This window comes from Stutzerimonas stutzeri, assembly GCF_009789555.1.
GTDB lineage: Bacteria > Pseudomonadota > Gammaproteobacteria > Pseudomonadales > Pseudomonadaceae > Stutzerimonas > Stutzerimonas stutzeri_R.
The window spans coordinates 1,245,211-1,360,119 of the sequence record NZ_CP046902.1; the positions used below are offsets into that span (position 1 = coordinate 1,245,211).

General features: G+C 61.8%; 99 protein-coding genes, 1 tRNA gene and 1 pseudogene (2 of these 101 cut by a window edge). 45 read left to right on the plus strand and 56 right to left on the minus strand.

Going from position 1 to position 114,909, the window contains the following annotated elements:
- A protein-coding gene (locus GQA94_RS05800; protein ID WP_158187187.1) for a TIGR02444 family protein crosses the window boundary here: on the minus strand, window positions 1-50 show its start. Its footprint begins 430 nt before the window's first position; 50 of the gene's 480 nt are visible here — the first part of the coding sequence; its start codon is at window positions 48-50; its stop codon lies beyond the left edge, outside the window.
- 67 nt (window positions 51-117) lie between these two features.
- Here GQA94_RS05800 and GQA94_RS05805 point away from each other — a divergent pair, with 67 nt between their 5' ends.
- Genes GQA94_RS05805 through GQA94_RS05825 form a run of 5 tightly spaced genes read left to right on the plus strand, consistent with a single transcriptional unit; the run spans window position 118 to window position 4,535 of the window.
- Window positions 118-2,028, plus strand: a complete 1,911-nt coding sequence (locus GQA94_RS05805) for an ATP-binding cassette domain-containing protein (protein ID WP_158187188.1) — start codon at window positions 118-120, stop codon at window positions 2,026-2,028.
- Complete coding sequence (locus GQA94_RS05810) at window positions 2,025-2,606, plus strand: mechanosensitive ion channel family protein (RefSeq protein ID WP_158187189.1); 582 nt, start codon at window positions 2,025-2,027, stop codon at window positions 2,604-2,606. The genes GQA94_RS05805 and GQA94_RS05810 overlap by 4 nt, the downstream gene beginning before the upstream one ends.
- 5 nt (window positions 2,607-2,611) lie before the next feature.
- The gene (locus tag GQA94_RS05815; RefSeq protein WP_158187190.1) at window positions 2,612-3,373 is read left to right on the plus strand and encodes a TerC family protein; all 762 of its coding nucleotides are present in this window, start codon (window positions 2,612-2,614) and stop codon (window positions 3,371-3,373) included.
- Between the two features lie 53 nt (window positions 3,374-3,426).
- On the plus strand, window positions 3,427-4,059 hold the full coding sequence (locus GQA94_RS05820; protein ID WP_158187191.1) for a LysE family transporter: 633 nt from the start codon (window positions 3,427-3,429) through the stop codon (window positions 4,057-4,059).
- A 14-nt stretch (window positions 4,060-4,073) separates the two neighbouring features.
- Entirely contained in the window at window positions 4,074-4,535 is a 462-nt protein-coding gene (locus GQA94_RS05825) for a YaiI/YqxD family protein (RefSeq protein WP_158190042.1), read from the plus strand.
- Between the two features lie 45 nt (window positions 4,536-4,580).
- On the opposite strand, the gene GQA94_RS05830 is transcribed toward GQA94_RS05825, so the two are convergent.
- Both GQA94_RS05830 and elbB read right to left on the minus strand, forming a co-directional pair.
- Window positions 4,581-5,051, minus strand: a complete 471-nt coding sequence (locus GQA94_RS05830) for a thioesterase family protein (protein WP_158187192.1) — start codon at window positions 5,049-5,051, stop codon at window positions 4,581-4,583.
- Window positions 5,052-5,199: 148 nt separating this feature from the next.
- Window positions 5,200-5,862, minus strand: coding sequence for an isoprenoid biosynthesis glyoxalase ElbB (gene elbB / locus GQA94_RS05835; protein ID WP_158187193.1), 663 nt, complete (start codon window positions 5,860-5,862; stop codon window positions 5,200-5,202).
- A gap of 313 nt (window positions 5,863-6,175) precedes the next feature.
- Here elbB and hemB point away from each other — a divergent pair, with 313 nt between their 5' ends.
- The gene (gene hemB / locus GQA94_RS05840; RefSeq protein WP_158187194.1) at window positions 6,176-7,189 is read left to right on the plus strand and encodes a porphobilinogen synthase; all 1,014 of its coding nucleotides are present in this window, start codon (window positions 6,176-6,178) and stop codon (window positions 7,187-7,189) included.
- Between the two features lie 19 nt (window positions 7,190-7,208).
- Complete coding sequence (gene ppk1 / locus GQA94_RS05845; RefSeq protein ID WP_158187195.1) at window positions 7,209-9,413, plus strand: polyphosphate kinase 1; 2,205 nt, start codon at window positions 7,209-7,211, stop codon at window positions 9,411-9,413.
- Window positions 9,414-9,471: 58 nt separating this feature from the next.
- Here the strand turns inward: ppk1 and ppx are convergent, their stop codons facing one another.
- Window positions 9,472-10,974, minus strand: a complete 1,503-nt coding sequence (ppx, locus tag GQA94_RS05850; protein ID WP_158187196.1) for an exopolyphosphatase — start codon at window positions 10,972-10,974, stop codon at window positions 9,472-9,474.
- Between the two features lie 210 nt (window positions 10,975-11,184).
- Between ppx and trxA the strand changes: the two genes are divergently transcribed.
- The 4 genes from trxA to GQA94_RS05870 all read left to right on the plus strand — a co-directional run bounded on the left by trxA (window position 11,185) and on the right by GQA94_RS05870 (window position 15,597).
- The gene (gene trxA / locus GQA94_RS05855) at window positions 11,185-11,511 is read left to right on the plus strand and encodes a thioredoxin TrxA (protein ID WP_021207111.1); all 327 of its coding nucleotides are present in this window, start codon (window positions 11,185-11,187) and stop codon (window positions 11,509-11,511) included.
- 231 nt (window positions 11,512-11,742) lie between these two features.
- Window positions 11,743-13,002, plus strand: coding sequence for a transcription termination factor Rho (gene rho, locus GQA94_RS05860; RefSeq protein WP_158187197.1), 1,260 nt, complete (start codon window positions 11,743-11,745; stop codon window positions 13,000-13,002).
- Window positions 13,003-13,126: 124 nt separating this feature from the next.
- Window positions 13,127-14,593: a 4-hydroxy-3-polyprenylbenzoate decarboxylase gene (ubiD, locus tag GQA94_RS05865; RefSeq protein ID WP_158187198.1), complete on the plus strand. Its 1,467-nt coding sequence runs from the start codon at window positions 13,127-13,129 to the stop codon at window positions 14,591-14,593.
- 32 nt (window positions 14,594-14,625) lie between these two features.
- Window positions 14,626-15,597: a CDP-6-deoxy-delta-3,4-glucoseen reductase gene (locus GQA94_RS05870; RefSeq protein ID WP_158187199.1), complete on the plus strand. Its 972-nt coding sequence runs from the start codon at window positions 14,626-14,628 to the stop codon at window positions 15,595-15,597.
- A gap of 27 nt (window positions 15,598-15,624) precedes the next feature.
- Here GQA94_RS05870 and GQA94_RS05875 read toward each other — a convergent pair whose 3' ends face one another.
- The 3 genes from GQA94_RS05875 to GQA94_RS05885 form a co-directional block, all read right to left on the minus strand.
- Window positions 15,625-16,287, minus strand: coding sequence for an SPOR domain-containing protein (locus GQA94_RS05875; RefSeq protein ID WP_158187200.1), 663 nt, complete (start codon window positions 16,285-16,287; stop codon window positions 15,625-15,627).
- The gene (gene argS / locus GQA94_RS05880) at window positions 16,288-18,027 is read right to left on the minus strand and encodes an arginine--tRNA ligase (RefSeq protein WP_158187201.1); all 1,740 of its coding nucleotides are present in this window, start codon (window positions 18,025-18,027) and stop codon (window positions 16,288-16,290) included.
- 116 nt (window positions 18,028-18,143) lie between these two features.
- Window positions 18,144-20,366 (minus strand): primosomal protein N', encoded by a 2,223-nt coding sequence (locus GQA94_RS05885; RefSeq protein ID WP_158187202.1) that lies wholly within the window; start codon window positions 20,364-20,366, stop codon window positions 18,144-18,146.
- A gap of 232 nt (window positions 20,367-20,598) precedes the next feature.
- Between GQA94_RS05885 and rpmE the strand changes: the two genes are divergently transcribed.
- The 3 genes from rpmE to GQA94_RS05900 all read left to right on the plus strand — a co-directional run bounded on the left by rpmE (window position 20,599) and on the right by GQA94_RS05900 (window position 23,068).
- Window positions 20,599-20,811, plus strand: a complete 213-nt coding sequence (gene rpmE, locus GQA94_RS05890) for a 50S ribosomal protein L31 (RefSeq protein WP_003283472.1) — start codon at window positions 20,599-20,601, stop codon at window positions 20,809-20,811.
- A 23-nt stretch (window positions 20,812-20,834) separates the two neighbouring features.
- Window positions 20,835-21,629: a thermonuclease family protein gene (locus GQA94_RS05895; protein WP_158187203.1), complete on the plus strand. Its 795-nt coding sequence runs from the start codon at window positions 20,835-20,837 to the stop codon at window positions 21,627-21,629.
- 170 nt (window positions 21,630-21,799) lie between these two features.
- The gene (locus GQA94_RS05900) at window positions 21,800-23,068 is read left to right on the plus strand and encodes a malic enzyme-like NAD(P)-binding protein (protein WP_158187204.1); all 1,269 of its coding nucleotides are present in this window, start codon (window positions 21,800-21,802) and stop codon (window positions 23,066-23,068) included.
- 135 nt (window positions 23,069-23,203) lie between these two features.
- On the opposite strand, the gene GQA94_RS05905 is transcribed toward GQA94_RS05900, so the two are convergent.
- Window positions 23,204-25,642: a penicillin-binding protein 1A gene (locus tag GQA94_RS05905; RefSeq protein WP_158187205.1), complete on the minus strand. Its 2,439-nt coding sequence runs from the start codon at window positions 25,640-25,642 to the stop codon at window positions 23,204-23,206.
- A 184-nt stretch (window positions 25,643-25,826) separates the two neighbouring features.
- Here GQA94_RS05905 and GQA94_RS05910 point away from each other — a divergent pair, with 184 nt between their 5' ends.
- From GQA94_RS05910 to hemE, 11 genes are all read left to right on the plus strand, one after another.
- Entirely contained in the window at window positions 25,827-26,891 is a 1,065-nt protein-coding gene (locus GQA94_RS05910) for a pilus assembly protein PilM (protein ID WP_158187206.1), read from the plus strand.
- Window positions 26,891-27,463: a type 4a pilus biogenesis protein PilN gene (gene pilN, locus GQA94_RS05915; RefSeq protein ID WP_158187207.1), complete on the plus strand. Its 573-nt coding sequence runs from the start codon at window positions 26,891-26,893 to the stop codon at window positions 27,461-27,463. Before GQA94_RS05910 ends, pilN begins: the two co-directional genes overlap by 1 nt.
- Entirely contained in the window at window positions 27,460-28,083 is a 624-nt protein-coding gene (gene pilO, locus GQA94_RS05920; RefSeq protein WP_158187208.1) for a type 4a pilus biogenesis protein PilO, read from the plus strand. The genes pilN and pilO overlap by 4 nt, the downstream gene beginning before the upstream one ends.
- The gene (gene pilP, locus GQA94_RS05925; protein ID WP_158187209.1) at window positions 28,080-28,607 is read left to right on the plus strand and encodes a type 4a pilus biogenesis lipoprotein PilP; all 528 of its coding nucleotides are present in this window, start codon (window positions 28,080-28,082) and stop codon (window positions 28,605-28,607) included. The genes pilO and pilP overlap by 4 nt, the downstream gene beginning before the upstream one ends.
- Before the next feature lie 51 nt (window positions 28,608-28,658).
- Window positions 28,659-30,770, plus strand: coding sequence for a type IV pilus secretin PilQ family protein (gene pilQ, locus GQA94_RS05930; protein WP_158187210.1), 2,112 nt, complete (start codon window positions 28,659-28,661; stop codon window positions 30,768-30,770).
- 31 nt (window positions 30,771-30,801) lie between these two features.
- Window positions 30,802-31,320, plus strand: coding sequence for a shikimate kinase AroK (gene aroK / locus GQA94_RS05935; RefSeq protein WP_158190043.1), 519 nt, complete (start codon window positions 30,802-30,804; stop codon window positions 31,318-31,320).
- A gap of 23 nt (window positions 31,321-31,343) precedes the next feature.
- Entirely contained in the window at window positions 31,344-32,447 is a 1,104-nt protein-coding gene (gene aroB / locus GQA94_RS05940) for a 3-dehydroquinate synthase (protein ID WP_158187211.1), read from the plus strand.
- A 9-nt stretch (window positions 32,448-32,456) separates the two neighbouring features.
- The gene (locus GQA94_RS05945; RefSeq protein WP_158187212.1) at window positions 32,457-33,980 is read left to right on the plus strand and encodes an AAA family ATPase; all 1,524 of its coding nucleotides are present in this window, start codon (window positions 32,457-32,459) and stop codon (window positions 33,978-33,980) included.
- Window positions 33,981-34,154: 174 nt separating this feature from the next.
- Window positions 34,155-38,603 (plus strand): glutamate synthase large subunit, encoded by a 4,449-nt coding sequence (gene gltB, locus GQA94_RS05950; RefSeq protein WP_158187213.1) that lies wholly within the window; start codon window positions 34,155-34,157, stop codon window positions 38,601-38,603.
- Between the two features lie 110 nt (window positions 38,604-38,713).
- Window positions 38,714-40,132, plus strand: a complete 1,419-nt coding sequence (locus GQA94_RS05955; RefSeq protein WP_158187214.1) for an FAD-dependent oxidoreductase — start codon at window positions 38,714-38,716, stop codon at window positions 40,130-40,132.
- A 192-nt stretch (window positions 40,133-40,324) separates the two neighbouring features.
- Complete coding sequence (hemE, locus tag GQA94_RS05960; RefSeq protein WP_158187215.1) at window positions 40,325-41,389, plus strand: uroporphyrinogen decarboxylase; 1,065 nt, start codon at window positions 40,325-40,327, stop codon at window positions 41,387-41,389.
- Between the two features lie 45 nt (window positions 41,390-41,434).
- On the opposite strand, the gene GQA94_RS05965 is transcribed toward hemE, so the two are convergent.
- The 23 genes from GQA94_RS05965 to GQA94_RS06075 form a co-directional block, all read right to left on the minus strand.
- A complete protein-coding gene (locus GQA94_RS05965; protein WP_158187216.1) occupies window positions 41,435-41,728 on the minus strand; it encodes a hypothetical protein in 294 nt (97 codons plus the stop codon).
- A gap of 124 nt (window positions 41,729-41,852) precedes the next feature.
- Window positions 41,853-42,662 (minus strand): hypothetical protein, encoded by an 810-nt coding sequence (locus tag GQA94_RS23365; RefSeq protein WP_158187217.1) that lies wholly within the window; start codon window positions 42,660-42,662, stop codon window positions 41,853-41,855.
- A 31-nt stretch (window positions 42,663-42,693) separates the two neighbouring features.
- On the minus strand, window positions 42,694-43,920 hold the full coding sequence (locus GQA94_RS05975) for a beta-ketoacyl-ACP synthase (RefSeq protein ID WP_158187218.1): 1,227 nt from the start codon (window positions 43,918-43,920) through the stop codon (window positions 42,694-42,696).
- Window positions 43,920-44,648: a 3-oxoacyl-ACP reductase FabG gene (fabG, locus tag GQA94_RS05980; RefSeq protein ID WP_158187219.1), complete on the minus strand. Its 729-nt coding sequence runs from the start codon at window positions 44,646-44,648 to the stop codon at window positions 43,920-43,922. The genes GQA94_RS05975 and fabG overlap by 1 nt, the downstream gene beginning before the upstream one ends.
- On the minus strand, window positions 44,645-45,097 hold the full coding sequence (locus tag GQA94_RS05985; RefSeq protein ID WP_158187220.1) for a hotdog family protein: 453 nt from the start codon (window positions 45,095-45,097) through the stop codon (window positions 44,645-44,647). Before GQA94_RS05985 ends, fabG begins: the two co-directional genes overlap by 4 nt.
- Complete coding sequence (locus tag GQA94_RS05990; RefSeq protein WP_158187221.1) at window positions 45,094-46,281, minus strand: beta-ketoacyl-[acyl-carrier-protein] synthase family protein; 1,188 nt, start codon at window positions 46,279-46,281, stop codon at window positions 45,094-45,096. Before GQA94_RS05990 ends, GQA94_RS05985 begins: the two co-directional genes overlap by 4 nt.
- Window positions 46,278-46,808 carry a DUF3261 domain-containing protein gene (locus GQA94_RS05995; RefSeq protein WP_158187222.1) on the minus strand — a complete coding sequence of 177 codons (531 nt, stop codon included), beginning with the start codon at window positions 46,806-46,808 and terminating at the stop codon, window positions 46,278-46,280. The genes GQA94_RS05990 and GQA94_RS05995 overlap by 4 nt, the downstream gene beginning before the upstream one ends.
- A 10-nt stretch (window positions 46,809-46,818) precedes the next feature.
- A complete protein-coding gene (locus tag GQA94_RS06000) occupies window positions 46,819-48,060 on the minus strand; it encodes an NAD(P)/FAD-dependent oxidoreductase (protein WP_158187223.1) in 1,242 nt (413 codons plus the stop codon).
- A gap of 160 nt (window positions 48,061-48,220) precedes the next feature.
- Window positions 48,221-50,560: an MMPL family transporter gene (locus GQA94_RS06005; protein ID WP_158187224.1), complete on the minus strand. Its 2,340-nt coding sequence runs from the start codon at window positions 50,558-50,560 to the stop codon at window positions 48,221-48,223.
- Complete coding sequence (locus GQA94_RS06010; protein WP_158187225.1) at window positions 50,544-51,146, minus strand: outer membrane lipoprotein carrier protein LolA; 603 nt, start codon at window positions 51,144-51,146, stop codon at window positions 50,544-50,546. Before GQA94_RS06010 ends, GQA94_RS06005 begins: the two co-directional genes overlap by 17 nt.
- A complete protein-coding gene (locus GQA94_RS06015) occupies window positions 51,146-51,571 on the minus strand; it encodes an acyl-CoA thioesterase (protein ID WP_158187226.1) in 426 nt (141 codons plus the stop codon). The genes GQA94_RS06010 and GQA94_RS06015 overlap by 1 nt, the downstream gene beginning before the upstream one ends.
- Entirely contained in the window at window positions 51,564-53,102 is a 1,539-nt protein-coding gene (locus GQA94_RS06020; protein ID WP_158187227.1) for an HAL/PAL/TAL family ammonia-lyase, read from the minus strand. Before GQA94_RS06020 ends, GQA94_RS06015 begins: the two co-directional genes overlap by 8 nt.
- Window positions 53,089-54,024 (minus strand): glycosyl transferase, encoded by a 936-nt coding sequence (locus GQA94_RS06025; protein ID WP_158187228.1) that lies wholly within the window; start codon window positions 54,022-54,024, stop codon window positions 53,089-53,091. Before GQA94_RS06025 ends, GQA94_RS06020 begins: the two co-directional genes overlap by 14 nt.
- The gene (locus GQA94_RS06030) at window positions 54,021-54,797 is read right to left on the minus strand and encodes a glycosyltransferase family 2 protein (RefSeq protein ID WP_233270249.1); all 777 of its coding nucleotides are present in this window, start codon (window positions 54,795-54,797) and stop codon (window positions 54,021-54,023) included. The genes GQA94_RS06025 and GQA94_RS06030 overlap by 4 nt, the downstream gene beginning before the upstream one ends.
- A 41-nt stretch (window positions 54,798-54,838) precedes the next feature.
- The gene (locus GQA94_RS06035) at window positions 54,839-56,518 is read right to left on the minus strand and encodes an AMP-binding protein (RefSeq protein WP_158187230.1); all 1,680 of its coding nucleotides are present in this window, start codon (window positions 56,516-56,518) and stop codon (window positions 54,839-54,841) included.
- Window positions 56,515-57,093, minus strand: a complete 579-nt coding sequence (locus GQA94_RS06040) for a hypothetical protein (RefSeq protein WP_158187231.1) — start codon at window positions 57,091-57,093, stop codon at window positions 56,515-56,517. Before GQA94_RS06040 ends, GQA94_RS06035 begins: the two co-directional genes overlap by 4 nt.
- 80 nt (window positions 57,094-57,173) lie before the next feature.
- Complete coding sequence (locus tag GQA94_RS06045) at window positions 57,174-57,431, minus strand: acyl carrier protein (protein ID WP_158187232.1); 258 nt, start codon at window positions 57,429-57,431, stop codon at window positions 57,174-57,176.
- Window positions 57,432-57,444: 13 nt separating this feature from the next.
- Window positions 57,445-57,708, minus strand: coding sequence for a phosphopantetheine-binding protein (locus GQA94_RS06050; RefSeq protein WP_158187233.1), 264 nt, complete (start codon window positions 57,706-57,708; stop codon window positions 57,445-57,447).
- Window positions 57,689-58,498, minus strand: coding sequence for a lysophospholipid acyltransferase family protein (locus GQA94_RS06055; protein ID WP_158187234.1), 810 nt, complete (start codon window positions 58,496-58,498; stop codon window positions 57,689-57,691). The genes GQA94_RS06050 and GQA94_RS06055 overlap by 20 nt, the downstream gene beginning before the upstream one ends.
- Window positions 58,474-59,193 carry a beta-ketoacyl synthase chain length factor gene (locus GQA94_RS06060; RefSeq protein WP_158190044.1) on the minus strand — a complete coding sequence of 240 codons (720 nt, stop codon included), beginning with the start codon at window positions 59,191-59,193 and terminating at the stop codon, window positions 58,474-58,476. Before GQA94_RS06060 ends, GQA94_RS06055 begins: the two co-directional genes overlap by 25 nt.
- A 249-nt stretch (window positions 59,194-59,442) precedes the next feature.
- Window positions 59,443-59,877: a thioredoxin TrxC gene (gene trxC, locus GQA94_RS06065; protein ID WP_158187235.1), complete on the minus strand. Its 435-nt coding sequence runs from the start codon at window positions 59,875-59,877 to the stop codon at window positions 59,443-59,445.
- 83 nt (window positions 59,878-59,960) lie between these two features.
- Window positions 59,961-61,238 carry a bifunctional O-acetylhomoserine aminocarboxypropyltransferase/cysteine synthase gene (locus GQA94_RS06070; RefSeq protein ID WP_158187236.1) on the minus strand — a complete coding sequence of 426 codons (1,278 nt, stop codon included), beginning with the start codon at window positions 61,236-61,238 and terminating at the stop codon, window positions 59,961-59,963.
- An 86-nt stretch (window positions 61,239-61,324) separates the two neighbouring features.
- On the minus strand, window positions 61,325-63,115 hold the full coding sequence (locus tag GQA94_RS06075) for an SLC13 family permease (protein ID WP_158187237.1): 1,791 nt from the start codon (window positions 63,113-63,115) through the stop codon (window positions 61,325-61,327).
- Between the two features lie 442 nt (window positions 63,116-63,557).
- Here GQA94_RS06075 and GQA94_RS06080 point away from each other — a divergent pair, with 442 nt between their 5' ends.
- Window positions 63,558-64,247, plus strand: coding sequence for an MEDS domain-containing protein (locus tag GQA94_RS06080; protein WP_233270221.1), 690 nt, complete (start codon window positions 63,558-63,560; stop codon window positions 64,245-64,247).
- Window positions 64,228-65,907 (plus strand): hybrid sensor histidine kinase/response regulator, encoded by a 1,680-nt coding sequence (locus GQA94_RS06085; RefSeq protein WP_158187238.1) that lies wholly within the window; start codon window positions 64,228-64,230, stop codon window positions 65,905-65,907. Before GQA94_RS06080 ends, GQA94_RS06085 begins: the two co-directional genes overlap by 20 nt.
- A 444-nt stretch (window positions 65,908-66,351) precedes the next feature.
- Here GQA94_RS06085 and GQA94_RS06090 read toward each other — a convergent pair whose 3' ends face one another.
- Window positions 66,352-67,236, minus strand: a complete 885-nt coding sequence (locus GQA94_RS06090; protein WP_158187239.1) for an AraC family transcriptional regulator — start codon at window positions 67,234-67,236, stop codon at window positions 66,352-66,354.
- Between the two features lie 130 nt (window positions 67,237-67,366).
- Here GQA94_RS06090 and GQA94_RS06095 point away from each other — a divergent pair, with 130 nt between their 5' ends.
- Window positions 67,367-67,783, plus strand: coding sequence for a putative quinol monooxygenase (locus tag GQA94_RS06095; RefSeq protein ID WP_199270105.1), 417 nt, complete (start codon window positions 67,367-67,369; stop codon window positions 67,781-67,783).
- Window positions 67,784-67,977: 194 nt separating this feature from the next.
- Here GQA94_RS06095 and GQA94_RS06100 read toward each other — a convergent pair whose 3' ends face one another.
- The 3 genes from GQA94_RS06100 to GQA94_RS06110 all read right to left on the minus strand — a co-directional run bounded on the left by GQA94_RS06100 (window position 67,978) and on the right by GQA94_RS06110 (window position 71,392).
- Window positions 67,978-69,012, minus strand: coding sequence for an AraC family transcriptional regulator (locus GQA94_RS06100; RefSeq protein WP_158187240.1), 1,035 nt, complete (start codon window positions 69,010-69,012; stop codon window positions 67,978-67,980).
- Entirely contained in the window at window positions 69,009-69,923 is a 915-nt protein-coding gene (locus GQA94_RS06105; RefSeq protein WP_158187241.1) for a GGDEF domain-containing protein, read from the minus strand. Before GQA94_RS06105 ends, GQA94_RS06100 begins: the two co-directional genes overlap by 4 nt.
- A gap of 68 nt (window positions 69,924-69,991) precedes the next feature.
- A complete protein-coding gene (locus GQA94_RS06110) occupies window positions 69,992-71,392 on the minus strand; it encodes a purple acid phosphatase family protein (RefSeq protein WP_158187242.1) in 1,401 nt (466 codons plus the stop codon).
- 423 nt (window positions 71,393-71,815) lie between these two features.
- Between GQA94_RS06110 and GQA94_RS06115 the strand changes: the two genes are divergently transcribed.
- The 5 genes from GQA94_RS06115 (at window position 71,816) to GQA94_RS06135 (ending at window position 78,343) form a co-directional block, all read left to right on the plus strand.
- Complete coding sequence (locus tag GQA94_RS06115; RefSeq protein WP_158187243.1) at window positions 71,816-74,290, plus strand: TonB-dependent receptor; 2,475 nt, start codon at window positions 71,816-71,818, stop codon at window positions 74,288-74,290.
- Window positions 74,291-74,338: 48 nt separating this feature from the next.
- Window positions 74,339-76,252: a phytase gene (locus GQA94_RS06120; protein WP_158187244.1), complete on the plus strand. Its 1,914-nt coding sequence runs from the start codon at window positions 74,339-74,341 to the stop codon at window positions 76,250-76,252.
- Between the two features lie 88 nt (window positions 76,253-76,340).
- Window positions 76,341-77,057, plus strand: a complete 717-nt coding sequence (gene tolQ, locus GQA94_RS06125) for a protein TolQ (RefSeq protein WP_158187245.1) — start codon at window positions 76,341-76,343, stop codon at window positions 77,055-77,057.
- Between the two features lie 13 nt (window positions 77,058-77,070).
- A complete protein-coding gene (gene tolR / locus GQA94_RS06130) occupies window positions 77,071-77,514 on the plus strand; it encodes a protein TolR (protein ID WP_158187246.1) in 444 nt (147 codons plus the stop codon).
- Window positions 77,515-77,593: 79 nt separating this feature from the next.
- Window positions 77,594-78,343 carry a TonB family protein gene (locus tag GQA94_RS06135; RefSeq protein ID WP_158187247.1) on the plus strand — a complete coding sequence of 250 codons (750 nt, stop codon included), beginning with the start codon at window positions 77,594-77,596 and terminating at the stop codon, window positions 78,341-78,343.
- 438 nt (window positions 78,344-78,781) lie between these two features.
- Here GQA94_RS06135 and GQA94_RS06140 read toward each other — a convergent pair whose 3' ends face one another.
- The 8 genes and pseudogenes from GQA94_RS06140 to rpsU form a co-directional block, all read right to left on the minus strand.
- Entirely contained in the window at window positions 78,782-81,460 is a 2,679-nt protein-coding gene (locus tag GQA94_RS06140; protein ID WP_158187248.1) for an NACHT domain-containing protein, read from the minus strand.
- A gap of 92 nt (window positions 81,461-81,552) precedes the next feature.
- Window positions 81,553-82,323, minus strand: coding sequence for a nuclease-related domain-containing protein (locus tag GQA94_RS06145; protein ID WP_158187249.1), 771 nt, complete (start codon window positions 82,321-82,323; stop codon window positions 81,553-81,555).
- A gap of 104 nt (window positions 82,324-82,427) precedes the next feature.
- Window positions 82,428-83,567, minus strand: coding sequence for a Fic family protein (locus GQA94_RS06150; protein ID WP_158187250.1), 1,140 nt, complete (start codon window positions 83,565-83,567; stop codon window positions 82,428-82,430).
- Between the two features lie 320 nt (window positions 83,568-83,887).
- A pseudogene (locus GQA94_RS23225) lies at window positions 83,888-84,209 on the minus strand (site-specific integrase); the annotation flags it as partial.
- A 127-nt stretch (window positions 84,210-84,336) separates the two neighbouring features.
- A tRNA-Ile gene (locus GQA94_RS06155) sits at window positions 84,337-84,413 on the minus strand.
- A gap of 116 nt (window positions 84,414-84,529) precedes the next feature.
- Entirely contained in the window at window positions 84,530-86,383 is a 1,854-nt protein-coding gene (rpoD, locus tag GQA94_RS06160; protein ID WP_158187251.1) for an RNA polymerase sigma factor RpoD, read from the minus strand.
- A gap of 67 nt (window positions 86,384-86,450) precedes the next feature.
- Window positions 86,451-88,382, minus strand: a complete 1,932-nt coding sequence (gene dnaG / locus GQA94_RS06165) for a DNA primase (RefSeq protein ID WP_158187252.1) — start codon at window positions 88,380-88,382, stop codon at window positions 86,451-86,453.
- Between the two features lie 138 nt (window positions 88,383-88,520).
- Window positions 88,521-88,736 (minus strand): 30S ribosomal protein S21, encoded by a 216-nt coding sequence (rpsU, locus tag GQA94_RS06170; protein ID WP_003283508.1) that lies wholly within the window; start codon window positions 88,734-88,736, stop codon window positions 88,521-88,523.
- A gap of 196 nt (window positions 88,737-88,932) precedes the next feature.
- Between rpsU and tsaD the strand changes: the two genes are divergently transcribed.
- Window positions 88,933-89,958, plus strand: a complete 1,026-nt coding sequence (tsaD, locus tag GQA94_RS06175; protein ID WP_158187253.1) for a tRNA (adenosine(37)-N6)-threonylcarbamoyltransferase complex transferase subunit TsaD — start codon at window positions 88,933-88,935, stop codon at window positions 89,956-89,958.
- Between the two features lie 13 nt (window positions 89,959-89,971).
- Here tsaD and plsY read toward each other — a convergent pair whose 3' ends face one another.
- The gene (plsY, locus tag GQA94_RS06180) at window positions 89,972-90,541 is read right to left on the minus strand and encodes a glycerol-3-phosphate 1-O-acyltransferase PlsY (protein WP_158187254.1); all 570 of its coding nucleotides are present in this window, start codon (window positions 90,539-90,541) and stop codon (window positions 89,972-89,974) included.
- A 75-nt stretch (window positions 90,542-90,616) separates the two neighbouring features.
- On the opposite strand from plsY, the gene folB reads away from it, so the two are divergent.
- The gene (gene folB, locus GQA94_RS06185) at window positions 90,617-90,970 is read left to right on the plus strand and encodes a dihydroneopterin aldolase (protein WP_158187255.1); all 354 of its coding nucleotides are present in this window, start codon (window positions 90,617-90,619) and stop codon (window positions 90,968-90,970) included.
- Window positions 90,961-91,497 carry a 2-amino-4-hydroxy-6-hydroxymethyldihydropteridine diphosphokinase gene (gene folK, locus GQA94_RS06190; protein WP_158187256.1) on the plus strand — a complete coding sequence of 179 codons (537 nt, stop codon included), beginning with the start codon at window positions 90,961-90,963 and terminating at the stop codon, window positions 91,495-91,497. Before folB ends, folK begins: the two co-directional genes overlap by 10 nt.
- Before the next feature lie 56 nt (window positions 91,498-91,553).
- Here folK and GQA94_RS06195 read toward each other — a convergent pair whose 3' ends face one another.
- From GQA94_RS06195 to GQA94_RS06245, 11 genes are all read right to left on the minus strand, one after another.
- Complete coding sequence (locus GQA94_RS06195; protein WP_158187257.1) at window positions 91,554-92,762, minus strand: multifunctional CCA addition/repair protein; 1,209 nt, start codon at window positions 92,760-92,762, stop codon at window positions 91,554-91,556.
- Window positions 92,763-92,845: 83 nt separating this feature from the next.
- A complete protein-coding gene (locus tag GQA94_RS06200; RefSeq protein ID WP_158187258.1) occupies window positions 92,846-94,399 on the minus strand; it encodes a SpoVR family protein in 1,554 nt (517 codons plus the stop codon).
- Between the two features lie 10 nt (window positions 94,400-94,409).
- Window positions 94,410-95,681: a YeaH/YhbH family protein gene (locus GQA94_RS06205; protein ID WP_158187259.1), complete on the minus strand. Its 1,272-nt coding sequence runs from the start codon at window positions 95,679-95,681 to the stop codon at window positions 94,410-94,412.
- Window positions 95,682-95,780: 99 nt separating this feature from the next.
- On the minus strand, window positions 95,781-97,703 hold the full coding sequence (locus tag GQA94_RS06210) for a PrkA family serine protein kinase (protein WP_158187260.1): 1,923 nt from the start codon (window positions 97,701-97,703) through the stop codon (window positions 95,781-95,783).
- A gap of 272 nt (window positions 97,704-97,975) precedes the next feature.
- Window positions 97,976-98,305, minus strand: a complete 330-nt coding sequence (gene glpE, locus GQA94_RS06215; RefSeq protein ID WP_158187261.1) for a thiosulfate sulfurtransferase GlpE — start codon at window positions 98,303-98,305, stop codon at window positions 97,976-97,978.
- A complete protein-coding gene (locus GQA94_RS06220) occupies window positions 98,298-99,122 on the minus strand; it encodes a symmetrical bis(5'-nucleosyl)-tetraphosphatase (protein ID WP_158187262.1) in 825 nt (274 codons plus the stop codon). The genes glpE and GQA94_RS06220 overlap by 8 nt, the downstream gene beginning before the upstream one ends.
- Window positions 99,119-99,502 (minus strand): Co2+/Mg2+ efflux protein ApaG, encoded by a 384-nt coding sequence (apaG, locus tag GQA94_RS06225; RefSeq protein WP_158187263.1) that lies wholly within the window; start codon window positions 99,500-99,502, stop codon window positions 99,119-99,121. The genes GQA94_RS06220 and apaG overlap by 4 nt, the downstream gene beginning before the upstream one ends.
- A 26-nt stretch (window positions 99,503-99,528) precedes the next feature.
- Complete coding sequence (gene rsmA / locus GQA94_RS06230; RefSeq protein WP_158187264.1) at window positions 99,529-100,338, minus strand: 16S rRNA (adenine(1518)-N(6)/adenine(1519)-N(6))-dimethyltransferase RsmA; 810 nt, start codon at window positions 100,336-100,338, stop codon at window positions 99,529-99,531.
- Window positions 100,339-100,564: 226 nt separating this feature from the next.
- Window positions 100,565-101,545, minus strand: coding sequence for a 4-hydroxythreonine-4-phosphate dehydrogenase PdxA (pdxA, locus tag GQA94_RS06235; RefSeq protein ID WP_158187265.1), 981 nt, complete (start codon window positions 101,543-101,545; stop codon window positions 100,565-100,567).
- Between the two features lie 84 nt (window positions 101,546-101,629).
- On the minus strand, window positions 101,630-102,937 hold the full coding sequence (locus GQA94_RS06240) for a peptidylprolyl isomerase (RefSeq protein ID WP_158187266.1): 1,308 nt from the start codon (window positions 102,935-102,937) through the stop codon (window positions 101,630-101,632).
- Window positions 102,918-105,701 carry an LPS-assembly protein LptD gene (locus GQA94_RS06245; RefSeq protein WP_158187267.1) on the minus strand — a complete coding sequence of 928 codons (2,784 nt, stop codon included), beginning with the start codon at window positions 105,699-105,701 and terminating at the stop codon, window positions 102,918-102,920. Before GQA94_RS06245 ends, GQA94_RS06240 begins: the two co-directional genes overlap by 20 nt.
- A 130-nt stretch (window positions 105,702-105,831) precedes the next feature.
- Between GQA94_RS06245 and GQA94_RS06250 the strand changes: the two genes are divergently transcribed.
- The 3 genes from GQA94_RS06250 to GQA94_RS06260 are packed head-to-tail and all read left to right on the plus strand — an operon-like array spanning window position 105,832 to window position 108,290.
- Complete coding sequence (locus GQA94_RS06250; protein ID WP_158187268.1) at window positions 105,832-106,854, plus strand: aminoglycoside phosphotransferase family protein; 1,023 nt, start codon at window positions 105,832-105,834, stop codon at window positions 106,852-106,854.
- Entirely contained in the window at window positions 106,851-107,522 is a 672-nt protein-coding gene (gene murU / locus GQA94_RS06255; RefSeq protein ID WP_158187269.1) for an N-acetylmuramate alpha-1-phosphate uridylyltransferase MurU, read from the plus strand. The genes GQA94_RS06250 and murU overlap by 4 nt, the downstream gene beginning before the upstream one ends.
- Window positions 107,523-108,290 carry a DnaJ domain-containing protein gene (locus tag GQA94_RS06260; RefSeq protein WP_158187270.1) on the plus strand — a complete coding sequence of 256 codons (768 nt, stop codon included), beginning with the start codon at window positions 107,523-107,525 and terminating at the stop codon, window positions 108,288-108,290.
- A 37-nt stretch (window positions 108,291-108,327) separates the two neighbouring features.
- Here the strand turns inward: GQA94_RS06260 and GQA94_RS06265 are convergent, their stop codons facing one another.
- Entirely contained in the window at window positions 108,328-109,350 is a 1,023-nt protein-coding gene (locus GQA94_RS06265; RefSeq protein ID WP_158187271.1) for an alpha/beta hydrolase family protein, read from the minus strand.
- Window positions 109,351-109,653: 303 nt separating this feature from the next.
- Between GQA94_RS06265 and gabT the strand changes: the two genes are divergently transcribed.
- From gabT to trpD, 6 genes are all read left to right on the plus strand, one after another.
- Window positions 109,654-110,934 (plus strand): 4-aminobutyrate--2-oxoglutarate transaminase, encoded by a 1,281-nt coding sequence (gene gabT / locus GQA94_RS06270; protein WP_158187272.1) that lies wholly within the window; start codon window positions 109,654-109,656, stop codon window positions 110,932-110,934.
- Window positions 110,935-111,035: 101 nt separating this feature from the next.
- Window positions 111,036-111,710 (plus strand): ribulose-phosphate 3-epimerase, encoded by a 675-nt coding sequence (rpe, locus tag GQA94_RS06275; protein WP_158187273.1) that lies wholly within the window; start codon window positions 111,036-111,038, stop codon window positions 111,708-111,710.
- Window positions 111,707-112,408, plus strand: a complete 702-nt coding sequence (locus tag GQA94_RS06280; protein WP_158187274.1) for a phosphoglycolate phosphatase — start codon at window positions 111,707-111,709, stop codon at window positions 112,406-112,408. The genes rpe and GQA94_RS06280 overlap by 4 nt, the downstream gene beginning before the upstream one ends.
- Before the next feature lie 182 nt (window positions 112,409-112,590).
- Window positions 112,591-114,075 carry an anthranilate synthase component I gene (gene trpE, locus GQA94_RS06285; RefSeq protein ID WP_158187275.1) on the plus strand — a complete coding sequence of 495 codons (1,485 nt, stop codon included), beginning with the start codon at window positions 112,591-112,593 and terminating at the stop codon, window positions 114,073-114,075.
- Between the two features lie 2 nt (window positions 114,076-114,077).
- A complete protein-coding gene (locus GQA94_RS06290; protein WP_158187276.1) occupies window positions 114,078-114,671 on the plus strand; it encodes an aminodeoxychorismate/anthranilate synthase component II in 594 nt (197 codons plus the stop codon).
- On the plus strand, window positions 114,671-114,909 hold the beginning of the coding sequence (gene trpD, locus GQA94_RS06295) for an anthranilate phosphoribosyltransferase (protein ID WP_158187277.1). 808 nt of this gene lie beyond the right edge of the window; the window shows 239 of its 1,047 coding nt (coding positions 1-239); the start codon lies at window positions 114,671-114,673; its stop codon lies off the right edge, out of view. The genes GQA94_RS06290 and trpD overlap by 1 nt, the downstream gene beginning before the upstream one ends.

Below are 114,909 nucleotides of genomic sequence, written 5' to 3' on the forward strand. Positions count from 1 at the left end.
GGCTGTGCATAGCAGTCGAGGGCAAAGCGCCAAAGATCGTCATGGGTCATGAGTGTTGGTTTTTTTCGCGGGCAGTCGGATGGATTTCCGAGCGACCTGATAAACTCCGCCGCCATTATGATCCGACTTCAGAACCTGACTCTACAGCGTGGCCCCCAACGTCTGCTGGACGGCGCCGAGCTGACCCTTCACCCTGGCCAGAAGGTTGGGCTGGTCGGCGCCAATGGCGCCGGAAAATCCAGCCTGTTTGCGCTATTGCGCGGCGAATTCGCGCCGGACGGGGGCGACTGCCAATTGCCGCCAGACTGGCGGATCGCACACATGCGCCAGGAGGTCGATACGCTCGATCGTCTGGCCGTCGATTATGTGCTCGATGGCGATACGCAGCTGCGCCATGTCCAGGCCGCACTGGTCGCCGCCGAGGCCGCCCATGACGGTGCTGCGCTGGCGCGCCTGCATACCGAGCTGGACAACGCGGATGGCTATACCGCCGATGCCCGGGCGCGCAAGCTGCTCGCCGGCCTGGGGTTCGCCAACGACCAGATGAACCTGCCGGTCAGCAGCTTTTCCGGCGGCTGGCGGATGCGCCTGAATCTGGCGCAGGCGCTGATGTGTCCTTCGGATCTGCTGTTGCTCGACGAACCGACCAACCACCTCGATCTGGATGCGATTCTGTGGCTGGAAGGCTGGCTCAAGAGCTATCCCGGGACCCTGATGCTGATTTCCCACGACCGCGACTTCCTTGATGAGGTGGTTGGCAACGTGGTGCACGTCGAACAACGCAAGCTGACGCTCTATCGTGGAGGTTATTCGGCGTTCGAGCGGGCCCGCGCCGAACGGCTGGCACAGCAGCAGCAGGCATTCGAGAAGCAACAGGCGCAGCGCGAACATATGGAGGACTTCATCCGGCGGTTCAAGGCCAAGGCGAGCAAGGCGCGCCAGGCGCAAAGCCGGATCAAGGCGTTGGAAAAGCTCGAGGAACTGGCCCCGGCGCATATCGATTCGCCGTTCGACTTCGTTTTCCGCGAAGCGGACAGGGTCTCCAGCCCGTTGCTGGACCTTGCCGAGGGGCGGCTTGGCTACGGCGACAAGGTCGTGCTGGACAAGGTCAAGCTACAACTGGTGCCTGGCGCGCGGATAGGGCTGCTCGGTCCCAACGGGGCGGGCAAATCGACGCTGATCAAGACGCTGGCCAACGAACTGAACCCGCTGGCCGGTCGCCTGCAGCGCGGCGAAAACCTGGTGATCGGCTATTTCGCCCAGCATCAGCTCGACGCCCTGGATGCCAGCGCCAGCCCACTGCTGCACTTGCAGCGGATAGCCCCCGATGAGCGCGAGCAGGTGCTGCGTGACTTCCTCGGTGGTTTCGATTTTCGCGGTAATCGCTGTGACGAGCCTGTGCTGAATTTCTCGGGAGGGGAGAAAGCGCGTCTGGCCCTGGCCTTGATTGCCTGGGGAAAGCCCAACCTGCTGCTGCTCGACGAACCGACCAACCACCTCGATCTCGAAATGCGCCTGGCCTTGACGTTGGCGCTGCAGGATTTCGAGGGCGCCGTGCTGGTGGTGTCGCACGACCGCCACTTGCTCAAGAGCACGACGGATGAGTTCCTGTTGGTGGCCGAAGCACGGGTCGTCCCGTTCGACGGCGATCTCGACGACTACGCGCGATGGCTGGTGGATTATCGTGCTCGCCAACAGCCGGCCAGCGCAGCCGAGCCGGCTGCCGACAAGACCGACAAGCGAGCTGCGCGTCAGGCGGCGGCTGTGCTGCGCCAGCAGTTGGCGCCGCTCAAGCGAAAGGCGGACGCGCTGGAAAAGGACCTGGCCGGCGTCCAGGACACCCTGGCCGCACTGGAGCAACAGCTCGGTGATGCCGCGCTCTACGAAGCGGCGCGCAAGGATGAACTGCGCCAATTGCTGACCAGGCAGGCCAGCCTGAAGGTACGCGAAGGCGAACTCGAGGAAGCCTGGCTGGTCGCGCTGGAAGCGCTCGAGACCTTGCAGGGTCAGCTCGAGGGCAGCCTATGAGCGAGCGTTTGTTGTTGCTGACCCAGCAATGGCGGGACCCATTGCTGCTTGGGCTGCAGGTCCTTCTGATCCTGGTGATCGCCTACGTTCTACAGCAACTGGTGGCGCGCGGGCTGGCCCGACTCGGCCGACGCTATCCGCTGCCACCTGAACTACTGCTGCCGCTGCGGGGCGGAATACGCTGGGTCATCATCGGCGGCGCGCTGATCATGGTGCTGGAACGCTTCGGTGTGTCGGCAACGGTACTCTGGACCGCTCTTTCAGGGTTCGTCGCGGTCGCCGCGGTAGCGTTTTTCGCTATCTGGAGCGTGTTGTCCAACCTGCTCTGCGCCGTGCTCATCATGACCGTAGGCCCCTTTCGGTTGGGCGATCTGGTCGAGCTGGTCGAGAGCCTCGACAAGCCCATCGTCAAAGGCCGCGTCATTGACATCAACCTGCTCTACACGACGCTCGAGGAGGTTTCCGAGAGCGGAACTGGTGCGATCGTTCAGGTGCCAAACAGCTTGTTCTTCCAGAAAGTCCTGCGCCGCTGGCGTGGGACCGATATTCAGACCTCCAATCACAGCACACACGAGTAGCACTCATGGAATGGCTTAGCAGCCCGGAGATATGGGTCGCGTTTCTGACCCTGACCGCCTTGGAAATCGTCCTCGGCATCGACAACATCATTTTCATTTCCATCCTGGTGGGTCGATTGCCGAAGGAGCAGCAGCCCAAGGCACGCTTCTTCGGGCTGGCTCTGGCGATGGGGACGCGGATTCTGTTGCTGTTGTCGATCGCCTGGGTGATGCGCCTGACCAACGATCTGTTCACGGTCTTCGAACAGGGCGTATCGGGCCGCGACCTGATCCTGTTCTTCGGCGGTCTGTTCCTGCTGTTCAAGAGCACCATGGAGATCTGGCACAGCGTCGAAGGCGAAGAGGAACAGGGCGGCACGGCAGCCGGCGCCGCCAAGGCCGGCTTCGTTGGCATCATCCTGCAGATCGCAGTGATCGACATCGTGTTCTCGCTGGATTCGGTGATCACCGCCGTGGGCCTGGTGGACAACGTGCAGGTGATGGTCGCGGCCATCGTCATCGCCGTCGGGGTGATGATGCTCGCAGCCGGCACCATCAGCGACTTCATCGAAAAGCACCCGACGTTGAAAATCCTGGCGCTGTCGTTCCTCATCGTGGTCGGTACGCTGTTGGTCGCCGAAGCCTTCGGTGCGCACGTGCCCAAGGGTTATGTGTACTTCGCCATGGCCTTCTCGCTGGCGGTCGAGGCGCTCAATATCCGGATGCGCAAAGCCATGAAGCGCAAGCTGAAAGAGCCGGTCAAGCTGGGTAAGGACCTGCCGGATTGAGCATTGAAAGCCGGCCGTGCCGTTCAGGTGCGGCCGCTGCCTGAGGAATAACCATGACGTTCGAAACCTGGCTCGGCTTTTTCGTCGCCTGTTGGGTCATCAGCCTGTCGCCGGGCGCCGGGGCGATCGCCTCGATGTCCTGCGGTCTGCGGTACGGTTTTTGGCGCGGCTACTGGAATGCCGTTGGCCTGCAGCTTGCGCTGGCGCTGCAGATCGCGGTCGTCGCGGCGGGTGTCGGCGCGGTGTTGGCAACGTCGGCATGGGCGTTCACGCTGATCAAGTGGTTCGGTGTCGCCTATCTGCTGTGGCTCGCGCTCAAGCAATGGCAGGCGGTGCCGTCGATGCTTGACGATAGCCAGGCACCGCGGCCGATCGGTCGCCCACTGGCGCTGGTGTTGCGGGGCTTTCTGGTCAATGCCAGCAACCCCAAGGCCATCGTGTTCATCCTTGCCGTGCTGCCGCAATTTCTCGATCCACAGCGGGCGCTAGTGGTGCAGTACCTGCATATGGGCGCGACCATGGTGCTGGTCGATCTGATCGTGATGGCCGGTTATACCGGGTTGGCCGCCAGGGTGTTGCGGCTGCTGCGTACGCCACGCCAGCAGCGGGTGGTCAACCGCAGCTTCGCTGCCATGTTCGCTGGCGCGGCGGCATTGCTGGCGACGGTGCGACGGGCGGTGGCATGACGGCGCCCGAACCACTGCGGGTCTGGATCGATGCGGACGCCTGTCCCAAGGCGGCCAAGGATCAGGTGATCAAGTTTGCCCTCAAGCGCAAGCTCCAGGTGGTGCTGGTGGCGGGACAGAGTCAGGTCAAGCCCGCCTTCGCCTGCGTCCGTCTGATCGTCGTGCCGAGCGGTCCGGACGCGGCGGATGACTATCTGGTCGAGCACGCGCGGCCCGGTGACCTGGTGATATGCAGCGATGTTCCGCTGGCCGATCGCCTGGTCAAGAACGGCGTGGTCGCGCTCGATCCGCGCGGACGTGCGTTCGACGAGCGCAACATGGGCGAGCGCCTGGCGGTGCGCAATCTGTTCACCGACCTGCGCGAGCAGGGGCAGGTGGGCGGTGGTCAGGCCGCCTATGGCGAGCGGGATCGCCAGGCGTTCGCCAATGCCCTGGACCGCATGCTGACAGAGCTGATGCGGGGCAGAGCGCGCTAGGCTGGCGCGTCTGGTCGCCCGCGTCGAGCCGAGGTGTCGCCGGGCTCAGCCGCAGAGATAGGTGCCGGTGCCCACCGCGACCAGCACGCCTTCCTCGTTATGCAGCTCGGAGCGAACCACCGCCACTTTGTTGCCGGAACGCAACAGTGTCGCGCTCGCGCTGAAGCGCTGGCCGCGCCCCGGTCGCAGGTAATCGACGCGCAGATCGATGGTGCCCAGGCGCGAGAGCCGCAGGGCGCGTTCTTCGGTGGTCAGGTGCTGATGCTTTTCGAAGGTCCCGATCATCGCCATGGCTCCGCCAACGACGTCGAGCAGCGAGGCGATGACGCCGCCATGCAGGATGCCGTGGAAGAAATTGCCGATCAGCTCGTGTTTCATGGGCAGGTGCATCACCACGCGCTGGCGAGACACTTCATCGAGCTCGATGCCCAGGTACTCGTTGAACGGGATGCGTTCGAAAAGCTGGCGCACGGCCTGTTGCTGCGCTTCGATGGAGTCGATCGGATGCTGGTTCATGAGCACGTTCCTGGCAGGTCGGACAAAGCTGCCGGAGCGCGATCGGTTTGACCAGTGGCGCGGCGGGAGCGCCGGTACGATTGGCCGTATAGCCACAGCTCGGAAAGAAATCCCGAGCCAGGGCTCGGGATGCGGTGCAGGGGCGGCGTTACTTGTTGGTAAGTTCCAGCACGCGATCGACCAGCTTGTAGATGCCCGATGCGGCTTCGCTGATCGATTGCGCGAGCATGTAGGCGGGGGTCGTCACCAGTTTGTGCTTGGGATCTTCGACGATCTCGGTGACCTCGCAGGCTTGATGTTCGGCGCCCATTTCGCGGGAGGCGCCTGCGGCAGGATCATCATCGTGGCCCAGGGTGCAGATCACGCCAGGGCCGAAAATCTGCGCCGCCATGGTGGGCGCGATGCACATCATCCCGACTGGCTTGTGGGCCTTGGCGAAGGCTTGCGCGGTTGACAATACGTCAGGAAGGATCGTGCAGCCTGCGCCTTGCGTGGCAAAGCTGGAGAGATTCTTCGCCGCACCGAAGCCGCCCGGCATGATCAACGCATCGAAGTCTTCAGCCTTCAGCTCGTTTAGATCCTTGATGTTGCCGCGGGCCAGACGCGCGGACTCGGTCAGCACGTTGCGGCTCTCCGGCATTTCGTCGCCGGTCAGGTGGTTGATTACATGCATCTGTTCGATGTTCGGTGCGAAACACTGGACCGTGGCGCCACGCTGATCCAGGCGCAGCAGGGTAATCACGCTCTCGTAGATCTCCGAGCCGTCGTAAACGCCACAGCCGGAGAGAATCACGGCGACTTTTCTGTTCATTGGGGGTACTCCTGGTCAGATTCCGCGACCCAGCAAAGCGCCGGGTTAAGGCCTTCGATGCTAATCCCTGGCGAGGTTGAAGGTAAGCCCATCGCTGATAGGTTGGATGCTCCATCGCGACGGGTGTTCAGTCGCCCGCTACGCGCGTGAAACGCTTCGCGCTGAGATTGCCGATCAAAGCACTGGCAGTGGCCGGCCTGGGTGGCGACAATGATTGCAATCGGTGTCCGATGCCGATGACGCTGTCATCATTCGGTCACGAGTTCGGCCTATAAACGTCATGTTCGCCCGTCCTGCGGGCCAGGAGTTCGCTGTGAGTTTCGTTCCCGCCAATCGATTGTTTCCTGCCACTCGCCTGCGCCGTAACCGCCGGGATGAGTTTTCACGTCGGTTGGTTCGTGAGCATGTACTGAGCGTTGACGACCTGATCCTGCCGGTATTCGTTCTCGACGGCCAAAACCGCCGCGAGCAGGTGCCGTCGATGCCGGGTGTGGAGCGGCTGTCGATCGACCTGTTGCTACAAGAGGCCGAGCAGTGGGTGGCCTTGGGAATTCCAGCGCTGGCGCTGTTCCCGGTCACGCCGGTCGAGAAGAAATCGCTCGACGCCTCGGAGGCCTGGAACCCTGACGGAATCGCCCAGCGCGCGACCCGTGCACTGCGCGAGCGTTTCCCCGAGCTGGGCATCATTACCGATGTCGCCCTCGACCCGTTCACCACGCATGGTCAGGACGGCATACTCGACGAGCAAGGGTATGTGCAGAACGACGTAACCGTCGATGCGCTGGTCCGTCAGGCGTTGTCCCATGCCGAGGCCGGCGCGCAAGTGGTGGCACCCTCTGACATGATGGATGGCCGTATCCAGGCGATTCGCGAGGCGCTCGAGGTGGCCGACCACGCTAACGTGCGCATCATGGCCTACTCGGCCAAGTACGCCAGCGCCTACTATGGTCCGTTCCGAGATGCGGTGGGGTCGGCGGCCAACCTGGGCAAGGGCAGCAAGAACACCTATCAGATGGACCCGGCCAACGGCGACGAGGCACTGCATGAGGTCGCTGCCGATCTGGCCGAAGGCGCCGACATGGTCATGGTCAAGCCGGGGATGCCTTACCTGGATATCGTCTGGCGCGTCAAAGATGCCTTCCGCGTGCCCACGTTCGTCTATCAGGTCAGCGGTGAGTATGCGATGCATATGGCGGCCATTCAGAACGGCTGGTTGAGCGATGCGGTGATCCTCGAATCGCTGACCGCCTTCAAACGTGCAGGCGCCGATGGCATCCTGACCTATTTCGCCATCCAGGCGGCACAACAATTGAAAAAGGGGCGCTAAGCCCATCCGAGGCAGATCGATGACCAACCAGGGACTCAGCGAGAGCGACGTGCAGCTCGCTTCCGTCAGTGACGCACCCTTACCCACGGATCTCGTGCAAGAGGCGGAGAAAATAGAGGACGTTCCCGTTGTGGCGCCCGCACCACCGGTGCCTAACCTGGACGACAACAGCCTTTATATTCACCGGGAGCTGTCGCAGCTGCAGTTCAACATTCGCGTGCTGGAGCAGGCGCTGGATGAGTCCTATCCGTTGCTGGAGCGGCTAAAGTTTTTGCTGATCTTCTCCAGCAACCTCGATGAGTTTTTCGAGATCCGTGTCGCGGGCCTGAAGAAACAGGTCACCTTTGCCCGCGAACAGGCCGGTGCGGACGGCCTGCAGCCGCACCAGGCGCTGGCGCGGATCTCCGAGCTGGTTCACGAACAGGTCAGCCGGCAGTATTCGATACTCAACGAGGTGCTGCTGCCGGAGCTGGCCAAGCACCAGGTGCGTTTCATTCGCCGCCGCCACTGGACGGCGAAGATCAAGACGTGGGTGCGCCGCTATTTTCGCGACGAGATCGCGCCGATCATCACGCCGATCGGCCTGGACCCGACCCATCCGTTCCCCTTGCTGGTGAACAAGAGCCTGAACTTCATCGTCGAGCTGGAAGGCATCGACGCCTTCGGTCGCGACTCGGGCCTTGCCATCATTCCGGCGCCGCGCCTGCTACCGCGGGTAATCCGCGTGCCGGAGGAGGTCGGTGGCGCAGGCGCCAACTACGTGTTCCTGTCCTCGATGATCCATGCGCACGCAGACGATCTGTTTCATGGCATGAAGGTCAAGGGCTGCTACCAGTTCCGCCTGACCCGCAACGCCGACCTGTCGGTCGACACCGAGGACGTCGAGGACCTGGCGCGGGCCTTGCGCGGCGAGCTGATCTCGCGTCGCTATGGCGACGCGGTGCGGCTGGAGGTAGCCGATACCTGCCCGGCACACCTGGCCAATTTTCTACTCAGGCAATTCAGTCTGAGCGAGAGTGAACTGTATCGGGTCAACGGTCCGGTCAACCTGACTCGCCTGTTCGGCATCACCGGCCTGGATAGTCATCCGGAGCTGCAATACACCCCGTTCACGCCGGCGATTCCGAAATTGCTGCAGAACAGCGAGAACATTTTCAGCGTCGTCGGCAAGCAGGACATCCTGCTGCTGCACCCCTACGAATCGTTCACGCCGGTGGTGGATCTTTTGCGGGAGGCCGCCAAGGACCCCTGCGTGCTGGCCGTCAAGCAGACGCTGTATCGCTCGGGCGCCAATTCGGAGATCGTTGATGCCCTCGTTGAAGCGGCGCGTAACGGCAAGGAAGTCACCGCCGTGATCGAGCTGCGGGCGCGCTTCGACGAGGAGTCCAACCTGCAGCTGGCGAGCCGGTTGCAACAGGCCGGCGCCGTGGTGATCTATGGCGTGGTCGGCTACAAGACCCACGCCAAGATGATGCTGATCCTGCGCCGCGAAAACGGCGAACTTCGGCGCTACGCTCATCTTGGGACTGGCAATTACCACGCGGGTAATGCGCGGCTGTATACCGATTACAGTTTGCTGACCTCGGACGATGCGCTTTGCGAGGACGTGTCCAAACTGTTCAGCCAGTTGATCGGCATGGGCAAGACCATGCGCATGAAGAAGCTTCTGCATGCGCCGTTTACCCTGAAAAAAGCGCTGCTCGACATGATCGCCCAGGAAACCCAGCACGCCAGCGAAGGCAAGCCGGCCCATATCATCCTCAAGGTCAACTCCTTGACCGATGCGAAGATGATCCGCGCGCTGTACAAGGCCAGCCAGACCGGCGTGCGGATCGACCTGATCGTGCGGGGCATGTGCTGCCTGCGTCCAGGTGTCGTCGGCGTTTCGCACAATATTCAGGTGCGCTCGATCATTGGCCGCTTCCTCGAGCACAGTCGGGTTTTCTACTTCCTCAACGGCGGTGACGAGAAGCTCTACCTGTCCAGTGCCGACTGGATGGAGCGCAACCTGGACCGTCGCGTCGAAACCTGCTTCCCGGTCGAGGGCAAGAAGCTGGTGACACGGGTGAAGAAGGAACTGGAAGGTTTTCTCACCGACAATACCCAGAGCTGGGTCCTGCAGCCCGATGGCAGTTATGTGCGCAACAGCCCGAGTGGCAACCAGAACCCACGTAACGTGCAGAACACTTTGCTGGAGCGCCTGGGCAGTCCGACGGCGCGCTGATCGTCCGTGGCATCCCGCAGCGCAGGTCGGGCGCGGCCTGCGGGATGCGCCTCGATGCCTAGCGTACCGTCAGGGTGAAATCGATCCGCTTCAGCCACTCCGCTTCGAGGGCGAAATCCGCCTGGGTCAGCGGGTTTTTCTCCAGCCAGCCGCTCGGAAAGGCCACGTCCAGGCTGTTTTCGCCGGCTTTGAGCGTCAGTGCCGGCGCCTGCTGAGGGCCGCGGATGTGGTGGAACAGGATCGCGAAACGCAGCAGCACGCAGAGCCGGGTGAGCGTCACGCCGTCCTCGCTCAGCTCCTCGAACTTCTGCCGCGGAATGTTGCGACGATGGCCGCGCACCAGTAGCGCCAGCATCTGCTGATCCTGGCGGGAGAAGCCGGGAAGATCGGAGTGCTCGATCAGGTAGGCGCCGTGCTTGTGGTAATGATAATGCGCGATATCCAGCCCCACTTCGTGGATTCGCGCGGCCCAGCTCAGCAACTCACGGTGCCAGTCCTCGACCAGGTTCCAATCGGACGCCACCTGGTCGAAGGCTTCCAGTGCCTTGCTTTCGACCCGTGCCGCCTGTTCAGTGTCCACGTGATAACGCTCCATGAGGAAGCTCAGGGTGCGATCGCGGATATCTTCATGGTGATGACGGCCGATCAGGTCATAGAGCACGCCTTCGCGTAACGCACCCTCGGAATGGGCCATGCTGGTGAGTTCAAGCGCGTCGAAGATGGCGTCGAGGATGGCCAGACCTGCCGGGAAGATGCTGCGGCGGTCCGGCTTGATGCCGTCCAGGTCGAGCTTGTCCACATCACCCAGCTTGAACAGCTTGCGCTTGAGCCAGCCAAGCCCTTCGCTGGTGACCTGGCCATTGCTCAGCCCCGCGCCCTTGATCGCCAGGCCGATGGCGCGAATGGTGCCCGAGGCACCCACGGCGTCCTGCCAGCCGAGCCGGCGAAGGCCGTGCTCGATACTCATCAACTCCAGCCGCGCCGCGGTGTAGGCCTGGGCGTAGCGCGCGGCGGTGATCTTGCCGTCCCGGAAGAATCGCTGCGTGAAGCTCACACAGCCCATCTGCAGGCTTTCACGTAGCAGCGAATCGAAACCCTGGCCGATGATGAACTCGGTGCTGCCACCGCCGATGTCGATCACCAGCCGTTTGCCGGTGGCCGCCGGGAAGGTATGCGATACGCCGAGATAGATCAGGCGTGCCTCTTCGCGGCCGGAGATCACCTCGACCTGATGATCGATGATCGCCTCGGCCTGGCGGATGAACTCGGCCCGGTTGCGGGCTTCGCGCAAGGCATTGGTGCCCACTACCCGCACCGCGCCCTGAGGCAGATGGTTGACCAACTGCGCGAAGCGGCGCAGACAGTCGAGGCCACGCTGCATGGCGTCACCGTCGAGCAGCCGGTTCTCGTCTATGCCGGCGGCCAGTTGGACCTTTTCGCCGAGCCGCTCGATGATGCGCATTTCGCCATTGCTGGTGCGGGCCAGGACCATGTGAAAGCTGTTCGATCCGAGATCGAGGGCGGCGATCATGGGGGAGGGTTCGGCGGCGGGTGGGCGCATGGGGCAGTCTCTGTGCAAAACCCCGACATCCTGACATGATCATCGGCATCCGCCAACGCGTAGCGACCATACGAACCGTCCGGATATCGGTCATGGCGCTCGCGCTTCGTTGCCAATCATCGATCATTCAGGCGACAGGCTGCGGCTTTCGGTCCGCACCAAGCCGGGCTATGATGGCGTCACTTTCGGTTTTGACCCTGGAGAAAATCCATGAGCGAATACATCAACAATGTCAGCGACAGCAGTTTCGAGCAGGACGTGCTCCAGGCAGACGGCCCTGTGCTGGTCGACTACTGGGCCGAGTGGTGTGGCCCTTGCAAAATGATCGCTCCGGTGCTCGATGAGATTGCCAAGGACTACGAGGGTAAGCTCAAAGTCTGCAAGCTGAACATTGACGAAAATCAGGAAACCCCGCCGAAGTATGGCGTGCGCGGCATTCCCACGCTGATGCTGTTCAAGAACGGCAATGTCGAAGCGACCAAGGTGGGTGCCCTGTCCAAGTCTCAGCTGGCTGCATTTCTCGACAGCAACATCTGAATCAAGCGTTTGTTTTTCAAAAGCCCTCGCAAAATGCGGGGGCTTTTTTTAACGGCAGGGTGGACGCTTCGTCTGTGCGGTGCTAAATTCGGCCTCGCGACGTTTCTTCCGTCGCCCTCTGCATGCCGTCGCCGACGCACTTCCGCCTCATAAAGCACAACGAACCTGTTCGTCTCTTGCTGCGCGGCTTCTCAAGCTAATCGCTTTCTTCATCCTTCCTGATCTCTTTCTATGAATCTGACCGAACTCAAGCAAAAGCCCATCACCGAACTGCTGGAAATGGCCGAACAGATGGGCATCGACAACATGGCCCGTTCGCGCAAGCAGGACGTGATTTTCTCCCTGCTGAAAAAGCACGCCAAAAGCGGCGAGGAAATCTCCGGTGATGGCGTTCTGGAAATCCTCCAGGATGGCTTCGGCTTTCTGCGCTCCGCGGATTCTTCGTATCTTGCCGGCCCAGACGACATTTATGTCTCGCCGAGCCAGATCCGCCGCTTCAACCTGCGCACCGGTGACACCATCGTCGGCAAGATCCGCCCGCCCAAAGAAGGCGAGCGTTACTTCGCGCTGCTCAAGGTCGATACGATCAACTTCGATCGGCCGGAAAACGCCAAGAACAAGATTCTCTTCGAGAACCTGACGCCGCTATTCCCGAACGAGCGGCTGACGATGGAGGCCGGCAACGGCTCCACCGAAGACCTGACCGGTCGTGTGATCGACCTCTGCGCGCCGATCGGCAAGGGGCAGCGTGGTCTGATCGTTGCGCCGCCGAAAGCGGGCAAGACCATCATGCTGCAGAACATCGCCAGCAATATCACCCGCAATAACCCCGAGTGCCATCTTATCGTTCTGCTGATCGACGAGCGCCCGGAAGAAGTGACCGAGATGCAGCGCACGGTGCGTGGCGAAGTAGTCGCATCCACCTTCGACGAGCCGCCGACCCGCCACGTGCAGGTTGCCGAAATGGTGATCGAAAAGGCCAAGCGCCTGGTCGAGCACAAGAAGGACGTGGTGATCCTGCTGGACTCCATCACTCGTCTGGCGCGTGCCTACAACACGGTAATCCCGAGTTCCGGCAAGGTGCTGACCGGCGGTGTCGACGCGCATGCCTTGGAGAAGCCGAAGCGCTTCTTTGGCGCGGCGCGTAACATTGAAGAGGGCGGCAGCCTCACGATTCTCGCCACCGCGCTGGTCGAAACCGGTTCGAAGATGGACGAAGTGATCTACGAAGAATTCAAGGGCACCGGCAACCTGGAGCTGCAACTGGATCGCCGCATCGCCGAGAAGCGTGTGTTCCCGGCCATCAACATCAATCGCTCGGGCACCCGCCGCGAAGAGTTGTTGACCAGTGAGGAAGAGCTGCAGCGCATCTGGATCCTGCGCAAGCTGCTGCACCCGATGGATGAGAGCGCCGCCATCGAGTTCCTGCTCGACAAGCTCAAGGACACCAAGACCAACGAAGAATTCTTCATGTCGATGAAGCGCAAGTAAGCGTCTGGTCGTGCCACCGAGGCCGGGGAAACCCGGCCTTTGTCTGTCTGCAGGTTTTGGAATCGGCCCGTGCCAAGGCTAAACTCTGCGCCCCGACATTTGCCGGTCCATGCGAGGCTCAAGCATGCAGTATCGCGACTTACGCGACTTTATCAGTGGCCTGGAACAGCGCGGTGAGCTCAAGCGCGTTTCGACCGCTGTATCCCCTGTTCTGGAAATGACCGAAATCTGTGATCGGACCCTGCGCAAGCAGGGGCCAGCGCTGCTCTTCGAGAACCCGACCGGCTTTGACATGCCCGTGCTTGGCAATCTGTTCGGCACGCCCAAGCGGGTTGCGCTGGGAATGGGCGCTGACGAAGTGTCGGAGCTGCGGGAAATCGGCAAGCTGCTGGCGTTCCTGAAGGAGCCGGAGCCGCCGAAGGGACTCAAGGACGCCTGGAGCAAGCTGCCGATCTACAGGAAGGTCATCAGCATGGCGCCGAAAGTGCTCAAGGATGCGCCCTGCCAGGAGGTCATCGTCGAAGGCGAGGGCGTCGACCTGTCCAGGCTGCCCATACAAACCTGCTGGCCGGGCGACGCGGGGCCTTTGATCACCTGGGGCCTGACCGTCACCAGGGGGCCGAACAAGGAACGCCAGAACCTCGGCATCTACCGACAGCAGGTCATCGGCCGCAACAAGGTGATCATGCGCTGGCTCAGCCATCGTGGGGGCGCGCTGGACTTTCGCGAATGGTGCGAGAAATACCCTGACCGGCCTTACCCCGTCGCGGTGGCGCTTGGCGCCGATCCTGCGACCATTCTCGGGGCCGTGACGCCGGTTCCGGATTCGTTGTCCGAATATGCCTTCGCCGGTCTGCTGCGCGGTAGCCGCACCGAGCTGATCAAGTGCCGGGGTAGCGATCTGCAAGTGCCGGCAGGCGCCGAAATCGTTCTCGAAGGCTACATTCAACCTGGCGAAATGGCCGATGAAGGTCCATACGGCGACCACACCGGTTACTACAACGAAGTCGACCGATTCCCGGTCTTTACCGTCGAACGTATCACCAGGCGACACGACGCGATCTATCACAGCACCTACACCGGGCGTCCGCCGGACGAGCCAGCGATTCTCGGCGTGGCGCTCAATGAGGTCTTCGTGCCGATCCTGCAAAAACAGTTTCCGGAGATCACCGACTTCTACCTGCCACCCGAAGGTTGCTCGTACCGCATGGCGGTGGTCACCATGAAGAAACAGTACCCCGGCCACGCCAAACGGGTCATGTTGGGGGTCTGGAGCTTCCTGCGCCAGTTCATGTACACCAAGTTCGTGATCGTCACCGATGACGACATCGACGCGCGTGACTGGAACGATGTCATCTGGGCGATCACCACCCGCATGGACCCCAAGCGCGATACCGTACTGATCGAGAACACGCCTATCGACTACCTCGACTTCGCCTCTCCGGTTTCCGGGCTGGGTAGCAAGATGGGGCTCGATGCCACGCACAAGTGGCCCGGCGAAACCAGTCGTGAATGGGGGCGGGCCATCGTTCAGGACGAGGCGGTCAAGCGCCGTGTCGACGAACTCTGGTCGGAGCTGGGCATCGACTGATGAACAGTGGCCGTTATTTCAGGTTTGAATAGATGAAAGTTACGCTGCAACCCTCTGGCGCGGTGCTTGAAGTCCAGCCAGGCGAGCGGATTCTCGATGCGGCCCGGCGGCTGGGCTACGACTGCCCACACGCCTGTCGCAACGGAAACTGCCTTGTCTGCGCCGCCTTGCTGGTCAATGGTCGAGTACGCCAGCGTGGCGAAACTCATGATCATGGTGAAGTATTTACCTGCCTGGCCGAACCTGAAGAAGATTGCGTCCTGCTGTGGGACGGTGTTCTCGCGCCTGGTGAGCTTCCGGTGCGGACCCTCAATTGCCAGTTGGTCAGTTGCGAAGACGTCGGTGGCGACGTGTTTCGGCTGTTATTGCGTGCTCCGGCAGGCAAGACGCCACGCTATCACGCCGGGCAATACGTTCTGATCGAACGGGAAGATGGCGAGTTCAGCGCCTTTTCGTTGGCCTCGGCCCCCAGGAGCGGGCGAGACCTAGAGCTGCATGTGCTGGCGCGGGAGCCGTCGGCGACCGGGTTGCTGGATTACATCGGCCGCAAGGGCATGGTCACGGTGCAGATGCCGTTCGGCGACACGCATCTGGCCGAATTGCCCAATGGACCGCTGGTGCTGATCGCGGCGGGGACCGGCATGGCTCAGATGCACAGCCTGATCGAGCATTGCCGGGCGGAAGGCTTCGCTCATCCGGTGCATCTGTACTGGGGCGTGCGTCGCCCCGAGGATTTTTATCGGCTCGCGCATTGGGAAGAGTGGCAGCGCATGCCCAATCTTTCGCTCCATCAGATCGTCAGCGACGTCTGCGGTTGGCAAGGACGCTGTGGGCTGTTGCACGAAGCCGTCTGTGAGGACTTCGATGATCTCAAACCGGTTCACGTCTATGCCAGCGGGTCCCCAGCGATGATCTACGGCACGCTCGATGCGCTGGTCGAGGCGGGGATGGACGCAACGCAGATGCGCGCCGACGTATTCGCCTACGCGCCGCGGGAACGCTAGCGCCGCGGTCCCTCGCGGCGCTTCGGTTCAGCGTACCTGGCGTTGCTGCAGCAGCAGGTTGTTGTATCCACTGGCCGCTAGCGTCTTCTGCGCCTGACCGAGCTGCTCGCGGTTGGCAAAGGGACCGACCAGCACGCGGTACCAATCCTCATCGCGCACGGTAACGTTCTCGACTCGCACGTCCTGCCCCAGCAGAATGATCTGCGCCCTGACCCTCTCCGCTTCCGGCTGCTTGCGGAACGAGCCGGCCTGAAGGAAGAACTGTGTAGCCGGCGCCTTGGCCACCATCGGTGGAGGCGGCGGTACCTGGCCGTTCAGCGCCGCTTCGGCGCGCGCGGCGTCGATCTTCGCGGCCTCCTCGGGCGTGACGGGTTTGGGCGCCTGCTCCGGCTTCGGCGCTTCGGGCGGCAGAATCACTTCCGACTCAGGCAGCAGGGTGTAGAAGTCGTATTTCGGTTTCACCGGTTGCCCGGTTGTCGGTGCAGGACGCTTCGGTTGCTCCTTGGGCTTGGGGGTGTCCTTGGCGCGCTTGATCTCGTCCCCGCCAGGTTCGAGATTCATCAGGAACATGATGAAGCCGCCGATGACCAGCCCGCAAACCAGCCAGACCCAGCCGGGTACGGGCTTCTTCGCGGGCGCCTGGTAGCGGCTCGCGCCACGCTTCGGTGCGGGTTTTTTTCGGGTGGCCACTTACATCCGCTCCAGCGTTTCCAGGCCGAGCAGCTCCAGACCCTGCTTGAGAGTCTTGCCCGTCAGAGCGGCCAGGCGCAGGCGGCTCTGCTTCACGGTTTCGCTTTCGGCGGTGAGTATCGGGCAGTGCTCGTAGAAGCTCGAGAACAGGCCGGCCAGATCGTACAAATAGCTGCACAGCAGATGCGGGACGCCCTTTTCCCCGACGCCGTTGAGCACTTCGCCGAATTGGGCGAGCTTGGCGCCCAGCGCTTGTTCCTGTTCGGCTTCGAGTCTTATCTCGCCTGCGAGCCCGTCCATGCCGGTGCCGAGCTTGCGAAATACGCTGGCCACGCGTGTGTAGGCGTAAAGCAGGTAGGGCGCGGTGTTGCCTTCGAAGCTGAGCATCTGTTCGAAATTGAAGCTGTAATCGCTGGTGCGGTGCTTGGACAGGTCCGCGTATTTCACGGCGCCAATGCCTACGGCGCGCGCGATCCGCCGCAGTTCCGCTTCGTCCAGATCGGGGTTCTTGCCCTTGACCAGGCTGTAGGCGCGTTGTTCGGCTTCGTCGAGCAGGTCGACCAGCTTCACCGTGCCGCCGTCGCGGGTCTTGAACGGTCGACCATCGGCGCCGTTCATGGTGCCGAAGCCCATGTGTTCGAGCTGCATCGAGCTGTGCACGAAGCCGGCGCGGCGCGCGACCTCGAACGCCATCTGGAAATGCAGGGCCTGACGCTGATCGACGAAATACAAGGCACGATCGGCTTTGAGTTGCTGGCTGCGATAGCGCATGGACGCCAGATCGGTGGTCGCATACAGATAGCCGCCGCCGGCTTTCTGAACGATCACAGGTAGAGGATTGCCTTCGGCATTGCTGAACGCATCGAGAAATACGCACTGGGCGCCGTTGCTTTCGCTCAGCATGCCCTTGGCCTTGAGCGATTCGACGATGTCACCCAGTTCGCCGTTGTAGGCGCTCTCGCCCTTGACGTCGTCCGGCGTCAACTTGACGTTGAGGCGGTCGTAGACCTTCTGGCAGTGTGACAGGGAGATCTCGTTGAAACGGGTCCACAGACGCAGGCAGTCGGCATCGCCTGCTTGCAGTTTCACCACCAGTTCGCGGGCTCGATCGGCGAACTCGGCGGAGTCGTCGAAGCGCTGCTTGGCCGCACGATAGAACTGCTCGAGGTCGGACAGCTCGCTTTCGGCAGCGGCGGGATTCTCCTCCAGATAGGCGAGCAGCATGCCGAACTGGGTGCCCCAGTCGCCCACGTGGTTCTGCCGGATCACCTCATCGCCGAGATACTCCAGCACCCGCGCGACGGCATCGCCGATGATGGTCGAGCGCAGGTGACCGACGTGCATTTCCTTGGCCAGGTTCGGCGAAGACAGGTCGATCACGACGCGTTGCTTCGGGCTTGCCTTGCTTACGCACAGGTGAGGGTCGGCAAGCGCAGCGTCGAGGCGCTGGGCCAGCGCGGCGCTGTTCTGGAAAAAGTTGAGAAAGCCCGGTCCGGCGATTTCCACCTTGCTGACGCCGGGGTCGGCCGGCAGCGCCTCGATGAGCTTCTGTGCGAGCTCGCGGGGCTTCATCCCGGCAGGCTTGGCCAGCATCATGGCGATATTGCTGGCGAAATCACCGTGAGTCTTGTCGCGGGAGTTCTCCACCTGAATGGTCGGACTCAACCCTTCGGGCAGCACGCCTTCAGCGGCGAGGCGGGTCAGGGCTTGCTGGATCAGATGGCGAATGCTGTCTTTCATCGTTAGCTCGGTCGGCCCGAAGGCTTTGGTCGAAAACTGGACATTATCGTGGTCCGAGGGGCGAACCTTCAAGGCTTAAGGCGCTTAGTTGCAGGCTGCGCCCGAATTCGTCCCTGTCAGAACAGGTCGATCGGATCAACATCCAGCGACCAGCGCACCGTTCGGCTGCCCGGAAGTGCTTCTATCTGCGGCAACCATGCGCTCATCAGCTTGTGCAAGGGCGCGCGGGCGTTGGCCTGGAGCAGCAGCTGCGCCCGAAAGCGCCCGGCACGGCGTTCCATCGGCGCGGGCACGGGGCCGAGCAGCTCGACGCCGCTGAGTCCGAGTTCGCTCATCAGGAACTCCGCCTGGCTGCAGGCCTGGTCGAGAAAGTCTTCAGCCTGGCCGGGCTTTGCCGCTTCGGCGCGTAGCAGGGCTAGATGGCTGAACGGTGGCAGGCCCGCGGCGCGGCGCTCGCTCAGCGCCTGGTCGGCAAAGGCGAAATAGCCTTGCTCGGTCAATTGAACCAGCAGCGGATGGTCGGCCAGGTGAGTCTGGATGATGACTTTGCCGGGTTCCTCGGCACGGCCTGCGCGGCCGGCCACCTGTACGATCAACTGCGCCATTCGCTCGCTCGCCCGAAAGTCCGCGGAGAACAGGCCGCCGTCGGCATCGAGGATCGCGACCAGCGTCACGCGTGGGAAATGGTGGCCCTTGGCGAGCATCTGCGTGCCGACCAGCAGGCAGGGTTCGCCGCGGTTGATGGTGGCCAGCAGTTGCTCCATCGAGCCCTTGCGTGAGGTGCTGTCGCGGTCGATGCGCAGCACCGGGTAATCCGGGAAGAGAATGCCCAGGCGCTCTTCCGCGCGTTCGGTCCCGGCACCGACGGGGCGCAGGTCGAGTTTGTTGCATTCGGGGCAGCTTCTCGGTGGGCGTTCGGCATGACCGCAGTGGTGGCAGCGCAGCTCGTTGTGGCGCTGGTGGAGGGTCATCCGGGCGTCGCAGCGCGGACATTGGCTGAGCCAGCCGCAATCATGGCACAGCAGCGAAGGCGCGAAGCCGCGGCGGTTCAGAAACACCAGCACCTGCTGCCCGGCAGCGAGCGTCTGCGCCATGGCTTGCTGCAGTGGGCCGGAAATGCCCGAGTCCAGCGGGCGGCTCTTCACATCCAGGCGCAGAAACCGCGGAGCCTGCGCTCCGCCGGCACGCTGGGTCAGTTTCAGCAGCGCATAGCGCCCAATGTGCGCGTTGTGCAGGCTTTCCAGCGATGGCGTTGCCGAGCCCAACAGAATCGGCAGGTTTTCCTGGCGCGCCCTGACGACCGCCAAGTCCCGGGCGTGATAGCGCAGGCCCTCCTGCTGTTTATAGGAGGCGTCATGCTCCTCGTCGAGAATGATCAGCCCTGGGTTTTTCATCGGCGTGAAAAGCGCTGAACGGGTGCCGATGACGATGTCCGCTTCGCCGTCTCTGGCTGCCAGCCAGGCGTCCAGGCGCTCGCGGTCATTGACGTTGGAGTGCAGCAGGGCGATACGGGCGTTGAACCGTTTCTCGAAGCGCGCCAGGGTCTGCGGGCCGAGGTTGATCTCGGGAATCAGCACCAGCGCCTGCTTCCCGGCTTCGAGTACGTGGTGGATCAACTGCAGATAGACTTCGGTCTTGCCGCTGCCGGTGACGCCGGCCAGCAGGAATGTCTGGAAGCCGTCCAGGCCTGCGCGAATGGCTTCGAAGGCGGCGCGCTGTTCCTGATTCAATGGCAGTTCCGGCTGCAGCAGCCAGCTGCCCTGGTGGCGCTGAGTCTGATGGCTGCGCCGGGTTTCGACGCGCAGCAGCCCTTTTTGCAGCAGCTGGTCGAGGCTGTCCTTGCTCAGCTGCAGCTGGGTCAGCAAGGCGTGCGCGACCCCATGCGGATGCTGAGCGATGGTCTTCAGTGCCTCGCGCTGGCGGGGTGCGCGGGCGAGCCGGGGGTCTTCCGGTCGTGCGCCTTTGGCTGCATGCCAGAAGCGCTCCTGCCTGGCCTCGGCGGGCTCGCCCTGGCGCAACAGGACCGGCAACGCCCAACTGAGCGTGTCGCCGAGGCTGTGCTGGTAATACTGGGCGGTCCACAGGCACAGCTTGAACAAGGGCGGCGGTAGCGGGGCGTGCGTATCCAACAACTCCAGGGCCGGCTTGAGCTTGGCGGCGGGCACCTCGCTGTGGCTGGCGGTCTCCACCAGGATTCCGACGATTTCACGCCGACCGAATGGAACCCGCAGGCGCATACCGGGCTGCAACGCCGCGTAGGGAATGCCGACCGGCGGCAGGTAATCGAAGAGTCTGCGCAGCGGTGAAGGCAGGGCGAGGCGAAGTATGGGTTGGGACACGCGGAAGTCCTTGGCAACGAGCGCTGATGGTAAACGATCCGACACCGCAGCAGGTCTGGGCGACTCACCGGGCGCGCGCGCGGGCCGTCGGATGTCCTGCGCAGGCACGGCGGCCTGGCGCGGGGCGATCAGCTGCCCTTGCATCGCAACAGGGCTCTGGTATTATTCGCGCCCTTCCGTGCGGTACTCGACATAGGGTCGGGTGGCGGCACAAGTCCTAGAGGATTTTTCCATGAAAGCCGATATCCATCCTAACTACGTTGAAATCGAAGCCACTTGCAGCTGCGGCAACGTCATCAAGACCCGCTCCACGCTGGCCAAGAACCTGAGCATCGACGTTTGCTCTGAATGCCACCCGTTCTACACCGGCAAGCAGAAAGTGCTGGATACCGGCGGCCGTATCGACCGCTTCAAGCAGCGTTTCGGTGTGTTCGGCGCCAAGTAAGCAGTCGCCGCGACGGGAACCCCATGAGGTTTTCCGAGCATCTGAAAAAGGCGTCCCGCGTGGGCGCCTTTTTCGTTTTCGCTGTATTCAGCCTTGAAGTACAGGCGCTTTGCCCGACTGCCGGGCCCCTGTTGCCCGTCAGGGTGGCAGCGGTCGTCGATGGCGATACCTTTCGCCTGACCGACGGGCGCAGCGTGCGGCTCATCGGCGTCAATGCCCCCGAAGTGGGCCGCAAGGGCCGCAGTGCCGAGCCCTATGCGGAGGCGGCCAAGCGTCGCCTGCAGGCACTGGTGAACGCCAGCGGCGGGCGCGTAGGACTGCGTCTCGGCCAGCAGCCGAACGATCATTACGGCCGCTTGCTTGCTCATGCCGATGGCGCACAAGGTGAAAACCTTGAGTCTGTCCTGCTGGCCGAGGGGCTGGGATTCTTTGTCGCCATCGCGCCGAACACCTCCTTGGTCGACTGCCATCGCGCGGTAGAGCTTCAGGCGCGGCTGGCCAACAAGGGGGTCTGGCGACAACCGCCGGTAATCTCGGCCGAGGGCCTGCGCCGCGGTGGCTTTGCTCTGGTCAGGGCGCGGGTCGATCGGCTGGACAGCAATCGGGGCGGCGTCTGGCTGGAGCTGGATGGCTCGCTGGTGCTTCAGGTTCCGCGTGAGGCCGTTGCGGCATTTGGCGATTCGCTGTCGGACCTGCCGGGCAAGCAGGTCGAGGCGAGAGGGTGGGTAGTCGATCGCAAGGGGCGTGTGGACGGATCGCGACAGGCTCGCTGGCTGTTGAGAATAACGCACCCCTCGATGCTTGTTCCGCTGCCTTGATCGGGCGCCCGGACCCTGCCTGGGTGGCTGCGATGAAGGGGCTGCGCCTGTCAGCTTAAAGTCGTAGAGCCAGCCCTTGACAGTCAGCTTTTCCATTGGCTTGTGACGGCGCTGGGTCTTGGCGTATGCTCGGCCCCCTGTCTGTCCCAGTAAAATAAGCGGAATGCCTCATGACTGACCTGAAAACTGCCGCTCTCGACTATCATTCCCAGCCTCGTCCGGGAAAGCTGAGCGTTGAGCTGACCAAGCCCACCTCCACTGCCCGTGATTTGTCGCTGGCTTACAGCCCAGGCGTAGCGGAGCCGGTTCGAGAAATCGGTCGTGATCCGGAACTGGCTTACCGATACACCGGTAAAGGCAACCTGGTTGCGGTTATTTCCGATGGCACGGCCATCCTTGGCCTGGGCAACCTCGGGCCGCTGGCATCCAAGCCGGTCATGGAAGGCAAGGGTGTGCTGTTCAAGCGCTTTGCCGGCGTCGACGTGTTCGATATCGAAGTCGATGCGGAAAGCCCCCAGGCCTTCATCGATACCGTCAAGCGGATTTCCATCACGTTCGGCGGAATCAATCTGGAAGACATCAAGGCGCCCGAGTGCTTCGAAATCGAGCGGGCCTTGATCGAACAATGCGACATCCCGGTATTCCACGATGACCAGCACGGCACCGCTATCGTTACCGCGGCGGGCATGCTCAATGCGCTGGAAATCGCTGGCAAGACACTGGAACAGGCGAAGATCGTCTGTCTCGGCGCCGGTGCTGCGGCGACCTCCTGCATGAAGCTGCTGGTCAGCATGGGGGCGAAGATCGAGAACATCTTCATGATCGATCGCAAGGGCGTCATCCATGCCGGTCGCGACGATCTGAACCAATACAAGGCGATTTTCGCGCACGAGACTGACCGTCGGACGCTGGATGACGCGCTTGATGGCGCCGATGTGTTCGTCGGGCTGTCCGGTGCCAATCTCCTGAGCGCCGAAGGCCTCAAGCGCATGGCGGCGAACCCGGTCGTCTTTGCGTGCTCGAACCCTGACCCGGAGATCAGCCCTGAGCTCGCCCACGCTACGCGCTCTGACGTGATCATGGCCACTGGCCGCTCGGACTACCCGAACCAGGTCAACAACGTGCTGGGCTTCCCGTTCATTTTCCGCGGAGCGCTGGACGTTCGTGCATCGCGCATCAATGAAGAAATGAAGATCGCTGCGGCGCTGGCGCTGCGCGACCTGGCCAAGCTGCCGGTTCCGGCTGAAGTGGCCGCCGCGTATGGCGTTGAGCAGTTGCAATTCGGTAGTGAATACATCATTCCGAAGCCGATGGATCCGCGCTTGATCACGCTTGTCTCGGACGCGGTCGCCAAGGCGGCGATCGAAAGTGGCGTCGCGACGCTGCCGTACCCGTCGAACTACCCGCTCAAGTCGGTCGATGACGTGTTCAACGGCTGATCGAATGGCCCTGCTGCGCAGGGCCTGCGGCACGCAAAAACCCCAGCCTAGGCTGGGGTTTTTTATGGTGAACGGTGAGCTGGTGAGCGGGTCGTCAGGGTGCGTCGTTTTGCGATCGGCTGCCGGCGAACCGGCTTAGAACAGATCGATCGGGGCCGCTTCGGACGCCGGTAGCGGGCTGTCAGGCAGCAGCGCGCCTGGAGCCAGTTCGTCGTCCATCCCCGGTGGCGAATCTTCGCTTCGAAAGATTTCGAAGTAGGCATCGGGTGTGCCCGGCGCGGCCGCCCGACCACTTCTCGGGTCGATGCGCAGTGTCAGGATGCCTTCGGGTTCGGCGGGCGCATGCTCGGGCATGCCCTCCAGTACTGAACTCATGTACTTCATCCAGATGGGCAGCGCGACGGTTCCGCCATATTCGCGTCGTCCGAGGCTCTGGGGCTGGTCGAAGCCGGCCCAGACGGTGGTGACTATGTCGGCGTTGTACCCTGAGAACCAGCTGTCCTTGGACTCGTTGGTGGTGCCGGTCTTTCCGGCGATATCGGCGCGACCCATCGCCAGGGCTTTACGACCCGTGCCGCGCTTGATGACGTCCTGCAGCATGCTGGTCATGATGTACGCGGTGCGCTCGTCAATGACCTGTTCGGCCTGGACCGGTTGCTGGCTGGCTGCGCCCGCATCGTCTGTCAGCAGCGTGTCGCTGCGGGCATAACTTAGCGCCGCTTGCTGCTCGTCTGCAGAGGCTCGGTCATGCGTGGGTACGCGCGCCGGATTCGCCTCGAACACCCGTTTGCCGTCTCGATCCTCGATGCGCTCGATCAGGTACGGTTCGATCTTGTAGCCGCCGTTGGCGAAAGCGGTCCAGCCGGTCGCGATTTCCATCGGGGTCAGGGTTGCCGTGCCGAGCGCCAGCGACAGGTTCGCAGGCAGGTCCTCGGCTTTGAATCCGAAACGCTTGATGTAGTCCAGGGTGTACGGAAGACCCAGTGTCTGCAGCAGGCGGATCGAGACAAGGTTGCGCGACTTGTAAAGCGCCTCGCGCAGACGGATCGGGCCGAGGAAGGTGTTGTTGTCGTTCTTGGGGCGCCAGACACGGTCCAGCCCTTCTTCGACGAAGACGATGGGGGAGTCGTTGACCAGCGTGGCGGGCGTGAACCCCGCATCCAGCGCAGCGCTGTAGACGAAAGGCTTGAAGCTCGAGCCGGGTTGGCGTTTGGCCTGGATGGCGCGGTTGTAGTTGCTTTGCCCGAACGAAAAACCGCCGGTCAGCGCTTCGATGGAACCATCGAGTGGATCAAGGGATACCAGCGCGCCCTGCGCCTGTGGTACCTGGCTGAACAGTGTTTCGTCATCGATGATGCGGACGCGAATCACGTCTCCGGTCTTCACCACGTCCGATGGAGCCCTGGGCTGTGGGCCCAGGCTATTGGTGTTGATGAACGGGCGAGCCCATTTCATGCTTTCCCAGCCGATGCTGTGTTCGCTGCCGTCGCGCAGCAGGGCCATGATCGAATCCTGGCCGACGGCGCTGACGACGGCCGGTAGCAAGCCGGACTGGCCTCGGTAGTTGCCAAGCTGCTTGAGCCACTCTTCCCGGTCAGTGCCCGCAAGCCGGCCCTCGGGGCCACGGTAGCCGTGACGTTGATCATATTCGATCAAGCCCTCGGTGAGCGCCTGGTTTGCGGCGATCTGGCGCGCGCTGGTCGTGGTGGTGTAGACGCGGAATCCGTCGGTATAGGCCGCACTGCCGAAACGCCCAACCATTTCGGCGCGAGCCATCTCGGCTATATAAGGTGCGTCGAGTTCCGGCGAAGCGCCGTGATAGGACGCGTCGACGGTTTCCGCCAAGGCTTGCTGATAGCGGGCCTCGTCGATCTTCCCGAGCCGGTACATGCGTCCGAGAATCCAGTCGCGTCTTTCCTTGGCCCGCTCCGGGTTCGCCAGCGGGTTGAATGCAGACGGCGCCTTGGGCAGGCCCGCGATCATGGCCATCTGCGCGAGGCTCAGCTCGCTGATGGATTTGCCGTAATAGACATGGGCGGCCGCTTCGATCCCGTACGACCGATTGCCCAGGTAAATCTTGTTGACGTAGAGCTCCAGGATCTCGTCCTTGCTCAGTTCCCGTTCGATCTGGAGGGCGAGAAGGATTTCATTGATCTTGCGTGAAAAACTTCGTTCGCTGGTCAGGAAGTAGTTCTTCGCCACCTGCATGGTGATGGTACTGCCGCCGGTCTGAATATGGCCGGTCTTCAATAATTGCGTGGCAGCGCGCATCAGGCTGGAAACATCGACGCCATAATGATTGGCGAAGTTATCGTCTTCGGCGGCCAGCAGGGCGGCGATGAAATCCTTCGGTATTTCGTCGAAGCCGATAGGGGAGCGGCGCATTTCGCCATATTCAGCGATCAGCTTGTTGTCATTGCTGTAGACGCGCAGCGGTATCTGGAGCTGTATGCTGCGTAGCGATTCAACCGACGGCAGGTTGGGGCTGAGGTACAGAAACGCGCCGCTGAGACTGAGTAAAAGTCCGCAAAAAATAGCCAGGCACGACCATAGGAAAAACTTCAGAAAACGCATCGGGGTTCGTTGAATCCAGGATGGGGAATGAGGTGTAAGCCGTAGACGGTGCTGAAAGGAAAAACCGTTCACATTATAAGCGGTTTTTTTGCTGGGGAGCCATTTGCGCTTCTGTCAAGGCTGTTATCTAATGCGGACATACATAATTAATCCGTAAGTAGCGGATAAAGATAGGAAATCGGCCGTGCTAGGGCTCTTCACTAAGAAAGCGAACACGCTGCTTGGGATCGACATCAGTTCGACATCCGTCAAGCTACTCGAATTAAGCCGCTCAGGCGCTCGGTATCGGGTTGAGTCTTTTGCTGTCGAGCCGCTTCCGCCGAACGCGGTGGTGGAGAAGAACATCGCCGAACTGGAGGGTGTGGGGCAGGCGCTGTCTCGGCTGCTGGCCAAGGCGAAGACAGGCGTCAAGTCCGCCGCCGTCGCGGTTTCCGGTTCGGCGGTCATCACCAAAAGCATCGAGATGGATGCCGGGCTTGGCGACGATGACCTGGAAAACCAGCTGAAGATCGAGGCTGACCAGTACATTCCCTATCCGCTGGAAGAAGTGGCTATCGACTTCGAAGTACAGGGCCCGGCCGCCCGCGCTCCGGGACGGGTCGAGGTGCTGCTGGCGGCGTGCCGCAAGGAGAACGTCGAAATTCGCGAGGCGGCTCTCGCGCTGGCCGGACTGACGGCCAAGGTCGTGGACGTCGAGGCGTATGCGCTCGAACGTTCGTTCGGCCTGTTGGCGCCCCAGCTGGGCGCGGGCCACGATGAGCTGACCGTCGCGCTTGTCGATATCGGTGCGACCATGACCACGCTCAGCGTGCTGCACAACGGTCGCACTATCTATACGCGGGAGCAGCTGTTCGGCGGGCGCCAGCTGACCGAGGAGATCCAGCGTCGTTACGGCTTGTCGATGGAAGAGGCCGGCCTCGCCAAAAAACAGGGAGGCCTCCCGGATGACTATGACAGCGAAGTGTTGCAACCGTTCAAGGAAGCCGTCGTCCAGCAGGTGTCGCGCTCGCTCCAGTTCTTCTTTGCGGCCGGGCAGTTTCACGACGTCGATTACATTCTCCTGGCTGGCGGCACGGCTTCCATTCCCGGGCTCGACCGGTTGATTCAGCAGAAAATCGGCACCCAGACTCTAGTCGCCAACCCGTTTGCCGATATGGCCTTGAGTAGCAAGGTCAACGCTGGCGCCCTCGCCAGCGATGCGCCATCTCTGATGATTGCCTGCGGATTGGCCTTGAGGAGTTTCGACTGATGGCCCGGATCAACCTATTACCCTGGCGCGAGCAGCTTCGCGAGGAGCGCAAGCAGCGCTTTCTGGTGTCGCTTGCCGGGGTGGCCGTGCTGGCGGTGGGCTTGCTGTTTCTCGCAGACCAGTATTTTACCCACGCCATTGAGCGGCAGAACGCGCGTAACGATTTCATCCGCAAGGAGATTGCCGTGCTGGACGCGCGGATATCCGAAATCAAGGAACTGCGAGAGCGTCGGCAGCAATTGCTCGAGCGTATGAAGATCATTCAGGACCTGCAGGGCAACCGGCCGATCATCGGCAGGGTTTTCGATCAGCTGGTGCGTACGCTCCCGGACGGCGTGTATTTCACCGATCTGAAAATGACCGGCAAGAACATCGCCATCGTGGGCGGTGCCGAATCCAATAACCGGGTCTCTAACCTGATGCGCAACCTCGATGGTTCTGAATGGCTGGAAGCGCCGAATCTGAACGAAGTGAAGGCTGTCACGGCGGGTGCGGTCGACCAGGAAAACGTGTTCCAGCTGACGGTGCAGCAGACGCAGCCAGCGGCGGTAGTGGAAGGAGATAAGCCATGAGCCTGGCGAACTCCCTCGAGAGCCTGCGCAGCGTCGATCTGAGCGACCTGGACATGAACAACCTGGGCTCCTGGCCCGCCGCGGTGAAAGTGATCGCCGCGATACTGCTCATGGTCCTGGTGCTCGGCGGTGGGTACTACTTCTACCTCAGCGATATACAGGCCAGCCTGGACCAGCAGAGAGCGCAGGAAGAAACCCTCAAGCAGCAATTCTCCACGAAGGCATTCCAGGCGGCGAACCTCGAGGCGTACAAGGCGCAGATGGTCGAGATGGAGGCCTCCTTCGGTGCTCTGCTGCGCCAGCTGCCGAGCGACACCGAGGTGCCGGGCTTGCTTGAGGACATCACCCGCACCGGTCTGGGCAGCGGGCTCGAGTTCGAAGAAATCAAGCTGCAGCCGGAAGTGACTCAACAGTTCTATATCGAGCTGCCGATACAGATCAAGGTAGTTGGCGGTTATCACGACCTGGCGACCTTCGTCAGTGGCGTATCGAGCCTGCCGCGAATCGTCACCCTGCACGACTTCGAGATAAAGCCTCAGAGCAAGGATTCATCCTCCAAGCTGCACATGAGCATCCTGGCCAAGACGTATCGTTACAACGACAAGGGGCTGCAGAAATGAATGGAGCCCGACTTATCGCGCTGGGCATGGGCCTGGTCCTGCTGAGTGGATGTGGTGCCAGTGGAGACTTCGAGGATCTGCGTGCCTACATGGATGAAGTGCGAGCCAAACCGAAAGGTTCGATCGAGCCACTGCCGGCATTCCTGCCCTACGAGGCTTTCACGTACAGCGCGGCATCGCTGCGCCACCCCTTCCAGCCGCCGATGAAGATCGATCTTGCCCAGCGGCAGAAGGGCTCGAAGGATATCCGGCCTGACGATGCACGCATCAAGCAGTTCCTCGAGCAGTTCAACATCGAAAACTTCGTCATGGTCGGCACGCTGACCAATGATGCGGGTAAGTACGCCTTGATCAAAGGCGGCGACGGGGTTCACCGAGTCAAGGTCGGTGACTATCTGGGGCGCAACCACGGCCGTATCGTTGAAATCAGCGAGGCTGAGGTGGATGTGCTTGAAATCGTTCCGGACGGAGAGGGTGGGTGGCTTGAGCGCCCGCGCAGCCTGACCTTGAAAGAGCGCTCCTGAGTCATGGCAAAAATGGAAAACCTATACCGGTCTGCACAACGGAAGCCTTTTATGAATACCACGCTCTCTCGTCTCGGCTTGTCCCTGCTCGCGGCAATTGTTTCGCCTGCGTTGCTGGCGGCGAATCTGAACTCACTCGACATCGCGTCGCTGCCCGGCGACCGCGTAGAGCTGAAGCTGGCCTTCGACGAGCCCGTACCGGCTCCGCGCGGCTATACACTCGACCAGCCCGCTCGCATCGCGCTCGATCTGCCAGGCGTCTCCAGCAAGCTGGCATCGAAGAATCACGAGCTCGGCGTCGGCAATGCGCGGAGTGTGACGGTAGTCGAGGCCCAGGGGCGCACCCGACTCATCGTCAACCTCACCTCGCTCGTTCCCTATTCGACCCGGGTTGACGGCAGCAACGTATTCGTCGTGCTCGGCGAAAGCGGCGCCCCGTCCTCTGCCGTCACGGCCACGCCGGTCGCGCCCGTGAGCAAGGCGGCGCCGGTCGCCTCGTTGGCGGCGGGCAAGTCGATCAGCAACATCGATTTTCGCCGCGGGGACGATGGGGCCGGTAACGTCGTGATTACGCTGTCGGACCCGTCAATCAGTCCGAATATCGAGGAGCAGGGCGGAAAGATTCGGGTGTCCTTCGCCAAGACCCAGCTGCCGGAATCACTACGCGTCCGGCTTGACGTGCAGGATTTCGCGACCCCGGTCAAATTCGTCGACTCGAGCAGCAAGGCCGATGGCGCGAGTATCGCCATCGAACCTAGCGGGCGTTACGACTACCTTGCGTACCAGACCGACGACAAGCTCACGATCAGCGTCAAGCCGCTCAGCGAAGCCGACGCGGAGAAGCGCAAAGCCGAGCATTTCACCTACTCGGGGGAGAAGCTGTCGCTGAACTTTCAGGACATCGACGTTCGCTCCGTTCTGCAGTTGATCGCCGATTTTACCGACCTCAACCTCGTCGCCAGTGACACGGTCCAGGGCAACATCACGCTGCGCTTGCAGAACGTGCCCTGGGATCAGGCGCTCGATCTGGTGTTGAAAACCAAAGGGCTCGACAAGCGCCAGGTTGGCAACGTCCTGCTGGTCGCCCCGGCTGACGAGATCGCTGCACGGGAGCGCCAGGAGCTGGAGTCGCAGCGTCAGATCGCCGAACTGGCGCCCCTGCGGCGCGAGGTCGTGCAGGTCAACTACGCCAAGGCGACGGATATCGCCAAGCTGTTCCAGTCGGTGACCGCCGTGGACGCTCAGACTGCAGAACGTGGCTCGATAGCGGTTGATGAGCGTACCAATAACATCATTGCCTACCAGACGCAGGACCGTTTGGATGAGTTACGTCGCATCGTTGCTCAATTGGACATCCCGGTTAGGCAGGTGATGATTGAGGCTCGCATCGTCGAAGCAAACGTCGATTACGATAAGGCGCTCGGGGTTCGTTGGGGAGGCAACTACGTAGGAGATCAATGGAGCGCGTACGGAAAAGATGGGGCCAGGTCCATAGATGACGATGGGGTTGTAAGGCTCCCAGGCACAGATACAGTTGGCAATTTTACACTGGAAGATGGTGTTGCTCCGGTCCCATTTGTCGATATGGGAGTGCTAGGCAGCACTTCCGGATTCGGAATTGGTTTTATCTCGGACCACGTACTGCTTGACCTTCAGCTGTCCGCAATGGAGAAGACTGGCAACGGTGAGGTTGTGTCCCAGCCGAAAGTCATGACGGCAGATAAGGAGACGGCGAAGATATTGAAAGGCACGGAAGTACCGTATCAGGAGGCAAGTTCCAGCGGCGCGACTAGCACGTCTTTCAAAGAAGCGGCCTTGTCGTTGGAGGTTACTCCCCAGATCACGCCCGACAATAGAATCATCATGGACGTAAAGGTCACCAAAGATGCGCCCGATTTCCGTAACGCGATGAATGGTGTCCCTCCTATCGAGAAAAACGAGGTCAATGCTAAAATCTTGGTGAATGATGGAGAAACGGTGGTTATCGGCGGTGTGTTCTCGAACAGCCAAACAAAAAGTGTCGATAAGGTTCCGTTCCTCGGCGATGTGCCGTATCTAGGTCGTTTGTTCCGCCGCGATGTTGTGACGGATGCGAAATCTGAATTGCTGGTATTCTTAACGCCCAGGATCCTGAATCATCAGGCCATTGCAGTGAATCGCTGATTTGGTAGAAAACATCATCCTCGTCGGCCCGATGGGCGCTGGTAAAAGCACCATCGGGCGTCTGCTCGCCAAGGAGCTTCGTCTCCCCTTTCGGGATTCCGACAAGGAGATCGAGCAGCGCACGGGTGCGAGCATTCCATTGATATTCGACGTAGAGGGCGAGCAGGGCTTCCGAGAAAGGGAGCACGCTGTCATCAAGGATTTGTGCGAGATGCGCGGGCTCGTGATGGCAACCGGTGGTGGCGCCGTGTTGCGCCCCGATAATCGCCAGCTGTTGCGTGCAGGCGGGCGGGTGATCTACCTGTGCACGTCGGTCGAGCAGCAGCTCGACCGCACGTCTCGCGATCGCAACCGGCCGCTGTTGCAGAAGCCCAATCCAGGCGAAATTCTTGCCAATCTGATGGCGGTGCGCGATCCGCTTTACAGAGAAGTCGCGGACATCATCGTCCAGACGGATGAGCGCCCCCCGCGGTTGGTGGTAGTGGAGATCATGGGACGGCTCCAATCCCTGGCGCCTCGTGAAAGCCAGGGGCGATCTGCGCTATCCTAGACCCCTTTAAGCGTGGGGGCCCTATGCAGACTCTTCATGTCGATCTCGGCGAGCGTAGCTATCCGATCTTTATTGGCGAGCAGCTCATCGATCGTGGTGAGCTGTTGTCCCGCCATATCCGTGGCAAGCAGGTTGCGATCGTAACCAACGACACCGTTGCGCCGCTCTACCTCGAGCGCCTTTCGCGCAGCCTCGCCGCTTACTCTGTCACGACGGTGATCCTTCCCGATGGGGAGGCCTACAAGAACTGGGAGACGTTGCAGTCGATCTTCGATGCGTTGCTGACGGCCAGGCACGACCGGGGTACCACGATCATTGCGCTGGGTGGCGGGGTCATCGGTGATATGGCCGGTTTCGCTGCGGCCTGCTACCAGCGCGGTGTCGACTTTATCCAAGTGCCGACGACGCTCCTTTCCCAGGTCGACTCATCGGTTGGCGGCAAAACCGGCATCAATCATCCGCTTGGCAAGAACATGGTGGGCGCTTTCTACCAACCGCAGGCGGTGCTGATCGATACCTCCACGCTGACAACGCTGCCCGCCCGCGAACTCTCGGCCGGCCTGGCCGAAGTCATCAAGTACGGGTTGATCTGCGACGAGCCCTTCCTGGGTTGGCTGGAAGCGAATGTCGACAAGCTCCGCGCACTGGACCAGGCAGCGCTTACCGAGGCGATACGGCGATCCTGCGCGGCCAAGGCGCGGGTGGTCGGTGCGGATGAGCGGGAGTCAGGCGTTCGCGCGACCCTCAATCTGGGGCACACCTTCGGCCATGCCATCGAAACCCATCAGGGTTACGGTGCCTGGTTACATGGGGAGGCCGTTTCGGCCGGCACCGTCATGGCGCTCGAAATGTCCCGGCGCCTCGGCTGGATCACGGCGAGTGAGCGCGACCGTGCCGTGCGCGTATTGGTGCGGGCCGGTCTGCCGGTAGTGCCTCCTGCCAATATGCGCGCCGAGGATTTTCTCCAGCATATGGCGGTCGACAAGAAGGTCCTGAACGGGCAGTTGCGGCTGGTGCTGCTCAAGCGGCTGGGCGAGGCCGTGTTAACGAGCGACTTCCCTCGAGAGGTGTTGGAAGCCACATTGAACGTCAATTACGACGCGCTTATGCAAGAGTCGAGAACCTAAGAGATTTCCATGACCAGTTTGTCTGCCGACGATTCGTACCTGAACCACTATGGGTTCAGTCATGACCCTTTCGCTGCCCGCGTGCCTGGCTTCAAGTTTTTCCCCGCCCAGCGCAAGCCGGTGCTGGGGCAGTTGCATCATCTGGCGCGCTACAGTCAGCTTCTGCTGGTCGTGACGGGTCCCGAGGGCAGTGGCAAGACGCTCGTGCGCCAGGCGCTCGTTGCCAGTAGCAACAAGCAGGCTGTCCAGAGCGTGATCGTTTCACCGCAGGACACCCTCGACTCCAGCGCCCTGCTTCAGCAGGTCGCCCAGGCGCTTGGCAGTCAGCGCACCGATTTCGATTCGATCATGGCGCAGATCATCCAGTTGGCGCTCACCGGGCAGGAAGTCTACCTGCTGGTCGATGATGCCGAGCGGCTTACCGGGGCCGCCGTGGAGACACTGTTGCGATTGGCTCAGGGCAGCCCCCAGGGCCGACCCCATGTCTTTCTGTTCGGCGAACAGGCGCTCGTGGCGCGGCTTGAGGCGCTGGTCGAAGGCGAGGAGCGTTTTCATGTGATTGCGCTTCAGCCCTACGAGGAAGACGAGACGCGTGAATACCTGGCTTTGCGTCTGGAAGGTGCCGGGGCCGGGCTGGATAGCCTCAGCGAAGAGCAGATCGTACGTATCCATGAGGTTTCCGGTGGCTGGCCCGGCGCCATCAACCAGGCGGCGCGTGATGAGCTGCTCGATGCCATGCAGCATGCCAAGGGGCATCGCCGCTCGGCGGGATGGCGGCTGCCGCTGCCGATGAAGCATCTGCTGGCGTTGGCCGCGGTGGTCGTTATCGTCGTGCTTGCGTTGTTGATGCGCGATTCGGGGGAGCAAGCGCCCCCGCCTACTACCACGAGTCTGCCACTCGGTGCAGGGGGCGCTGCTTCCCAGTCGCAGGTGCCGCTGCCCGGCGGAGCCGGCGAAAACGAGGCCGCTTCGCCCGATCTTGCGCAGCCTCAGCCAGAGCAACCGCTGATCAGGGAGCCCCTCGCTGCGGCCGGCAGTGCGGAGGCTGAAGAGTCGCCCATGCTCATCGAGCAAGAGCCGGTGACCCGTGCCGAACCCGGCAATGAGGCCGATCGCGCGCCGGCTGAGCCCGCGGCCCCTCCGGCACCGGCGGTTCAGCCTCCGGCAGTCGTGACGGCTCCCGCGGTCGAGGCACCTCGCGAACCCGCTCGGCAAGCCGCTGCCGCGCCTGGCGCAGCGGCGTCGACGGCGAACTGGTACGCCAGCCAACCCAAGACGAATTATCTGGTGCAGGTGCTGGGTACGCGAAACCGGAGCAATGCCGAGGCGCTGGTCAAACAGCACGGCGCGGGCTATAGGTATTTCGTCAAGCAGCATGAGGGCAAGCCGCTCTATGTCATCACGCAGGGCAGCTATGCCAGTCGCAATGCAGCGCTGGAGGCCATCAAGGCCCTCCCGGCGTCGTTGCGCGCCGGCAAGCCCTGGGCGCGGAGTTTCGCCAGCGTCCAGCAGGAAATGGTTCAGGCTCGCTAAGAATCGCCCCAAAAAGGTGCGCAACGCACCTTTTTGGGGCTTGCAAAAATAAAATTGTGTCGTTCTACCGGGCTTTGTAAACTGCTCCCCCTTTTGCCCACGTGTATGACGGGGCGGTTCTGTGCGCCGTCAATAAGGGGTTGATTTACAACGCATTTAGCTGGTGGAGTGCCTATGAGAGCAGGTCTGTTTCGTCCTGAAGAGTTCAAGGATAACTGCGGCTTCGGTCTGATCGCCCACATGCAGGGCGAGGCAAGCCATCACCTGCTTCAGACCGCTATTCAATCGCTCACCTGCATGACGCACCGAGGTGGAATCAACGCCGACGGCAAGACCGGTGACGGCTGTGGCCTGCTGATGCAAAAGCCCGACGCCTTCCTGCGCGCCATGGCCCGGCAACATTTCGAAGCCGACCTGCCGGCGCTCTACGCGGTCGGCATGATCTTTCTCAGCCAGGATGCGACCAAGGCCGATGCGGCGCGCGCGCAGCTCAACGAAGAGATTGCGGCTCAGGGTCTGACGCTGGTCGGCTGGCGCGAGGTCCCGGTCGATACCACAGTGTTGGGTCGTCTGGCACTGGAGCGCCTGCCCCGCATCGAACAGGTGTTCGTCTCGGCTGAAGGCCTGTCCGAGCGCGAGTTCGGAATCAAACTGTTCTTCGCTCGCCGACGTGCCGAAGTGGCATTGGCTGGCGACAGGGAATTCTATGTCTGCAGCCTCTCGGACAAGGACATCATCTACAAAGGCCTGATGATGCCCGCCGACCTGGCGCAGTTTTATCCCGATCTCGGCGACGAGCGCCTGGCGACTGCCATTTGTGTATTCCACCAGCGCTTTTCCACCAACACGATGCCGCAATGGCCGCTTGCCCAGCCGTTCCGCTTCCTCGCCCACAACGGCGAAATCAACACCATCACCGGTAACCGCAACTGGGCCCAGGCGCGCCGCCTGAAGTTTGCCAATGAGCTGCTGCCGAACCTGGAAAGCCTCGATCCGCTGGTGAACCGCACCGGCTCGGACTCCTCGAGCATGGATAACATGCTGGAGCTGTTGGTCACAGGCGGTATGGATTTGTTCCGCGGCCTGCGCATGATCATTCCGCCGGCCTGGCAGAACGTCGAGACCATGGACCCCGACCTGCGTGCCTTCTACGAATTCAACTCCATGCATATGGAGCCGTGGGATGGTCCGGCTGGCGTCGTGCTTACCGACGGCCGTCATGCGGTCTGCCTGCTCGACCGCAACGGCTTGCGTCCGGCTCGCTGGGTGACCACCACCAACGGCTACATCACGCTTGCTTCCGAAGTGGGCGTCTGGGATTACAAGCCGGAGGACGTCATCGCCAAGGGCCGTGTAGGGCCTGGCCAGATTCTGGCGGTGGACACCGAAACGGGACAGGTGCTGCATACCGATGACATCGACAACCGTCTGAAATCCCAGCATCCGTACAAGAAATGGCTGCGCCAGAATGCGCTGCGCATCCAGTCGACCCTGGACGATAACGACCACGGCTCGGCGTTCTACGACGCCGATCAGCTCAAGCAATACATGAAGATGTTCCAGGTCACCTTCGAGGAGCGTGACCAGGTGCTGCGCCCGCTCGCCGAGCAAGGCCAGGAAGCGGTCGGTTCCATGGGTGACGACACGCCGATGGCCGTGCTTTCGCGCCGTGTGCGTTCGCCGTTCGACTACTTCCGCCAGCAGTTCGCGCAGGTTACCAACCCACCGATCGACCCGCTGCGTGAGTCGATCGTGATGTCGCTGGAAACCTGCCTGGGTGCCGAGCGCAACGTTTTCGAAGAAACGGCTGATCATGCCAACCGTGCGATCCTCACCACGCCAGTGATCTCTCCGGCGAAATGGCGCACGATCATGGAGCTTGACCGCCCGGGCTTCGAGCGGCATCTGATCGACCTCAACTACGACGAGTCCATCGGCCTTGAAGCCGCGGTGCGCAGCATTGCCGACCAGGCCGAGGAAGCCGTGCGCAGCGGCAAGGTCATGCTGATTCTCAGCGACCGGAATATCATGCCGGGCAAGCTGCCGGTGCATGCGTCGCTGGCCGTTGGCGCGGTCCATCACCGTCTGATCGAGACCGGCCTGCGCTGCGACTGCAACATTCTGGTCGAGACCGCCACGGCGCGGGACCCGCACCACTTCGCCGTGCTGATCGGTTTTGGCGCGACGGCGGTCTATCCGTTCCTGGCCTTCGAGGTGCTCGGCGATCTGATCCGCACCGGCGAGGTGCTGGGCGACCTCTACGAAGTGTTCAAGCACTACCGCAAGGGCATATCCAAGGGCTTGCTGAAAATCATCTCGAAGATGGGCATCTCGACCATCACTTCGTACCGGGGCGCCCAGTTGTTCGAAGCGGTAGGCCTGGCCGATGAAATCGTCGATATGAGCTTCCGTGGCGTCGCCAGCCGCATCAAGGGCGCGCGCTTCGCCGATCTGGAAGCCGAGCAGAAAGCACTTGCGGCAGAAGCCTGGAGTCAGCGCAAGCCGATCCAGCAGGGCGGCCTGCTGAAGTTCGTCTATGGCGGCGAATACCATGCCTACAACCCGGACGTGGTGGCGGCGCTGCAGGTTGCGGTGCAGGAGGGCGACTACAGCCGCTTCAAGGAATACACCACGCTGGTCGACCAACGTCCCGCGGCGATGCTGCGCGATCTGCTCAAGCTCAAGGAATCCGACCAGCCGCTGGCGCTTGAAGAGGTCGAACCACTCGAGCAGATTCTCAAGCGCTTCGATTCGGCTGGCATTTCCCTTGGCGCGTTGTCACCTGAGGCGCACGAGGCCATTGCCGAGGCGATGAACCGCATTGGCGCGCGCTCCAACTCGGGCGAGGGCGGTGAAGACCCGTCGCGCTACGGCACCAGCCGCAGCTCGAAGATCAAGCAGGTGGCCACGGGCCGTTTCGGCGTGACGCCAGAGTACCTGGTCAATGCCGAGGTCTTGCAGATCAAGGTCGCCCAGGGTGCGAAACCCGGTGAAGGCGGCCAGCTACCCGGTGGCAAGGTCAACGGTTTGATTGCCAAGCTGCGCTATGCGGTCCCCGGTGTCACCTTGATTTCGCCGCCCCCGCACCATGACATCTATTCGATCGAAGACCTGGCTCAGCTGATTTTCGACCTCAAGCAGGTCAATCCGACCGCGTTGGTGTCCGTCAAACTGGTCGCCGAACCCGGTGTGGGGACTATCGCCGCCGGGGTCGCCAAGGCCTACGCAGACCTGATCACCATCTCAGGTTATGACGGCGGTACCGGTGCCTCGCCGCTGACATCCATCCGCTATGCGGGCTCGCCATGGGAGCTCGGTCTGGCAGAGACGCACCAGACCCTGCGTGGCAACGATCTGCGCGGCAAAGTCCGGGTGCAAACCGATGGTGGCCTGAAAACCGGCCTCGATGTGGTCAAGGCCGCGATCCTGGGGGCCGAGAGCTTCGGCTTCGGTACGGCGCCGATGATTGCGCTGGGCTGCAAATACCTGCGCATCTGCCATCTGAACAACTGCGCCACCGGCGTCGCCACGCAGAATGACCAGTTGCGCAAGGACCACTTCATCGGCACGGTAGACATGGTGGTGAACTTCTTCCGGTTCGTCGCCGAGGAGACCCGTGAATGGCTGGCCAAATTGGGCGTGCGCAGCTTGCAGGATCTGATCGGGCGTACCGATCTGCTCGAAATGCTGCCCGGTGAGACTGCCAAACAGAACCATCTCGACCTGACCCCTCTGCTCGGCAGCGATCATATTCCGGCCGACAAGCCGCAGTTCTGCCAAGTGGAGAAGAATCCACCGTTCGACCAGGGCCTGCTGGCCGAGGAGATGGTCAAGCTGGCGCGTGGCGCCATTGACGCCAAGAGCGGCGGTGAGTTCGAACTGGACATCTGCAACTGCGATCGCTCCATCGGCGCGCGTGTCTCTGGCGAAATTGCCAAGGTCCACGGAAACCAGGGCATGAAGGATGCGCCGATCACGTTCCGCTTCAAGGGCACGGCGGGCCAGAGCTTCGGCGTGTGGAATGCCGGTGGCCTGCACCTGTACCTGGAAGGGGATGCCAACGATTACGTCGGCAAAGGCATGACCGGCGGCAAGCTGGTCATTACCCAGCCCAAGAGCAGCGGATTCGAATCGCAGGATTCGGCGATCGTCGGTAACACCTGCCTTTACGGGGCCACCGGCGGCAAGTTGTTCGCGGGCGGTACGGCTGGCGAGCGCTTCGCCGTCCGTAACTCGGGGGCGCATGCGGTCGTGGAAGGTACCGGCGATCACTGCTGCGAGTACATGACGGGCGGTTTCGTCTGCGTGCTGGGCAAGACCGGCTACAACTTCGGTTCCGGCATGACCGGCGGTTTCGCCTACGTCCTCGACATGGATAACAGTTTCGTCGATCGGGTGAACAACGAGCTGGTCAACCTGCAGCGCATCACGGGTGAGGCGATGGAAGCCCACCGTAGCCATCTGCAAGAGGTGCTGCGCGAGTATGTCGCCGAAACCGGCAGCGCCTGGGGCGAGAAACTCCTGGAGAATCTGGACGACTACCTGCGTCGCTTCTGGCTGGTCAAGCCGAAAGCGGCCAACCTGGCGTCATTGCTGTCGACCACTCGGGCCAACCCCCAATAACAAGCAGATTCAAGCGGCAAGCCTCGACATGAGTTCGAGGCCCGCCCCGCTCCGTGATTGTCATGCAGCTTGCAGCCTTGGGCTTGCGGCTGCCGCTAAGAGGTTTTGAAATGACTGAACGTCTTAATAACGACTTCCAGTTCATCGAAGTCGGGCGCAAGGATCCGAAGAAGAAGCTGCTGCGCCAGCGCAAGAAAGAGTTCGTCGAGATCTATGAACCCTTCAAGCCACAGCAGGCTTGCGAGCAGGCACATCGCTGCCTGGGTTGCGGCAACCCCTATTGCGAATGGAAGTGTCCGGTTCATAACTACATTCCGAACTGGCTGAAGCTGGTCTCCGAGGGCAACATCCTCGCGGCCGCCGAACTGGCGCACCAGACCAACACCCTGCCGGAAGTCTGTGGTCGCGTCTGTCCCCAGGACCGTCTGTGCGAAGGCGCCTGTACGCTCAATGATGGCTTTGGCGCGGTCACCATCGGCTCGGTAGAGAAGTACATCGCCGATACCGCGTTCGCCATGGGCTGGCGTCCGGACATGTCCAAGGTCAAGCCGACCGGCAAGAAGGTCGCGATCATCGGTGCCGGTCCGGCCGGTCTCGGGTGTGCCGACGTACTGGTGCGCAGCGGCGTGACGCCGGTCGTCTTCGACAAGAACCCGGAAATCGGCGGCCTGCTGACCTTTGGCATTCCCGAATTCAAGCTGGAAAAAAGCGTCCTTAGCCGCCGTCGCGAAATCTTCGGCGGCATGGGTATCGAATTCCGCCTGAACACTGAAGTCGGCAAGGACATCAGCATCGAGCAATTGCTGGCCGACTACGATGCGGTCTTCATGGGCATGGGCACCTACACCTACATGAAGGGTGGCTTCCCGGGCGAAGATCTGCCGGGTGTACACGACGCGCTGGACTTCCTGATCGCCAACGTCAACCGCAACCTTGGCTTCGAAAAGTCGCCGGAAGACTTCGTCGACATGAAGGGCAAGAAGGTCGTGGTACTCGGTGGTGGCGACACGGCAATGGACTGCAACCGCACCTCCATCCGTCAGGGCGCCAAGAGCGTCACCTGCGCCTACCGGCGTGACGCGGCGAACATGCCGGGCTCGCGCAAGGAAGTGAAGAATGCCAAGGAGGAGGGCGTCAAGTTCCTCTTCAACCGCCAGCCGATCGCGATTGTCGGTGAAGGCAAGGTCGAAGGCGTCAAAGTGGTCGAGACCCGTCTCGGCGCGCCGGACGCCCGTGGTCGCCGCAGCCCCGAGCCGATTCCGGGTTCCGAGGAAGTGTTGCCGGCCGATGCCGTGGTCATCGCCTTCGGTTTCCGTCCGAGCCCGGCCGACTGGTTCGACGGGCAGAACATCCAGACCGACAACCAGGGCCGAGTGGTGGCGCCGGAAATGGGAGCGTTCAAGCACCAGACCAGCAACCCGAAGATCTTCGCGGGCGGCGACATGGTACGCGGCTCCGATCTGGTGGTGACGGCGATCTTCGAGGGCCGTCAGGCGGCCGAAGGGATTCTGGATTACCTGGACGTCTGATCGATGGGTTGATCCCGCCTGCTCTGCCCACGAGCGGGGCGGTTGGATCAGACCGGGCCATCACCCCGCCAGGTTTGCAGCGCCAAGCCTGGATGACGTGAATCAAGCCCATAGATAAAAGGCACGGCGCCTGCCGTGCCTTTTGTTTTGCGCTTTGCGACAATGCCGCCACTCTTTTGCTGGAACCCAGACATGACTGCCTTGAAGAACGATCGCTTCCTCCGCGCCCTGCTCAAGCAACCTGTCGACGTCACCCCGGTGTGGATGATGCGTCAGGCCGGACGCTACCTGCCGGAATACCGGGCCAGCCGCAGCAAGGCGGGCGACTTCATGAGCCTGTGCATGAACCCCGAACTGGCCTGCGAGGTTACCCTGCAGCCGCTCGAGCGTTATCCGCTGGATGCCGCCATCCTGTTCTCGGACATTCTCACCGTGCCGGACGCCATGGGCCTGGGATTGTATTTCGAAACCGGCGAAGGGCCACGCTTCAAAAAGGTGGTCAGCAATCTGGCCGACATCGAAGCGCTGCCAATTCCGGACCCGGAGCAGGATTTGGGCTACGTGATGAATGCGGTGCGTACCATTCGCCGGGAGCTGAACGGTCGCGTGCCGTTGATTGGTTTTTCCGGCAGCCCCTGGACCCTGGCGACGTACATGGTCGAAGGCGGTTCATCGAAGGATTTCCGTAAATCCAAGGCGATGCTCTACGAAAACCCGCAGGCCATGCACGCGCTGCTCGATAAGTTGGCGCAGTCGGTGACCCGCTACCTCAACGGGCAGATCCTGGCCGGCGCGCAGGCCGTGCAGATTTTCGATTCCTGGGGCGGCAGCCTTTCCGCGGCGGCCTATCAGGAATTTTCCCTGGCCTATATGCAGAAGATTATCGACGGCCTGATCCGCGAGCACGACGGCCGCCGCGTCCCGGTGATTCTGTTCACCAAGGGCGGCGGTCTATGGCTCGAGTCGATGGCCGAAACCGGCGCCGAAGCGCTCGGGCTCGACTGGACATGCGACATCGGCAATGCGCGGGCGCGGGTGGGCGAGAAGGTTGCGTTGCAGGGCAACATGGACCCGAGCGTGCTGTTCGCCAAGCCGGAGGCGATCCGTGCCGAGGTCGGGCGCATTCTTGCGAGCTTCGGTCAGGGCGAAGGCCACGTATTCAATCTGGGCCACGGCATCACGCCAGAAGTGGACCCGGCGCATGCCGGTGCTTTCATCGAGTCGGTGCATGAATTGTCGGCCCGTTATCACGGCTGAAAGCGCCATTGGTGAACAAGAGCCGCTTATCGCGGCTCTTTTCATTCAGGGCTGTTGGTAATGCCCGGGCGTGGTGCCAGGCTTATGCTCATGGATCAGCTTGGTCACACGGATATCGGTGATGCCGAGGACCTCGGCCTGCTCCAGCAGTTTGGCCTCATCGGCGTCCGCCTCGGGCATGACCAGGCTGTTCTCGGCATCGCCGTTATGCAGTTCGATCAGGTGCCGCGCGGCACTGCCTTGCGACATGCGCTCTTCGTCGGACTCGATGATCTGAACGCGTGGGTCGTTCTGGAAAATGTAATTGAGTTCGAACTTGTGGGTCGACTTTCCGAACATGGACGGCTCCTCGAGTGATAACAGACTCTGCCTCTGTTGACTCGTCGGTCAGTTCGTCGTTCCCGCTCAGGAGCCAGGAAGGGTAACCGCCGGACTGGCGGCGGTTACCGCGCGAGGGCCTCGGCTACTTGACCGTGGCCAGTTGCCCCCTGAGTGCCACGGCGGCGATGAGAGTCCCCGCGCGGCATTCGTAGCGCGTTGCGTCACGGTGCACATCGCGCTTGTGGTAGCTGACGATGTCCACCACGGCGTTGGCGCCGGCCTGCTTCGCTGCGTTTTGCAACGCGGCCAGGGCCGATTGCAGAGCCCAATCGCACGCTTGCTGGTCGCTCTTGTTCGATGCGTTGGTTTTCCGGCTGCTGGTTACGCTTCGCATCCTGTGCACCTCGCCAGTGACTGGCGAGCCGTCCAGGTGGAAGGTCACGCTACCGTCCAGCGTTCCGCTATCGAGCCCACGCTGGATGCCGCTGGCAAAATCGAAATAGGCGACGTCACCGTTGCCGCTGCCCTGCTCGATGATCCCGAGATGGTCGACGGACTCGATTATCGGGTTCACGTCCAGCTCTTTGAGAATATTGTCGCGCAACCGGTTGACCCAGCGATTGTAGTTACGATGAATCTTGCCGTTCTTCTGGTCCAGGCCCCAACTGCTGCGGTAATTGATCTGGAAAGAGGTGCTGGTATACGGAATATCCACTTCTGCGTGGTGACGAGCCCGCACCGTGATTGCAGCTTTGACCATGCCCGGCTGCAAGGACTGGACCTTCCACTGACGATCATTCAATGCGGTCACGATGGCGCGTTGCATCTGCCGGTCGCTGAGCTGCATGTCTGCGGCGAACTGCTCCTGGGCGTTGTAGATGGGCTTGCTGGTACATCCCACGATCAGCAGGCATAGCACGGGGGCGAGTAACAGCCGGTACAGGTGAGTCATTCCTTCTACTCCAATAGTCGTGGTGATGTGCTCAGGCCCAGCGCCGAAAAATCAACGAGGTGTTGATACCGCCGAAGGCGAAATTGTTGTTCATGACGAACTCGTGCTGCATGGTGCGCGGTGCATCGACGAGGTAGTCCAGCTCACCGCAGCGGGGGTCGATGCGGTCGAGATTGAGCGTGTGGATATAGCGGTCGCGGTTCATCATTTCGATGCTGAACCAGGATTCCAGCGCGCCACAGGCGCCCAGCGTATGGCCGAAAAAACTCTTCTGCGAGCTGATCGGCATGCCACTGCCGAACAGGGACTGGGTCGCCAGCGTCTCGGCGATGTCACCTTGTTCGGTGGCTGTGCCGTGGCCGTTGACGTAGCCAATGGCGTCAGGCTGCAAAGCCGCATCTTCCAGGGCCAGCTCCATGGCGCGGCGCATCGTCAGTTGCTCCGGTTTGGTGGCGTGCTGACCGTCGGCGTTGCTGCCGAAACCCACCAGTTCGGCGTGAATGGTGGCGCCGCGCGCCAGCGCGTGTTCGAGTGATTCGAGCACCAGCATGCCGGCGCCTTCGCCGATCACCAGACCGTCTCGGCCGGCGTCGTAGGGGCGTGGAGAGGTGTGCGGCGCATCGTTTTTCAGACTGGTCGCATAGAGCGCGTCGAAGACCATGGCTTCGGTTGCGCAAAGCTCTTCGGCGCCGCCGGCCAGCATCATCGGCACACGGCCGAACTTGATGGCTTCGTAGGCGTAACCGATGCCCTGGCTGCCGCTGGTGCAAGCGCTGGACGTGGGGATTACCCGACCGGTCAGGCCAAAGAAAATGCTGATATTGGCCGCCGTGGTGTGCGGCATCATGCGGATGTAGGAGTTGGCGTTCAGCCCGTCGGCCACACTGTTGAGCAGCATGTTGCCGAACGCCTTGATCTCCTCGGTGCTGCCGGTCGAGGAGCCGCAGGCGACGCCCATGCGGCCGTCGCGGATCGACGAATCATCAAGCAGGCCGGCATCTTCGAGTGCCTGCTCGGCGGCCTTCACGGATAACCGCGAGACCCGTCCCATGCTGCGTAGCTGCTTGCGCGTCCAGTGGCCGGGCACGACGAAATCGTCCACCGGCCCGGCCAGGCGGGTGTTGAGCTCGGTGAAACGGTCCCACTCGTGCATATAGCGGATGCCACTGCGGTTGCGGCTGAAGTTCGCTTCGATGGACGTCCAATCGTTGCCCAGCGAGGTAATGCCGGCCATGCCGGTGACGACGACACGCTTCATCAGCACAGCCCGCCGTTGACGGCCAGCACCTGGCGGGTGATGTAGCTGGCTTCATCAGACATCAGGAAATTGACCGCGCCGGCGACCTCCTCGGGAGTGCCCATGCGCTGCGCAGGAATCAGCTTGAGCATGTCGGCGATGGGCAGGTCTTCACTGAGCATGTCGGTGTCGATCAGTCCCGGTGCAACGCAATTGACGGTGATCTGTCGTTTACCCAGCTCGATGGCCAGGGCTTTGGCGGCGCCGATCACGCCGGCCTTGGACGCGCTGTAATTGACCTGCCCCCGATTGCCGATCAGCCCCGATACCGAGGTGATGCAGACGATTCGCCCCGGCTGGCGGCGACGGATCATCGGCATGGTCAGCGGCTGCAGGACATTGTAGAAACCGTCGAGGTTGGTCCGCAGGACCTGGTCCCAGTCGTCATCGCTCAACGCCGGGAAGGCCCCGTCGCGGGTGAGGCCGGCGTTGCAGACCACGCCGTAGCAGGCGCCGTGCGCTTCGACGTCTGCCTCCAGTTGCGCCCGACATTGCGGGCGGTCGGCGACATCGAATTGCAGGATGCGCGCCTGGCGGCCCATCTCCTGAATCTGCGCCTGGACAGCCTGCGCCTCGTCCCGCCGGGTGCGGCAGTGCAGGATGATATCGTGACCGCTGCGCGCCAGGCGCAAGGCGATGGCGCGACCAATGCCACGGCTGGAGCCGGTGACGAGAATGCTTTTGCTCATGGGGTGGGCTCTTGAAGATAGCTCGCCACTTCAGGCGGGCGATAAACGTTCAGGCGCGCCTCGGCATGGATGCCGGGCCCGTCAAGATGGCATTCGAACACACCCATGCCATTGTCATCGCGCAGCGAACACAGCGCGCGGATGCGTAGCACGGTGCCGAGCGGAAATCGCTCGACATTGCATTGAAAGCTGCGCGTGCCCAGGAGAAAACCCAATTCCACCGGCAGCCCGGCCTGGCGCGCCTGGCACCCGGCGAACGCGGCAACCGCCTGGGCCATGATCTCGATGCCGACCCAGGCGGGCAGGCTGCCGTCGGGCAGGTTGAACAATCCGCCGGGCTTGACCTGCAAGCGTGCATCGATGCCGTGCGCGTCGAAGCCCTCGACCGTGTCGAGCAGGATCATGTCGCCCGCATGGGGCACCAGCTCGGCGACTGGCCAATCGATCATGGTGCGTCTCCCAGGATCAGGCTGATGTTGTTGCCGCCGAAGGCGAAGGAGTTGCTCATCATGCGGCGTGGTTCGGTCCCGGCCAGTGCCGTGCCGGCTGTGACAAGGTCCAGGCGCGGCAGTGTGGCGTCTTGCTCGGCGTCCCAGCGGTGAGGTGGCAGGCGTTGAGCAGGGTTGTACGCAGAGAGCGACAGCCAGCAGAACGCCGCTTCCAGCGCGCCGGCAGCGCCCAGCGTATGCCCCGTAAGCGGTTTGCTCGACGAGCAGGCCACGCCGGCGGGAAACACGGCGGCGACCGCCAGGCTTTCCATGGCATCGTTGTGCCAGGTCGCGGTGCCGTGAAGGTTCAGGTAGCTGATTCGCTCGGCAGGGGTCGCCGTGCTGGCGAGTGCCTTGCGCATCGCCTCGATCCCGCCCAGGCCTTGCGGGTCGGGCGCGGAAATGTGGTGCGCGTCGGAGCTGGCGCCGCCGCCGAGCAGCGCAATCGGCGCTTCATCGCGGGTCATCAGGAACAGAGCGGCTGCCTCACCGATATTGATGCCGTCGCGGTTGGCTGAAAACGGATTGCAGATGCGCTCGCTGGTGGCCTCCAGGGCGCTGAAGCCTTGCAACGTGAGATCGCAAAGGGTATCCACGCCGCCACAGATCACTGCATCGCAGATGCGGGCATCCAGCAGTCGCTTGGCGCTGAGCAGGGCGCGGGCGCTGGAGGTGCAGGCGGTCGATATCGAATAGCTGGGACCGCTGAGCTGTAGTCGCTCGCTGAGAAAATCGGCGGGCGCACACAGCTCCTGGTGACCATAGTGATAGCTGGCCGGCAGTCGCCCGTCGCGCACCAGGCCGGTGATGCCCTGGGTCGCTTCCTGGATGCCGGTGGTGCTGGTGCCCATGACCACGCCGATACGCGACGGCCCGAAGCGGCCGATCGCTTCGAGTAGCTCGTCTGCGATCTCATCGGCCGCGGCCAACAGCATCTGGTTGTTGCGCGTGGCATGGCGCAGCGGGACGTCGACGATGGACGGCAGATCGTCACTGACCGCGCCGACCGGCAACCAGCGTCCGGCAACGGCTTGCGGATAAGGCTGGATCGCCGATCCGTCGCCATCCAGCAGTCGCCGGGCGACCGCAGCCTTGCCACGGCCCAATGCGCAGATCACGCCGAGGGCGTTCAGGTAGGCGGTCATTGTTGGCGGGCTCCGACTCTCGCGATGGGGGCGACACCATAGGTCAGCGTTGGGCCGACGTCGAGTTCGAAACGGCCATTTTCCAGGTACCGAACGTGCCAGCCCGACGCGGCCGGGCTCGTCAGCGAACGCCCGTCTGGCTGCTGTGACCAGGGCATTCCGGCATAGAGTTCCGGCAACTGGTCGGCAGGGCTGAGGGCGAACAGCAGCGCGGCGAACAGCTCGCGCGCCTCGGCATTGGGTGGCAGCAGACCGTCGGCCAGCCAACGGTTGTCCAGCAACCGCTGGCGCGCCAGCGGAATGCCCAGCGGATCGAGTAGCGACCAGCGCAACGCAGCGCCCTCCTGCTGGATGACCAGCAGCCAGTCGCGTGCCTCGCCCTGGTGATGTCGCTGGATATGCAACTGCATCGGCAATGCCAACCGCGGCGTTTGCTCTGGCAATGGCAGATGCCCAGCGCAGGCGCTGAGCCATAGCAGCAGCGATAGCCAGGCCAGGCGCGGCGCGTGGCGGTTCAGCGCGATCATTGCTCGCCGCTCACATGGGTGCCGTCGAGCCGCACAGCTCGGCCAGCACACGCAGCCGGCGTTTGGGCTCGGCGACGTAGGGGTTGCTGTCGTCCCAGGCATAGCCGGCCAGGATCGAGCTGATCATCCGGCGGATTTCCGGCTGGGCGTTTTCGTAATAGATCACGTCCTGAAAGCTGCCGTCATACCAGCCCTCGACGTAGGTTCGGAAGGTATCCACGCCCCGCTTGAGCGGCGCGGCGAATTCGGTTTCCCAATTCACCGCTTCGCCGCTGAGTTGGCGATGCAGCACGGCGGCGGCCATGCTCGCCGAGCGCATCGCAATGGTGACGCCAGAGGAGAACACCGGATCGAGAAACTCCGCCGCATTGCCCAGCAAGGCGAAACCCGTGCCGTGCAGCGTCTTGACGTTCGCGGAGTAGCCGCTGATCAGGCGCGCCGGCGTATCCCACTCGGCATGCTTGAGGATGCGCCTGAGGTTGGGCGCTTCCAGCACGAACTGCTTGAGGCAGGCGTCCAGATCCAGCGGCCGGCCTTCGTAGCGCTCGGTACTGGCGACCACGCCCAGGGAGCAGCGGCCGTTGCTGAACGGGATGGTCCAGTACCAGACGTCGCGCAGCTCCGGATGGGTGGTGATGAGAATCTTGTCGCGATCGAAGCGTGGGTCGTCGATATTGTCCTGGATATGAGTGAACACCGCGCGGCGCAGGGGAAGATTCGACGGTGCCTCCAGCGCCAGCAGGCGCGGCAGCACTCGGCCATAGCCACTGGCGTCGAGGACGAAATCCGCCTCGATGACGTATTCGCAGCCGTCCAGGCGGCGAACCTGCAGACGCGGGCGTGGCCCGTCGAAATGGGCGGCGGTGATCTCCTCTTCGTAGCGAATTTCCACGCCCTGCGATTCGGCCTGATCGGCCAGCAGCTTGTCGAAATCGGCGCGCTGGACCTGATAGGTGCTGCCGTGACCTTCGGTGAATTTGTCCCGGAAGTCGAATTCCGTGTAGTGCTCGCCTCGACCGAAGGCAGCGCCATGCTTGGTCTGGAAGCCGGCGGCCTGTACGGCCGCGAGCATTCCGGCTTCTTCGATGAAGTCCAGGCAATGCGACAACAGGCTCTCGCCGATCGAGAAGCGAGGGAACCGCTGGCGCTCGATGATCAACACATCGTGGCCCTTGCGCTTGAGCAGGGCGGCGGCGATGGCGCCGGAGGGGCCCGCGCCGATGACAACGACGCTACGGTGTTCTGAACTCATTGAAAACTTCCTTGTACGATTCGACGAGAATGATGGATACCCGATGCGGCAGGCATCGAGAAAAAGCGCTCCGTTGCGCACCGCTGAATGCCATGGTCAGGGCCGCCAGCCATCAGCACCGCAGCCCACAGGCGCCGCGCAAACCGGAGCCGCGGCCTGATCAGCATACGGCACCTCCGTCCGGCTCGGCGGCCCAGGGTGCCAGCACAAACGCAAACACCAGACCGAGCCCCACGGCCAGGCCGAAGTTGCTGACCGCCGGTGTACTCGACAAGGCCAGCAGGCCGAACGACAGCCAGGTGGTCACCGCCGCCAGCAGCGTACCAACCAGGCTCACCGCGGCACCGCCGATTCGTTCACGCATGAGAATGGCGTAATCGACGCCGATGGCGGTGACCAGCAACAGGCCGAACAGGCCGAACAAGGTCAGCGGTTGCCCGAGCCAGCCGAGGCACGCCAGGCTGCCGATGGCCGCCAATAGCGACACGGCCAGGCAGCGCAGGGCACCCCGCCAACCGAACGGCAGACACAGCAGAACGAAAATGATCGCCGCGGCGCACAGTTTGAGCAGCGCGGCCTGGTGTTGGGTCTCGGCAAACAGACGGTTCAACTGCGCAGGTCGGTCGATCAGGCTGACCCCACCGATGCCCTCGGCCACGCCATGCAGCGCCGCGCTGTCGCGAAGCCCTTGCAAGCTGACCAGACCAGCCACCGAGCCGTCCTTCTGGCGGCCCAGCCACAGGGCGCGCCAGGGTTCGGCGAGCGGACCTGCCAGCACCTCTTCGATGCGTGTAACGGGCCGTGCATGCAGGCTGGAGAGTTCCCTCTCCAGCATGTCGGCGCTGACGCCGAGTTGCAGCAGAGGCTGACTGGCCTCCAGCAAGCGAGGCAGTGCGAGCTGCAGGCTTTGCTGGGCGGCAGCCGGGGCCACCAGTTGGCTCAGCGCCAGATAGCCATGCAGTTTCTGCTCCGCCACCAGATCATCGAGGCGAGCGGCCAGGGCGTCCTGACGTTCGAGCAGCTCATCCGCGTCGCCCGCGCGTGTCAGAAAATACTGGCTGGTCGGTTCGAAGCCGGTGATCTGGCCGATGCGTTCGGCCTGTTGCTGCAGCGCGGGCGCCCGGCTGACCCAATGACGCAAGTCATCCTTGAAAGAAACCTGGCTGATGCCGGCGATGCAGAACACTCCGAAGCCGGCCAGTAACCAGATCGGGCGGATTCGACGGAGCGCCGTCTCGCGCAGTTTCAAACCCCGGTGGGCCCATTTCAGCGGGGCGGACCACGGCTGCAGCGGCGCATTCATCAATGAGGGCAACAGGCAGGTGGCGCAGGCGAAGGCGCCGAGCAGGCCCGCCGCGGAGAACACCGCGACCTGGCCCAGCGCTAAAAACGGGGTGAAGGCCATGGCGAGGTAGCCGATGACATTGGTAACCAGAGCCAGCGCGAGACCGGGAAGTGTCAGGCGCAGCGCCCGGTAGGCATGCCAGGGTTGCAGCGACCAGCTCTTGGAGAGGTAATGCAGCGGGAAATCGATGCTCACCCCTACCAGACTCGCGCCGAGCACCAGGGTCAGCACGTGGATCTGACCGAACAGCGCGATGCAGGCGGCGGTTCCGCTCAGTGCGCCGACGATGACCGGCAGGGCGACCAGCAGGACGCGGGGCGTGCGAAACAGCATATGCAGCAGCGCGAGGGTGGCAATGAGCGAAACGCTGCCGATCAGGCCGGCTTCCTCTCTCGCCTGGCGCTGGCCATGGGCGGCATAGAGCATGCCGCCCGCCGCGAGCAACTCGCCCTGCCTGGCGTCTATCAGGCGGCGGGCAGCGCGGACCAGATCGGCCACCTGCAGGGGCAACCGATCGTCGAAGGCATCGCCGTGGATTCGCGCATGGATCACCGCCCAGCGCTGGTCGCCATGTTCGGCCACCAACAGACCGTCGAGACGCGGATGGATGTGCCCCGGTTGCGGCAGCTCTCGCTGCGCGAGGTCGGCGAAACCGAACCAGTCCTGTTCGACCGGCACGAGGCTGGCGCTTTCGAACGGACTATACAGGCGCTGCAGACGCTGTTGAATGAACGCCTCGGGCGAGGCGATCAGGGCTTCGCGACTCGCGCTGTCGAGCAGCGCCAAACGTTGGTCGAGCAGTTGCCGGCGCGCGGCGGGAAGGTCGGCTTGCACCGAGCGCCGAACCTGGACGAAAAGCTCGCTGGCACGCAGGTTATCGGCGATTTCGTCTGCCAGCGCGAGAGCGACTTCTTCATCGTCGTGGCGAATCAGCAGCATCAGGTCTCGGTTCAGCGGCTCCTGCATCCGCTGCTCGGCCCGTTGCTCCAGGTCACCCAGTGCGCCGCTGGGCAATAATTGCAGCAGGTTGGCGCTGACCGGGGGGCCGTCGCGCCATTGCCATGTAGTCAGCCCCACCAGCCCGAGCAGCGCCAGGAAGAACAGTGAAGAAATCCAGGACGGAAGCCTGAGCGCTTTGTCAGTTGGCGAAATCATGGCTTTCGATGGGGCTCAACTGATCGTCGATCTGGGTGTCGGTCAGCATCAGCACGGTGCTGTCGCCCTGGGTTTCGAGCAGCTCGATGCGCTCGGCGGTGGCGCCGCCCTGAATGACGATGGCGCTGAATATCTGCCCGAGCAGCTTCGATCGAGGGGTCAGCGACAATGCCCAGGCCTGTGCGGTACCGCTGAGCGACAGTGCGAAGTCGCGTTGCAAGGCTTCGGTATCACCCTGAAGTACCGCAAGGAACAGGTCATTCTGGCGCGCGGCAGGGCCTTGCTGATCGGTCGCGTGCCAGCCGCTGGCGTCGCGGCGGGCAATTCCCGAGGGGCTGATGCGGTAGTCCTGTTGCACCGGCTCCTGAACAAACCAGAGCAGGCCACGGTCACGAGCCAGGACGAAGGTGCCAACGCTGACGAGCGGTTGAGGCAGTGCGCGCAGGTGTTTGTGCTGGGTGAAGCTGCCGCGGATGACCTCGGTTTCGCTGAGCTGGCGACTCAGTTGCGTCACGTCGAAGGTGTCGGCGCGTGCCAGCGTCGCCAGTAACAGGCCCAGCGTTGCGATCAGCTTGAACGTGCGCATCACGTTAGGGCTCGCGCTACGGCTTCGACAAAAACCGTTGGCGATGCCAGCAGCATCTCGCGGCTGGCCATGTCCACCGCGACCTGCACGCTGCTGCCACGGGTCATGCGTTCACCCGTCTCGGCGTCCGTGATCAGGTAGTTGATCTTGAGGCGGTTCTCCCATTCGACCAGGTCGGCGCGTACCACGAGGCGCTGGTTGAAGCGCGCGCCGCGCATGTAGCGCAGCTGCACGTCGATGATCGGCCAGGCATAACCGGCATCGCGCATCTGCGTGTAGTTGTGGCCAATCCGCTCGAGCAGGGCGCAGCGTGCGACCTCGAAGTACTTGATGTAATGGCCGTGCCAGACCACGTCCATCGAGTCGACGTCGAAGAAGGGCACCAGCACTTCGACCTCGGCCTGCAGCACGCCGCCCTTACGCATAGAGCCTCCAGTGTTGCGCGCGAATGCGTTGCAGGCACAAGCGCAGCTCGCCTTCCAGCGCGCGATCCTCGATCAGCGGTGGGAAGTCCTCGCCCAGCGCGGCGTGCATGGCTTGCAGCGGCGCGGGCAGGGCACGTGCCTCCGGCGCTTGCTGGCGCAGCCAGACACCCTGATTGGCCGCGATCAGGGTCGCGGCGGCCACCTGTTCGGCCAGTTCCAGGCTGCGCAGCGCATCCCGTGCGGCGATGGTGCCCATGCTGACCTTGTCCTGGTTGTGGCATTCGGTTGAACGTGAGAACACGCTGGCCGGCATGCTGTTCTTCAACGCTTCGGCTGTCCAGGCGCTGGCGCCGATCTGCACCGCCTTGAAGCCGTGGTTGATCATCGCCGTGGCGGCGGGCGCGCCGGACAGGTTGCTCGGCAGGCCGTGGTTATAACGGCTGTCGACCAGCAGCGCGAGCTGGCGGTCAAGCAGGTCGGCGACGTTGGCGACCAGATTCTTCAGGCTGTCCATGGCGAACGCGATATGCCCTCCGTAGAAATGCCCTCCGTGCAGCACACGCTCGTTATCGGCATCGATGATCGGGTTGTCGTTGGCGCTGTTCAGTTCGGTCTCGATGAACTGCCGTAACAGGCCCAGGCTGTCGGCCAGAACGCCCAGCACATGCGGCGCGCAGCGCAGCGAGTATCGATCCTGCAGGCGGTGCAGCGGCGCGGTCGGCGCCTCGATGGCGAGGTCCTGGCGAATCCAGGCGGCGACCCGCATCTGCCCGGGGTGGGGCTTGGCGGCGAACAATCGCTCGTCGAAATGCTCGGGGTTGCCTTCCAGCGCGACGACATTGAGTGCGCTGATGCGGGTCGCCAGTTTCAGAAGATAGTCGGCACGGGCGTAAGCGAGGCAGGCCAGGCCGGTCATGACCGCCGTGCCGTTCATCAGCGCCAGTGCCTCCTTGGGACGCAGCGTCAGCGGGCTCCAGCCGAGCTGGCGATGTACCTCGGCAGCGCTGCGGCGCTCGCCACGGAACATCACCTCGCGTTCACCGGCCAGCGTCGCGGCGACATAAGACAGCGGCGTCAGGTCACCGCTGGCGCCCACCGAACCTTCCTCCGGAATCAAAGGCAGCACATCGTATTCGAGAAACGCGTGCAGCCGGTCGAGCAGCTCGATGCGCACACCGGACATGCCGTGCGTCAGCGATCGCAGGCGGGCGGCCAGCACGGCCCGGGTGGCTTCGGCATCGAGCAGTTTGCCGAGGCCGCAGCCGTGAAAGGTGAACAGATGCTGCGGCAAGGCCTCGACCTGCTGCAGCGGGACCGCCACCACGCATGAATCGCCGTAGCCGGTGGTCACGCCATAGATCACGCCTTCACGGTCGAGCAGGGTGTCGAGAAACTGCGCGCCGCGGGCGATGCGCTGACGGAACGCGGCATCGCTTTGCAGGTGGGCCCGCGCGCGCCCCTGGGCCACGGCCAGCAGGTCCTCGATGCGCAGGTGGTTTTCGCCAAAGATCACAGGCTCAGCGTGGGTCATGGGTATTCCAGAACGGGTAGAAGTTGAACCATTGCATGGGCGCTTCCAGGCAGCGCGCGGCCAGGCGGTCCGCATAGCGCTGCACCCATTGCTGCACCACCGCGTCACGCTCGCCGCGCCGCCATTGAACAGGCTCGGCGAAGGGCTCCAGATGGACATGGAACTGCTCGCCGTGTTTCAGGCAGAACAGCAGATTGGTCGGGCATTGCAGCAGCCCCGCCAGCAGCCAGGGACCTTGGGGGAAACGGGCCGGCTGGCCAAGGAAGTTAGCGGTCGCGATGCGGGCGCCTTGCAAGGGTATCCGATCGCCGGCGATTGCCAGCCATTCGCCGGCGTCCAGCCGACGCGAGAGGTCCATCATGATGGCCGGGTCGAGTTCGCTGACCTGAATCAGGCGCAGGTTATTCGCGCCGGATTCGTCCAGCAGCCGATTGAAGCGCTCGGCGTGCCGCGTATGCACCAGTACGTTCATCTTCACCTGTCGGCCCATTTCGGCCAGCGCCCGGCAGATTTCCAGGTTGCCCAGGTGCGAGCCGACCAGCAGCTGGCCGCGTGGCGCGTCGAGCCCGGCGTGCAGATTCGCCGGGTCATGCAACACCAGCCTGCCCAGATCGAGGCGGCCTCCCCAGGCGTCGAGCTTGTCGAGCAAGGCGTCGGCAAAGGCCATGAACTGGCGGTAGACCGAGCGCCAGCTGGGCGCCAGATCGCGTCGGCCGCTCCACTCGGCGAGGTTGCGCTGATAGCTCCAGGCGCTGTGCCGCGCGCTGCGGCCGAAGAGATAGAAATACAGCACGATCAGGTACAACAACGGTGCCATGGTGCGACGGCCCAGCAGGCGCACGGCCTGGGCGGTGAACTTCATCAAGGCGAAGCTGCCACGCTCGCGGTGCGCTGCCCAGTGTGCGCCGTTGATGGGTTTCATCCGCGCCACCGACGCCAGAGCAGCACAGGTGCGCGCAGCAGCATGCCGGCGAACAGGCGGGCGTGCATCGAGCTGATCAGCAGGTTGTCGCGCCACACGCGAAAGTGCGATATGCCATCGGTCGGGTAATGCACGCGCGTCGGCAACCACACCATCGGTTGTTCGCGCCAGTGCAGGCGAACCAGGATCTCGGTGTCGAAATCCATCCGTTTGCCCAGCACCGTTGAGTCCAGAAGTGCCAGCGTCGGTGGCAGCGGGTAGACGCGGAATCCGCACATGGAGTCGCGGATCGACAACGAGAGCGTATTGATCCAGACCCAGACGTGGGTCAGATAGCGACCGTAGAGCCGGCTCTTCGGCACGCTCGAATCGTATTTCGGGTAGCCGCAGACCAGTGCGTCCGGCGCCTGGCTGGCGCGATCGAGGAACAGCGGCACGCCGCCGAGATCATGCTGGCCATCGGCGTCGACCTGCAACGCATGGCTGAAGCCCAGGCGGGAGGCCTCGCGCAGCCCGGAGCTCACCGCCGCGCCCTTGCCGAGATTCTGGTCGTGGCGCAGCAGGTGTACCGAGGGATGCTGTGCCAGCTGGTCGATGACCTGCGCCGCAGCGGCGCAGGACGCATCATCGACGATGATGCAGTGCAGGTCTTCGTCCAGCAGCGTACGGATCACCGATGGCAGGCTGCGTTCGTGGTTGTAGACCGGCACGACTGCGCATGGCTTGAACCAGTCTTCGTCGAGCGCGAGCGACAACTGGCAAGCGCCCGGCACCGACGGGGCGTCGAGCGAGGGCCTATCTGGAGTGGACGTGGTCACGGATGGTCTCCGAGCAGAATGCGGCCGGACGAGCACGGCGCATCGCCGTTTCGGTATGCGAAGTGCAGCTTGCTGCGCTCGCGGTCAAAGCGCAGGCTCAGACTCAACCTGTCACCTGGACGAGCGAGCTGCTGGAATTTGAGCACTTCCATGCCACGAAATTGCGGGGGCAACTGGTCTATCAACTCGCGGGCGTGGGCAAGGGCCCAATCGATCTGCACGACGCCGGGGAGTACCGGCGTCTGCGGGAAATGGCCGGTGAAATGCGCCAGATCCAGCGGGACGCCTAGTTCGAGCTGCCACTGGTCATCGTGTCGGGTTGCGCTGAGGCGCTCGGCTTGCAAGGGGCGTGGTGCCTGCAACAGCGTATCGAGTTGCGCGTGCGGCAGTTTGCCTTGGGCGTTGTAGGGTAACTGCCGGACCAGCCGCCAGCGGCGCGGCAGGGCCAATGCTTCACAGTGGCTTGCCAGGTGCTTGCGCAGCGTCTCGGTCAACGCGCGCCGACCCCCATTGCGCAGCGCATGGAGCCCGGCCTCGCTGAGGGCAACCAGCGCTGCGAGATAGGCGCGGTTGCCGGCGATCACGCCAAGGCGCGCTTCGCTGACGAAGGGGTGCGTGGCCAGACCCGCTTCGAGCATCGGCAGGGCGATGCGTTTTTCTTCCAGCTTGACGATTCGGTCCAGGCGGCCGAGCAGCTCGAAGCGCCCGTCGGCCTCGATTCGCGCGGCATCGGCGGTCTGCTCGATGTGGCCCGGTGGCAGCCAGGGGGAGGCAATGCGCAGCGCGCCCTGTTCGTCCTGGCTCAACTGAACGCCGGGCAATGGCTGCCACAGATCTGCACGCTGGCGCCAGGCGATGCCGCCGGTTTCCGAGCTGCCGTAGATCTGCGTCGGTGCCTGGCCCAAGCGTTGTGCCAGTCGCTGCGCAGCCTGCGCATCGAGTGGCCCACCGGATGAGAAGACTCGTCGCACATCACGCAGCGCTGGCCAGTCGAGGTTGTCACCCATCCGCTTGAGCAGCGCCGGGCTGGTCACCCAGCAGAAGCTCGCATGCGCTCGGCTGGCCAGTTGGATGTCCTCGGGAAATGGCTGCGCATGGCGTAAAAACGGACGGCCGGCGCACAACGGCCAGAGCACCCGGAACAACAAGCCGTAGATGTGCTGTGCGGAAACGCTGGCGATCACGCAGGCATCGACGAGATCGGCTCCCCAGCGTGCCTCGAGGGCGTTCACTTCGTTCGCCAGCTGGCGCAGGCGCTTGTCGATCAGTTTCGGCTCACCGCTGGAACCCGACGTACAGAGCAGCAGCCGACAATCGTCCAACTCCAGCTTTGCGCCTTCGAGCGGCTCGGCCAGCAGGTCGGTCAACCGTGCATCGCCGTCCTGATCCGTCAACCAGAGATCGGCCTGATGGGCCAGGCGCGCGCGATTGGCAGGCTGCAGGTCCGCCGGCAGCAACACCGTGACGCCGGCTCGCCAGGCGCCGAGCAAGGCAATGGCCAGCTCGCCGGAATCCTCCAGATGTACCGCGAGCCGGGCAACGCCCCGGTTGCGCAGCCCCGCGGCCAGACGCAGCGCCTGCTGGCGCAACTCGGCGTGGTCCAGGTCGGGTTGCAGCGCGACCGGGCGCGACTTCGGTGTCTGCTCGAGCAGGTGTTCCAGAGAAATCCAGTTCATTTAACGTTCCTGATGCGCTGGCGTACCAGCCACTCCCCGGCGAACAGCATGCCCATCAGCAGATAGGCAATGAGTCCGGTATACAGCGTCCACCAGCTCAGCGGCGCCCAGAGCGCGAGCGCGCCGGCGATGCTGGCGTTGATGATGAAATAGCCCGTCCAAAGCCAGGTGACCTGTCGCGTGTAGCGCACCGCTGCTGGAGGAAGCTCGGGTTCGCGCAGCCGCGCGAGGCGCTCGATGATCGGCATGCCGGAGCGAAGACTGCCGGCAAACAGACCGAGCAGCGCCAGGCTGATCAGTACCGGGTACCAGCGCAGCAGCGCCGGGTCGCCGGCCAGTCCGAGGAACAGGCAGAACAGCAGTGCCACAGTCGTCATCCGACGGCCCACGGGTGTCTGCTTGCCGCTGAGGAGGCGCGCCAGCCAAAGCATGCCGAGCAGCACCGCGAACAGGCGTGGCGACAAGTGCTCCAGGCCCAGGTACACGGCGAACGGGTAGGTGAGGCCCGCCAGCAGCAGGGCGAGCGCAATCAGCCGGCTGGTGTTCGCCTTGCCTGTTCGAGCGGTTGCTTGCATCGCGTGCTGTCCATTTGCGCGTGGGCGTGCTGACGCCAGTCGTACGACCAGGCGACGCCTGGCGTCCTTGACGGTTCGGCTCAAACCGTTTGCGGGTTCACCAGGCGATACACCGCCTCGACGACGTCGCCCACGGTGCGCACCGACTTGAACTCCTCGGCAGCGATCTTTTTGCCGGTCTGGCGCTTGATGTGATCGATCAGGTCCACGGCATCGATGCTGTCGATCTCAAGATCCTGATAGAGGTTGGCTTCGAGGCTGATGCGTTCGGGGTCGAGTTCGAAGAGTTCGACCAGCGCATCACGCAAGGTCTGGAAAATCTCGTTGCGAGTGTTCACGTTGGGCTCCTCCTCAGGCGACGGCGCGGTTGGCGCTGACGTAGGCGGCCAGGCTGTCGACGCTGGCGAAATGCGTGCGGGTGTCCTTGGCGTCGGCATCGATCTTGATACCGAAGCGCTTCTGGATCGCCAGTCCCAGTTCCAGCGCGTCGACCGAGTCCAGCCCGAGCCCTTCGCCGAACAGCGGCTGGTCGGCCGCAATGTCATTCGGGCCGAGGTCTTCCAGACCCAGGGCGTCGATGATCAGTTGCTTGATTTCAAGCTGTAGTTGGCTCATCGAGTGCGAGCTCCTTTATGAAATGTCGATGCAGATGATCGTTGAGTCGCCGTGAGGCGATAGGCGCCGCTCCCCGTGCGATGAATGTCCGCGGGTCGATGTCCTCGCCGACACGCAGGTGGAAATGAAACCGTCTGGCCGGGATTCGATACCAGGGCTCGGCCTTGGTCAGGGTCGTCGGCGTCACGCTGATGACCACGGGCGTGACCAGGCGCGCGCCGCGCACCGCGATTGCCGCCGCTCCTCGGTGGAACTGCGGCGCCTGGCCGGGCGTGGTGCGAGTGCCTTCCGGAAAAATGATCAGTGTCTGGCCCTGTTGCAGCGCGTCGGCCGCTTCATCGAGCATCTCGGCGCTGCCGTTGTTGCTGATGTATTGCGCCGCGCGGATCGGGCCACGGGTAAACGGATTGTCCCACAAGCTTTGCTTGACCACGCAATTGGCGTCGCGGATCAGTGCGATCAGCACCACCACGTCGATCAGCGACGGATGGTTGGCGATCACCAGCTGGCCGGGGCGGCCGAGGCGCTCGGCACCTTCGACTTCGTAGGTCAGTACACCGCTGCGGTACATGAACTGGACGAACAGCCAGAACAACCGGCTCACCGTCTGGCGCGCCCGTCGCCGATGGCTGGCGCTATCGCCGGGCAGCAGGCCGAGCAGTGGAAAGACGAGCAGTCGCAGGCAAAGCCCGCCGAGGCCGAACAGGGTGAACGACAGGCCGGTGGCGAACAGGCGCCACAGCCACGGAACATTGGACCGGTTGTTCAATGAGTCTGCTGCCAGTTCCATTGGCGTGTCTTCCATCGATGTTGGCAGCTGGGCTGTCCGTTGAGCAGGGCTGCAATCAGCTCGATCGCGTGCGGTCGTCGTGTCGGCGTGGAGTGTTCGTTGGCGGGTACGAGATCGAGTTGCCAGCCGCGACCCGGTTTGAGCAGCAGCGCCACGGCATAGGGAAAGCTGACGTCGTCGATCCAGGGCGCATAAGTGGCGGGTGTCTGGTCTTCGGCGATCACGACCAGCACGGCCGGTGCGCCTTCGCCCAGAAGCAAGGATGCCTCGAGCACCGCGTGTTCCAGGCCGTCACCTTGTGCGGCGAGCGAAGTCATCTCGCTGGTGTCCTGCTGGTGAATCGACCAGAGGCCGATGATCGCGTTGTGCACCGACAGGCTGAACTGCGTCGGGGATACGGGCACGCCACTGGCCAGATCATTGAGAATGGCGAACGTCCGTGCGGTTTCTCCGTGACGCGACGCATAGACCAGGGGTGTCGGCGGCAATCCGGCGGCCAACGGCGCGGCCACGGCGAACACCATCCGAGCCAGGCGGCTCAAGCGCCGGCGCTGCATGGCCGGCAGGAAGCTGACGTCCGGCTGCATGTCGCTCGCGGGCAAGTCGCACGGATTTCGAGCCCAGGTCGCCCAGTCGTCAACACTTGCCAGGCCGGGTGCCCAAGCCTGCCATTGATCGATATCGAATTGAATCACGCGAGAATTCACCGGCTCGTCCGCGAGCCCTGTTGTGGGTGTATCGACGTCCTTGTACAGCGACCATCGGTAAATGACTGCCATGAAAATGGCGGCATTATCCGATCGTGACCCGACCGAGGCAAACGTTGCTTGAAATATCCTGATAAGAGGTAGGTTCTTTGTCGGAACTATGGGCTCTTTGCGCGGTCTGTAACTGATCGTGCCGCGCGTCGCCCAGGCGCAGATCCGGATGGCACGATTGGCCCTTCAGATGCCTTGCTGGTTGAGCCATGCCAGCAGTTGCGGCAGCGGCATCGCTCCGCTCTGGCGGGCAATCTCGCGGCCGGACTTGAACAGGATAAGGCTCGGAATGGACCGGATGCCGAGCTGGGCCGACACCTGTGGGTTGGCCTCGCTGTCCAGTTTGGCCAGCCGGCAGCGCCCTTTCAGTTGCGCCGCGGCCTGTTCGAAAATCGGGGCGAAACTGCGACAGGGCCCGCACCAGCTCGCCCATACGTCTACCAGCAATGGCAGATCGCCCTTGATCTGATGGGCGAAGTTCGGTTGGTCCAGCTCGAACGGCGTACCGATCAAAACCGAGGATTTACAGCGGCCACAGCGCGGCCCCTCGGCCAGTCGGTCGGCCGGAATGCGGTTGAGTCCGGCGCAGTGCGCGCAGGGTACGATCAGCGAGTCGGTCATGGCGAAGCTCCAAGGCAAGTGTGCGGGTTAATGTGGAGCCTCGCCGCGTGATATCAAGCGGGAGTGGGCGATCCCGCCCAGCATCAGACTTTGGCGGCGTCCAGGGCCTGCGCCAGATCGGCGCGGATGTCCTCGATGTGCTCAATACCGATGGATAGACGAATCAAGTCCTGAGAAACGCCGGCGCTCGCCAGTTCCTCGGCGTTCAATTGCCGGTGGGTAGTGCTGGCTGGGTGACAGGCCAAAGACTTCGCGTCGCCGATGTTGACCAGACGCACAATCAACTTGAGCGCGTCGATGAAGCGTGCCCCGGCTTGCAGGCCTCCTTCGATGCCGAAACAGAGGATAGCTGCTGGCCGCCCGCCCATGTAACGCTGCGCCAGTGCATGTCCGGGGTGGTCTGCCAGGCCCGCATATTTCACCCACGCCACCTGAGGATGGGCCTGCAGATACTGGGCGACTTCCAGCGCATTCTGGCAGTGACGCTCCATGCGCAGCGCCAGGGTTTCCAGCCCTTGCAGAATCAAGAACGAGTTGAACGGTGAGATCGCCGCACCCATGTTGCGCAGCGGTACCACCCGGCAGCGACCGATGAAGGCTGCCGCTCCGAACGTCTCGGTGTAAGTGACGCCGTGGTACGACGGGTCAGGAGTATTGAGCAGCGCGAAACGTTCCTTGTGTTGCGCCCAGGGAAATGTGCCCGAGTCGACGACAATGCCGCCGATACTGGTGCCGTGACCGCCCATGTACTTGGTCAGCGAGTGCACGACAATGTCCGCGCCATGCTCGAACGGTCGGCAAAGCATCGGTGTGGCTACGGTGTTGTCGACGATCAGCGGCACGCCATGTCGGTGCGAGGCATCGGCCAACGCCTGAAGGTCGATGATATTGCCGGCTGGGTTGCCAATGGATTCGCAGAAGACCGCTTTGGTCTTGTCGTCAATCAGCGCCTCCAGGGCAGCGATATCGTCATGGGCTGCGAAACGCACCTCGATGCCCTGGCGTGGCAGGGTGTGGGCGAAGAGGTTATAGGTTCCGCCATAGAGCTTTGCCACCGAGACGATGTTATCGCCGGCCTCGGCGATGGTCTGGATTGCATAAGTGATGGCAGCCATGCCGGAAGCCACGGCCAGCGCGGCGATACCACCTTCCAGCGCCGCGACGCGCTGCTCCAGCACGTCAGTCGTGGGATTCATGATGCGCGTATAAATGTTGCCCGGCACCTTGAGGTCGAACAGATCGGCACCGTGCTGAGTATCGTCGAACGCATACGAGGTGGTCTGGTAGATCGGTACAGCCGCTGCCCTGGTGGTCGGGTCCGGGCTGTAGCCCGCATGAATGGCGAGGGTATCTAGTTTCATGCCACGCTCCTGTCTGAATACGCGAAAAAGCCTGGAGTATGAAAACGAACGTGCGGCTGTTTAATGACCTGGCGCAAGCCTGGAGGTCATAGCGGAGTCAGCGGCCAGAACAACGGAATCACCAGCGTCGCGACGATCCACAGCAAAAGATTCAGCGGAATACCCACCTTGAGAAAGTCGACGAAACGATAGCCGCCCGCGTTGTAGACGAAGGTGTTGGTCTGATAGCCGATGGGCGTGGCGAAGCTCGCGCTGGCGGCGAACATGACCGCGACGACGAAGGCGCGGGGGTCGATGCCGAACTGCTGGGCAAGCCCGATCGCTATGGGCGTGATCAGCACCGCCACCGCATTGTTGGAGAGTATTTCAGTGAGGACCGAAGTGAACAGGTAGATGAAGCCGAGCATGAACAGCGGCCCGGCCCAGGGCGTCAGCTCTACGACGCTGGATACGATCAGCTCGACCAGTCCGACCTTGTTCATCGCCACGCTGATGGCGAGCATGCCGAATATCAGGCTGAGAATCTTCCAGTCCACCGCCTTGTAGGCGTCTTCGACATCCAGACAGCGGGTGGCCAGTACGGCGGAGGCGCCGATGATCGCCAGGCCTTCGATCGGCATCACGCCGAACGCCGCCAGCAGCATGACCATCAGCGTAGTGCCGATGGCGATCGGCGCCTTGTCCCGGCGAAAGGCGCGCTCCTGTACGGCGTTCAGGCTGATCAATTCGCCGTTGTCGGCGAAGCGCTTGATCTGTGCAGGCGTACCCTCGACCAACATCACGTCGCCGAACTGCAGTTGAAAGTCATCGAGGTTGCCCTGGATATTTTCGTCCTGGCGATGCACGGCGAGCACGTTTATTCCATAGCGGGCGCTGAGGTCGAGATCACGCATCGGTCGGTGGCTGTAACGCGAGTTACGCCCGACGATGGCTTCGGCCAGCACTTCGTCCTCGCTGCTGATGGTTTCGAAGGCATCGCCGCGGTTGAAGGTCAGATGACCGCTGCCGCGCAGCTCGACCACATCTTTCACCTGGCCATGGATCACCAGTACATCGCCCGCCTGCAAGCTGAAGCCATGATCCGGTCGGCTGTACAGATGGGTGCCGCGGTTGACTTGCAGCACCTGGAGGCCGCTGCCGCCGTTGAGGTTGGCTTCGCCAATGCTTTTGCCGATTACCGGCGAGCCTTGCGGGACTCTCAATTCGCTCATGAAGGTGCGATCGAGCCTCGGTCCGAGCAGCTTGGAGAGCGTGTCGCGCTCGGGCAGCAGCCGCTTGCCGATGGTCAGCATGTAAAGCATGCCGGCCGCCGCGAGCACCAGTGCCGCGCCGGTGATTTCGAACATGCCGAACGGCGCAAGGCCGGCCTTGCGCGCCACGCCGTCGACCAGAATGTTGGTCGAGGTGCCTATCATGGTCAGCGTGCCGCCGAGAATGGTGGCGTAGGAAAGCGGAATCAGCAGTTTTGACGGCGTCGTGCCGGCGCGCTTGGCCAGCGAAATCGCCACCGGTGTAAGGATCGCCACGACCGGTGTGTTATTGAGAAACGCGGAAATGACCAGCGCGGTGATCGTCAGGCCGCCGAGCACACGGGTCGGGCTGGTGCCGACGAGGCCGCCTAGCCAGTTGCCCAGCGCATCGATGCATCCGGTTCGCTCCAGTGCGGCGGATATCACGAACATACAAGCGATGGTGACGGGCGCGGAGTTGGACAGCACCCCCAGAACCTCGGACGGGGTTAGCAACTGGCTCGCGATCAGCACCGCCACGGCAATCGCCACCACGATGTCCGGGCTCCAGGTTTCCCTCACGAACGACACCAGCACCCAGACCAGCAAGGCGCAGACAAACAGGAGCGGCAGCGATTCGAAGAGCATGAATGTCCTTAGGTGGCATGACGACCGACCGCAGACAGCGGCCCCGCGCGAACGATAGAGGGCAAGTGTTAGAGAGTCTAGGAACGGTTTTTGTGGTTTATATAGCTATAAGTTATTTACTAACGGCCTCGCTCCGACGCCAGTTTGCCCAGGCGGCAGGCCGCGTGCGCAACGCCGCGTTGATCGACCGCCAGACAGGCAGTCGCTGCGATGAAGGACCGAAGGCGAGGGTGATGCCAGCCGACCGGAGTACCGAGGGTTTCGCCTGGCAGAGCGCCGCCTTGACGCGTCGTCGCACCGAAGGAGCAGGGCAGCGCTGCGGTGCCAAAGGGCGCCGCTTGCCGGCCATGCGCTGTCGGCACGGCGCGAAGGGGACGGGTTGCCGCTGAGCAGATGACAGCCTACGAAACGCCCCCTTCCCTTACAATTGCGATCAACTATCGTGCGCCTGCTCGCTGCGCTGGCAGCGCGCTTCCTTGAGGACAGCTACATGAATGACCTGTCGTTGGCCGGGACCCAGATCGAGCACTTCCACGTCTGCGCGTTTTTCGACAGCCGTGACCAGGAATACGACGTATTGACGCCCTTCTTCAAGGAGGGCATCGCGCAGGGCGAGAAGAGTCTGCACATTCTCGATCCTGCCACCATGGATGCGCACCGTGCGGAGCTGACCAAGGCCGGCATCGATGCTGCCGGATGTGAAGCCTGTGGACAGCTGGAGCTGCATTCCTGGTATAGCGCCTACCTCGATGAGGCCGGCGCCTTCGACAAGGACCGTATGCTGGCGATCCTCGAACAGGTGTGCCAGACGGCTCTCGAAGCGGGTTATCCGCGCGTGCGCATCATGGGCAACATGGACTGGGTGTTCAACGACGTGCCTGGCGCGCGCGATATTCTTGCCTACGAGGCCGAAGTGAACGAGGTGCTTACCCGGAACCGTCAACCCGCGGTGTGCGTGTACGACATCGCCAAGCTGTCCGGCTCGATGATGATGGACCTGCTGCGTACCCATCCGCTCACGCTGATCAACGGCGTCGTTCAGGAAAACCCCTTCTATACGCCTGCCTCTGAGATGCTGGAGGAGCTGCACAAGCGCAAGGCGGCCGAGGGCGATGTGGCTGGCGCTCGATGAAGCCGGCGCTGCGATCGGGCTCGAGATGAACCCTCGACCCGAATCCTCTCCGGGGTCCGCGCAGTCCGGGGAAGCCGTTGAGCAAGGCATACGAGACCTGATGGGGTTGCTTGCGTTGCCGGCGCTTTGGGCCGGGCGCGACGGCGATACCGTACTGCAGTTGATGGCAGAGGCGGTGGAACGCATCGTTCCGCTTCGCTTCAGCCTGGCCCAAGCGTTGCTTCCCGGTCGCGCTCAGCCAGTCAGCCAGTTGCGGGTGGACGGTGCCTACCGGCAGGGCGATGCCCTGGCAGACTGGTCAGCCGAAATCCAGGCCTGGGATATCGGCCGCCACCCGGACGGCCGCGCCTACGATGCGCAGACCCCGCTGGGGCGCATGCGCATCGTGCACCTCAGTCTGGGCTATGGCCGCGCCGGCGGTAAGATCTGGTTCGGCGCAAGCTCAGCGGGTTTCCCTACGGTCACCCAGCTCGCACTGCTTCGCGCTGCCGCATCGCTGGCCGCTACCGGCTTGCAGGCGGCGCGTGCCGACTACGAGCGTGAACAGGCCAGCCGTGCCAAGGACGAATTCCTGGCCATGCTCAGCCATGAGCTGCGCAATCCCTTGGCGCCCATCGTGATGGCGCTCGAACTGATCCGCTTCAAGGGTGGCGATACCTTCTCGCGCGAGCATCAGATCATCGATCGGCAGGCGAAACACTTGTCGCGGCTGGTGGACGATCTGCTCGATGTCACCCGCATCACGCGCGGCAAGATCGAACTGAAGCGGATGCCCGCCGAACTGGGAAACCTCTTGTCTCGCGCGGTCGAGGATACCAGCGCACTGTTTGCAGAGCGGCGACATCGGCTGTCTACCAAGCTGCACGAGGGGCCCTTATGGGTGTATGGCGATGCGGTCCGGCTGACGCAGGTGTTTACGAATTTGCTGACAAATGCTGCCAAATACACCGATCCAGGCGGCGAAATCAGAGTACGCATGCAGCTCGAAGGCGAGCATGTGGTGGTCACGGTCGAGGATAACGGCTCCGGGATCAGTCCTGAACTGTTCCCTCGTCTGTTCAATATCTTCGAGCAGGGCGTCGCGACCATTGACCGTGCCAAGGGCGGCCTGGGCATCGGGCTGGCGCTGGTAAAGAACTTTGTCGAGCTGCACGAGGGGACGGTCACCGCGCACAGCGCAGGGACGGGCCGCGGCTCGATGTTCACTGTCCGCTTACCGTTGTTGCGGCATGCCGTCGATGACCCGGTGGATGCCCCCGTCCAGCCTGGGCCCACGACCGGCGCGTTGCGCGTCCTGGTGGTGGACGACAATCTCGATGCCCTGGCAAGCACGACCGCTTACCTGTCCCAACGCGGCCATGAGGTGCGGCAAACCAGCGATCCCCTGGAGGCCGTAGGGCTTGCCGAACGGTTTAGGCCCCAGGTCGCCGTTCTCGATATCGGTTTGCCTGTGATGGACGGTTACCGCCTCGCGTCCGAACTGCGCAGGCGGATTCCCGCCGGGTCGCTACGGCTGGTCGCCCTGACTGGCTATGGTCAGCTGAAAGACCTGGAGCGCTCCCGTGCCGCCGGATTCGACATGCACCTGGTCAAGCCTGTTTCGCTGCAAGCGCTGGATGCGGCGCTGAGCCTGGAGAAGCACGACGGGCTGCCCGTCTGACCCTGCGGGACAAGCGCGCCCAACGAGACGCCGCAGTCGTGACAGCCGCCTATCGGGCTTGGCTGCATACACCCGACCGCCAAGCGTGCAATCCTGCGACGCAACCGGGTTGATCACGAACGAAAAAGCCGCGCATTGCGTGGCTTTGAATGTGGTGGGCCCACACGGACTCGAACCGTGGACCAAAGGATTATGCGTTGCCAGGAATGCGGGCTTGCCAATGGTGCTCCGGGCGAGCCGCTGTGATACCCAGTGGGACTTTGGAAAGGTGCATCGGCAGGGTTGCTGCGCGAGATTGCTGCACGTCCGATATCAGAGCTGGGGCCGCATTCGCTAAACGTCCCTGTCAGCTGGTTGTCGGGCTGCTTCTGGCCGATAGCTGACTGTCACGGCTATCGACAAAAGCGGCAGGCGGCGGAGGCATCCTTCCCGCGACAACTGGCGTTATTCTTGGCGACGCGGTCTGCTGGCTTCTAGCCGATCCTTGCCAGGCAATATGTCAAACATGCGTAGGTAGTCTCTCGCAAAGTGTGAAGCACCTTCATAACCAACCTCGAACGCTGCACTGCTGGATGACCTGCCTTCAGACACGATCAAGCGCCGCGCCTCGATCAATCGTAATTGCTTCTGGAATTGCAACGGTGTGAGTGAAGTGACCGCCCTGAAATGTTGGTGAAACGAAGAGCGGCTCATCCCCGCCACGGCAGCCAGCCGTTCGACCGGCAGCGCGTTGGCGTACTCGGCTCGCAGTACCGCAACGGAGCGGGCTATGCGATGAACATGACTGTCAGGCGTGCCGAGTTGGCGTATCGCTGCGCCGTGCATACCCGTGAGTAGCCAATAGTGGATTTCGCGCAGCAATTGCTGTTGTAGCAGGGCCAATGCGGCCGGACGGTCAAGCAGCTGCATCAAGCGCAACGCGGTGTCGGCGACTTGCTCGTATGTTGAAGTACGTTCATGAGGTTTGACGCTTAACGCCTGCGCCTGCATTTCCAGCACCAGATCGGCGATTATGCAAAGGTCCAGATCAAGTGCGAGCGACAGATAAGGCGTGCTCGCGCTCGCCTGTATGATCTGGCTGACCATTGGCTGGTTGGCAGTGATCAGCATGGAGTCGCCAGCAGCGTAATCCAGCTGCTGGTTACCAATGGAAACGCGCTTGCTGCCCTGCAGCACCAGGCACAACAGCGGCCGTGGCAGCGTATGCTCCAATGAAGTAGCCGCGGTTTTGCGAATAGCAATAAGCCCGCAAGCGGTAGATGCAACACCGTCACGTGCACACGCGCCTTCGGTACGGCGGCGAACAATTTCAAGTAGCGTCTCGGCCATACCCTGATCCTGCCATACGGTCTGAGCGACGTGAGTCGATTCTGGATGATCAGGCTAGAAAACGGATGAATCCGGCGCTCCGCCCAGCCATGCCGATTCTATATTTGAAGCCTCTCGATAGGAGGTGATCATGACTGACAACACAACCCTACCAGGCCCTGTTCCATTCCCGGCTCCGTCAGCCCCAGTACTGCCCCACCACGGCGTCCAGGTTAGTGGCGAACAGGGCGACGACGGTCGCAAAGCCTTCTACATTCACATTGAGGCCATCCCTGGCAGCGAGGATCAGGTCGTGCAGATGCTAAGGGACATTCTCGCCTGTGTTGAGCAGGAGCCGGCAACCGGACCTTGGTATGGCGTGCGGTACTCGCAGACGACTTTCGGCGTATTCGAAGCGTTCCCGAATCTGGCAGGAAGACAGGCCCACGTGGAAGGTGGCGGTGGAAAGATATTCAGAGACATAACGCGGATGAATTCGATACTCGCCTATCCGGCTCATGTCTATCGATTAGACATACTCATGAGCAAAGAGGTGTTCGCGCGCTGAGAGTGCTCCGCAATTGCGGGAACGGCCGTAAAGCACTCCGCATCGCGCCACGACACCTGGCATGCTGCAAATCGCACTCCCTCTCGCATATGGCTTGAGTAGAGTAGGCCGATCCGTCCAAAAGTCCGTCCGCTTTTGGCCGATCGCTGCCGGTCACGCGTTTACCATCGGTACGCCTCGCTCGGAGATCAGCCTCATAACACCGCTCCGAGATCACTCGGTACGAGCCCGGTCCAGCGTTTGAAGGACCGGCGGAAATTCGTGGTGTCGCTGAACCCCAAACGGTGTGCCACCTCGTCGTTGCTGTAGCCCTTGATCTGATAGAGGTATAAGGCCAAGTCCCGCCGGGCCTGATCAAGTTGCTCCTGAAATGAGGTGCCATGCTTGCTTAGCCGGCGCTTGAGTGATGCCGGACTGGTCTCAAAGGCTGCCGCCACCCGTTCCAGGCTCAACGGGTGGCGGATGTGCTGGCTTAGATAGCCCCGCAGACGATCCAGGAAGCTGGTCTGCCAGCCCCAGTTTTGCAACTGCGCGCTGCAACTTTGCCGCGCCACTTGAACGCCAGTAGAGCCCGCCCCCGGCCAGGGGCGCAGGACGAACTCGCGAGGCACGCTCATGACTGTGGAGGGGCGATCGAAAGCCAGCTTATCTCCCAGATGCACCCAGTACTGCTCTACGTAGCTAGGTTCTGGGTAAGCGAATTGGAAGCGCCACGGAAGACGCTCGTTCTGTTGGCGCCGGGCCAGGGCAACGACTGCCGTCATGCTTGCCTCAAGTAAGAAGATACTCAACTCACCGGCACCGCAGCTGTCACGCCAATAGAGGTGCATGTGGTGATCATCGAAATGCATCACCGGGGTCAGCAGCGGTGAAAGCAGAGCGCGGTACTCGCTGAGTCGGTCCAGTGCCTGCTGCAGGTTGTCGGCCTGCTCCAACAGCTGGCTGCAGGGGCCGTAGTGGCCAGGCCACAGGCGCTGGCCAAACAGAAAGCTGGTGTCCGGCGCGCTTAGCAGGCGCCTGGCATTGTCCATCAGGCGCAAAAACTGTCGCGGGTTTATCACCGCACGGCCAGTAACAATGTCCTCATAGAACAGTTCACAACCGCGCAGCAGATGATGGGTGTCGATGTTGCGTAATCGAGCTAGGTCGATAAGCACCGATGGAAGATGGTGGGCGGCGATGAAGCGACTGTCCGCATCGTACGCGCCGGAGAGTGCATGGCCGCTCATGCGCTGCGAGCCATACGAGGCTTGGCCAGCATGAGTGCGGTATTCAGGCGTTTGAGCAGCTGCGCTTGATCTTCACCAAGGGCCATGACCACTGCAGTAGTGGCCTGTAAGTAGAGCCGCTCACCGTGGCGCTGGGTGCGATGGGCAAGGTTGGCGACGCTTTGCTGCATGTCGTCGGCCATCATGCGCGCCTGACTTTCACCGGTGTCCGGCAATACTGCGACGAAGCGATCACCGGCCAGTCGGCAAAGCATGTCTTGCTGGCGCAGATTGAACAGCAGCAACTGCGCCACCACTTGCAATACCTGATCGCCTTCCTCCTGACCGTAGCGTTGGTTGATCTGGCTGAAGTCGTCCAGGTCAATCGCGATCAGCGACAACGGGCGCTGATCGGTTTCAGCCTGTTCCAGCGCCTTCTGCAAGTGCCGTCGCAGGTACTGAGCGCCTGCGAGCGGGGTGAGCGTGTCGAACAGCCGATGCTCGCGGAACAGCTGTTCGCGCTTGCTCATCTGCGCGCTGATGGCACTTTGCTCCTGCTGCAGGTGATACATGCCTAGCGTCAGGAGCAACATGCCCACCGGCATGGGCGCGGTTTCCAGCCAGTTGTCCCATATGGCTTCAGGCGGCAAGCGAATGAACTCATCAAGGGCGTCCATCCACATCGAAAACGCGGTGAAGCACAGGCCAAGTGAGAGTAGGCGAGTGACCCTTCCGGCTGGTCTTCCACGCAGCAGCATGCACAGCCATCCGCAGAGAATCAGGCAGGTGCCGCCTTCGCCAGCGACATCCATCCAATTGATTTCGGCCCAGTCCTTGATATCGCCGGCCGCCAGGTAAATCAGCAGGCCACTGTTGGCCGCCAGGAACAAACCACCAAGGGTTATGCCATGCATTTTCAACAGCGACTTCATGGCGCATCTCCTGCTTCAGTTTGAGCGTGCGCCGAGCGTGCCCGGCGAATATCTCAAAACGATGACGCTTACTTGTCCCGCGCGGAGCAGGGCAGGCCATCAGGCCCGGTTTCCCCGTTGCAGAAACGCTCGCTTTGTTTTTGCAGGCGCGTTTCATGCAGGTATTTCTTTCCGCTGGAGTCACGCTGGATATCGAAGGCGTCATAGAGCCGGTCATCGGCGGTATAAGCACGCACGCTCAAGCGGTTCTGTTCGACGGTGATGGTCTGAAACAGCTGCGTGTCTTCGGCGCTGCGATCAGGCTGAGTATGAGCGCGGTCGTTGAGGCCGTACATTTTCGAGCCGGTAACCGAGACCATATAAACCGGGCCTATGGGTAAATTGCCGCGTTGTGCCTTAGCCGTGGCCTCGCGTCCGGCCTCATGGGTCAGGCGGCTGTAGCAGTGATCGTGACCCTGCAGCACCAGGTCGACGTTGTAGCGGTCGAACAGTGGCTTCCAGGCTGCTTTGAGTTCTTCGGTATCTTCCGGACGGGCACAGGTGTAGACCGGCTGGTGCATGACTACGATGTTCCAGATTGCCTGACTGCTTTTCAGTGCGTTTTCCAGCCAGCTGGTTTGTGCATCGAGCGTGCCGAGATCTAGCGCCGAAGTTCCGTCGAGCGCTACGAAACGGACGCCCTGATAGTCGCTGAAGAAGCTGGTGTCGCTGACGCCCTTGGCGCCGTTTCGCGGCAACGCGAACTGGGCAGGGAAGTGCGGGCTGAGGGTGCGGCTTTCGCTACCGTCAGCCAACAGCGTGTCGATGTATTCATGGTTGCCGGCTGCCGTCACCTGAGGAATGGCGGCGTAGGCCCAGCCTCCCGCCTGGTTCCATTCGCCCCATTCGTCGTCATGGGCGAGTTCTTCCCTGGAAGCCACTAAGTCACCTGCGTGTACCACCAGCGCAGGTCTCGCCACGCTGCGTAGCGCCTGGCGAATGGTGCGCGATGCGACGTTAAGGATGTCGTTCTGCGTGTCGCCCAAGTACAGGAACGTGAAGGGTGCGAAATCTTCACGTGCGGTTCGGAACTGCTGCCATTCGCTCCAGCCAGCGCTGCCTTTGACGCGATACACGTAGGCGGTGTCCGGGGTGAGTCGTTCCAGCCGAACCTGATGGTAATTGGATGGGCCGTTGTCGCTGTCGAGTCGGCGGGTGGTGCCGGTGAGTTGCTGCGCCTTGGCGGTCAGTTGCGGCCCTGCGAGGGCGGGCCCGAATTCCAGTAGCGCGTCACTTTGTTGTACATCGGTCCGGAAGCTGACTGCCATTTGCTGTGCGGCATTTTCGCCTGCTGTAAGCACTACGCGGTCGGCTAGGACGCCAGCAGCGTAGGGCTGACCCACGGAGCGTGGCGTGCTCTCGTTCGCGCACGATGATGAGGCGGCCAACGCACAGGCCAGTAGTGATGCGTAGAGCAGGGGGCGAGACATTCGCGATTCCTCATGAGCCGTTGGGCGTGATGGGGCGTCACGGAAACAAAGCTGTATGACGGTTCGGTGAATTCGCGGGGGGTCGATTCGGCTCAGGTCACTGAGGCTATAACAGCATTTTTTTCAGGCTGGATTCAGCCGGGCATGTTCGCGTGTAGCGCCGATGTTGGGTGTCGGCGAGGCTGTATATGCATGTTCTCCAGTGTGGCGAGGCCGCTTTTTCGATTACCTGGCTGTGCGCAGAGGCGTCATTGGTCTCAGGGTCAAGGAGGTCATATCAGCTCAAAAGCCTAACTTGACCCTCCCCAAACGGTGTTTTTGAAGGCTCTCCTGGATGCGTTGTCACGCGAGTGACACAAATGATTTCTAACTTCCGCTGCCATTCCTGGTGTCGCCAGGGGCCATTGGAACGAGGAATTCAAGGTGGCAAAGCCTTTTCGTCAAATCCGTAATGCCGGGTTCAGGGTCAGTCTGTTGGCCATCGCCATTAGTGCTGCGCCAGCCTGGGCAGAAGAAGCAGTCGAGCGCGTCGAGGTAATCGGCCAGGCGGCGAGTATCGACAAGGCGCTACGCGAGCAGAAGACCGCTGACAGCATAAAGAGCGTGGTGCATGCCGATGGCGTCGGCCAACTGCCGGACGACAATGCCGCCGAAGCGCTGCAACGCATTCCTGGCCTGTCGGTCGAGCGCGATCAGGGCGAAGGTCGCTTCGTCAGCGTGCGTGGCATCGCGCCAGATCTGAACAGCGTGACCATCAACGGCACCCTGGTCCCAGCCCCGGAGGGCGATCGCCGCGCCGTGGCGCTCGATGTTCTGCCGGCCGAGCTGGTGCAGTCGCTATCGGTGGTCAAGAGCCTGACCCCGGACATGGATGCCAACTCACTTGGCGGCACCATCGAGGTAGAAAGCCTCTCGGCGTTCGACCACGACGGCCTGTTCTACACCTTCTCTGCCGAAGGCAGTCACGACACCAACGTCAGCAAGAACAGCCCGAAATTTTCCGGCGCTATCAGCGACCGCTTCAGCCTAGGCAACGGTATCGACAACTTTGGCGTAGCGGCAGCGTTCAGCTGGCAGAAGCGCAAGTTTGGCTCGGAGAACGTCGAGACCGGCGGCAACTGGGATTTCTCCGATGGCGCACGGCTCAATGAGGTCGAGCAGCGTGATTACGAGATCACCCGCGAGCGCACCGGCTTTGGCTTGAACTTCGATTATCAGCCGGACGATTACTCCAACTACTACCTGCGCACGCTGTACAGCAAGTTCAAGGACACCGAGACGCGCAACGCCGCCGGCGTCGGGTTCGCTGACCCGCAGGCCTCCGGTGAGCGTGGCGATGCCGAGGGCTGGCGCGACCTGAAATCCCGACAGGACACTCAGGAAATCCAGTCCTACGTGATCGGCGGCGAACGCATGATCGACCTGTGGACACTGAGCGGCCAGGCCGGCTACAGCCAGGCCACCGAAAAAGACCCGGGCGGTATTGCTGGCGCCGAATTCATCAGTGATTTCGAGAACGTCGGCTTCGATGGAACACGTAAACCGCGGGTCAGCGTGGGCGGTGATTTTTACGACCCGGCGTCCTTCACGCTCGACGAGGTCGAGTGGGAAAAGGTCAACGGCAAGGACAAGGAAAAGAACATTCGCCTGGATCTGGCGCGTGACTATGACTTGGCCGGCAACGCCGCCCAAGTTAAATTCGGCGGCAAGCTCAGCCGCCGCGACAAGACCAGCGACACCGAGGTCTGGGTCTACGATGACTTCAGCGGTATCGATCTGGGCGGCCTGCAGAGCGGTAACGTCGACTATTCCCTGGGCAACTTCGGCAATGGCGTCAGCGCCGGGGCCATCAAGGACCTGATCGGCGGGCTGGATCGCGACGCGTTCTATGACGAAGAGAATTCGCGCATCAATGACTTCGACATGCGCGAAGACATCAACGCGGCCTACCTGATGAACAGCCTCGACATTGACGACTGGCGCTTCATCGCCGGCCTGCGCTACGAAGGCACCGAGTTCGAGGCCAAAGGCACTGGGCTACGTGACGGTGCGTACGAAAGTACCCAGAGCAAGAACCGCTACGACCATTGGCTGCCGGGCCTACATGCGCGCTACCAGCTGGCGCCGTCCACGGCATTGCGCGCGGCCTGGACCAATACCGTGGTTCGCCCGACCTTCGGCCAGCTGGCGCCGGGCTTCGCCATCGACGGGGCCGATGCCTCGTTCGGCAACCCGGACCTCAAGCCGCTGGAGTCGATGAACCTCGACCTCGGCATCGAGCACTACATGGGGCATGCCGGCGTGCTCTCAGGCTTCCTGTTCTACAAGGACATCGACAACTTCATCTATAACACCGACCTCGCCGGCAGCGGTGCCTGGGCCGATTTCGACGAAGCGCTGAGCTTCGAGAACGGCAGCAGCGCCAAGCTCTACGGCGTGGAACTGGCCTACTCGCAGAAATTCGACTGGCTGCCCGCGCCGTGGAACGGTGTGCTGCTCGGCGCCAACCTGACCCTGAGCAAGTCCGACGCGACCATCGAAGGGCAGGGCGCCAAGCGCTCGATCGATATGCCCAACCAGTCCGACACCGTGGGCAACTTCATGGTCGGCTGGGAAGACGATCGCTTCAACATGCGCGTGGCGGCCAACTACAAGTCCAGCTACCTGTACGAGATCGGCTCCATCGAAGACAAGCGCCAGGATCTGATCGTCGATGATCAGCTGTTCGTCGACTTCAAGGCCGGTTACTTCCTCACGCCGGATCTGCAACTGACCTTCGAGGCGCAGAACATCACCGACGAGTCCTACTACGTCTATACCGGGCGTCATGGCTACAACGCCCAGTACGAGGAATACGGCCCGACCTACAAGGTAGGCCTGACGCTCACCCACTTCTGATGATTACCGAGGGCGCCCGGCGCGCCCTCTTCAGGACACCTCGTACTCATGCGTATGTTCAATCTGTCCCTGTTGGGGCTGTGCGTTGCCTTGGCTGGTTGCCAGGGCACACCGCCAAAGAAAGCGAGCGCCAGCGCCGCGCCTGTCGTCACGATCAGCGAAACGCTGATTGCCACTGAAAGCACGCAGTGGCTCGCGCCGCTGCCTTTTCTGGCGAATGCCGAACGCCTGCAGGTTGCCGCGAAAGCGCTGCAGGTGGTCGACCGCGATGGTCAGGTGCTGAGCGAGTTTCCCGGCCGCTTCGAAACCCTCGACCACCGCGCCGATGACCAGGGCCTGTTGGCTGCCACCCTCGACAGGAAGCGCCAGCAGGCATTGCTGGTCAGGCTGCAGGGCTCGACCTGGGGCAGCGCCCATTACCTGCCGAAAACCCGCTTCGCCATCGAAGGGCTGTGCCTGTTCCGTGACAGTGCGCGTAACGACTACCTGTTCCTGGTTGGCGAAGAAGGGCTTGGCGAGCAGTGGCTGGTCGCCGAGAACGGCCGGCCGCTGGCCGACGCGCGTCAGGTTCGCGCCCTGAGCCTGCCGCCGGAAAGCAGCTTCTGTCAGGTCGATGACCGCAGCGAAAGCCTTTACGTCAACGAGGAGCATGTTGGCGTCTGGCGGTACCAGGCCGGTGCCGAGGCCGCGCTGGTGCGTGAGCCTGTCGAGTTGCGCGCGCCTTTTGGCATGTTGACCGAAGCTGCTGCGGGTATGGCGGTATTGCCCGATGCGCTGCTGCTAGTCGACTCGGGGGCGGCAAACCTGCATCTCTATCAACGCAGCGCTGAGCAGTGGCAGCGCGCCGGCGTGGTAAGCCTCGACGGCCTCGCCGAGCCGGAGCAGGTCAGCGCGCGCGCCACGGCCAGCGGCCTCGAATTGCTATTGGTCGACGACAACGGTGCTCGCACGGCGGCCCTGAACTGGACGCCGCCACGTACTCCACAAGCCGAAGCGATCCCCCACGTCGCGCCGCTGGTGCAAACCGACGGCGTGCCTAGCCTGGGCGATGCGGCGGATGATCCGGCGATCTGGGTGAACAGCCGTCATCCGGAACGCAGCCGTGTGTTGGGTACCGACAAGAAGGGCGGCTTGCTGGCCTATGACCTGGCCGGCAAACAGGTGCAGAACCTGCGCGTGGGCCGGCTCAACAACGTCGACATCCGTCCGGGTTTCCAGCTTGGCAGTCGCCAGGTGGATCTCGCCGTAGCCAGCAATCGTGATCACAACAGCTTGCACCTGTTCGCCATCGACCCAGCCAGCGGCGAGCTCAGCGACATCGGTCAGCTCGCCACGCCGCTCAAAGAGATTTACGGGCTGTGCCTGTTCAAGGACCGCCAGGGCGCCATCCATGCCATCGCCAACGATAAGGACGGCACCTTCCTGCAATACCGCCTCGCCGGTAATGGCGGCAAGGCGACCGGCCAGTTGATGAGGCGCTTCAAGACCGAGACTCAGCCGGAAGGCTGCGTGGCCGATGACCGCAACGAGCGACTGTATATCGGTGAGGAAGACGTGGCGGTGTGGGCGTTGGATGCCCGCGGCGATGCGCAGGCAGCACTTGAGCAAGTCATCGCTGTTGGCGGCCTAGTCAAGGACGACATCGAGGGCCTAGGGCTATATCACGGCAAACAGCGCGACTACCTGGTGATCTCCAGCCAGGGCAACGACAGCTACGTGGTGGTCGAGGCTCAGGCACCCTATAAGCTGCGTGGCCGTTTCAAGGTTGGCCTGAATGCCGAACTGGGCATCGACGGCGCTTCGGAAACCGACGGTCTGGAAGTCAGTTCGGCCAATCTTGGCGGGCCTTGGAGCGCCGGCATGCTGGTGGTGCAGGACGGTCGCAAGCGCCTGCCCGAAGATAACCAGAACTACAAATACGTGCCCTGGTCGGCGGTCGCCGACGCGCTTGGGCTGGAATGAGGTGCAGGACGTCGCTCTTGTCATCAGTGCGCAACGTCCCTGTCTTCTAATGTGAGCCATGGTGCTCGTGAAATCGAAGGAATCCATGATGCAAAACCAAGCCCATCTCGAACACATGACCGTCTGGGGCCTCATCAGCGAGGCCAGCATCGTGGTGCAGGCGGTGATGCTCTGCCTGGTGCTGGCGTCGCTGATCAGTTGGTACCTGATTGTTCAACGCGGCGCGGTACTGCGCCGTAGCGAACGTCTGGCGAAGGCCTTTCTCAAGCGTTTTCGGAGTGATGAGATCGGCGAACTCTACCGCGAAGGTGCGAAGCAGGAGCCTCCGACGGAGGCCGCGCTGCAGCGCATCTTTCTCGCCGCTTATCAGACCTTCAGCCAGTTGCAGCCGTATGCCGGCGACAACCCGGACACTGTGCTCGACGGCGTGGAGCGCAGCCTGCACGTGGCCATCGCCGAGCAGGAGGAACGCCTGGAAAAAGGTCTGCCATTCCTCGCCACAGTGGGGTCGGTCAGCCCGTATATCGGCCTGTTCGGCACCGTATGGGGGATCATGAACTCCTTTCTCGGTCTGTCCCAGGTACAGCAGGCGACTCTTTCGACCGTGGCGCCAGGTATCGCCGAAGCGCTGATCGCCACTGCCATCGGCCTGTTTGCAGCCATTCCGGCGGTGATGGCTTACAACCGTTTCTCTGCGCGCTCTCAGACCCTGATCGCCCGCTACTACGCCTTTGGCAACGAGCTGCAAGGCCGCTTGCACCGACGTCTCAACGGCGCGGTGCCAAGCATGGCCGCAGCGGCCTGAAGAGGGATTCCCCATGCTGGTCAGACCAACGAAACAACACGGGCTGAATGCCGAAATGAACGTGGTGCCCTACATCGACGTGATGCTGGTGCTGCTGGTTATCTTCATGGTCACCGCGCCGATGCTGGTGCAGGGTGTACAGATCGAACTTCCCAAGGTGGCTGCCGAAGCATTGCCGACGCTGAAAGAGCAGCGCATCGTCACCCTCTCGGTCAAGGATGACGGCAGCTACTACTGGAATCTGGGCAGCGAAGTGGATACCGAATCGCAGACCGATAGTGCAGTGGACAAAACGCAGATGGGCGCGAAGATAGCTGGCATCGTCGCCGAAAACCCGGAGACCCAGGTTTATATTCGCGCCGACCAGAATGCCGACTATGGCGCCGTGGTCGCCGGCATCGCCGAGCTGCAGCGCGGTGGCGTCAGTCGTCTCGGGCTGATTACCGAGGCACCTTGAGATGAGTGCCCTGACCCTAGAGCTGCACGAACCGCGCTTCTCCTGGTCAGCCTGGTGCGAACATAGTTTCGCGTTGGGTGTGGCGGTGGCGCTGCATATCGGTCTGGCGTTCGTGTTGCTCAACCTGTCGCACAACGCACCGATGCCGCCTGTGGTTTCGGCCGTGATCACCACTCAATTGGTCTCGCTGCCCGCGCCCTCTGTGCAACCGCCGCCGCCTCAAGCCGCTGCGCCCATGCTGGCAGGAGCGGCACCAGAACCGGCGCCGATGCCGAAACCGGTGGTCGAGAAGCCCCTGGTGCAGAAGGCGGATCTGGCGCTCAAACGTCTGCAACAGGAACAGCAGAAAAAAGAAAGGAAGCAGCGCATCGAGCGTGACCTCCAGCAGCAACGCCGCGAAGAAGCGCTGCGCCAAGAGCTGGTTGTGCGAGAAGAGCAGCAGCGTCAGGCTCGCCTGCAGGAGCAGCAGCTCGCCCTGGCCCGGCAGGCCGAGGCGGAGCGACAAACGTCAGCCGCCGCAGCCGCCGCAGCCGCGCGTGACGAAGCGGCGGCGGCTGCCAGCCGCCAGTATCTGCCGATCGCCAAGGATGCACCGGACTATCCCCAGCGCGCGCTGGAGCGAAAGATCGAGGGCGAGTGCACCGTTGCCTATCGAGTTAATTCCAAAGGCCGCGTGGAGGATCCTCAAGTAGTTGGGTCATGTCATCCGCTGTTCGTCAAACCCTCACTAGCCGCGGCGAAGAGCTTTCGCTACCAGCCGAAAGTAGTGAACGGCCAAGCGGTCGCGGTGGCGAAAGTAATGAATACATTCACGTACAAAATCCAATAATCAGTTATAAATCAAGTGGTTATTTACCCGATGTGCTCGTGCCGCCTGGCGGTGCAGGCTAGTGAAATCGGGCGTAACCTAACGCAGGTACAGTGAGCTGAAAGTAGCGTCGTAGAGCGAATAAGCGTAACTGAGCGAAATCTATAAAAGCTGGGCACTGGACCGCCAGTGTACCGATTAGTTTTACCGTTCAGGCATATGAAGCTAGGCGCCTACACGCGTTGGCTCTTCGGGTATATTGCCAAAGATCACTATGTCGAAGTGGTAGAGTTTCACGCGCGGCAAGGAATCCGAGCTTCGCTCTGGCTACTAGTGGCTCCGGGCAGAAGACGTGGCCCTAATCACTTACAGGCCCTGGATCAGGCACTTTCTGACTTTATTGAGCCGGGCTCCGATAATTACTAGTAGTGACTAGCGGTCTATATTGCAATCGACTATTTAGAATAAATCCTCATAGTCGTAATCATAACTTGATGATCGGCCAAGTCCGTCAAACGAGTCTTGCTTCGCTAGCCTGTTCACTAGTGCTACAAGGTTGCTGCGCTGTTTGGACGGCCGGGCCTCTATCATTAGAAGTAGTGTTTCTTTGTACTTCGAAATGTTGCCTTTTTTGTCGTAGATTTCATCAATTAAAAATTGAATGTCATGATTAAATGAGTATAGATAAAGTGGCCCTTTCCACCATTCTTTCCCGATCAAGATAGTTATATCGATGCTTCTGTTTCTCTCTATTTCTTTTGCTGCCAAAAGTTCTTGGTAGCGAAGGTGCTCGAAGCCGTAGTTTTCGCTTCCAGGCTGTTTTATGAGAATGTTGCAAGAAAAGATAAGATCGTCAATTGCGCTTGAAATCTTGGCTGGTGGGTATCTGCTTTCAAAGTCGGCAATAAGGAATTTATGCATCTCAGGGATGGAGGTTTCTCTAATTTCGTTTCTATGGAAGCGATATCCTAGTTTTATGCAGCAAGCTTCTAGGAAGCTTTTTTCGTTCTTTGTGCGAATGATGCCTTTGTGGTGATCGTACAAGCCACATAGAAGCTCAATTTTTCTCCAGTATAGCTCCGGCTCGTTCTCTGGTATGGGTACTTCGCTGGTGTGAAGGCTGCAGATAATAGTTGCGAGAAGTGGGTTTTTGGCTACTTCATATAGCTTCTTGTCTTCTATTATTTTTAATAGAGCACCTGCCTGCTCGTCATCACCAATCCATCCGAAAATAAAATTTTCTAGTTGTTTTTTTGTGAACGGGAGAAGAGTGATTCCTAGGAACTCTACTTCCCTTATGTATTTAACGCAGTTTCTTGATGAGGTAATAACTTGGGCATGAGATGCATAGGATGGGAGCTCTGATAAGGCTTGTATGATCCATGGGGCATGAGTGCTCGCTTCATCTAGGGCGTCGACTATCACAGTGCATTTTTTTGAGTTTTGTAATGCGTATATCAGTGACTTTCTGTTATCTGGTGATGCCTCTACGCTTCTGTAAGAAAGGAATGCGTTAAGTAGAGACTCAAAGGGTTTTTCTTCTGAGATCAGATTGGATCTGGAGTTTTTATCCATTTCGCCGATTTTTTTTGTTATTCTGTTTAAAGGCAAGAAAAGTGTTATTTGTCCGGTCTGCCGATTCTGATATAGCTTGTCTGCGTACATGTGCAGGGTCGTTGTTTTTCCTGCGCCGGCCTCACCGTATATAGCTATATTGCAGCCGGAGTCAAAAATAGAGTGTGCAGATACGTCAAGCACATTTTTATTTGTTGATCCTTGAGTTGTGCGGAAATGAGCGATGCTTTGGTTATGATTTGTTGCTACATCGATTGCTCGAAGAAGTGAGTTTATTTCGTCAAGTATTGTTTTGGTTTCGCTGCAGGTTAATGATCGTGCGTTTAGTTTTTGAATAAACTCTTCCGCATGACGAATCTTAGCGTTTATTCTTTTTGTAAATGCAGTAGGGTCGATTTTTGCGTTAATGGTGGGAGGGGGAATTATTTTTTTGAGGATGAGGAGAAGCTCGTTCTCTGATCTGAAAATTTCGTTTCTAGTGTTGTAAAGAAATTGTAGCGTTTCGTGTGCTGCTTTCGGTATTCCTGCTCTAGTAGGGCACTCTATCTCGTTACTGCTTCCTATCTGATCCTTGAAATCTTCTAGCAAAGATAGTGCGAGCGCTACATCGGGAAGGCTGGTGCCTTTAGCCCCTGATGCGTCCTTTACATTTGAGTAGTAGTTTATTCTTTCAGAGATAGTTGAGGTGACTTTCTGCTTTCCATTTGCTATGGATACCTGTAAGTCCTCTGAGCGCTTGATTAGCTTGGCGTTTGCTGCGCTAACATGAGCATTTAGATCAGATTTGTATTTTTCTTCAATCTCTGTGATTGAGCTGGTTATTACGCCAGGGTCGCCGTAGTCTTGTAGGGCTGAGTTAAGCTTTTTAAGTTCGTCCCATTCGGCTTTTGAGTAAGGTGGATGTTTAACAATTTGATGCTCAACTTCGCCTCCAAATACTAGACAGCTGTCCACCTCTCCAACAAAGAAGTTTAGGTCGTTGTAGTATTCCGTGTACTTTTTCTGCTCGTTGATGTGTAGGGCGTTGTTTAGCTCTATGTTGAAAATTTCTTCAAGGGCTGGGCTTATGGCTATCTCGGCATCGGGAATTATCTCTCTGGCAAATGAAGGCCAGTGCTTTGCAATGCTAGCAGCTAGATACTCCCCGTCGAGGACTTCTATGTTTGGAAGAGAAAGGTTCTCGAACTGCTCTTCAAGATGCCTGCTGTCTACTTGGTATGGCGTGACGAAATAAACTTTGTTAGGTCTGCGCTTGCTGCCATCTGATAGTGCAATAGGCTTTTGGATGCATTGATTAAGCTGGTATATGTATTCGGAGAAGCTTTCTCGGCTTGCCGTGCTTTTTTTTGACTTGAATTTCTTTGACTGGAAGACATGGATTTCATCTTTTCCTAATGCCGCAGGCATGTGGGCAATAATGTCTTTTCCTTGCTCGTAAGCTCCGCCGTTGAACTCAATATTTATGTATCCAATTTTGCCTAGCAGGGGCATTAGTACGCTTCTGCTGAAGTCGTCCTCTGCAAGATTTTGAATGGACTCTAATATAATTTGTTTTTGCTGCATGATTTGTTTCTACTTATTGAATTATGTGCGCTGATTATTTGAGTTTTTCGGCAATAGGGGGCAGGCCAAGATTTCCTGTTCTTACATGCATTTCAAGGACTCTGCATCGTCCTGCACTTAGGAAACCCCGAACACCCCCAAAACTGTTGCCCAGCTTTTGGGCCCGACTTCACTGTCCGAATCAGCAGCGCACTGCCGCATTTCGGGCATTGCCGCTCGGCTGTCGGATCGCTTCGGCGTTTGAGGTTTTGCACATGCTCCCGGTGGGTGGCGAGGGTTGGCGCGCGGCGGCCGGTTTGCAGGGCGTGCAGCATGGCATCGACTTCAGCCTCGCTGAATACCGCCTGCTGGAATGACTGGATATAGCGGATAAAGCCGACGCCCTGGGTTACGTTGGCCGGCACTTCGGTTTTGAAGGTGCTGCCGCCGACAAAGGTGATCACCGAGTGCAGGTGCTCGGGACTAACGCCAAGGGTGGTTTCCAGTGCTTTGAGATGCTTGTAGTTCTGGCGTAGCGGGTTCTGGAATTTGAAAGTGCGCTTGTAGAGCTTCTGCGTCCACTGCGCCTGCTTCTCGCTGCCGAAGATCCAGCCGCTCATGTTCTTCGTTTCCAGCACGAAGACGCCGTAAGGCGAGAGGAATACGTGGTCGATCTGGGTGGTGCCGTCGGGTGTGTTCAGGGTGACGTTGTGCAGACGGCGGTAGGTCTGTTTATCCAGCTGCCAATGGGCGAACAGCCGCACCAGGAGTTCGCCAATATGACCCTTGGCCCATGATGACTTGAGCAGGCCGATCAGAAGTGCGGCTGGGATAAACCAGGCCAGCATGCCCCAGACCTGAGCGATGATGGGGGAGAAGTCCATTTCCTAACCTTTGGTAATCCGTAGTTAACCGGATAGTACCGAATCTTGGTGTAATGGCACGATAGTATCGCGCAGCTTTCGATGCGCGGTGTTGTCGCTGCGGGTTAGTTGTGAGCGTTTGCCGAGTGCTGTATTTGATAACGCGTGCTGCGCCCACCGCCCGGCAGCCGGGCAAGGCAGCCCTTCTCGATGAGATCGCTCAGATGGCGTGTGGCGGTGGCTTTCGAGACTTTGGCCACGGCTTGGTATTGAGCGGCGCTGATGCCGCTCTCGAAGCCCCTCTCGCCGCCATCAAGCAGGCGGTTGAGCACTTTGATCTGCTCGGCAGATAAGGCTTGGCTGCGGTGAGCCTGCCAGAAGCGCGCCTTGACCAGCACCCTGTCCATACGGGCAAGGGCTTGCTCCAGACTATTGAGCAGCGTTGCGAGAAACCATTGCAGCCAGGCAGTGAGATCCAGCGTGCCTTTCTGGCTCGCTTCCAGGATGCGGTAGTAACCGGCTCGGTCGTCGAGGATGCTCGCTGACATGGCGTAAAAGCGGATGGCCTGCTGCTCGCCCTGAGCCAGTGCCAGGTCGGTAATGGCGCGGGTAAGACGACCGTTGCCGTCATCGAAGGGGTGCAGGGTAACGAACCAGAAGTGCGCAATGCCGGCCCGTAGAAACGGGTCGAGGCTGGCATCGCTGCGGCTGCTTTCGAACCAGGTGAGGAAGTCGTCCAGTTGCGCTTCCAGCCCGGTGCGGGGTGGGGCCTCGAAATGCACGGTAGGGCGATCGAGTCTGCCAGAGACTACCTGCATGGGCTCTTCGCCGCGCAGCATGCCGATGCGCAGCGGACGGGCCAGCAGGTGATCGTCGCTGGGGAACAACCAACGATGCCATGTGAACAACCGCTGCAGATCAAGCGGCTGCTGATAGGCGCGGGTGGCATCGAGCAGTAGTTCCGCAAGGCCTTCGGAGCGAGAGGTGGTGCGGCCTTCTTCGTTCAGCCCCAGGCGTCGTGCCAATGATGACCGCACCGAGCCGACATTCAGCTGCTCACCCTCGATGGCCGATGAGGTGACAATGTTCTGCAGCATGGCATCCAGGCTGCTCTGCATTTCGGTGTCACCATCCACAGCACCGAGCATCCCGAGCAAGCGCCCCTGGGCCTGAGTGCAGGCGCGCAACAGCGGGGCAAGCGGTTCGGCTTGCCAGGTGAAGTGTGGCCAGTCGGGCTGCTGCCAGATCCAGAGGGTGTCATTCATGGGCTTACTCATTTGTAAGCCGATTAGCAAGGCTATTCGGCTCATTAGGTGAGCTGATAATGCCGGCTATTCGGCTCATTGTTAATCATCAAGCCAGGTTGTTTGGCTTGATGAGCGCGCCTGGTCAGGGTTCTTGATCCAGTTCTTGCAGGCGCATCAATACGTCTTCCCGAGATCGAGGGAAGAAAATCCAGTTCCTGTACTTAGGGTTGTACTCGCCGCCCAGCTCATTTCGCCAGAATTTAAGCAGCTCAGTGATCTGTGGATTAAATGAGCAGGAGTGCACGGCAACTGAGCCTGTAGGCAGTATTCGGGCGGATAACCACATCCCCACAGAGGGCGGCCATCGAGTATTTGCCCAGGTGGCTGATCAACTGTTGGGCTTTGGTGGCTTTGGCCCGTTGGGCCGCTGGCTTCGTGGTGGGGCTGATCTCACTCAGTTAGCGTTTGAAAGCCATTCCAGCGTTATGCGCTCGGAGCCACTGCGCTGGATATATACGCCTCTGACCATTTCCTCTTACGTACGGCGTGTCCAATCTTCGGCGTCACGCTTGGTGCGAAAGGTTTTGGTGTTGGTCGGCCAGCCGGTTTACGCACCAGCGCCTTCCAGGTACCGGCAGGAGTTTTGACGATTGTGGCCATCTCTAGCGTGCTCCAAGGTGTACAGGCGAATCGGCACTGTACTGAAGTTGTACCTTGGCAACGTAGGACTAGCTCAGCCGCTTTTCCTTCGCCCAATAAAAAGCCGCGCAATGCGCGGCTTTCAATTTGGTGGGCCCACACGGACTCGAACCGTGGACCAAAGGATTATGAGTCCTCTGCTCTAACCAACTGAGCTATAGGCCCTCAGAGGCCGGCGGATTATACCGGTGGTGTTTGGATGCGCCAAGCGAAGCTGATCGTGCGTGGCGTTTTGCCTGGCCTTGAATGCAAAACCCCCGGCGCGGGCCGGGGGTTCTGGGTTACTCGTCGAGGAAGGAGCGCAAGTGCTCGCTTCTCGTCGGGTGGCGCAGCTTGCGCAGCGCCTTGGCTTCGATCTGACGGATCCGCTCGCGGGTGACGTCGAACTGTTTGCCGACTTCCTCGAGGGTATGGTCGGTGTTCATGTCGATGCCGAAGCGCATGCGCAGTACCTTGGCTTCCCGTGCGGTGAGGCCGGAAAGGACTTCGCGGGTGGCTTCCTTGAGGCTTTCCACGGTCGCCACGTCGATCGGCGATTGCATGGCGGAGTCTTCGATGAAGTCACCCAGGTGCGAATCTTCGTCATCACCGATCGGGGTTTCCATGGAGATCGGTTCTTTAGCGATCTTCAATACCTTGCGGATTTTGTCCTCAGGCATTTCCATGCGCTCGCCCAGTTCTTCAGGCGTAGGCTCGCGACCCATTTCCTGCAGCATCTGGCGGGAAATGCGGTTGAGCTTGTTGATCGTCTCGATCATGTGCACCGGGATGCGGATGGTGCGCGCCTGGTCGGCAATGGAGCGAGTGATCGCCTGGCGAATCCACCAGGTGGCGTAGGTTGAGAACTTGTAGCCGCGGCGATATTCGAACTTGTCCACCGCTTTCATCAGGCCAATGTTGCCTTCCTGAATCAGGTCGAGGAACTGCAGGCCGCGGTTGGTGTACTTCTTGGCGATGGAGATCACCAGGCGCAGGTTCGCCTCGACCATCTCTTTCTTCGCACGGCGCGCCTTGGCTTCGCCGATGGACATGCGACGGTTGATGTCCTTGATGTCGGCAATCAGTAGCGCACATTCTTCTTCGAGCGCGAGCAGCTTCTCCTGGCAACGCTGGATGTCTTCCTTGCGTGCAGCGATGGCTTCGGCGTACTTGGCCTTGCCGCTGGCAAGCTGGTCGGCCCAGGTCAGGTCCGTCTCGTTGTTCGGGAACTGACGAAGGAAGTCGGCGCGAGGCATGCGTGCATCACGTACGCAGATCTGCATGATGGCGCGTTCCTGGGCACGAACCTGGCTCAGGGCATTGCGTACACGGTCAACCAGCGCATCGTACTGCTTGGGGATGAGCTTGATCGGCATGAACAGCGTCGCAAGCTCTTGCAGGGCATCGGTCGCCTGCTGGCTGCCACGGCCATGCTTTTTCAGCGCCTTCTTGGCGACGTCGAGCTGTTCGGCCACCGCGCCGAAGCGAACGCGAGCGACTTCCGGATCCGGACCGCCATCGCCTTCTTCTTCCTCGCTGTCCGAATCGTCGTCTTCCTCGTCGTCCTTCTCATCGTCAGCAGGCTTCGCCGCTGTCTGTGGTGCGACGGGCTCGACTTCCTGAGGGCCGGCGGCGCCGTCATCATCAGGATCGATATAGCCGCTGAGGATGTCCGACAGGCGGCCGCCTTCGGTGGTGACGCGCTCGTAGTCAGCGAGAATGCTGTCCACGGTACCCGGGAAGTGGGCAATGGCGCTCATCACCTCGCGAATGCCTTCCTCGATGCGTTTGGCGATTTCGATTTCGCCTTCGCGGGTCAGCAGTTCGACGGTGCCCATTTCACGCATGTACATGCGCACGGGGTCGGTGGTGCGGCCGATGTCGGTCTCGACAGCGGCAAGCGCCGCGGCAGCTTCTTCGGCGGCGGCTTCATCGGTATCGGCTTCGGCCAGCAACAGGGCATCGGCATCCGGGGCAACCTCGAATACATTGATACCCATGTCGTTGATCATGCGAATGATGTCTTCCACCTGTTCCGGATCGGAAATATCCTCCGGTAGGTGGTCATTGACCTCGGCGTAAGTCAGGTAACCCTGCTCACGGCCACGCTGGATCAATTCTTTGAGACGGGACTGCTGTTGCGCTTTTCCGGACATATAACCCTATCCACTGACGGTTCTGGCGGGCTGAAAACAAGCTGAGCATTATAGCCGAGCAAGGACCTCACGCGCCAGTTGAGGTCGATATAGCGGGTGTTGCGTTGCGATTTAGCAGGTTGCGCAGTTGATCCTTCTCCTCTGCGCTGAGTTCACCCTGGCGAGCTTTGCGGAGCAGCGATTCAAGGCTGCGCTCGCGTTGCCTGGCGGCCAGAGTCGTTATGGTGTCGAAAAACTGTTGTTCAAGGTTATCGGCCGAGATCAGCCATTCTTTCTCGGCCAAGGCTCGTAATAGACGCCCCTGGTCGGTTCCATGCCACCGTGCGATCAGCTGCAGGCTGCGCAGCTTCGGGTTCTTTTGCAGGGTGCCGAGCAGTGCGACCAGTAGTTGGGCATAAGTGTCGTCTTCTGCTGCGAAATGGCTGACATCCTCTACTTTTTGCGCGAGTTCGGGATGATGCAGCAGCGTGCGTAAAGTAGTCAGTGCTGGCGGCTCGACCGTCGCGGGCGTTCTCGGTTTGCGTGCTTTCAAGTCTGGACGCTGGCCGGGCTTTTTCCAGTCTTTGTTCCATTCTTTCTTGCCGTTGCGCTTCGATTGAGCGGGCTCGGGCGGTGCGTAGTAATCGCCTTCGTCGTGGCTGGCGCTGGTGTCGTAATAGACGCTGTCGTCGTATTGCGGTGCGGCGCTCGGCGCTGTGGCACTTATTTGCTGAAGTGCTTCGCTGTGCAGGCCGGTGATTTCACCGAGGCGCTGGCGCATCAGTGCGCGCAGGTTGGTGCCGGGTATCTTTTCGATGAGCGGTGCCGCCAGCGTGGCCAAATGGGCCTTGCCTTCCAGGGAGCGCGGGTCTGCTTCTTCGCTGAGTTGCTGGAAGAAGTAGTCGGCCAGTGGTTGGGCTTGTTGCTGTATCCGGGCCATGAACGCGTCGGTGCCTTCGCGGCGAACCAGGGTGTCCGGATCTTCGCCTTCGGGTAGAAACAGAAAGCGCGCGCGGCGGCCATCCTGCAGGTTGGGTAGCGCCGATTCCAGGGCGCGCCACGCCGCCTTGCGGCCGGCAGCGTCACCATCGAAACAGAACAGCACGCTGGGGACGATGCGATACAGACGCTTGAGGTGCTCGTCGCTGGTGGCGGTACCCAGTGTCGCTACGGCGTTGCGCAGGCCTTGCTGTGCCAGCGCGATTACGTCCATGTAGCCTTCGACGACCATGATTTCATCCAGGTCGCGATTCGCCTTGCGGGCTTCGTACAGGCCGTACAGTTCCTGGCCCTTGTGGAAGACGGGTGTTTCCGGCGAGTTCAGGTATTTGGGTTTGTCATCGCCGAGCACGCGGCCGCCAAAGGCGATGACGCGTCCGCGACTGTCGCGGATGGGAAACATCACGCGGTCGCGAAAACGGTCGTAGCTTCTGCCGGTTTCGGTGTTCTCGATCAGCAGGCCGGCGTCGATCATGGCTTTGTGCTGCAGGGTGTCGCCGCCCAGGTGCTTCAGCAGGTTGTCCCAGCCGGGCGGTGCGAAGCCCAGGCCGAAATCCCGGGCGATCACTCCTGACAGGCCGCGCCCCTTGAGGTATTCCACGGCGGCCTTGCGGGCGGGATGGCCCTTGAGCGCCTGTCGATAATAATCGGCAGCGGCTTCGAGCAGGGGGTAGAGCGGGGAGTCCACCGGTTGGCGTGGTTTGCGGCCGGGGCCGCTCTCTTCGCGCGGGACTTCCATGCCGGCGCGTTTGGCCAGCTCCTCGACGGCCTGGGGGAACTCCAGGCTGTCGTGATCCATGATGAAGCCGAGGGCGTTGCCACCCGCGCCGCAGCCGAAGCAGTAGTAGAACTGCTTGTCGGGGCTGACGCTGAACGAGGGCGTCTTTTCCTTGTGAAACGGGCAGCAGGCGGTGTAATTCTTGCCCGCTTTTTTCAGCTGGATACGCGAACTCACCACCTCGACGATGTCGGAGCGGTTGAGCAGGTCATCGATGAACGATTGCGGGATCAAGCCGGCCATAGGGGTATGAGAATACGCTCGCGGTGTTCAGGCCGGAAATGAAAAAAACTCCGACCATTCGCCAGTCGGCGAAGCGGAGTCTTTTTCAATGCAAAGCCCGGCAAACGCCGGGCTTGATGCAGCTTCAGCTGTACTGGATCAGTACAGGCGAACGCTGCGGCGCTGTTCGCGCTGCACTTTCTTGGCGTGACGCTTGACTGCGGCAGCAGCTTTACGCTTGCGCTCGGCAGTGGGCTTCTCGTAGAACTCACGGCTGCGGACTTCAGCCAGAACACCGGCTTTTTCGCAAGAACGCTTGAAGCGACGCAGAGCTACGTCGAATGGTTCGTTCTCTTTAACTTTAACGTTGGGCATCCAGGACGTACCTTCACTTGTTTACCGGTTACAACGCGCTTCGGCAAATATCGCGAGCACGCTGGTTTTAAGGGTTGCGGATGTTAACGCCTTGCCGCGCGGAATGCAAAGCCCCCTGAGCGAAAAGCGCTGGTCGGTCGCCGCTTGCGGCGATTAATATGCACGGCTCAATTCGCTTCTCTGGAAGGTTGTACCCATGCTGGTGCTGGGGCTGGAAACTTCATGCGACGAAACCGGCGTCGCGCTGTATGACAGCGAGCACGGCCTCCTGGCCGATGCCCTGTTCAGTCAGATCGATCTTCATCGCGTCTACGGCGGAGTGGTGCCCGAGCTGGCCTCGCGCGATCACGTCAAGCGAATGCTGCCGCTGATCCGTCAGGTACTCGGCGAAGCCGGGCGCGAGTCGAGCCAGATCGACGCGGTGGCCTACACCGCAGGTCCCGGCCTGGTGGGCGCGTTGCTGGTGGGGGCATCCTGCGCACAGGCGATGGCTTTTGCCTGGGGCGTACCGGCAGTCGGCGTGCATCATATGGAGGGTCATCTGTTGGCGCCCATGCTCGAGGAGCAGCCGCCAGCGTTCCCCTTCGTGGCGCTGCTGGTTTCCGGCGGCCATACGCAACTGGTCCGGGTCGACGGCATCGGTCGCTACGAGCTGCTGGGCGAGTCGGTGGACGATGCCGCCGGTGAAGCTTTCGACAAGACCGCGAAACTGATGGGATTGCGTTACCCCGGCGGACCAGAGATTGCTCAGCTTGCCGAACGCGGCACGCCGGGTCGCTTTCTTTTCCCGCGCCCCATGACCGACCGACCCGGGCTGGACTTCAGTTTCAGCGGGCTCAAGACCTCGACGCTGACGACCTGGCAGCAATGCCGTAACGCGGGCGACGAGGGCGAACAGACGCGTTGCGACATCGCCCTGGCCTTTCAGCAGGCGGTGGTCGACACGCTGACCATCAAGTGCCGGCGTGCCCTGCAACAGACGGGCCTGAAAAACCTGGTGATCGCCGGTGGCGTGAGCGCCAACGTGGCGTTGCGTCAGAGCCTCGAACAAATGCTCGCCGAGCTGAAGGGGCAGGTGTTTTATGCACGGCCACGTTTCTGTACCGACAACGGCGCGATGATCGCTTATGCCGGCTGCCAGCGCTTGCTGGCCGGTCAGCAGGATGGGCCGGAGATAACCGTGCAGGCGCGCTGGCCGATGGAGACGCTGGCGGCGATTTGAGCCGGTCCGTCGCCTAGAAGTGCCGCTCCGTCCCGGCAAAAAGGTCGCGCAGGTTGTTGCGGTGACGCCAGACGATCAGCAGGGCCAGCAGCGCCATGGGCCAGAGCGCGCCGGGCTGTTGCCAGGCCAATAGCGGCAGGCAGAGCGGTAAGGCGGCGAGTGCAGCCAGCGAACTGGTCCGGGTCAACTTGAAGACTACCAGCCAGATGGCCAGCGCCAGCAGCGCTGTCGGCGGATGCAGGCCGAGCAGGGCGCCCGCCGCGGTGGCGACGCCTTTGCCGCCACGAAAGCGGAAATACAGTGGGTACAGGTGGCCGAGCACGGCCGCAAGGGCGATCCAGGCCTGTTCTTCGACGGGCAGGTCAAGGGCGGCGGCGAGCAGCACCGGCAGCAAGCCCTTGAGCAGGTCGCCGAACAAGGTGCTGATAGCCATTCGTCGCCCGGCGAGCCGTAGCATGTTGGTGGCGCCCGGATTGCCGGAGCCGCAGGCGCGCGGATCGGGTGCGCCGGTCAGGCGACTCAGTACAATGGCGAATGACAGAGAACCGGTCAGATAGGCGAACAGTGTCAATTGCCAGAACATGGCATCCATCCGGGGCAGGGAGCTCCTGAGTCTAACGGCGTGCGCTGAACTTGTCGTGCCGCGGGAGAACGTTGCGTGGATACAGTTTTCATCGAAGGGTTGGAAGTGGATACGCTGATTGGCGCCTATGATTGGGAGCGCGGTATTCGGCAGTCCCTCCGTCTGGATCTGACTCTCGGTTGGGACATTCGTCCCGCGGCGCAGAATGATGAGTTGGACAAGGCGCTGGACTATGCCGAAGTCACCGCCGCCATCGACCGCTTCTCGCAGTCTTCGCGATTCGAGCTGGTCGAAACGTTCGCTGAGCGTCTGGCAGGCGAACTGATGCGTCGATTCGGTATTGCCTGGCTGCGGCTACGGGTAACCAAGCCGGGCGTCAATGCGCGCGCCTCGGCGCTCGGTGTGGAGATCGAACGCGGATGTCGCTGACTCGCGTACTGCTTGGGCTGGGCAGCAATAACCGGCGCGAACGAAACCTGACGGCCGGTCTCGATGCGCTGGCGCAATTGCTCGAGGACATGCGCTGCTCGGCGGTCTTTGAAAGCCTGGCGGTGGGCTACAAGGGCGACAATTTCTACAATCTCGTGGTCTGCGGAAGCACCGAGCTGCCGTTGATGGAGCTGGATCGCCGGCTCAAGTTCATCGAGGCGGACAACGGCCGCTACGCACCTGATCGCAAGGGTCTCCCGCTGGACATCGATGTGTTGATGTTCGGCGACCTGGTAGGCAACTTCCATGGGCTGGAACTGCCGCGCCCGGAGACGTTGAAAAATGCGTTCGTGCTATGGCCGCTGGCGCTGCTGGTGCCGGAGGTGATGCATCCTCTCGCGGGCCGGAGTTTCGCCGAGCTTTGGCGGGAGTCGGCCATCGAGCAGCGGCTTTGGCCCGTGCCGTTTCGGTGGAACGGCGAAGAGCTGACGCCGGCTGATCTGCTCTGTACTGATTCCAGGCCCTAGCGCACGCCCATCCGACTGGCGTGGCGATGCGCGATCAACCGCTGTTGAACCGCGCATCAGTCGGATGTGTGCTGGTAGTCCTGGATCGCCTGCAAGCGCTGTTGTTTGAGCGCTTCGCCCAGCGCCGCGCCTTTATAGCCTTGTTCGATCAGTGGTTTCACCTGCACCGCGCGGGCGCATGCGGCGGCGCCGCGCAGGTAAGCGGCCTGTGGATAGTCGCGCGGCGTGGGGCCATCGCGGCCTCCGGCATCCATTTCACACGCGGCCAGGAACTGCTCGAAGCGCTCCGGGCGGCGGTAGATGTCGAAGTGCTGCAACAACTCGAACAGGCTGGGTGCGGGCAGCTTCGTTGGCGCCTCGGCGCACGTGTGAAATTCCCCGACCAGCAGGGCCAGTTCCTGGCAATCGCGTGGGACTTTGTAGCGACCATTGACGGTCTCGATCAGACTCACGCCCCTTGCGCCGGGCACTGGCGTCTGATCACCTGGCGCCTCATCGGCAAGGTGTTGCAGCAAGCAGGCCCAGCGCACCGGCAGGGATTGCTCACGGGTAGCGCACAGACGCATCACGTTCAGCACATGCTCGCCGATGACGAGGCCCGGCGCGTTCTTATCCGGTACGCTGAACAATGCCTCGATCTCCGGCATCAGTTCTTTCAGCGCGCCGCAGTCGCGCAGCACCTGTATGAAGACATCGGGACGAGGCTCCATCAGGGCGCGCGAGATTTCCTTCCAACTGCGCTCCGGGGTCAGCGCCTGAAGCTCACCGGACTCGGCGAGCTGACGCATCAGCTGTTCGGTTTGCGGCGCAACGCAAAAGCCAAGTTCGGCATAGCGGGCGGCGAAGCGGGCCACGCGTAGCACCCGCAAGGGGTCCTCGGCGAAGGCGGGGGAGACGTGTCTCAGTTGGCGCGCGGCGAGGTCGGCCTGGCCCCCGTAAGGGTCGATCAGGTGGCCGTGCTCATCCTCGGCGATCGCATTGATGGTCAGGTCGCGACGGGCCAGATCCTCCTCGAGCGTCACGTCCGGACTGGCATAGAAGGTAAATCCCCCGTAGCCGCGACCGCTCTTGCGCTCAGTGCGGGCAAGTGCGTACTCCTCGCCGGAATCGGGGTGCAGGAACACCGGAAAATCCGCACCCACCGGACGAAAGCCCATGGCCTGCATCTGCTCGGCACTGGAGCCGACCACCACCCAATCCACCTCGGTCACTGGTCGCCCCAGCAATCGATCACGTACCGCTCCGCCGACCTTGTAAATCTGCATGTAGTCCTCCGTCTCGCGGAGGATAAACGAAAGCCCCGCTGCAGCAAGCGGCGGGGTTCAAGTGAAATGCCGCCGCAGGCCGATCAGATCGGCGGCAGCGCCAGGCTCATGCCCGGAAACTTGGCTTCGGGTTCGAGTTCGCCTCTGGGCGGCATGTGGTGCGTGGTGACCAGCTTGTCATCCTGCATCGATTGCAGATGCACATCGAACCCCCAGAGCCTGTGCAAATGCTTGAGCACCTCATCGGTAGAGCCGCCCAACGGCTTGCGGTCGTGCTGCTGGTGGCGCAGGGTCAGCGAACGGTCGCCACGACGATCGACGCTCCAGACCTGCACGTTGGGTTCACGATTGCCCAGGTTGTACTGCGCCGCCAGCAGCTCGCGGATGGCGCGGTAGCCGCTCTCATCGTGGATGGCCGGCACCAGCAGTTCATCCTTGCGGTCATCGTCGAGAATGCTGAACAGCTTGAGGTCGCGGATCACCTTCGGCGAGAGGAACTGCAGGATGAAGCTCTCGTCCTTGAAGTTGTTCATCGCAAATTTCACCGTGGTCAGCCAGTCGCTGCCCGCGATGTCGGGGAACCACCGCTTGTCTTCCTCCGTGGGGTTCTCGCAGATCCGCCGGATGTCCTGGTACATGGCGAATCCCAGGGTATAGGGGTTGATCCCGCTGTAGTACGGGCTGTCGAATCCGGGCTGGTAGATCACGCTGGTGTGCGACTGCAGGAATTCCATCATGAAGCCGTCGGTCACCAGCCCTTCGTCGTACAGGTCGTTGAGCAAGGTGTAGTGCCAGAAGGTGGCCCAGCCCTCGTTCATGACCTGTGTCTGGCGTTGCGGATAGAAATACTGGGCAATCTTGCGCACGATACGCACCACCTCGCGCTGCCAGGGCTCGAGTAGCGGTGCATGCTTTTCGATGAAATAGAGGATGTTTTCCTGCGGCTCGGCCGGGAAGCGCTGATCGTGCTGGCGCTCGTCGCCCTTGTCACCGAACTTGGGAATGGTCCGCCAGAGATCGTTGATCTGCTTCTGCAGATGCTCTTCACGCTCCTTCTGTCGCCGTCGCTCCTCCTCCGCGGAAATTGGGTAGGGGCGCTTGTAGCGGTCGACGCCGTAGTTCATCAGCGCATGACAGGAGTCGAGCAGGTCTTCCACCGCGTCGATGCCGTGGCGCTCCTCGCACTGCATGATGTACTGCTTGGCGAACACCAGGTAATCGATGATCGAGCTGGCATCGGTCCAGGTGCGGAACAAGTAGTTGCCCTTGAAGAAACTGTTGTGGCCGTAGCTGGCATGGGCGATCACCAGCGCCTGCATGGTGATGGTGTTTTCTTCCATCAGATAGGCGATGCAGGGATCGGAATTGATCACGATCTCGTACGCCAGGCCCATCTGCCCACGGGTGTAGGACTTTTCCGTGCTGAGGAAGTGTTTGCCGTAGGACCAGTGGTGGTAACCCAGCGGCATGCCCACCGAGGCATAGGCATCCATCATCTGCTCGGCGGTGATGACTTCGATCTGGTTGGGGTAGGTATCGAGTGCATAGCGCTCGGCGATACGACCGATCTCACGGTCGTACGCGCGGATCAGATCGAAGGTCCATTCCGAACCGGTGGAGATGGGCTGTCGTTTCATGCTGCGTACCTCAGCTAGCCATGCGCCGCTGGAACAGCTCGCGGAACACCGGATAGATGTCTCCCGCGGTCACCAGTTGCTGCTGGGCGAACGAGTCACCGAAGGCTTCGGCCACCTGGTTATATTCGTACCACAGCGCCTGGTGTTCGCGAGGGGTGATTTCGACATAGGTGAAATACTGGACGAACGGCATGATCTGGTTGATCAGGATGTCCCGGCAGATCGGTGAATCGTCATTCCAGTTGTCGCCGTCCGAAGCCTGCGCGGCATAGATGTTCCACTCATTGGCCGGATAACGCTCGGCCATGATCTCCTGCATCATCTTGAGCGCGCTGGAGACGATGGTGCCGCCGGTTTCGCGGGAATAGAAAAACTCCTCTTCATCGACTTCCTTGGCGCTGGTGTGGTGGCGAATGAACACCACGTCGATCTTGTCGTAGTTCCGCTTGAGAAACAGATACAGGAGGATGAAGAAGCGCTTGGCGATGTCCTTCGTGGCCTGGGTCATGGAGCCGGAAACGTCCATCACGCAGAACATCACCGCCTTGGAACTGGGGTTGGGGTGCTTGACCAGCAGGTTGTACTTGAGGTCGAAGGTGTCGAGGAAGGGGACACGGTGAATGCGGGCGCTGAGTCGCTCGATCTCTTCCTCGGCGGCCTGGATGTCGGTGAAGTTGGCGGGCTCCTCGAGCTTGAGTCGAGCCAGCTCGGCTTTCACTTCCCGCAGTTTGGCCCGACTGCTGCCCGACAGCGCGATACGCCGCGCGTGGGCGGAGCGCAGGGTGCGAACGATATTGATACGTGACGGGTTGCCTTCGTTGCTGATCCCGGCGCGAACCGTCTTGAAGGTATCGGTGCCGGTCAGGTGGCGCTTGACCAGATTGGGCAGTTCCAGGTCCTCGAACATGAAATCGAGGAATTCCTCCTGCGTGATCTGGAACACGAAGTCGTCCATGCCTTCGCCGCTGTTGCTGGCCTTGCCCGCGCCTTGGCCACCGCCGCCGCCTTGAGGGCGCGGAATACGCTCGCCAGCGACAAACTCCTTGTTGCCGGGGTGCACGATGGTCTGCCGACCGCCGCGCCCGTGGTGCAGGATCGGCTCATCGATGTCGCGACCCGGAATGCTGATCTGCTCGCCGTGCTCCATATCGGTGATGGAGCGGCGCCCTACGGCCTCCTCCACGGCCTTCTTGATGTGTCCACGGTATCGCTGCAGGAAACGCTGGCGGTTTACCGTGCTCTTGTTCTTGCCGTTCAGACGGCGGTCGATCACGTAACTCATACGAGCCCTCCGGGCCGAGCTGGAAATCTTGAGCGCGAAGCCGGAAGCGTGCTGCTTAGACGTCCAGCTTCCGGCGTCCGGCTTCAAGCTCGCAGCGGCTTACTGCGATTTACGTACCCGCAGATACCATTCCGAAAGCAGACGTACTTGTTTCTCGGTATAGCCGCGCTCGACCATGCGCACGACGAAATCGTTGTGTTTCTTCTGGTCCTCCTTGCTCGCCTTGGCGTTGAAACTGATGACCGGTAGCAGGTCCTCGGTGTTGGAGAACATTTTCTTCTCGATCACGACCCGCAGCTTCTCGTAGCTGAGCCAGGACGGGTTCTTGCCGTTGTTGTTGGCTCGGGCACGCAGCACGAAGTTGACGATTTCGTTGCGGAAATCCTTCGGGTTGCTGATGCCGGCCGGTTTCTCGATCTTCTCCAGTTCTTCGTTGAGCGCGGCGCGGTTGAGGATCTCGCCGGTTTCCGGGTCGCGGTATTCCTGGTCCTGAATCCAGAAATCGGCATAGAGCACGTAGCGGTCGAAGATGTTCTGGCCGTACTCGCTGTAGGACTCGAGGTAGGCGGTCTGGATTTCCTTGCCGATGAAATCGACGTAGCGAGGCGCCAGGTATTCCTTGATGAAGCGCAGGTAGCGCTCGCGCACCTCGGCGGGGAACTGTTCCTGCTCGATCTGCTGTTCCAGCACGTAGAGCAGGTGCACCGGGTTGGCGGCGATCTCGTGCGGGTCGAAGTTGAACACCTTGGACAGAATCTTGAAGGCGAAGCGCGTCGACAGACCGTTCATGCCCTCGTCCACGCCCGCGGTGTCGCGGTACTCCTGGATCGACTTGGCCTTGGGATCGGTGTCCTTGAGATTTTCGCCGTCATAGACGCGCATCTTCGAATAGATATTAGAGTTTTCCGGCTCCTTCAAGCGGCTCAGCACGGAGAACTGCGCCAGCATCTTCAGCGTGTCGGGGGCGCAGTGGGCCTTCGACAGCGAGCTGTTGAACAGCAGCTTGTCGTAGATCTTGATTTCATCGGTCACCCGCAGGCAGTACGGCACCTTGACGATATAGATGCGGTCGATGAAGGCTTCGTTGTTCTTGTTGTTACGGAAGGTATGCCATTCCGACTCGTTGGAGTGGGCCAGCAGGATGCCGTTGTAGGGAATCGCACCAAGGCCTTCGGTGCTGTTGTAGTTGCCCTCCTGGGTGGCAGTCAGCAGCGGGTGCAGCACCTTGATCGGCGCCTTGAACATCTCGACGAATTCCATCATGCCCTGGTTGGCGCGGCACAGGGCGCCCGAGTAGCTGTAGGCATCGGCATCGTTCTGCGGGAATTCCTCCAGCTTGCGGATATCCACCTTGCCCACCAGCGCGGAAATGTCCTGGTTGTTTTCGTCGCCCGGCTCGGTCTTGGCGATCGCGATCTGGTTGAGGATCGAGGGATACAGCTTGACCACGCGGAACTGACTGATATCGCCGCCGAATTCCTGCAGGCGCTTGGTCGCCCAGGGCGACATGATCGAATTCAGATAGCGACGCGGGATGCCGTAATCCTCTTCGAGAATCTGCGCATCCTCTGCCGGATTGAACAGGCCCAGGGGCGACTCGAAGACCGGCGAGCCCTTGATCGCGTAGAACGGCACCCGCTCCATCAACTGCTTGAGTTTTTCGGCCAGTGACGACTTGCCGCCGCCGACCGGGCCCAGCAGGTAAAGGATCTGCTTTTTCTCTTCCAGGCCCTGCGCGGCATGCCGGAAGTAGGACACGATCTGGTCGATGCAATCTTCCATCCCGTGGAAGTCCTCGAACGCGGGATAGCGGCGGATGACCTTGTTGGAAAAAATCCGCGACAGGCGAGGGTCGGCCGAGGTGTCGATCAGCTCGGGTTCGCCGATCGCCATCAACAGGCGCTCGGCTGCGGTGGCGTAGGTACCCCGGTCTTCCTTGCACAGGTCGAGGTATTCCTGGAGCGAATATTCTTCCTGGCGGGTTGCTTCGAATCGTTGCTGGAAATGGCTGAAAATGCTCATGACTTCACCTCGGACGATGCTCGGAGCCGGTGTTGTCATCAGGCATTCAGGTGCGGCCGACTGATCGGCCTTGGAGTCCCCCCGAACACCTAATGGTCGAAAACCTGAGGCCCGGTAGCCGGTGCACGGCTTTCATTTGTTTGGATGGCCTGAACTGAAGGATAGTTCGGATTCAACAAATTCAAGGGAGCAGAGGGGCTTTTACCGCTACGTTTCGTCGGATGAGGCCGCCAAGGTCGCGCCATGCGCGGCCTCGGGGAGAAATATTTTTTTCAGGACGGATCGCCTCGCTCGACGTCCTGGGGATACGTCTGGCGCCACAGTTCGAAGCCGCCGTCGAGGCTGTAGACGTCGGAGAAACCCTGGTTGATCAGGTAAGCGGCGGCGCTCTGGCTGGAGTGGCCGTGGTAGCAGGTCACGATGAGCGGATGATCAAGGTCCGCCGCGGCAATGAAGTCCGGCAGGGATTGGTTGTCCAGATGTGTCGAGCCGGCGATATGGCCGTTGGCATAACTGTGCGCGTCGCGTATATCGACGAACACGCCGCCGTTGCCACGCAGCGCCTGGGCCTGCTCCGGTGAAATGCGTTTGAAGTCAGTCATGGGGAGCCTCGCAATCGCAGCGGTGCAGCTCACCGCTGTCGAGATTCATCAGGGTCATGGTGTTGCCCCACACGCAACCGGTGTCGAGCGCATAGACGTTGGGCTCGTCGCAGTGTCCTTCCAGCGCGGCCCAGTGGCCGAAGATGATCTTGCAGCCCCGGGTCTTGCGGTTGGAATGGCTGAACCAGGGCGCAAAGCCTGGCGGTGCGGACTCCAGCCCCTCCTTGGCTTGCAGGTCCAGCGTACCGTCGGCCTTGCAGAAGCGCATGCGGGTGAAATAGTTGGTGATCAGGCGCAGCCGCGGCACGCCGTGCAGTTCCTTGTTCCACTTGGCGGGCTGGTTGCCGTACATGCCGTCGAGAAAGGGCTGCAGCATGGCATCGTCGCGCAGGGCCTGTTCGACCTCGGCGGCCCGCCTCAAGGCTTTGCTCAAGGACCATTGTGGCGGGATGCCGGCATGGACGATGGTCGTCTCCCGCTCGGTGTCGTGATGGATCAGCTTCTGCTGTCGCAGCCAGTCGATCAGATCGTCCCGGTCAGGCGCATCGAGGATGGGCCTGAGCGTGTCGGATCTTTTGAGTCGTTCGATATTGTAGGCAACGGCGAGCAGGTGCAGGTCATGATTGCCAAGCACCGTGACGCCCGAGCTGCCCAGGTCCCGCACGAAGCGTAGCGCCTCGAGCGATTGTGGGCCACGGTTGACCAGGTCGCCGGCGAGCCACAGGCAGTCGCGCGAGGGGCTGAAATCGACCCGTCGCAGCAGGCAGACGAGAGGTTCGAGGCAACCTTGCAGGTCGCCAACGGCATAGGTAGTCAATGCAAGGCTCCAGGTACGGCCAGCCGGAAGGGTGCAATCATGGCCTCGAAGCGGTGCCCATCCTCGGCAAGCATCTGATAGCTGCCTTGCATGGTCCCGACACGCGATGCCATCAGGGTGCCGCTGGTATAGACATGACGCTGGCCGGGTGCGATCACCGGCTGCTCGCCGACCACGCCGGCGCCGCGCACTTCCTGCACCTGGCCATCGCCGTCGGTAATGATCCAGTGGCGAGACAGCAGTTGTGCGATGAGCTGGCCTTTGTTTTCGATCGTTACCCTGTAGGCAAAGGCGTAACGGTTTTGTTCCGGCTGTGACTGGTCGGCCAGATAGGTCGGGCTGACGCTGACGTCGATCCGGTAGCGGGGGTCTTCAGGCATGGTGGCTCCTGCTGATGGGTTCGCCTTCAGACGCGGGCGCAGCTGCGGGCGGAAAGTTGGTCTGACAATCTTACGAACGCGGCCAGGTCCAGCTGTTCCGGGCGAAGGCTGCCGTCGACGTCGGCCGCGGCAATGTCGGGCGCATCGAGCAGGCCCTTGAGCGTGTTGCGCAGCGTCTTGCGACGCTGGTTGAAAGCCTGTCGGACCACGGTTTCCAGCTGACGATGATCGCGTGCCGGGTGGGGCAGCACCTCATGCGGTACCAGGCGCACGATGGCGGAGTCGACCTTCGGTGCCGGATTGAAGGCGCCAGGACCTACGTTGAACAGATGTTCCACACGGCAGTGATACTGCACCATGATCGACAAGCGCCCCCAGTCGCCGCCGCCCGGTTGCGCGGCGAGCCGTTCGACCACTTCCTTCTGCAGCATGAAATGCATGTCACCGATCAGGCAGGCATGGTCGAGCAGATGAAAGATCAGCGGCGTGGAGATGTTGTACGGCAGGTTACCGACGACCCGCAGGCTGCCGGGCGCCTGGCCGAGCTGAGCGAAGTCGAACTTCAGGGCATCGCCCTGATGCAGCGCGAAGTTGTCGCGCTCGGCGAATTTGTGCCGGAGGATCGGAATCAGGTCCAGATCCAGCTCGACCACATCCAGGTGCGCGCCACTGTCGAGCAGCCCTTCGGTCAGGGCGCCCTGACCCGGCCCGATCTCTACCATGCGATCACCCGGCTTGGCGTGGATGGCGCGCAGGATGCGATGGATCACGCCGGCATCGTGGAGGAAGTTCTGGCCGAAACGCTTGCGCGCGCGGTGTTGATAGTTCTCGGACATGGACAGCAGCACCCAGGGAGCAGCTTGAAGCGGGAAGCTCGAAGCGAAAAGGTGCGCAGTTTAACAGGCTGGGGTGGATGTCGCTTTTGGCTTCGAGCAAAGCTGCGATCCGTGGAGCAGCGAGCGCACCCTGCATGCAGTGGGCCGGTGGCGTCGCTGATGGCCCTTGGCGGGCATCGGTGGCGTGCGCCGAGCGATACCGCCAGCCGCATCGACCCGCTTCCAGCTACCGAGCCATCTGATACGCCGTTTCAAGCGCCACCTGCAGGCTGCCGGTATCGATACGCCCGGTACCGGCAAGATCCAGCGCTGTGCCGTGATCGACCGAGGTGCGCACGATCGGCAAGCCCAGCGTGACGTTGACGGCCGCGCCGAAGCCCTTGTACTTGAGCACCGGCAAGCCCTGGTCGTGATACATCGCCAGCACCGCATCGCAGTGCTCGAGGTGTTTGGGCGTGAACAGGGTGTCGGCGGGCAGCGGGCCGATGAGGTCGATGCCTTCCTGGCGAAGCGCTTGCAGCGCAGGCTCGATGATCTCGATTTCCTCGCGCCCCAAATGTCCGCCTTCGCCGGCGTGGGGGTTGAGCCCGCAGACGAGAATGCGAGGACGGGCGATGCCGAACTTTGCCACCAGATCGCTATGAAGGATGCGCGTCACGCGCTGCAGGCGCTCGGCAGTGATGGCTGCGGCCACGTCCATGAGTGGCAGATGCGTGGTGACCAGTGCAACGCGCAGGCCGCGGGTGGCGAGCATCATCACCACCTGCTCGGTGCCCGTCAGTTGTGCGAGAAATTCGGTGTGACCGGAAAAAGGGATGCCCGCCTCGTTGATGACGCCCTTGTGCACGGGCGCGGTAATCATGCCGGCGAAGCTGCCATCCAGGCAGCCTTCACCGGCGCGTTGCAGCGTGGCAAGCACGTAGCGGGCGTTTGCGGGACTGAGCTGACCGCTGACGGCCGGCGAGGCGAGTGGCGTGTCCCAAACGTACAGGCTGCCCGCCGGTGCCGGTTGGCTCGGCCAACGCGCGGGAGTCACTTCGATCAGCGTGACGTTCAGTCCCAGCTCGGCCGCACGCGCGTGCATCAGCTCGGCACTGGCAACGGCAATCAGGGCATGGGGATGACTGTCGCGTGCCAGCAGCAGGCAGAGATCCGGACCGATGCCGGCGGGCTCGCCGGGCGTAAGGGCGAAGCGTTTGGCGATCATGTGATCAGTCCTTGAGGCAGAAAAAAAACGGGCCGGCCAAACTGGCAGGCCCGCTGATGGGGTACTACTTCGAGCGCGTCGGTATCAGATCTTGATCTCGACGTAGGCTTCGTCACGAATCTGGCGCAACCAGGCTTGCAGCTCTTCATCGTACTTACGGTTGCGCAGCAACGTGAGCGCCTGTTGCTCGCGAAATTCTTCGCTGGCGTCTGTCGCGCGGCGTCCGAGCACCTCAAGGATATGCCAGCCGTACGCCGTCTTGAATGCGTCGGACAACTGGCCGCTCGGGGTGTTGGCCATGACTTCACGGAACTCCGGAACCAGGGAGCTCGGATCGATCCAGTTCAGGTCGCCACCGTTGAGCGCCGAGCCCGGGTCCTCGGAGAAGTTCTTCGCCAGTTCGGAGAAGCTTTCGCCGGCCAGGATACGGTCGCGCAGGCGTTCGACCAGGCGGCGGCTTTCCTCATCGCTGCGAATCTGGCTCGGCTTGATCAGGATGTGGCGCACGTGGATCTCGTCGCGTACCTGAGTGTCGCCGCCGCGCTTGTCGAGGACCTTGAGCAGAATGAAACCGGGCGGCGTCCGGACCGGTTGGGTGAAATCCCCAACGTTCATCGTGCTGACTTCGGTGTCGAAGGGGGGGGGCAGTTGGGCCGCTTTACGCCAGCCCATGTCGCCGCCTTCCAGGGCGTTCTCGCTGGCTGAGCGTGACACCGCCAGTTGGGCGAAATCAGCACCCTTTTGCAGCTGTTCGTAAGTATCCCGTGCGGCTTGCTCGGCGGCCTGGAGGGTCGCCGAGTCGGCCGACTCCGGGACCGGAATCAGGATGTTCGCCAGCCGGTACTCTTCCGACAGTTGCAGCTTGCCTAGGTCGGAGGCGAGGAAATTCTCGACTTCCTGGTTCGAGACCTGGACCCGCTCGGCAATGCGGCGTTGGCGCACGCGGCTGATGACCATCTCTCTGCGGATCTGCTCGCGGGCGGTTTCCAGGCTCAGCCCGTCACGCTCAAGCGCGACGCGGAACTGGTCGAGGCTCATGTTGTTGCGCTGGGCGATGGTGGCCATGGCCTGGTTGAGTTCTTCGTCCGAGATACGGATGCCCGAGCGTTCGCCGATCTGCAGTTGGAGGTTCTCGGTGATCAGGCGTTCCAGTACCTGTTGTTGCATGACCTCCCGCGGCGGCATTTCGGCGCCGCGTTTCGCGATGGTCTGCTCGACCTCGCGAAGGCGCTGGTCCAACTGGCTTTGCATGATGACGTCGTTGTCGACAATGGCGACGATACGGTCGAGCGGGCGGACCTCGGCGCTGACCGAGGTGACCATGACGGTGTTGCCTAACAGCAGTGCACCCACCAGCAGTGGGCGCAGGTAATCAGAAAGCTTGGTCTTCACGTTCACGGTAACCTTGTATGCCTTCGTCGAGGAATGTCTCGGTCGTGCTGCCGAACACGCCGCCGAGTCCCTTGAGGACGATTTGCAGGAAGATGCCATTGTCTGGCTCGTCGTTCTGCGATGGGTTGAGACTGGTTTCGTCGTAGTCGATCCAGTAGCGGTTGATCACTCGCAGCTTCCAGCAGCAATTGTCGTATTCGAAGCCGCCGAAGGCTTCCAGCGTACGGTTGCGGCTGTAGTCATGCTGCCAGCGTGCGATCACGCTCCACTGCGGCACGATTGGCCAGATGGTGGAGATGTCGTGCTGATTGATCTTGTAGTAATCCTTGATGTACTCGGGCGTACCCGGCGTGCCGTAGTCGCCGCCATAGGTCCACAGGCCGGTCGCTTGATCGAAACGGACGGTGTCGTTGCGATAGCGGTAACCGATATTGACGATCTTGTTCGGATTGTCGGCCGGCTGGTAATGCCACATGGCGCTACCGGAACGGGTGCTGTGCGTGTCCGGGTCCCAGTTGAAGGTGGACGTGAAGCGCCAGTCCCGGTTGTAGCGGTACATATATTCCAGCGCGTAGGGCGAGACCGATGAGGTCGCGTTGGACCGCGTGCGGTAGTCGATGCCGCGCAGCTGGACCTTTCTATCCTCGAAGTAGAACGCCTGGCCGATGCTCAAGCGCTGACGCTCGAAGCCATTGGGTTCGATCCAGCGGTTGGTGACTCCGAGCGATACCTGGTTGGCGTCGCCGATACGGTCCCTGCCGGAAAAGCGGTTCTCGCGCCACAGGGACGAATAGCCGAAGGTGCTCTCGCCGGTATCGAAGATCGGGATGTCATCCTGCTCTTCCTCCGGCACGTACAGGTAGAACAGCCGGGGTTCGAGCGTCTGGCGATAGTCCTTGCCGAACCATTGGGTATCACGATCGAAATACAAACCGCTGTCGACGCTGAAGATCGGCACGCTGCGGTTCTGATTGCGATCGAAGGATTCGTAGGCAGCCAGCGAAGTCTGGCCGCGCGCGTCCAGATCCAGGTCGTACTGGGTATAGGCGTACTTCAATGATGGCTTGAGGAAGCCCCACGTCCAGTCGAGCGGCAGGCTGACGCCCGGCTCCAGGTGCAGACGCTCGCCTTCGGCGCGGGCGAGCCCAGTCAGGCGATCGTCATACCAGCGATGCTCGGGCAGGCCGGTGTTGCCATCCTCGTCGGTAAAAAACCCATTGCGCAAACTGCGCTGGAAACTGACGAACTCGGTGTTGTAGGCAAACCGCAAGCCGCCCGGCTGGAATGGCAGCGCACCATTGAGCGTGAGCTGCGGCAGGCGCTCGTACGGCGTGACGTCGGTAACCGTGGTGCGCTCGTAGGCATGCACATTCAACCGTGCGGTATAACTGTCGCCCCGATAGCTCAGCGTGCCTCGCTGGTCGAGATGATCCGGCTGGTCGATGCCCAGCTGGGTGTCCAGGTCCTGGAAGTAATAAGGGTCGCTGATATCGGTGTAATCGACCTCGGCCAGCCAGCGCGAGTCCAGCCCGGTCCGATGTTGCCAGCTGTACATCCAGCGCTGGTCTTCATACTCGGACTGCAGCTTGCGGTCGTCGTTGCTGTCGTCCAGGTAGGCGGCGCCGAACTGGCCTTCGCTGCTGCGGGTCAGGTAACGGAACTCACCTTCGAGCAACAGCCCGCGATCGCTCATGTAGTTCGGGTACAGCGTGGCGTCGAAATTCGGCGCCAGGTTGAAGTAGTACGGCGTAACCAGCGACAGGCCGGTGTCGCTCGACGAACCGATGCTGGGTGCGAGAAAGCCGGACTGCCGCCGATCATCGATCGGGAAGTGGATATAAGGTGTGTAGAACACCGGAATATCCTTGACCCGCAGCGTCACGTTGGTCGCCGAGCCAAAGCCGGTGGCGGGGTTCAGCGTGACGTTGTTGCCTTTCAGGTGCCAGGCATTGTCGCCCGGCTCGCAACTGGTGTAAGTGCCGTCCTTGAGCCGGATGATGGCGTTTTCCGTGCGCTTGGCGTACTGCGCGCTACCACGAATCTTGCCTTCATGGACTACGTATTCGGCATTTTCGACCTGGGCTTCACCGGTATCGAGGAAGAGTTCGGCACGATCGCCCACCATCAGGGCGCCACGATCACGCAAGCGGACGTTGCCTTTCAGTTCGCCGCGGTTCTCCAGTTGATACAGGCTGGCTTCGTCGGCCTCGGCCTGGATGCTGCCTTGGCGCAGGATCACGTCACCGGCCAGCGTCGCGACTTCCTGCTGCTGCTCGTAGCGTGTCGCTTTCGCCGAAACATAGGTCGGCGCGTCGCTCATCGGGGTGTCATCGAACCGACCCGGACGATTCGGTTCCACATAGGTACCGGTGCAGTAAGGTCCCGTCTCGGCCAGTTGAGCGTTGGTCAACTGGTCACGCGGCACCCAGTCCAGGTGACTGTAGTCGGCGCTGCGCGATGCCAGCGCGCGACCTTTGCTCTCGGTTACCAGCGTGGTCGTGGCGGCCTGCTGTTCGGCCTTGCCGGTTCGAGGTTGTGCGACGCTGGCGGTGTCGCTGGCCGCGCTGCCGCGATGGACGGGGCGCGGTGGCAGCTCGGGGCTGGCGGCATCGGATGCGCAGCTCCAGCCTCCATCGGCTCCGGGCTGGCAGGCGAACTGCTCGGCTCCGATCACTAGGGGAGTCGCTACCGGTTGCAATGCGAGCAGGCCGCCTGTAACCAGTAGAGGGAATTTCTTGCGAAAAGCGGGATATTTGACTGCCATCTTGTTTTTTGGGTCCGTGCTTGCGGCGAGCCATCGGCCGGGCTGGGCCGCACGCCTCTCGATGGGCTGAAAAAGATGCTGGATAATAAAGCATGACCCGCCTATCGGCTAGCGCCCTGGAGAGCACCATATGCCGCAACACGATCAACGCCTGCAGGACCTGAGCGCCTGGCTGGACCCCCAACTGAGCGCGCTTTTCGCGCGTCGCGGCTGGGGCGGGGTGCCCGAGGCGACACTGGTTCCGGCCAGCAGCGACGCCAGCTTCCGCCGCTATTTTCGCTGGGAGGCTCAGGGGCGCAGCTTCATCCTGATGGACGCACCGCCGCCGCAGGAAAACTGCCGCCCCTTCGTTGCCATCGCGGCCTTGCTGGCCGACGCGGGTGTCAACGTGCCACAAATCCTTGCCCAGGATCTGGAACGGGGCTTTCTGCTGCTGAGCGATCTGGGCCGGCAGACCTACCTTGACGTCATTGATCAGACCAATGCCGACGAGCTGTTCGCCGACGCCATCGAGGCCTTGCTCGCCTTCCAGGCTCGGCCTGTAGCCACGGCGCTGCCCAGCTATGATGAGGCGCTGCTACGCCGGGAATTGCAGCTGTTTCCCGACTGGTATGTGGAGCGCCATCTGGGGCATCGCTTCAGCGCGGCCGAGCGGGAAACCTGGGAACGTACATGCCGGCTGTTGATCGACTCGGCACTGGCGCAGCCCAGGGTGCTGGTGCATCGTGACTACATGCCACGCAACCTGATGATCAGTGAGCCGTACCCCGGTGTGCTGGATTTCCAGGATGCGGTCATCGGTCCGGTGACCTACGACATCACTTCGCTGTTCAAGGATGCCTTTGTCAGTTGGCCCGAGGCGCGGGTGCAGGGCTGGTTGCAGGGCTATTGGGAGGCCGCGCGAGCGGCAGGCATTGCGGTCCACGAGCGTTTCGATGCGTTCCAGCACGCCAGCGATCTGATGGGGCTGCAGCGCCACCTGAAGGTCATCGGCATATTTGCGCGTATCTGCCACCGCGACGGCAAACCCCGTTATCTGGCGGATGTGCCGCGCTTTTTCGCCTACATCGAGACCGTCACCGCACGCCGCCCCGAACTGGCTGAGCTGGCCGCATTGTTGCGCAGTCTTCCAACGGCCCAGGTGCAGCCATGAAGGCGATGATCCTCGCTGCCGGAAAGGGCGAGCGTCTGCGCCCGCTGACCTTGCACACGCCCAAACCCCTGGTGCGGGCAGGTGCGATGCCGCTGATCGAGTACCACGTACGGGCGCTGGCGCGTGCGGGCTTCACCGAGCTGGTGATCAACCATGCCTGGCTCGGCGAGCAGATCGAGGCGTACCTGGGCGAGGGCGGGCGGTTCGGCGTGCATATCCAGTATTCCGCCGAGGGCGAGCCGCTCGAGACTGGAGGCGGCATCCATCGGGCGCTGCCGCTGCTGGGCGAGCAACCGTTCGTGGTGGTCAATGGCGACATCTGGACCGACTACGACTTCGCCGCGCTGGCACAACCGCTCGCGGGGCTGGCGCATCTGGTGCTGGTGGACAACCCACCCCATCATCGTGGCGGTGACTTCACGCTCGAGCGCGGCAAGGTCAGCGAAGGCGGCGCGCAGGCAGCGACCTTCACCTACAGCGGAATTGCCGTACTGCATCCTCGGTTGTTCGCGCACTGCAACGGCGGTGCGTTCAAACTCGCGCCGCTGTTGCGTCAGGCCATGGCGACCGGCCAGGTCACCGGCGAGCATTTCGACGGGCGCTGGGTCGATGTCGGCACCCACGAGCGCCTGGCGGACGTCGAGCGCATCCTGGAGGCGCGACGCTGAATGTTCTGGCCCATTACATTTTTGGGTGCGCTGATCGGCTGGCTGATCGCAACGATTCCAGGCGCTCTGCTTGGCGCGCTCATCGGGCAGGTCCTCGATCGTCGCCTCGGGCTCGATTCCTGGGCTCGTCTGCGTGCACACATGGGCGGCAAGGCGCCGATGCAAGGCGAGGAGTTGCTGTTCTTTCTGCTCGGGCGGTTGGCCAAAAGCAGCGGGCGGATCAGCGAGGCGCATATCCAGGCCGCACGCAGGGAGATGCAGCGGTTGCAGTTGGGCCCGGCGGCCCAGCGGGCCGCCATCGATGCGTTCTACCGGGGCAAATCCAGCGGCGAGGGGTTGCGCGACCCGCTTCAGGGCCTGCGTGGGCGCCATGGCGAAGCCAAGGCGGTGCTCCAGGCCTGTTGGAGAATGGCGCGGGCGCAAGGGCAGATCGATGCGCGAGAGCATGAACTGGTCATGCTCTGGGGGCGGTGGATGGGCTGGGATTCAGCGGCCATCGCGGCGCTGGACCCGAATGGCGGGCGGCGGCAGGGCGCGCCGAGCAACCTGGGTGGCGCCTATGAGCAGGCCCTGCGGCTTCTCGGCGTGCGTGCCGACAGCGAGCCGCAGGCGATCAAGCGCGCCTATAGGCGACTGCTCAGCAAGCATCATCCGGACAAGCAGGCCGGTGCTGGCGCAACCCCGCTGCAGGTCCGCGAGGCCACCGAGCGAACCCGTGAGCTGCACAACGCCTACACCCTGATCCGTGAGCGTCGCGGTTTTCGCTGATGCCATGCGATGGCGCACCGGACCCGGCGCAAGGCTGCTAGAACTGTGGGTCGAGCCAGCCGCGAGCCCGGCGGAGCAACTGCTCCTGCTGCGTTTCGGTATCGCCGTTCAGCGGCTGCAGCCCAATCTGACGATACGCCGGATGTCTGTTTCGCCGGCTCGCATCGAGGCGCTCGCGAGCCGCTGAGCGCTGACTGGCGTCGTCCTTGTAGAAGAGGTCGCCTGTCGGGATATTGAGGCTCGGGAGCAGCCGTCCAAGCGGCTCGTCCTGGTCGTCGGGCTGGCGCGGCTGGATCACCAGCAGGTGCCGAACATCGGGCGGGGTCGACTGTTGAAGGTAGCGCGCGGCCCAATAGCCGCCGGTGCCCTGGCCGAGGAGCACGATGGCCGCCGGTTGCCTGCCGCGCGCGAAGTCGACGGCTGCCTGGATGCGCTGAGCGACCTGTTCTTCATGGCGGAGTTCCGGTTGCGCTGGCGCGGCCGGCTGTGCGTCAGTGTCTGTCTCGGTGCCGTCCAAGGCGGGCTCCCCGGCAGGTGCAGCGGTTTGTTCGGGAAGGTAGCCGGCCTCGCTTGGCACCTCGTCCGCGGCGGTTGCCTCGCCTTCGGCATCGGCCCGTTCGGTTGGGCGCTCCGTCGACTCGGCCGGGATGTCGGCGAGGATCAGCCGGCGCGAGTCCGGCAGGCTGAGGCTCAGCGTGTGCCAGCCGTGATCGGGCAGGCCGCGGCGTAATGGGCCGATGCCGCGCGGCCAGTCCGCGCTCTCGCCTTCTCCCGGCACAAGAATGACCAGGCCTTTGGGCGCGCCGACATTGGCCGGCCGCCACAGTGCGACAAAATCGTCGGCACCCGCCTTCAGGCTGACGAACTCATCGGCAGGCAACTGGCGCCGTAAGCTCGCGGCCGCGCTGTCGCTGCGCGATGGCAGCAAGGGCCGCTCGATCTGTGTCGGCTCCGGCGCGAGCTCAGGTGGCGCCGCTTCTTCTGCGGCGCCAGTCGTCAGTACCGTCAGGGCTGCGGGCAAAAGGGCCAGCAACCGCAGTGAAACGAGAAGACGAGGCATGGATACTCCTGGATGCCGGCACGCCAGCGCTGTCGAGGCGAGCCTGGAGAGCAGGCTCTGCACGCAGGCGCCGGTGATCTGATCGACGATGGCTGGACGGCGTTGCGGTGTCGGACGAGCCTCCAGCACCTTGTGAGTTTATCGGAAGGGCGGCCGGTAAATTGAGCGTGCAAAATAACGAACAGCGTTCTACTGTAATCCGAACGCCTTGGTGGGCGCGGCGGGCGATCATCTATGCCGCTGCGCTCGCGTCCCCGATGCCAGTTCGATCCGAGCCGACGATGAGCGGCTACTGAGGAGCTTATGAGCAAGACCAACGAATCCCTGATGCAACGCCGTGTCGCTGCCGTTCCCCGTGGAGTCGGTCAGATTCATCCGATCTTTGCCGACCATGCGACCAACTGCAGTGTCGTCGATGTCGAGGGGCGCGAGTTCATCGACTTCGCCGGCGGTATCGCCGTGCTGAACACCGGTCACCTGCATCCGAAGATCATCCGGGCAGTGGAGGCACAGCTGCACAAGCTGACCCATACCTGCTTTCAGGTGCTGGCCTACGAGCCCTACGTCGAGTTGTGCGAGAAGATCAACGCGCGTGTCCCGGGTGATTTCGCCAAGAAAACCCTGCTGGTCACCACGGGCTCCGAAGCGGTGGAGAACGCCGTGAAAATTGCCCGCGCGGCGACCGGCCGCGCCGGGGTGATCGCGTTCACGGGGGCCTATCACGGGCGCACCATGATGACGCTCGGCCTGACCGGCAAGGTCGCGCCTTACTCGACGGGAATGGGGCTGATGCCGGGGGGCATCTTCCGCGCGCTGTATCCTTGCGCCATCCATGGGGTCAGCGTGGATGAGTCGATCGAAAGCATTGAACGCATCTTCAAGAACGACGCCGAGCCGCGCGACATCGCTGCGATCATCATCGAGCCGGTGCAGGGCGAAGGGGGGTTCAATGTTGCGCCGAAGGCGTTCATGGTCCGCCTGCGGGCGCTCTGCGATCAGCACGGCATCCTGCTGATCGCCGACGAGGTTCAGACTGGCGCTGGACGCACCGGCACGTTTTTCGCGATGGAGCAGATGGGCGCGGTGGCCGACCTCACCACGTTCGCCAAGTCCGTTGGCGGCGGTTTCCCGATTGCAGGCGTCTGCGGCAAGGCCGAAATCATGGACGCCATCGCGCCGGGCGGTCTCGGCGGTACCTATGCCGGTAATCCGCTGTCCTGCGCTGCGGCGCTGGCGGTCATGGATATCTTCGAAGAGGAGAAGCTGCTGGATCGTTGCAGGGCGGTAGGGCAGAAGCTCACCGCCGGGCTCGAAGCCATCCAGGCGCGTCATAAGGAAATCGCCGATGTGCGTGGCTTGGGCGCGATGGTCGCCATCGAGCTGTTCGAGGACGGCGATCGTGCGCGTCCAGCGGCGGCGCTGACCGCGCAACTGGTGTCGCGAGCGCGGGACAAGGGCCTGATCCTGTTGTCGTGCGGTACGTACTACAACGTACTGCGGGTGCTGGTGCCGCTGACGGTCGAAGACGCGCTGCTCGAGCGCGGCCTGGCGATCATCGCCGAGTGCTTCGAAGAACTCACCTGACCTACGCGGCGTGCTGGCCCCGGCAATGGATGTCAGGCGCGCCGCAAGGTCGACCCCTCGGGTACAATGCGGCGCATTCTGCCGTGCTACCCGAGGTCGTCATGCTGCCGTTTGCCATCGCCCCCTCCATCCTGTCAGCCAATTTCGCTCGCTTGGGCGATGAAGTGGACAACGTACTCGCCGCCGGCGCGGACATCGTTCACTTCGATGTGATGGACAACCACTACGTACCCAATCTGACGATCGGCCCGATGGTCTGTTCGGCGCTGCGCAAGCATGGCGTCACCGCACCCATCGACGTGCACCTGATGGTCAAGCCGGTGGATCGCATGATCGGCGACTTCCTCGAGGCGGGCGCCAGCTATATCACCTTCCACCCGGAAGCCTCCGAGCATATCGACCGCTCCCTACAACTGATCAAGGACGGCGGCGCCAAGGCGGGTCTGGTGTTCAACCCGGCCACCCCGCTGGATGTGCTCAAGTACGTCATGGACAAGATCGACATGGTCCTGCTGATGAGCGTCAACCCCGGTTTCGGCGGGCAGAAGTTCATCCCGGGTACGCTGGACAAACTGCGCGAAGCGCGCGCGCTGATCGACGCCAGCGGGCGGGAAATCCGCCTGGAGATCGATGGCGGCGTCAATCCGGGCAACATTCGCGAGATTGCCGCGGCGGGCGCGGACACCTTTGTCGCCGGATCGGCCATTTTCAATCAGCCGGACTACAAGGCTGTGATCGACCAGATGCGCGCCGAACTGGCGCTGGCCCGTCCATGACGCCTCTGGAGCAGCTGTTCGACGGCACGTTGCCACGGCTTGTAATGTTCGACCTCGACGGCACACTGATGGACTCAGTGCCGGACCTCGCCGCGGCGGTGGACAAGATGCTGATGCTGCTTGGGCGCGAGCCGGCGGGTGTGGCGCGGGTACGTGACTGGGTCGGCAACGGCTCGCGCGTACTGGTGCGCCGTGCGCTGGCAGGCGGCATGCAGCACGACGGCGTGAAGGATGAGCTGGCCGATGAAGCGTTGGCGCTGTTCATGCAGGCCTATTCAGGGGGTCATGGCCTGACCACTGTCTACCCAGGCGTGCGCGACTGCCTGGACTGGCTGCGCGAACGCGAGGTGAAGCTTGCGATCATCACCAACAAGCCTTCACAGTTCATCGAACCGCTGCTCGATGAAAAGGGCCTTGCCGGCTATTTTCATTGGCTGGTCGGCGGCGACACGCTGGCACAGCAAAAGCCTGACCCGGCCGCTTTGTTCTGGGTCATCGAGCAGGCGGGCGTCACCCCGCGCGAATCGCTGTTCGTCGGTGACTCGCGCAACGATGTGCGTGCCGCTCGCGCGGCAGGGGTGCCCTGCGTAGCGCTCAGCTATGGTTACAACCATGGCGAGCCCATCACCGATGAACAGCCGGCACTGGTGCTCGACGACCTGCGCAAGTTGGTTGCTTCGCCCACGGGGCTGCGCTAGTGTGGCTTTACTTCGCAAACCCCCGCAGACGAGATCAGATCGTGGTGGTCACCCGCAAACAATGGATGAATGTCATCAAGGCCCTGGCCCGTTGGCGCTGGCGCGCCTGATATTCCCTGCCGGTTCGACCGGTACGTTTGCTGTACATGACCCTAGTAGCTCCCTCCGACCACGAGGCTGACATGACCCGCGAAGAATTCCTGCGCTTGGCCGCCGAAGGCCACAACCGCATCCCCCTCTCGTTCGAAACCATTGCCGATTTCGACACGCCGCTGACGCTGTACCTCAAGCTTGCCGACGCGCCCAACTCCTATCTGCTCGAATCCGTGCAGGGCGGCGAAAAATGGGGCCGCTATTCCATCATCGGACTGCCGTGTCGCACCGTCCTGCGGGTGCACGATCATCACATCAGCGTGAGCACCGATGGCATCGAGACCGAACACCTGGAGGTCGAGGACCCGCTCACCTTCGTCGAAGCCTTCCAGCAGCGTTACCGCGTGGCGCCGGTCGACGGCCTGCCGCGTTTCAACGGCGGCCTGGTGGGCTACTTCGGTTACGACAGCGTGCGCTATGTAGAGCGCAAGCTGGCGACCTGCCCGAACCCCGACCCGTTGGGAACGCCGGACATCCTGCTGATGGTGTCCGACGCGGTGGTGGTGTTCGACAACCTTGCCGGCAAGCTGCACTGCATCGTGCTGGTCGACCCCTCGCAGGAAGGCGCATATGAGGCGGGGCTGCAGACATTGCAGACGTTGCGCGACAAGCTTCGGCGCCCGATCACGCCACGCCTGGGCCTGGATTTCGAGCGTAGCGGTGGCGCGGAGCCCGCGTTTCGCTCGAGCTTCACTCATGAGGACTATGAAGCCGCGGTCAACCGCATCAAGGACTACATCCTGGCTGGCGACTGCATGCAGGTGGTGATCTCCCAGCGCATGTCGATTCCTTTCAAGGCTGCGCCGATCGATCTCTATCGTGCGCTGCGCTGCTTCAACCCGACGCCTTACATGTACTTCTTCAACTTCGGTGATTTCCACGTGGTGGGTTCGTCGCCGGAAGTGCTGGTGCGTGTCGAGGAGGGCCTGGTCACGGTCCGGCCAATCGCCGGCACGCGCCCGCGCGGTGCCAATGAAGACGCCGACCTCGCCCTGGAACAGGACCTGCTGAGCGATGCCAAGGAACTGGCCGAGCACCTGATGCTGATCGACCTCGGCCGCAACGATGTCGGTCGTGTAGCGGACAACGGCTCGGTACGGCTCACTGAAAAGATGGTCATCGAGCGCTATTCCAATGTCATGCATATCGTTTCCAACGTCACCGGGCAGCTCAAGGCGCCATTGACGGCGATGGATGCCCTGCGCGCGATCCTGCCCGCCGGCACCTTGTCCGGCGCGCCGAAGATTCGTGCCATGGAGATCATCGACGAGCTGGAGCCGGTCAAGCGCGGTGTCTACGGCGGCGCCGTCGGCTATCTGGCCTGGAACGGCAACATGGACACCGCCATTGCCATCCGAACCGCGGTGATCAAGGACGGCGAGTTGCACGTGCAGGCGGGTGCCGGCATCGTCGCGGACTCGCAACCGGCGCTGGAATGGGAAGAAACGCTGAACAAGCGTCGCGCAATGTTCCGCGCGGTGGCTCTGGCCGAACACGACCCGCAGGAGAACTGATCATGTTGCTGATGCTCGATAACTACGATTCCTTCACCTACAACGTGGTGCAGTACCTGGGCGAGCTTGGCGCGGACGTCAAAGTCGTGCGCAACGATGAGTTGAGTGTGGACGAAATCGAAGCCATGAAGCCCGAGCGTATCGTCGTCTCGCCGGGCCCCTGCACGCCGAACGAGGCGGGCATCTCTCTGGAGCTGATCCATCATTTCGCCGGCAAGCTACCGATTCTCGGTGTCTGTCTGGGCCACCAGAGCATCGGCCAGGCGTTCGGCGGCGATGTCGTGCGTGCGCGGCAGGTCATGCACGGCAAGACGAGCCCGGTGTATCACGAGAATGCCGGGGTGTTCGATGGGCTGAACAACCCCTTGACGGTCACCCGCTACCATTCACTGGTGGTCAAGGCGGACACGCTTCCCGCCTGTCTTGAGGTCACCGCCTGGACGCAGGCCGATGACGGCAGCATCGGTGAGATCATGGGCCTGCGGCACAAGACGTTGAACGTCGAGGGCGTGCAGTTCCATCCTGAATCGATACTCACCGAGCAGGGACATGAGCTGTTCGCCAATTTTCTGAAGCAAACCGGAGGCGTGCGCTGATGGATATCAAGGAAGCCCTGAGTCGCATCGTCGGCCAACTCGACCTGACTACCGAAGAAATGAAAGCGGTCATGCGCCAGATCATGACCGGTCAGTGCAGCGATGCGCAGATCGGCGCGTTCCTCATGGGGATGCGCATGAAGAGCGAGACCATCGACGAAATCGTCGGGGCCGTGCAAGTGATGCGCGAACTTGCCGAGCCCGTGCATTTCGATACCCACCGACTGGTGGATACCTG

Coding starts and splice junctions, on each gene's coding strand:
- GQA94_RS05805 (WP_158187188.1), top strand. CDS start 118: ATGATCCGACTTCAGAACCTGACTCTACAGCGTGGCCCCCAACGTCTG.
- GQA94_RS05810 (WP_158187189.1), top strand. CDS start 2,025: ATGAGCGAGCGTTTGTTGTTGCTGACCCAGCAATGGCGGGACCCATTG.
- GQA94_RS05815 (WP_158187190.1), top strand. CDS start 2,612: ATGGAATGGCTTAGCAGCCCGGAGATATGGGTCGCGTTTCTGACCCTG.
- GQA94_RS05820 (WP_158187191.1), top strand. CDS start 3,427: ATGACGTTCGAAACCTGGCTCGGCTTTTTCGTCGCCTGTTGGGTCATC.
- GQA94_RS05830 (WP_158187192.1), bottom strand. CDS start 5,051: ATGAACCAGCATCCGATCGACTCCATCGAAGCGCAGCAACAGGCCGTG.
- elbB (WP_158187193.1), bottom strand. CDS start 5,862: ATGAACAGAAAAGTCGCCGTGATTCTCTCCGGCTGTGGCGTTTACGAC.
- ppk1 (WP_158187195.1), top strand. CDS start 7,209: ATGACCAACCAGGGACTCAGCGAGAGCGACGTGCAGCTCGCTTCCGTC.
- ppx (WP_158187196.1), bottom strand. CDS start 10,974: ATGCGCCCACCCGCCGCCGAACCCTCCCCCATGATCGCCGCCCTCGAT.
- trxA (WP_021207111.1), top strand. CDS start 11,185: ATGAGCGAATACATCAACAATGTCAGCGACAGCAGTTTCGAGCAGGAC.
- rho (WP_158187197.1), top strand. CDS start 11,743: ATGAATCTGACCGAACTCAAGCAAAAGCCCATCACCGAACTGCTGGAA.
- ubiD (WP_158187198.1), top strand. CDS start 13,127: ATGCAGTATCGCGACTTACGCGACTTTATCAGTGGCCTGGAACAGCGC.
- GQA94_RS05870 (WP_158187199.1), top strand. CDS start 14,626: ATGAAAGTTACGCTGCAACCCTCTGGCGCGGTGCTTGAAGTCCAGCCA.
- argS (WP_158187201.1), bottom strand. CDS start 18,027: ATGAAAGACAGCATTCGCCATCTGATCCAGCAAGCCCTGACCCGCCTC.
- rpmE (WP_003283472.1), top strand. CDS start 20,599: ATGAAAGCCGATATCCATCCTAACTACGTTGAAATCGAAGCCACTTGC.
- GQA94_RS05895 (WP_158187203.1), top strand. CDS start 20,835: ATGAGGTTTTCCGAGCATCTGAAAAAGGCGTCCCGCGTGGGCGCCTTT.
- GQA94_RS05900 (WP_158187204.1), top strand. CDS start 21,800: ATGACTGACCTGAAAACTGCCGCTCTCGACTATCATTCCCAGCCTCGT.
- GQA94_RS05905 (WP_158187205.1), bottom strand. CDS start 25,642: ATGCGTTTTCTGAAGTTTTTCCTATGGTCGTGCCTGGCTATTTTTTGC.
- pilN (WP_158187207.1), top strand. CDS start 26,891: ATGGCCCGGATCAACCTATTACCCTGGCGCGAGCAGCTTCGCGAGGAG.
- pilO (WP_158187208.1), top strand. CDS start 27,460: ATGAGCCTGGCGAACTCCCTCGAGAGCCTGCGCAGCGTCGATCTGAGC.
- pilP (WP_158187209.1), top strand. CDS start 28,080: ATGAATGGAGCCCGACTTATCGCGCTGGGCATGGGCCTGGTCCTGCTG.
- pilQ (WP_158187210.1), top strand. CDS start 28,659: ATGAATACCACGCTCTCTCGTCTCGGCTTGTCCCTGCTCGCGGCAATT.
- aroK (WP_158190043.1), top strand. CDS start 30,802: ATGGGCGCTGGTAAAAGCACCATCGGGCGTCTGCTCGCCAAGGAGCTT.
- aroB (WP_158187211.1), top strand. CDS start 31,344: ATGCAGACTCTTCATGTCGATCTCGGCGAGCGTAGCTATCCGATCTTT.
- GQA94_RS05945 (WP_158187212.1), top strand. CDS start 32,457: ATGACCAGTTTGTCTGCCGACGATTCGTACCTGAACCACTATGGGTTC.
- gltB (WP_158187213.1), top strand. CDS start 34,155: ATGAGAGCAGGTCTGTTTCGTCCTGAAGAGTTCAAGGATAACTGCGGC.
- GQA94_RS05955 (WP_158187214.1), top strand. CDS start 38,714: ATGACTGAACGTCTTAATAACGACTTCCAGTTCATCGAAGTCGGGCGC.
- hemE (WP_158187215.1), top strand. CDS start 40,325: ATGACTGCCTTGAAGAACGATCGCTTCCTCCGCGCCCTGCTCAAGCAA.
- GQA94_RS05965 (WP_158187216.1), bottom strand. CDS start 41,728: ATGTTCGGAAAGTCGACCCACAAGTTCGAACTCAATTACATTTTCCAG.
- GQA94_RS23365 (WP_158187217.1), bottom strand. CDS start 42,662: ATGACTCACCTGTACCGGCTGTTACTCGCCCCCGTGCTATGCCTGCTG.
- GQA94_RS05975 (WP_158187218.1), bottom strand. CDS start 43,920: ATGAAGCGTGTCGTCGTCACCGGCATGGCCGGCATTACCTCGCTGGGC.
- fabG (WP_158187219.1), bottom strand. CDS start 44,648: ATGAGCAAAAGCATTCTCGTCACCGGCTCCAGCCGTGGCATTGGTCGC.
- GQA94_RS05985 (WP_158187220.1), bottom strand. CDS start 45,097: ATGATCGATTGGCCAGTCGCCGAGCTGGTGCCCCATGCGGGCGACATG.
- GQA94_RS05990 (WP_158187221.1), bottom strand. CDS start 46,281: ATGACCGCCTACCTGAACGCCCTCGGCGTGATCTGCGCATTGGGCCGT.
- GQA94_RS05995 (WP_158187222.1), bottom strand. CDS start 46,808: ATGATCGCGCTGAACCGCCACGCGCCGCGCCTGGCCTGGCTATCGCTG.
- GQA94_RS06000 (WP_158187223.1), bottom strand. CDS start 48,060: ATGAGTTCAGAACACCGTAGCGTCGTTGTCATCGGCGCGGGCCCCTCC.
- GQA94_RS06005 (WP_158187224.1), bottom strand. CDS start 50,560: ATGATTTCGCCAACTGACAAAGCGCTCAGGCTTCCGTCCTGGATTTCT.
- GQA94_RS06010 (WP_158187225.1), bottom strand. CDS start 51,146: ATGCGCACGTTCAAGCTGATCGCAACGCTGGGCCTGTTACTGGCGACG.
- GQA94_RS06015 (WP_158187226.1), bottom strand. CDS start 51,571: ATGCGTAAGGGCGGCGTGCTGCAGGCCGAGGTCGAAGTGCTGGTGCCC.
- GQA94_RS06020 (WP_158187227.1), bottom strand. CDS start 53,102: ATGACCCACGCTGAGCCTGTGATCTTTGGCGAAAACCACCTGCGCATC.
- GQA94_RS06025 (WP_158187228.1), bottom strand. CDS start 54,024: ATGAAACCCATCAACGGCGCACACTGGGCAGCGCACCGCGAGCGTGGC.
- GQA94_RS06035 (WP_158187230.1), bottom strand. CDS start 56,518: ATGAACTGGATTTCTCTGGAACACCTGCTCGAGCAGACACCGAAGTCG.
- GQA94_RS06040 (WP_158187231.1), bottom strand. CDS start 57,093: ATGCAAGCAACCGCTCGAACAGGCAAGGCGAACACCAGCCGGCTGATT.
- GQA94_RS06050 (WP_158187233.1), bottom strand. CDS start 57,708: ATGAGCCAACTACAGCTTGAAATCAAGCAACTGATCATCGACGCCCTG.
- GQA94_RS06055 (WP_158187234.1), bottom strand. CDS start 58,498: ATGGAACTGGCAGCAGACTCATTGAACAACCGGTCCAATGTTCCGTGG.
- trxC (WP_158187235.1), bottom strand. CDS start 59,877: ATGACCGACTCGCTGATCGTACCCTGCGCGCACTGCGCCGGACTCAAC.
- GQA94_RS06070 (WP_158187236.1), bottom strand. CDS start 61,238: ATGAAACTAGATACCCTCGCCATTCATGCGGGCTACAGCCCGGACCCG.
- GQA94_RS06075 (WP_158187237.1), bottom strand. CDS start 63,115: ATGCTCTTCGAATCGCTGCCGCTCCTGTTTGTCTGCGCCTTGCTGGTC.
- GQA94_RS06085 (WP_158187238.1), top strand. CDS start 64,228: ATGTGGCTGGCGCTCGATGAAGCCGGCGCTGCGATCGGGCTCGAGATG.
- GQA94_RS06090 (WP_158187239.1), bottom strand. CDS start 67,236: ATGGCCGAGACGCTACTTGAAATTGTTCGCCGCCGTACCGAAGGCGCG.
- GQA94_RS06095 (WP_199270105.1), top strand. CDS start 67,367: ATGACTGACAACACAACCCTACCAGGCCCTGTTCCATTCCCGGCTCCG.
- GQA94_RS06100 (WP_158187240.1), bottom strand. CDS start 69,012: ATGAGCGGCCATGCACTCTCCGGCGCGTACGATGCGGACAGTCGCTTC.
- GQA94_RS06105 (WP_158187241.1), bottom strand. CDS start 69,923: ATGAAGTCGCTGTTGAAAATGCATGGCATAACCCTTGGTGGTTTGTTC.
- GQA94_RS06110 (WP_158187242.1), bottom strand. CDS start 71,392: ATGTCTCGCCCCCTGCTCTACGCATCACTACTGGCCTGTGCGTTGGCC.
- GQA94_RS06120 (WP_158187244.1), top strand. CDS start 74,339: ATGCGTATGTTCAATCTGTCCCTGTTGGGGCTGTGCGTTGCCTTGGCT.
- tolQ (WP_158187245.1), top strand. CDS start 76,341: ATGCAAAACCAAGCCCATCTCGAACACATGACCGTCTGGGGCCTCATC.
- tolR (WP_158187246.1), top strand. CDS start 77,071: ATGCTGGTCAGACCAACGAAACAACACGGGCTGAATGCCGAAATGAAC.
- GQA94_RS06140 (WP_158187248.1), bottom strand. CDS start 81,460: ATGCAGCAAAAACAAATTATATTAGAGTCCATTCAAAATCTTGCAGAG.
- GQA94_RS06145 (WP_158187249.1), bottom strand. CDS start 82,323: ATGGACTTCTCCCCCATCATCGCTCAGGTCTGGGGCATGCTGGCCTGG.
- GQA94_RS06150 (WP_158187250.1), bottom strand. CDS start 83,567: ATGAATGACACCCTCTGGATCTGGCAGCAGCCCGACTGGCCACACTTC.
- rpoD (WP_158187251.1), bottom strand. CDS start 86,383: ATGTCCGGAAAAGCGCAACAGCAGTCCCGTCTCAAAGAATTGATCCAG.
- dnaG (WP_158187252.1), bottom strand. CDS start 88,382: ATGGCCGGCTTGATCCCGCAATCGTTCATCGATGACCTGCTCAACCGC.
- rpsU (WP_003283508.1), bottom strand. CDS start 88,736: ATGCCCAACGTTAAAGTTAAAGAGAACGAACCATTCGACGTAGCTCTG.
- tsaD (WP_158187253.1), top strand. CDS start 88,933: ATGCTGGTGCTGGGGCTGGAAACTTCATGCGACGAAACCGGCGTCGCG.
- plsY (WP_158187254.1), bottom strand. CDS start 90,541: ATGTTCTGGCAATTGACACTGTTCGCCTATCTGACCGGTTCTCTGTCA.
- folK (WP_158187256.1), top strand. CDS start 90,961: ATGTCGCTGACTCGCGTACTGCTTGGGCTGGGCAGCAATAACCGGCGC.
- GQA94_RS06195 (WP_158187257.1), bottom strand. CDS start 92,762: ATGCAGATTTACAAGGTCGGCGGAGCGGTACGTGATCGATTGCTGGGG.
- GQA94_RS06200 (WP_158187258.1), bottom strand. CDS start 94,399: ATGAAACGACAGCCCATCTCCACCGGTTCGGAATGGACCTTCGATCTG.
- GQA94_RS06205 (WP_158187259.1), bottom strand. CDS start 95,681: ATGAGTTACGTGATCGACCGCCGTCTGAACGGCAAGAACAAGAGCACG.
- GQA94_RS06210 (WP_158187260.1), bottom strand. CDS start 97,703: ATGAGCATTTTCAGCCATTTCCAGCAACGATTCGAAGCAACCCGCCAG.
- glpE (WP_158187261.1), bottom strand. CDS start 98,305: ATGACTGACTTCAAACGCATTTCACCGGAGCAGGCCCAGGCGCTGCGT.
- apaG (WP_158187263.1), bottom strand. CDS start 99,502: ATGCCTGAAGACCCCCGCTACCGGATCGACGTCAGCGTCAGCCCGACC.
- rsmA (WP_158187264.1), bottom strand. CDS start 100,338: ATGTCCGAGAACTATCAACACCGCGCGCGCAAGCGTTTCGGCCAGAAC.
- pdxA (WP_158187265.1), bottom strand. CDS start 101,545: ATGATCGCCAAACGCTTCGCCCTTACGCCCGGCGAGCCCGCCGGCATC.
- GQA94_RS06245 (WP_158187267.1), bottom strand. CDS start 105,701: ATGGCAGTCAAATATCCCGCTTTTCGCAAGAAATTCCCTCTACTGGTT.
- GQA94_RS06250 (WP_158187268.1), top strand. CDS start 105,832: ATGCCGCAACACGATCAACGCCTGCAGGACCTGAGCGCCTGGCTGGAC.
- murU (WP_158187269.1), top strand. CDS start 106,851: ATGAAGGCGATGATCCTCGCTGCCGGAAAGGGCGAGCGTCTGCGCCCG.
- GQA94_RS06260 (WP_158187270.1), top strand. CDS start 107,523: ATGTTCTGGCCCATTACATTTTTGGGTGCGCTGATCGGCTGGCTGATC.
- GQA94_RS06265 (WP_158187271.1), bottom strand. CDS start 109,350: ATGCCTCGTCTTCTCGTTTCACTGCGGTTGCTGGCCCTTTTGCCCGCA.
- gabT (WP_158187272.1), top strand. CDS start 109,654: ATGAGCAAGACCAACGAATCCCTGATGCAACGCCGTGTCGCTGCCGTT.
- rpe (WP_158187273.1), top strand. CDS start 111,036: ATGCTGCCGTTTGCCATCGCCCCCTCCATCCTGTCAGCCAATTTCGCT.
- GQA94_RS06280 (WP_158187274.1), top strand. CDS start 111,707: ATGACGCCTCTGGAGCAGCTGTTCGACGGCACGTTGCCACGGCTTGTA.
- trpE (WP_158187275.1), top strand. CDS start 112,591: ATGACCCGCGAAGAATTCCTGCGCTTGGCCGCCGAAGGCCACAACCGC.
- GQA94_RS06290 (WP_158187276.1), top strand. CDS start 114,078: ATGTTGCTGATGCTCGATAACTACGATTCCTTCACCTACAACGTGGTG.